This window comes from Mycoplasma sp. CSL10137, from assembly GCF_017116845.1.
GTDB lineage: Bacteria > Bacillota_I > Bacilli_A > Mycoplasmatales > Metamycoplasmataceae > Mycoplasmopsis.
On record NZ_JAFIRE010000002.1, the window covers coordinates 1 to 115,343 of the forward strand.

Sequence of the window (115,343 nt, forward strand, 5' to 3'; positions counted from 1 at the left end):
TGTAGTAATACATTTAGCTGACCATTACTAATAAATTGATAGGTTTAGAAGTTAAGATGTATTTAAGACATTTTAATGAATTATTAATTACTATTCAGTTTTCAAAGAATAAGCCCAGAAGGGCATTTTTTTATGCGTTTTATCTCTTTTTAATAAAAAAGGTTTTTTTAAAGTTCTTTTTTAGTTTTATTAATAAATATTATTCGGAGGAATAATGAATAATGATAACGAATTAAAAAATATTATAAATATAATAGAAAAAAAATATGGAAAAGAGACTATAATGTTTCTAGGAGAAGTTCCAGAAATTGATTTAGAAACATTTCATAGTGGAAGTTATATTTTAGATGATTTATTAGGGGGTTTCGGGTATCCTAAAGGAAGAATTATAGAAATATATGGGCCTGAAAGTTCAGGAAAAACAACACTAACTTTGCATGCTATTGCAGAAGTTCAAAAAAATGGTGGGCTCGCAGCGTTCATTGATGCAGAGCATTCGATAGATCCATCTTTTGCACAAAAAATTGGCGTAGATATAGAAAATCTTATTTTATCTCAACCTGATTCAGGAGAACAAGCCTTAGATATCGTTGACATATTAGTCAAATCAGGAAAAATTGATCTTATAGTAGTAGATAGTGTTGCCGCCTTAGTGCCTGAAGCAGAACTAAATGGTGAAATGGGCGACCAACAAATTGGTGCACAAGCTAGACTTATGTCAAAAGCACTAAGAAAAATTACTGCGAATTCAAATAAAAATAAAACAACAATAATTTTTATAAATCAAATTAGAGAAAAAGTAGGTGTTATTTTTGGTAGTCCAGAAACAACTCCTGGAGGTAGAGCTTTAAAATTTTATTCATCAATAAGGGTTGAAGTGAGAAAAGGAAGTCCTATTATCGAAAATAAAGATATTATTGGTGCCGAAATAAAACTTAAAGTTGTAAAAAATAAAATAGCTCCTCCTTATAAAAATGCTCAAACAGAATTTTATTTTAATGCAGGAATTGATAAAATAAGTGAATTAGTAGATATTGGAGAAAAAATAGGTAAATTTACTAAAAAAGGTTCATGATATTATATTGACGGCAATAGTGTTGCTCAAGGTAAAAAAAATATGAGAGAGTATTTAAGTGAAAATGTAAATTTACAAAAAGAAATAATAAATTTTATTAAAGAAAATTAAAGTTTATTATAAAGTGTAATTATTGTTTTTAAATATTGTATAATATAGGAATGAAAAATATAATTGATGTAAAAATTGAAATTCAAAAAAATTCAAGAATAAAATATGAATATAACAGAAAGACAAATTTAATAGAAGTTGACCGTATTTTACGTGGAGATTTTGTTTATCCATGTAATTATGGTTTTGTACCTAACGCTTTAGATTGAGACGGGGATGAATTGGATGTGTTACTATATTCTGATGAAACATTCCAACCAGGTGTTTTATTAAAAGCTAGAATTATAGGTGCAATGAAAATGATTGACGATGGAGAAACAGATACAAAATTAATTGCAGTTCATGCCGATGATTATCGTTTGGATAATATTCAAGCTTTAGAAGACTTACCTGAACCTTTTTTAAAAAATGTTGAAACTTTCTTTAGCACATATAAAAATTGAAAAAGACCAGGAATTACAAAAGTCTCTGGTTTTGAAAATGTAAATTGAGCATTACATGAGTACGAAGAGTGTGTACATTTAATGAATCAATATGGTTCAATGGACAAAAAAGAATTTATTAAAAAAATGCAAAAAGAACATCCTGAAAAGTATGAGTAAAATAAAAATGCTAGAAAACTAGCATTTTTGATTAAAAAAAGTATAAAAAAATGGTACATCATACAGGGTTCGAACCTGCGACCCACTGGTTAAGAGCCAGTTGCTCTACCTGCTGAGCTAATGATGCACTCTAATTATATTCTTTTTATAAAAATAAAAATTATTTTTTTAAAAAAAGGAGATTTTTAAAATGAAGAAAATAAGAACAAGATATGCTCCAAGCCCAACAGGGTATTTACATATAGGTGGTGCAAGAACCGCTTTATTTAATTACCTATTTGCGAAGCATTATAAAGGTGATTTTATTTTTAGACTTGAAGATACCGATATTAAAAGAAATGTGGTTGGAGGTGAAGAGTCACAATTAGATAATTTAGCCTGATTAGGAATAATACCAGATGAATCGCCACTTAATCCTATAGAAAAATATGGTAAGTATAGACAAAGTGAAAAAATAGATAGATATAGAGAAGTTTTGGAATATTTATTTAAATTAGGTGTGGCCTATAAGGCTTATGATACAACAGAAGAATTAGAACAACAAAAACTTGAAAGTGATCAAAAAGGTATTCCAAACTTTAGATATAATAAAAACTGATTAAAATTAAGTGATGAAGAGAAACAAAAAAGGGATAAATCAGGGGAATATTCTATAAGATTAAGTATTCCTAAAAACGAAGAATTATCTTGAAACGACATTGTTAGAGGAAAAATTTCTTTTAATTCTAACGATATAACAGATTGGGTAATATTTAAATCTGATGGATATCCAACATATAACTTTGCGGTTGTTGTAGATGATCATGATATGGAAATTACTCATGTTTTAAGAGGTGAAGAACACATTGGCAATACTCCAAAACAATTAGTTTTATACAATTATCTAAAATGAGAAAAACCAGAATTTGGTCATTTAACAATTATTACAAATATGGAAGGTAAAAAACTTTCTAAACGTGATACTAGTTTAAAACAATTTATTTCGGATTATAAAGAAGAAGGCTACATACCACATGGAATATTTAATTTTTTAACATTATTGGGTTGAACTTCAAAAGATGGTTCTGAATTAATGACACATGATGAAATAATAGAAAAATTTGAACCTGAAAGACTAAGTAAGAGTCCATCTAAGTTTGATATTTTAAAAATGAATTGATTTTCAAAACAATATTTAAAAAATATGAATAATCTAGATTTAATAAAATTATTTAGAAATGAAAAATTATTTTCAGAAGAATGATTATTTCTCTTTATTGATACTTTTAAACAAAGTTCAACTACTATAAAGGAATTATTTTCAAATTTAGAAATTTATAAAAATCCAACAAATAAAGAAATCGAATTCACTAGTGAAGAATTAATTGTTGTTAGAACTTTTAAAAAGATGTTAGTTGAAAAAATAAAAGACAGTAAATTTACTGTAGAAGATATTCAAGAAGTTATACAAAATGTACAAAAAGAATTAAATGTAAAGGGTAAAAAATTATTTATGCCCATTAGATTAGCTTCTACTTCTCAAGAACATGGTCCAGAGTTAGCTAAAGCTATTTATTTATTTGGATACGAATTTATTTTAAAATCATTGGATAAATATTAAAATGAAATTAAAATTTTTATCGTTAATAAATCAGAATGGTGAATCTAATAAAATTCAATTCGAAGTAGAGTGTAAGTTGAATGTAAATGGTAAGTTTACTTCATTTGAATTTATAGATCCACAAAGCAAAGAAAAAAATCTCATCGAAATTAGTGAAGATGAAATTAATATTTTTTCATCTAGTGCATCTATTTTCTTAAAATATAATCAAAAAATAAAATTTGATTATGAAATTGAAAATCAGATTTTACCTCTTAGTTCAAAATGAACGAATAAAGACTTTTCGAAAAATAAATATAACTTTACATATTCTCTAAGTAGTTCTGATTTTGAAATTGGGACCTATCAAATTTCTATTGAAATAATTCGAGATTAAAATACTAATTAAAAACAAACTGAATATTATGGTTTGTTTTTTTACAAAAACTATTTTATTTTAATTGTAAGTTTTAAAAAAGGGTAAAAGAAAGATATAAGGTTTGGTATTGTGAATTTATTCTTTTAGTTAAAATAATGTATAATTTAAATATTAGGATAATGGTTATTGATTACACTATAAAGAAGGGATTTTTATGGACAAAATTTACAATCATAAAGAAGTAGAAAAGGGTATTGAAAAAAAATGAAGAGATAAGAAATTTTTTATGACACATGATGTTAAAAAGAAACCTTTTTCAATTTTGCTACCTCCACCGAATGTAACAGGAAAATTACATATTGGGCATGCTCTTGATTCTTATATTCCGGATACAATTATTAGATTCAAAAAGTTAAAAGGTTTTGATGTTTTATGATTACCTGGTATGGATCATGCGGGTATCGCTACTCAATCTAAAATAGAAGATATTTTATTTAAGACAACCGGACAAACTAGACATGATTTAGGTTATGAAGCATTTATAAATAAAATTTGAGAATGAAAAGAAGAGTATGCGAATTATTTTAGAAATCAATGACAAACACTAGGTTTAGCTTTAGATTATTCTAGAGAGCGTTTTACCCTTGATGAAAATAGTAATGAAGCAGTATTGAAAGTTTTTGTAGATTTGTACAATAAAGGTTTAATTTATAAAGGTGTAAGAGCGGTGAGTTGAGATATAAAATTACAAACCGCAGTTTCTAATATCGAAATAAATAATGTACCAACCGAACAAAAAATGTTTTACATTAAATATTATTTAGAAAATTCTAATAAATATTTAACAGTTGCAACTGTGAGAACCGAAACTTTATATGGCGATGTAGCATTGGTTGTTAATCCTAAAGATAAAAGGTTTACTAATTTAGTAGGGAAACGCGTTATGCACCCTCTTAGAAATGTTTTAATACCTATTATAGAAGATAGTTATGTTGACCCAAAATTTGGAACAGGTATAATGAAATTATCAACCCATGCAGAAAGTGACATTGAAATAATTCAAAAACATGGTTTTGAATTAATTGAAACAATTGATAAATATGGTTATTTAAAAGTTCCTAATTCTCAATTTGATAAGATGGAACGCTTTAAAGCTAGAGATGCAATTGGTGAATATTTAAGTAAAAATAATATGCTAGAAAAAGTTGAAATAACAACTTCTAATATTTCAATTTCTGATCGTTCTAAAACAGTTATTGAAACTTTAATATTACCTCAATGATTTTTAAAAATGGATTCATTTAAGGAGTTGATATTAAAAGATTTAAAATCAAAAGACGGGGTCGAGTTTTTACCTAAAAAATATAAAAAAACAATGAAGCAATGAATGGATAAAGTTTATGATTGAACTATTTCAAGACAGCTTTGATGAGGACATCAAATTCCTGCTTGATATAAAGATGGTGAAGTAAAAGTTCAAATCGAGTCACCTGGAGAAGGATGAATAAGAGAAACTGATGTTTTAGATACTTGATTCTCATCTGGATTAGCACCATTTGTATTTATGGGTTGACCTAAGAAGAATAGTATTTTAAAAAGATATTATCCAACTAATTTAATGGTTGCGGGGACTGACTTAATTTTCTTTTGAATAGCTCGTATGTACTTTTTTGGGCTTGAATTTATGGATAAAATTCCGTTCAAAAAAGTTATGTTACATGGGCTTGTTCGTGATTCTCAAGGTAGAAAATTTTCTAAATCATTAAACAATGGAATAGACCCTATTGAAGTCATCGAAAAATATGGTTCAGACGCTTTACGTTGATCTTTAATTACTAACTCAACCCCTGGATTTGATCTCAAATTTTCGAATGAGAAAATCGAGAGTGCTTGAAAGATAAATAATAAATTATGAAATATAGCAAATTACATTAATGAATTGCCTGAAAATCATTCAAATGAAATGGTTGATGCAGATAAATGAATATTGGATAAATTATCAGTATTGTCAAAAAACATTAATCGTTTAATGAAAAAATATGATTTTACAGTAATTGGTTCTGAAATTTATAAATTTATTTTTAATGATTTAAGTAGTTGATATTTAGAATTTATTAAAGTTAACAATAACAAAAAAACAACATTAGAAATATTTAAAAAAGTTTTAATAATTCTCCATCCTTTTATGCCTTTTATAACTGATAAAATTTATTCAGAATTATATAAAAGTGAAATTTTAGAATATAAATGACCTAGATTTTATAAAAAAGACAAATCTAAGTATATTGATAGTGTTATTTTAGTTGTAAACGAAATTCGTAAATATCGTGAAGAATACAATATTTCAAAAAAAGAAGTTATCGAATATTTTACAGACATAGAATTAGATATTCATTCTCGTAATATCATTAATAAAATGACAAATTCAACATTTAAACAGAATAATGATTATTTAATTTCAATAAAAGGAAAATCTTTATTTATTGTTGTTTCTGATGATCAAAAAAATCAAAATAAAATTTCTTTATTAAAGAAAATTGAGACAACAAAATTCGAAATAAATAGAGCCGAAAAAATCCTTTCAAATAAGAGATTTGTAGAGAGTGCACCTAAGGAAAAAGTTGATGCTGAAAGACAAAAATTAGAAATGCATCGTAGTAATTTAGAAAAATACGAAGAGGAATTAAAATGAAAATATTAAGTGGTAAAGAATTAGCAAAACAAGAAACAGAAAAACTAAAAGAATTAGTAAAAAAAATAGATCCGGATGATAAACCTGTTCTTTCTATTGTTCAAGTAGGGGATAATCCAGCTTCTACAAAATATGTAAATGCTAAATTAAGAAAGTGCGAAGAAATAGGTATTAAAGGGATTTTACATAAATTTCCTGAAACTATAAGCCAAAATTCGTTGCTTAAAAAATTAGATGTAATTAACGAAAGTTCTACTGGTGTAATAATTCAATTACCTTTACCAGATCATATTCCACAACAAGTTATATTGGATGCTGTTCCTACAATTAAGGATGTTGATGGTTTAAGTAGTCGAAATGAATTTATTTTATACAATGATATCGAAGAAAATCATTTTGTTCCTGCTACTGCTAGAGCAGTTTTGGAATTAATGGAATATTATAACATCGATGTAAAAGATAAAAAAGTTTGTGTAGTAGGCAGAAGCCATGTTGTTGGTAAACCTCTTGCGCATATAATAAAAAGAATGGGCGCTGACGTAGCGACGTATAACGAAAATACAGGTGTTAAGGGAGTCGAAACCGGCGATATAGTCATTGTCGCAATTGGTGTTGCCGAATATATAAAAGAACAAAATATAAAAGAAGGTGCAATAGTTATAGATGTAGGTACAAATTTAGATGCTAAATTAACTGAAAAATTAGTTGGTGATGTGGATGCTGAGTCCGTTTCTAAAAAAGCTTCCGCATTATCTCCTGTTCCTGGTGGAGTAGGGCCTATGACTGTTGTTTGCTTATTAAAAAATTTATTAGATATTTATAGATAATTAAAAAGAGGATAAAATGAGAAAAATAGCTATTTTAACATCTGGTGGTGATGCTCCAGGTATGAATAACGCCGTTAGAGCGGTGGTTAAAGGTGCTAAATCAAATGGTTTAGAAGCGTTTTTAGTTTATGAAGGTTATAAAGGTTTATATAACGATAATATAGTTAGTGCGGATAATGTTGATTTAGATTTATTTTTAAATCAAGGTGGTACTGCAATTTATTCAGCAAGATTTCCTGAGTTTAAAAAACCAGAAGTAAGAGAAGTTGCAATTAATAATCTTAAAAATAGAGGAATAGATGCTTTAGTTGTTATTGGTGGTGATGGAAGTTATCAAGGAGCTCAACTTTTACATCAATCAGGAATTAAAACAATTGGGTTACCAGGTACCATTGATAATGATATAGCTTCAAGTGATTTTACTATTGGTTATGATACAGCATTAAATACAATAGTTGATGCGATTGATAAAATAAGAGATACTGCTCGTAGTCATAAAAGAATTATGATAGTTGAAGTTATGGGTAATGGTTGTGGTGATTTAGCACTTTACTCAGGTCTTGCAACAGGTGCAGAAATTATTGCTACTAAAGATTTTCAACCTTCAATGGAGGAAATTGCAAATACATCATTACAATTGACTAAACAACCTAACCGTAGAAGCGTAGTTATTGTTGTTTCTGAAAAGTGTTATGATATTAAACAACTTGAAAAAATAGTGCAAGATAAAACAGGTTGAGATACACGTATAAACCCATTAAATCATATTCAAAGAGGTGGAAGACCTTCGGCTCAAGAAAGAGTTTTAGCAACGTTATTAGGTTCTAAAGCAGTTGAGTATTTAATTGAAGGAAAATCAGGTTTGGCAGTTGGAATTTTGAATAATGACGTTGTTGGAATACCAATTTTAGAAGCTTTATCAATGAAAAATGCTTCCAAAGAAAAAGCGGTTCAAAGAGCTATTAAATTTAATAAATTGAACCAATCATAATAAAAAATAGTTAACAGTATATTAATTTATTGTTAATTATTTTTTATTTTATTATTTTATGTTATAATATTATTGATTCTTACGTAAGGTAAGTGTGAGATCCTTTTAAAGATCACTTCTTGAGACATTAGCCCTCCTTTCAAATTAATAATTAAATTAGAACAAAAAAGATTAAAAAACACTTGTTAAAGGTGTTTTTTAATCTTTTATTTTCAATTCGAAACCAATTATGATAATCACTTTTAATTATTATTTTCAATATCTTAATTTGTTAAAATGTTAAAAATAGTTGTTTTTTAATATATAATAATTTTATGAAGAAAAAAATTTCGTACAAAGATATTGCTGAACAAGCAAATGTTTCGGTTTCTACAGTTTCAAGATTTTATAATGATGGTTATGTTTCAAAAAAAGCTAGAGCTAAAATCACTGAGGCAATAGAAAATAATAATTTTTATCCTAATACTGGAGCAAGAATAGTAAGAGGTAGAGATAATTCAGTTTTTATTATTATGCCCATATGAGCTCAAAATCTTTATTCTTCAATTGTGAGTGGGATAACAATAGCTTGTGCTCGTAAAGGAAGAAGGGTTAATACAACTTATGCTGGTAATTCTACTAAAGAATATATTGATGCAATTAGATACGCTTTTTCGTGGAAACCATCTGCAATTGTCGTTTTTGTTCCTCAATACTACAAAGAATTATTTGATTTTTTAAAGGGTTTAGAGGACATTACAGTAATATTATACGAACATCAAGTTAACGGAATTAACTCAATAAAAGTCGATATTACGAAAGGTTTTTACACATTAACTGAAAAATTACTGAATTCATCAGCCAATAGAAACGAAGATGGATCGTTAATAAGTAAAAAAGTTGCATTCATAAGTGATGGTAGACTTTCGAATACTCAAAAAACCGAAAGATACCAAGGTTTCGAGCGTGCATGCGTTGATAATAATTATGATTATTATGAATATAGTTTTAGTTCTAAAAAAACTCTAGAAGATATTGCTCAAATTTCTAAGTTTTTAAGACAATACAATATTCATAATGTTGTTTGTTCGACTCACGAAACTTATGTAGCTTTAGCTCAAGCACTAGGTACTAAAGAATATAATTACACTGATATTGGTTATCAATCCATATATGATAATATTAAAAAATATGTAGCTAAAATTTTTATTGATTATCCAAATTTAGGCTTTAGGATTGAAGATATGATTACTAAACATAAAATAAATAATGAAATAATAACAAAAACTATACCAATTGAAATTATCGAAACCGCAAAAAGATAAATCTTTTTGGTTTATCTTTTTTAATTAAAAGGAGAAAAATGAAGAAAATAAATTATAAAATGATTTTTGAATTTTTAACACCAATAGTTTGAAACTTTAATGATGATATGAAAAATAAAAATAACATTTATAAAACTCAGTCTAAATTATTCAAATTTGTTTATATATTATTGGTTATTTTAGCTTCTTTAGTATCTGTTTTGTCGATTGCTACAACTGCTAAAATATTTGGGCAAGGCTGGAAAAATTTTATTACAATACTACAAATTTTTACTTTTTTCTTTTTTATTGTTGATTATATACTACATTTATTGACGTATAGAACATATAAAAAAATAGATAATCATACTATGTTGTATGAGAGCTCATATAAGTTTATTTTTTCAATTAAAGGTATTGTAATATTGCTATCCATTTTGTCTTCGTTACATATTATTGAATATTTTATAGAGGTAGATTCTACTTCGCAAAAAGCTTTCGAATTCTTTAAGTTACTTAATTTTTTTAGATTTGCAAGACTTTTTTGAATTTTAACAATTTTTACTCCTTTTGCAATAATTGCTGCCGCATTCAAAAAGCAAAAAAAAGTTTTAACATATGTTTTACTTTTAGCTATATTGTTAATATTTATTTTTGCCATTATCATTTGAAGTAACGAAACATCTTATTTAGAGGAACAAAGAAATAACTTTTTATTGTCCAATAAAATAAAACCAAGCGAAGATTCATGAAAAATTTATCTTGAGGCACAAGAATCTAATAATAAAGAACTTTATTTAAAAGAACATTTATATTATGATCAAGATAAAATAGCTATTTATGATGCCATTTTCCCAGATTACGACCAATTAAAATCGGGTTATGTAATTACATTTTTAGATGCAATATATTTTGCAACTATTACGTTAACAACAATTGGTTATGGAGATTTACTACCACATTCTCCAATAACAAAAATAATAGTTTCAGTAAATGCGTTAGTTGCTTTAGCGATAATTGCAATTCCATCTGGTATTATCGCCGGTTCGTTTTTAAATGAAATGCAAGAGCATTTAAAAAAACAAAAGAAAGAGAAGTCGAAGTTAAATAATGAAAAGGAAGTAAAAAATGATTAAATTAGGTTCACATATATCTTTTAAGAGTCCTGGTTATTTGGTTGATTCCGTTAAGGAATCTATGAATAATAATGCAAATACAATGATGATTTATTTAGGTGCCCCACAAAATACTAAAAGAGTTAGTGTTGAAAAGTTTAATCTTGAGGAGTATGAAGCTAGATTTCAAAATTTTATACCTAAAGAAGACATCATAGTTCATGCTCCTTACATTATAAATCCCGCATCTTTAGAAAAATCTAGTTTTGCAAAAGAATTTTTAATTGAAGAAATCAAGAGAATGAATTACTTAGGTTTAAAATATTTAGTTTTACATCCTGGGGCATATACTATTTATAGCGAACAAGAAGCATTGGATGAATTAGTTCAGACCTTAACATATGTAATCGAAAATACTTCAGATGTTGTCATATGTATTGAGACTATGAGTGGTAAAGGAACTGAAATTGGAACAAATTTTGAACAATTAAAATTCTTAATAGATTTTGTTAATTCTGAACGTCTTAAAATTTGTTTAGATACATGCCATATGTGAGATTCTGGATATGATTTGCAAAGTTATGATGAGTTTAAAGAGGAATTAATAAGATGAGATATATTAAAACATGTTAAAGTTATACATTTAAATGATTCTAAGAACGAAGTTTTTTCACATAAGGATAGGCATGCAAATATTGGCCGCGGTACAATCGGATTAGAAACATTAAGAAAATTTGTTCATGATCCAGATTTTGATAACATTCCTATTATTTTAGAAACACCCGTACCAGAAGATGGACCAATTTATGATCAAGAAATTGAAATGTTAATTCGAAAATAAATTATTTATTTTTTAAAAAACCAAAATTAAAAAAAAATTTTTAAAAAAATAAAATTAAATTATAATATAAATACTATTTATACAATATTTAAATAAAACATGTAAAGGAGCATATTATGGCAAGAGAAGGTTATACATTAGTTTGTACAGTATGTAAAATGGAAAACTACATTTCTAAGAAAAACAAAAAAACTCACCCTGAAAAAATTGAACTAAATAAATTTTGTGCAAAATGTGGTGCACATACAGCTCACAGAGAAAAGAAATAATAATATTTTTGATGCTTTTAGCATCTTTTTTATTATTTTTTTATTTAACATATATAATTTATATAATAAAGGAAGGTAAAAATGAATAGAACAAAACTTGATATTTTTTTTAACAACAACCCTGAAGTTGATGCTCTTATATCTGAAGCTCCTCAAACAAGATTGTGATATGCTGGAGTTCAAACAACTGATGGTTTTATTATAATAGAAAGAAATAAAGCAACACTTTTTGTTGATGGTAGATATATCGAATACGTTAGAGCAAATGCTAAAAATGTTGATGTTCAATTATTACAAAGAACAAAAGAAGGAAGCTCAATAAAGAAATTCTTTGAAGAAAAGAAATTTAAAAAAATAGCCTTAGAGAAAGATTACTTAATTAAAGATGTTGAAAATTACATTTTGTCATTAACAAATTTAACCTCTAAAGATGTAGTATGAGTAAGTGCTCAAGAATTAAGAATTTTAAAATCAAAAGAAGAATTAAAATATTTACAAGAGGCTGTTAATATTTCGTTAAAATCACTCGAACAATTAAAAGAATGAATTAAACCTGGTATGAATGAAAAAGAAGTTGCGGCCAAATTAAATTATTTACTAAAAATGAACGGTGCCGAAAAGGAGGGTTTTGATGAAATAGTTGCTGCTGCACAATATGCTTCTGAACCTCATCATCATCCAAGTGAGAATAATTTATTAATTGAAAATCATTTGTTAAAAGTTGATTTTGCCGCAAGATATAAAGGTTATACAGCTGATATAACAAGAACTTTTGTAGTAGGTGACCCTAAAAAAACAAACCCTGAGTTATTAAAAATTTTAAAGATAGTTGAAGAATCGGCTGCAGAAGGGCGTAAAATAGTTCGTCCAGGTATTAAAGCTTCAGAAATTGATAGAGTTTGCCGTGAATATATTGAATCAAAAGGATATGGTAAATATTTTGTTCATTCTACTGGGCATGGTCTCGGTATTGATGTGCATGAATTTCCGAATGTTTCTTCATCTAGTGACGTTATTTTAGAACCTGGTATGGTTTTAACTGTAGAACCAGGTATTTATATCGAAGGTCTTGGTGGAGCAAGAAATGAGGATGATGTATTAGTAACAGAAGATGGTTACTATGTATTATCAAAACCGGAGGAAAAGAAAAATAATTTCTTTTAATAGAGGTTAAGTATGAAAATTAATATTATTGATTTACAAAATCTTGACAAGGAGAAAATTGACAAGGTTTCTATTGACACAATAAATAAAATTAGAAATTTTATTGAAAACAAAACAGATGATTTTTTAAAAATGAATTCTTCTGAATTGGCAGAACATTTAGATTTATCTCAATCAACAATTTCTAGATTTGCAAAAGGGTTAGGTTTTAAAAGTTATTCTGATTTTAAAATATATGTTTCTAAAAGATTGCAATTAAAACAAGATACTTATGATGATAATATAGATAATTCAAATATTAATTCTATCAATCAAGTTTCCAACAACATAAAAACCCATTATATATATTCGGTACAAAAAACTGTTGAAAGATTTATAGACAGTAATGATTTAATGGGATATATCAATACAATAAGAGAAAATAAGGTTAATGTCATTTTCGCAATCGGAGAATCTGGAATGGTGGGACGTTATTTTTCGTGAAGTATTAGAAAAATTGGTTTTAATACTATATTTGTGGATAACATACACTCATTTTTTGGTTACTCGAGTTTAATAACATCTTACAAGAAAACTCATGTAACAATAATTTCAAAAAGTGGAAAAACATTAGAAGTTAAAAATATTATTAACTTTTTAATAAAAAACAACGTTACTTATTCAATTTGAACTAAAAATACAAAAATAAAACCCGAAAATTGTAAAAATATACTTCTTTTAGAAAGTATTGAGCAAAATTATCGTATTAGTCATATTGGATCAAAAATTTCAGCATTCTTAATTAGTGATATTATTTTTTCTTACTTATCATCAGTTATTGATCAAAAGAAAATAATTTTTAAAGAAATTAACAATCAAATAAAAGAATGAAATTCATTGCTTCCTGATATGGAACAAAAAGGAGAAAACTAAAGAAAGAGGCAATTTAAAATGCCTCATTTTTTTTAGTTTTCTTTTTTATTTTGTTTATAAAATGACATGAAAAAAATTATTCCCTTATATTAAAGGGATAAAAGAATTGAAAGAAAATTATTAAAAAAAATAGATTATTATATAATATTAAAGCAATATAGGAATATTGCCAAAGTGGGAGATATTTTTAATTAAAATATCGTTGGACCACAATATCGAAAGGATACATAAATATGGCAAAAAAAGAAATTCAAAGAATTGCTAAATTGCAATTCCCTGCTGGTAAAGCTAAACCAGGTCCAGCTTTAGCTGGTGTTGGTGTTAACATGCCAGAATTTACAAGAGCATTTAATGACGCGACTAGAGATAGAGGTGACGAACCAGTTCCAGTAAAAATTATCGTTTACAAAGATAAAACATTTGAATTCCAATTATTCACATCTCCAGCATCATACAAAATTAAACAAGCTGCAAACTTACAATCTGGATCAAAAAATTCTAAAACTACAATTGTTGCAACAATTTCAAAAGACCAATTAAGAGAAATTGCTGAATATAAATTACCTGATTTAAACACAAATGATATTGACGCCGCTATGGCTACAATTGCTGGTACAGCTAAACAAATGGGTGTTTTAGTTGAAGGATACGACGACATTTTTAAAGCTAAAGCCGCTGCTAAAGCCGCTGCTAAAGCCGAAAAATTAGCACAATTAAAAGAAGCAGAATTAGAAGCAGATTTAGCTAATTTAGCTGAAACAAAAGGACAATCAATTGAAGTTAAAACAATTTCAGATGAAGAATCTGAAAATATAGAAGAAGGAGCAAAATAATTATGGCTAAAAGATTATCAAAAAACCTTAAAAACGCTCGTGAATCATTTGATAGAACTATTGCTTACGAATTAGAAGAGGCTATTGAATTAGCTAAAAAAACTTCATATGCAAAATTTGACGCTTCAATTGACTTAGCTTTTAATTTAAACTTAGACGTTCGTAAAGCCGACCAACAATTACGTGGTGCAGTATTACTTCCACATGGTACAGGTAAATCAATTACTGTATTAGTAGCAACAAATAATGTAGAAAAACAAAAACTAGCTAAAGAAGCTGGTGCCGACTTTGTATTAGATGGTCCAGCGCTTGAACAAAAAATTAAAGAAAATGACTTTAATTTTGATGTTATGGTTGCAGATCCAACAATGATGCCTTTATTAGGAAAATACGGTAAAGTTTTAGGTCCTAAAGGTTTAATGCCAAACCCTAAAACAGGAACTGTTACTCCAACTCCAGAAAAAGCTGTTGAAGAACTTAAAAAAGGTAAAGCTAACTATCGTACAGATAAAGCTGGAATCGTACATTCATTAATTGGTAAATCAAGTATGGATACTGAAAAACTAGTTGAAAATGCTAAAACTCTTATTTCTTTAATCAAAAAACTTAAGCCAGCTGCTGTTAAAGGTACATATATGTTGAATTTAACAGTTTCAGCATCAATGGGACCAAGTGTAAAGATTAAAATAGAAAAATAGGTTTAATACCTATTTTTTTATAAAATTTTATATTTAAAAATTGCAATTTTCACAATTGCAATTTTTAAAATTAAATGTGGTTAAATATTAAAGCTAATATAATAGTAATACCTATACCTGTTATTAGACCAATGATTGCTGGTCAAAATAGCTTAATTTTTTCTACAGAAAATTTTTTCATAATATGTCCTTATTATTTTTTATAAATATATCGTAATTATAACATTATTTTTAAAAAATATGAAATTTATTCCTCATCATCTCATTCAAATTCAAATCCAAAAATAGATACTGTATCTCCTTTTTGGATGTTTTGCTTAATTAATTCGTCTCAGACACCAATTTTTTTCAATATATTATTAAATCTAACTAAGTTATCGTAAGTATTAATCGGGGTTCTATAATATAATTCTTCAACTTTTTTTCCGCTAACGTTAAAGTAACCTCTATATTCCTGTTTTACTATAAAATCTGGCTCAAATTCGATTACTTTGTACTCTTCCTCATCTTCTTCATCTATTGTTGAGTAATCAAAGTTTTTAATTAGATCTCATAATTTACCTTTTAATTCGTTTAAATTTTCTCTAAAAATAGCAGAAATTTTAACGATTGGAATTAATGGATATTTTTCCTTAAATTTAGATATATTTTTTTCAAAATTTGGTAAATCACTTTTATTAGCAACAACTAATTGAGATTTATTTTCTAATTTTAAATTATATGATTTTAATTCATTGTTTATTATTTCGAAATCTTCGATTGGATTTTTTTCTTCAGAACCAAAGTCAATAATATGTGCAATAACTTTGCAACGCTCAATATGTTTTAAGAATTGTGTCCCTAAACCTTTGCCTAAGGAAGCTCCTTTTATTAATCCTGGTAAATCTGCAACAGTATATGAATTATCGAAAAATTCAACCATACCTAGTTGTGGTACTAATGTTGTGAATTCGTATTCTGCTGCTTTTGCTTTAGCATTGGAAATAGCACTTAATAAAGTAGATTTACCAGCAGATGGTTTACCAACAATACCTACATCAGAAAGTATTTTTAAAACTATTTTTGCTTCAAAACTTTCTCCAGGCATACCGTTTTCGCTTATTCTTGGTGCGGTGTTTTTTGGTGTTTTAAATTTATTATTACCACGACCACCTTTACCTCCGGAGGCAATAAGGTATGGTGTATTAGGTTCTATTATGTCTGCAATTTGTTTATCATTTTTATAAACTAATGTTCCAACAGGGACTTTAATATATGTATCTTTTGCGTTTGCTCCGTATAAATTTTTTGGACCACCTTTTACTCCGTCTTCGGCTTGAATTATTTTATTACTATAAAAACTTAGTAATGTATTTTTTCCAGAATCTCCAATAAAATAAATGTGTCCACCTCGACCACCATCTCCGCCGTCTGGACCACCTTTATCAACGTGAGCTTCTCTACGGAATGAGATCATACCATCTCCACCCTTTCCGGCTTTTAGTTTAACCGTAACTTCATCAATAAATTTTGCCATTTATAACCTCCTGTTTTTAACTTTAAATTAATTATTTTAATAAAATTATTATTTAAAAATATTGAATTTATATATATGTTTTTGTTTTAAAACTATTGTATTAATTATATCATAATAAAAAATGAGTTTTTAAGCTAGAGATATAAAATATTACTTTTTATCTCTTTTTAATTCATAAATCATATCTCTAAGTTCGATTGCTTTTTCATAATCTCTTTGTTTTGAAGCTTCTTCCATTTTTTTAGTTAATTCTTCTATTATGTTAACTATCTCTTTTTTCTTAAATTTGGATTTTCTATTTAAAATTAAATCTAATGAATTGTTTGTGCCGTCACCATAAATAGATTCGGGTATTTCTTTTAAAATAGTTTTTGGAATTATATTATGTTTTCGGTTATATTCCTCTTGTATTTTTCTTTTTTCTATATTATCTTCTATACATTCTTTCATTGCTTGAGAAATTTTATCTGCATAAAATATTGCCTCACCTTTGGCGTTTCTAGATGCTCTACCAACTATTTGCTTTAAGCTAGTAGCACTACGCATGAAACCTTGTGCGTCAGCTTCTAAAATTAATACTTTTGTAAGTTCAGGTATATCTATCCCTTCTCTTAATAAATTTATACCAACAATTGTTTCGTAGTCTCCAAGCCTAAATTTTCTTATAATTTCATTTCTTTCAAATGTATTGTGTTCAGAATGCACATATCAACTTTTTATTCCTAAATTAATCAAGTATTCATTTAACTTTTCCGCACTTTCTTTCGATGTTGTAAGCACAATAGTTCTACCATCACTCTCTCTTTCTTTTATTATTGTGTCATAAATATCATCAACTTGATTTAAAGTTGGCTTAATACTAATTTTAGGATCAAGCAATCCTGTTGGTCTAACATACATTTTAGCAATATTATTTTTTGAAATATTCACTTCATATTCGCTAGGTGTAGCTGAAATAAATATTTTGGTAAAGTCAAAATTTTCAACAACTTCATCATAACTAAGGGGTCTATTTTCTTTAGCGGAAGGTAATCTAAAACCGTAGTTAACCAAATTGTCTTTTCTTGCTTGATCACCTTTGTACATACCACCCATTTGTGGCACAGTAAGGTGCGATTCATCTATTATCATTAAAGAGTCTTTTGGTAAATAGTCTAATAAAGTGTATGGTCTTTGCCCTATTTCACGGCCATCAAGGTACATTGAATAATTTTCGATGCCTTTACACATTCCGAATTCTTCCATTTCATCAATATCTGAAGTTATTCTTTGACTTAATCTTTGCGCTTCTAAAATTTTATTTTTACTATTAAAATAATTTAATTGTTCTTTCAATTCTTTCTTTATTTTTGGGATTATTATATCGTAAACATTATTGTCAACGGCATATTCATCTCCTGGAGAAAGAATATAAGCTATATGTTTCTTAATTAAGTTTTTGTTAAGAGGATCAACATTTGCAATTTCTTCAATTTCATCACCAAAAAAAGAAACACGTATCGCTTCATTTTCTTTGTCAGAAGGATAAATAAATACATTGTCACCTTTTACTGCAAAATTACCATTTTTCGGTGCTAAATCATTTCTTTGGTATTTTACTTTTGTTAAGTCTCTTATGAATGTTTTTAATTCTATATTTTGACCTTTAAAAAATCTATAAAAACTTTTTTTGTAGATTTCAGGGTTTAATGCACCATAAATTGCACTAACACTCGCAACCACAATTACATCTTTTCTATTTAAAAGAGAATTTATGGTGCTTAGACGCATTATTTCTATTTGTTCGTTTGTTTGCGATTCTTTTTCTATGTAGGTATCAGTGTCTGGTTTATAAGCTTCAGGCCTAAAATAATCAAAATACGAAATATAATATTCTACAGCATTATTAGGAAAAAAAGATTTTAACTCTGAATATAATTGACTAGCCAAAGTTTTATTGTGTGATATTAAAATTACGGGTTTATTAATTCTGCTTATGACATTAGCAATGGTAAAAGTTTTTCCCGACCCAGTAACACCATTTAATACAATATTCTTTTCATTGTTTTTGATTTTATCAACTATAAAATTTATTGCTTCAGGTTGACTTCCAGACGGTATCATTTTTGTTTCTAATTTAAAATTGCTCATATGTAAATTATATATAAAAAAACGAACTAAAAGTTCGCTTTTGGTTTTATTTTAAAAGTTTTGCTGCGTTTTTATCAATTATTACTGTTACATCATTGTGTGATTGTAAAAAGCTAGCTGGTACATCTTCTGTTATAGGTCCTTGAATCATTTTAAATATAGCATCTGCTTTATGTTCGCCATCAGCAAGTAAAATTATTTTTTTAGATTCTAAAATTGTACCTATTCCCATTGAAATTGCAGTTTGAGGAACGTCTTCTTTTTTATCAAAGTACTTTTGATTTGATTCGATTGTACTTTGAGTTAAGTTAACTTCACGAGTCCTATCTGTAATTTTTGAACCAGGTTCATTAAATGCTATATGACCGTTTGTACCTATTCCTAATATTGTAAAATCAATTCCACCTTTTTCTTTAATTAACTCTTCGTATTGTTTTGCATTTAATTCTATATCTCCGTTACCTAGAGGTAGATTAATATTTTCTTTTGAAATATTAATGTGATTGAATAAAACATCATGCATAAAGTAGTAATATGAACATTTGCTTTCTCTCGGTATACCTACATATTCGTCTAAATTAAAACTTGTTAATTTAGAAAAGTCTAATTCACCATTTTTGTAGTATTCAATTAAATTTTTATATGTTGCTATTGGAGAGTTTCCTGTCGCAAAACATAAATTTGTGTTTGGTTTATTATTTATTTGTTCTTTAATAATTTTAGCAGCTTCAAAAGCTACTTCTGTTGCGTTATTTTTTATAATTACTTTCATATTTATCCTTTTATTTTTTTACCATCAATATAAACTTCTTTTATCTTCAAAGTTTCGTTGTCTAAGATTACTAAATCAGCTAGAAATCCGGTTTCAATTTTACCTAAATTTTGTATATTTAAATATTTAGCCGAATTATATGATGTCATTTTAACAGCATCGTTAAGTGAATAACCAATTTTGACAATATTTTTAAATGCATCATGAATAGTGATTCCAGAACCTGCTATAGTGTTTGTACCTTTTAATGTGATTAAATTTCCTTTTTTAATAACAGGTATATCACCTGAAATATTTTCCCCATTAGGTGCATAAGCAGGTTTTATAGAATCAGATATTGCTATTATTTTATCTACACCTTTTAATTTAATAGAAAAATCAATAGATTCCTTTGAAACGTGTAATAAATCTATTATTAATTCTGTATATACATCATTATTATATAGAGCCGCTTCCAATAATCCTGGATTACGAGAATCTACACCTGACATGGCATTTCACATATGACAAACTGAGTAACATCCATTTTTAAAGAAATTGTCAGCAATTTGGAATGAAGCACTGCTATGTCCAATTGAACCAATAATCCCTAATTTAGATTGCATATATTTAAAAACATCTAGATTTACCATTAATGGGTCAAAAGAAATTTTCTTTAACATATTGTTTGAGGTTGCATACATTTTATCGATTCTACTTTTTGTACCTTTAATTAAATATTCAGGTTTATGTGCCCCTTTTTTTGACATTCCAATGAAAGGACCTTCGATATGTATTCCCAAATTACGAGAAACTCATTTTTTATTTTCTGAAACATCTTTCAAAGCTTTTAAAATAGTTTTTCAAGAGTTTGTCATTGCAGTTGGCATAAATGAAGTAACACCATGTTTTGCAAGTTTTCTAGAGATTATCTCAACAGCTTTAGTACCATCCATAACATCTTGGTTATATATACCGTGAATATGTGTGTCAATAAAACCTGGAACTAATATATTTTTACCTTCGCCTTCCTTTTCGACAACTTCAAATATTTTGTTATCCATTATGTATACATCAGCGTTTTGTATTGTACTTTCAGGATTAATGATTTTTACATTTTCAATTTTAATAATATTTTTATTCATGTTCAATAACCTTTCTTAAGTTAGAGTTATTTTTATTTAGTAAATCCACTGCCTGTTTATAATCAATGTTTTTTAATATCATAACTATGGCTGTTTTAGCGTTTTGTCTAGCTTCATTATATTTTTCTTTTGCATAATCAAAATCAACATTTGCAATATCTACTATCATATTTATTGATCTTTTTACTAATTTTTCGTTTATAGGTTTGACATCGATCATGTATTCATCATATACTTTTCCGGTCTTTATTGCTGTCATTGTTGAAATTGAATTCAATATTAATTTTTGCATTGTAGCCGCTTTTAGTTTTGTTGATCCTGAAATAACTTCATTACCTAACTCTAATACTAATGTAAAATCAGCAAATTCTTCGATAGCACCATTTTTGTTATTTGATATTAAAACTGTTTTTGAACCTTTTTCTTTGGATTTTGCAAGAAAACCTTTTACATATTTGGTATTTCCTGAAGCGCTTAAACCTATTACTAAGTCGTTTTTATTAATTTTATTTTCAATTGCATTTGATTCTCCGAGCTTAAAATCGTCTTCATTCATTTCAAGGGAATCTAAAACTGCATCGTCACCGCCGGCTATTACATATTTAAATCAATTTTTTTCTCCATAAGTTGGATAAAAATCTAATGCATCTAGCATTCCTATTCTTCCACTAGTACCTGCACCAATATAAAAAACTCTTCCATTTTTATTAATAGATTCAATACACATTGATGCTATTTTTTCTATGTCTTTTGAATGTTCTTTATAAGTATCAGCAACTTTATAGTTCGCTTCAACAAATAAATTGTTTAATTCGTTTAATTCGTATTTATCTAATTTTTTCATATTGTTCCTCAACTTTTAATATATTAGGTTCAAACATATTTTAGTTTTAAAACTTATTACTAAAATATAAATGAATAATATATGTTTTTATATTTTTATATATAACAAAAAGTAGTTTTTTTCAAAAATATAATGAATACTTTATGCAAAAATATTTTTATCTTTTTTAAAATGTTTAAATAATATTGAGCGACCTAATAGTTGCTCGACTAATGAAAGGTTATTTTATTTAATAAAAATGTCTAAAAAAATGTCAAATAAATTATCCTCATTACACAAATCACAATATGCATATATTGCTTTATGAATATTATTCGCAGTATTACTTGTGGCAGTTGTACTTCTAAGTACACTATACACAAAACCTGAAGATGCGGCCGCTATCGCATCAAGAGCGAATACTATTGCTGCAATTGCGCTATTATTCGTTATTGTGTTTTTAGGAGCAATCGTTGCTACAGTTTATGTACACGGTTTTGTGCTTAAAAAAGCTCAAAAAAATTCAATTTCAAAATCTGGAGGTAAAAAATAATGATGTCAATGTCAAAAAATAACCAACAAACCAGTTTTTGAACAAAAGTAATGTCAAAATTAAGCTCAATTGGTGCTACACTTATGTTCCCTATCGCAGTTTTACCAGTTGCAGCCGTTCTTTTAAGAATTGGTGCTGAAATCCCAACAGATACAGCATTCTCAAAATTAATTCAAGAAATCATTATCAAACCTGGTGCTGCAGTATTTGATAATTTACCAATTTTATTTGGTGTAGGTTTAGCTTTTGGATTTACAAAAGATAAACGTGCGGAAGCCGCATTTGCCGGATTAATAGCTACATATATTGTTATAGCTTTAGTTCCTTCATTTACAACAGGATTCTACGGAAATGTTGCATTTAGTGAAGGAAATGGTTTTGAAGCCTTATTTGGTGGAAAATATAATGCGGTTTTAGGAGGAAACGTACTTAATGGACTTGCAATTGGTGCTTTAGTTGCGTATGTATACAACAATACAAATTCAGTTAAATTACCAAAAGTTCTTGGTTTCTTCTCAGGAAAAAGATTAGCTCCAGCATTAGCTATCATTTCTGGTTTAGTATTCTCATTCGTATGAGCAATTGTTTTCCCATGAATAGCATACGTAATTTACTTAATTTCTAAAGCTATGTCAGATGCAGTTTCAATAAAAGAAGGTTCAGATTTTGAATCAGCTAGATGAACAAGAGCTGCAATTATGGGAGTTTATGGATTTATAAATAGATTATTAATTCCATTTGGATTACACCACATTCCAAATAACTTATTCTGATTCCAATTAGGAACATTCGCTAAAGAAGGTGGTGCAGCAGGCGAAACAGTTAACGGAGATATTTTCATCTTCTTACAAGGTGTTGCTAAAGGTAACCCTGGTGGAATCTTCCAAGCAGGATTCTTCCCAATGATGATGTTCGGTTTACCAGCTTTAGTTTTAGCATTTGTTAAAACAGCTGCTACAAAAGAACAAAAAACAAAAGTTATTGCTTTATTTGGTTCAGCAGCCGTAGTTTCATTCTTGACAGGTATTACAGAACCAATCGAATTTGCGTTCTTATACATTTCACCACTTCTATACTTCATTCACTCATTATTAACAGGAATATTTGCATTTATTACAGGTGCATTCGGAATTCAATTAGGATTCGGATTTAGTGCTGGATTTATGGACTTCGTTCTTTCAATTCCTAAATCATTAAGAATTATTAATGAATCTGGTTACGAAGGTGCTGCTAAAGTTATGGCAAATCCATTCTGAATTTTACCATTAGGATTATTAACAGGTGTAACATACTACTTCACAGGTTACTTCATGATTACAAAATTAAACTTAAGTACACCAGGACGTGGAGCCGGAGTTATTGCAGATAGTGAACAAGAAGAAACAACTTCTACAACAGAAGAAGGTGAATTATCAGCAAAAGCTAAAAAAATTGTTAGTGCATTTGGTGGATGAGACAATATTGTTGAATACAACAACTGTGCAACAAGATTAAGATATACAGTTAAAGATTCTTCAAAAGTTAACGAAGAAGAACTTAAAAAATCAGGAATTTTTGGACTATCAAAAGTTTCAGATACAGGATATCATGCAATTGTTGGTGTTGAAGCAGAAAGTTTAAACAACGAAATAGTTTCAAACAAAGGTGCAAAATTACAATAATATAATTTAAATAATATAATAAAAATTCAAGTATTTAAGATGCTTGAATTTTTTTAAATAAAAAAGTTCTAATTAATATTTACTTAGAACTTTCAAGTTTTAAATATGCAACTTGTGCAATCATTGCTCCATTATCGGTGGAGTATTTTAGCGATGGAATAATTGCATCTTTGTGTAATTTTAAAAATTCATTTCTAAGAAAAGTATTTGCGCTAACACCACCGCCTAATACAATACTTTTTGGATTATATTTTTTTATTGCAACACTCATCTTTTCAATTAAATATTCAACAGCAATTTTTTGAAAACTAGCGGCTATTTTATTTTTATCAATTGAATTATTTTTCATTTTTTCAGAATTAATTAAATTTAAAACCTGAGTTTTTAAACCGCTAAAAGAAAAATCTAATTCATTTTCTGTTTTAGGCTTTGTAAAGTTAAAAAAATCTCCTTTGTAATTTTGATAAATCTTATCTATTAATGGTCCTCCAGGAAAACCTATACCAGTTCTAGAGGCAACTTTATCAAACACTTCTCCAACAGCATCATCCAAGGTTTCACCTACAATTTCAAAATTATTGTAATCTTTTGCATATAAAATTTGGGTATGTCCTCCTGAAACTAATAGGCATAACGATGGAAAAAAAATCTTTTCTGTTATTGTAGCAGACAAGAAGTGACCATGTAAATGATTTACCGGAATTAGAGGTTTATTCATAGATATAGATAATGCACTCGCAAATAAATAACCAATTTGTAAAGAACCTATTAATCCAGGTTCTTTAGTATATGCTATATAATCAATCTCGGACAAATTATATTTTTTCATGATTTCATTTTGTAGTATCGCTATATTTTTAACATGTTCTCTAGATGCCAATTCAGGTATAGTTCCGCCATATTTTTCAAAAATATCAGTTTGAGAAATTGATCACATATCTAATATTTTTCCGTTTTCCATTATTGCAATTGAAGTGTCATCATGAGAGGTTTCTATGCCAATTATTTTCATTACTTAATTTCTCCTATTTGAGGCATTTTAATGTATAAAGGTTCAATTTCCAATAAATTTTTAGTTTTGAAAATATCTTTATAATTTACGAAATTTAATTTCATTTCAAAATAATTTATCTTACTTTTTTGTTTACCGTTATCATCTAAAATTTTAATTGATGTTTTAATTTCTTTATTTAAATCTAGTTTGTTATAAAAATACATTTTTTTACCTTGAGCATCAATAAAAAAATCTTTTTGATTTGGATTTTGAATTTCTAATATAAAAAAAGAATTTGTGTAAAATAAGTTTTTATTTTCCAACATTGCCATTGTCCTTAAAAAAACCAAACTAGATCTTACTCCTGTGAAGAAACCAGGACCGACATTTGTATAATATGCATCAATTTTTTTATTAGTTAAATTGTTTCTACTTAATATTTTTTTGTATTGATCGACAATTAAATCGACTTTCTTTTTATAACCTTCTAAAATTATTGAATCAACTACATTAAAATTATTATCAAATAAAAAAATAACAAAATCAGTTGATGAAGTGTCTAAAAATATATTCATTTTATTTCTCCTCTAATTCAATAAATCTTTGGTCATTAATTATACTAATCTTAATTTTTGTAAAATTATCAAACTGATATTTTAAATATTCAGACCATTCGATGGCAACAATATTATCTTCGAAATAATCTACAAATTCGTCTAAATCTCCCTTGTAGTTATATAAATCAATATGTATAAGTCCGTTATATGTTTTCATGTAATTAAAACTTGGAGATGTAATTTTGTCTTTTATTTCTAGTTGTTTTGCTAACAACTTAACGAAAGTTGTTTTGCCTGAACCTAAATCACCGTATAATAACAAAATTTTATTTTTCTTAATCAATGGTAATATTTTTCTTATAAAATCATCCAATTCTTGTAAATCATTAATTTTTATTTTCATCATTCTTTTCTCAAAATTTATTTATATCTTTTTTAGTAGCTACTACGACCGCTTCTGGTCCAACATGAATCAAAATAACAGAAGGAATAAATGCACTTTTTGCTATTATGTCATATTTGTTTTTTATATATTCTATATAATAGTTAATTGTCTCTAAATCAGAAGATATTATCAATATATCCGTATTATAATTATGTTTTTTTAATTTAGATTCAATTTCTTTCTCTACCGTTCTATTAAAAACTAGACCTTTACCTTGTTTTAAAAGCTCTCCGTTTTCGAACCTTATCAATGGTACTACTTTAAGGAGTTTTGCAAGTGTGGCTGCAGCGGGTGTTAAACGTCCTCCTTTAAGTAAATAATTATTATATTTCGGTATTAAAGTAACGTCTAAATCTTCGTCTCATGGCTCAACCTGTTTTATCGAATATTCTAAATCATTAGTTTCTTTGTATGTTTTAATAAATTTATTAACTTGCATTTGCAGTGTTCCTGAAATATTTACCGATTCAATAACTCTAAGTTTAGGATAATCTTTTTCTAAATTTTTTAACATTGAGTATTGACTTGATAAGTATTTTGAAATAGGAAAAACCACTATTTTATCATATTCTTTTGATAATTTTTCGATCATTTTGCAAGAATAACCTATTGGTGTAGCGGATGTAGAATATGTTTTAGTTTCTAAATTAAAATTTTCAAAAATATTGTAATGACTAATATCTATTCCATCATAAAAATTTTTACCATCAATTTCAATAATTAGAGGTAAAAAATAAAAACCTTTCGAGTTTGCTTCTTTTTCTGTTAAACCAATTGATGAATCCACTACTATTGCTATTTTTTTCATACGTATATTATAATATAAAATAACAATTAAATGTGTTATAATATAAAAATGATTATATGCAATGTTTTAAATGAAAATTTCGCAAATACAAGTATTGTTTTTGTTAATTCAAATATTAAAAAAATTAATAAAATTTATGGTGATAAAATAGTATTTTTTGTTGACGAAAACAAGAATGTTTCTTCAATAAATATTTTGGATAATAAGAAGTATTTTATTGAAAATAATAATAAATTTTTTAGATTAAGTAGCGAGCAAATTAATATCATTAAAGATGAGGCTAATAAACTAGGATTAGTGATAAAACCTATAAAAATGTTTCAATATGGTAAAATCCTAAAAAGAACTATTCATGAAAAAAGTAATAAATTGTTTGTTTTAGAGGTTAATTTTAATGAAGAAAAAACTACTCAAATAATAACGAATACATTGGATACTTTAGAAGGAAAAGTGTGTGTGTTTGCTAGAATTGGGGCAACCACCTTCTCAGGACTTGAAATTTTAAGTGGTAAAGTTATGAATATAGAAAGTAACGGTATGGTAACAAGCTATAAAACATTAGGAATTGAAAGAGATGGTTTAATTTTTGGCGATGAGACACAAGTGGGACAGGAGTTTGATTTATGTCAAGACATTTAGTTTTAAAAGACCTTGAAAAAAGAGGTATTCTCAAAGATACAAGTAATATTGAAAAGTTTTATAAAACTGACGATGAAAGTGCTGTTTACGCTGGTTTTGATCCTACAGCTGATAGTTTACACCTTGGTAATTATATTCAAATTGCAATACTTTTAAGGTTTAAATCATATGGTTGAAAAGTTATTGGTGTTTTGGGTGGTGCTACCGGTATGATTGGAGACCCTTCTTTTAGAGATAGCGAACGTCAATTGCTTGATAGCGAAACTTTAAATAAAAATAAAAATAAAATTAGACAACAACTAGAAGGATTTGGGATAGAAGTTATTGATAATTTTGAATTTTATAAGGATATGAATTTTTTAACATTTTTAAGAGATGTTGGAAAATTAGTAAACATATCAACAATGATTAATAAAGATTCAGTTGCTAGAAGATTAGAAAAGGGATTGAGTTTTACTGAATTTTCATATCCGTTGATACAAGGGTGAGATTTTCTTCAACTTTATAAAAAGTACAATGTACGTGTCCAATTTGGCGGTTCAGATCAATGAGGAAATATTACAACAGGTTTAGAAATAATTTCTAAAGTTGTTGGAAACGATCATGAAGCTTTTGTGTTTACTTCCGGGCTTCTTACTGATGAGAATGGTAATAAATTCGGTAAATCCACAGGTGGAGGTAGTTTGTGACTCGATAAAGAACGTACAAAGCCTTTTAATATGTATCAATTTTTAATAAAACAAACTGATACTATAGTAGAAAAATTACTTTTATGATTAACTTTTTTACCTATTGAAAAAATAAATGAAATTATGGAAATTCATGATTCTAATACATCATCTCAATATGCTCAAAAAACACTAGCATACGAGGTTATTAAAAATATTCATGGAGAAAACGAGGCTATTAAATCAAAAACAATAAGCGAAATTTTATATAATAAAAAACTTGATTTGAGTAGTTTTGATTCTAATATTTTATCTTCTCTTGAAAAAGAAATACCTTTAGTAGAAATTAAAAAAGACTCTAATTTAATAGAACAATTAATCAATAAATCAATTTTAAAATCTAAAAGAGAAGCAAGAGAATTTATCCAAAATAAGGCAATTAAATTTAATTTAAAGCCAGTAAACGAAGATTTTGTTGTTTATTCAGAATATTTTAACAACAAATACGCGTTATTGCACGTTGGTAAAAAAATTATTTATATTGTTAAAATAATTTTTTAATTTTAATAAATAAAAAAATCGCATTTTGCGATTTTTTTATTCTTCTTCTTCATCGTACTTATCGTTATTTGAAGAATTATTACCTTCTTCGTAACTAGCAGTGTATTTACAATTAGGAAAATTACTACATCCGATAAATTTTTGTCCTTTTTTATTATTTCTAATAAGTAATTTATTTCCACATTGTGGGCAATTTTCATCAAGTTCAATTAATTCAAATTGAACTACACTCATTTTACCTGTAGCTTGTTCTAATGCCACTTGAAATTTGTTTCAAAAAGCTTCCATTAAATTATTTTTTTCGAGTTCATTATCTGCAATTTTGTCTAATTGCTCTTCAACTGAAGCTGTATACAATTCATTAAAAATATCTGGAAAGGCATTTATTAAAGAATCACTTACTTTTATACCAAATTCTGTAGGTACAAGTTGTTTACCTTGCATATTAACATAAGCACGATCTTTTATTATTTTAATTGTTGAAGCAAAAGTTGAAGGTCTACCTACTTTTATTTCATCTAGTTTTTCAATTAATGTTCCATCATTATATCTTGGAGCAGGTTTTGTCTCATGTTCTTCAAAATTAAATTGTTCGACAGCAACAATTTGATTTAGCTGATAATTTGGATCATTTTGTTCTAATTCTTTATTTGTAACTATATAATAACCATCAAAAATAATTTTTGAATAAGTGTTTTTAAACATATATTCTTTAGTTTTATAAGTATATTGTTTACTTTCTCTAATAGGTTGTTTTATTAGCGCCATTAAGGTGTTTTCATAAATTAATTTATAAACTTTTAACTCACTTTCTGACATTTCGGGATACTTACTTTTTGCTAATTCTGGAGTCAGTTCTAAATCTGTTGGTCTAATAGCTTCGTGGGCATCTTGATCACCACTAAAGCCTTTTATTTCTTCAGCTATATAGTCTTTTCCTCATTTTTTAGCAATAAATTTATGAGCTTCATTCACAAAAGTTTGCGACATTCTTGAACTATCGGTTCTTGGGTAACTTATTAATCCTCCATCTCCATAACCCTCATAAAGATTTTGTGCCGCAGATTGTGTAGAAGAAGAACTTAATGGGCTTTTTTTGTATAATGTAGCTTGTTTGAAAGGTGTTAATGCTCCAACTTTTCTTTGACTTTTTGTTATATTAATTACTTCTAATTTTAGATCTATGTTTTCAAAATCTTTTTTAATTTTATCGATATCTTTTGTTTCGATTCATTCTCTTTTTTCTGAACTATTTTCAGAATTAAAATACATAGCTAAAACATCATTATTTACTAACTTTGCATTCAACTTGTAATATTGCTCAGGTATAAAAGCATTTATCTCTTTTTCTCTATCTACAACAAGCTTAAGTGCAATTGATTGAACTCTACCCGCAGTTGGCGTACCAGGAGAGTTTTTGAATTTTTTTCTAATCAATTGACTTACTCTAAAACCAATGATACGATCTAACATTCTTCTAGATTTTTGTGCATCAACTAAACCTTCATCTAGTACGCTTGCCTTTTCAAAAGATTTTAAAATTGCATCTTTTGTTATTTCGTTATATTTAATTCTTGAGTACATTTCAGGTTTTATTTTGAAATATTCAACAATATGTGATCCTATCGCTTCACCCTCACGGTCAGGGTCTGTTGCAATGTAAACATGTTTAGCTTCTTTTAATGCACTTTTTATTCCGCTAACTAATTTACTTTTGCCTCTTTCTAGAGAATAAGAAGGTTCTCAATTTTCAAAATCAATACCTAAACCGTATTCTCCGCTTGTTTTCATTTTTAAAAAATGACCTACTGAAGCAATAACTTCATAATCGTCACCTAAATATTTTTTAATTGTATTTACTTTATTTGGTGACTCGACAATAACTAAATTTTTCATAACCATAAATATATCACAATTATTAAGTTTTTTGTCAAGTTTTTCATTTTAATATTTATTAAATTTATAATTTAAATTTCTTAAAATATTATTAAGAAAATATACAAAATTTTATATAATTAACTATGAGTATGTATAGAGTACTCCTTGGCAAATATTGCCCAGAAAGACCAAAAGGAGATAAAAAATGGTTAAATACGAAATTATGATGATCGTTGATCCTAAAGCAGACTCTAAAATTGCATTTGATTTACTTAATGAAGTTTTCGGTGCAGGAGTTAAAAAAGCTGAAAAATTAGAGAAAAACGAATTAGCATACGAAATAAATAAATCTAAATTTGCACAATACATTCAAGCAGAAGTTGAAACGGAAGCTAACTTACCTGCGGAATTTACACGTCGTGCAAATATCATTAAACAAATTTGAAGAACACTTGTAATTAATTTAGATAGCGAAAAAGGTTTAAATAGTTCTAAAAAAGAAAAACCAAACAGAAAAAGAAGAACATTCAAACCATACGATAAAAACAACACAAGAAATGAAAATAACTCAACTGAAAATACTGAAAAACCAAGAAGACGTACAACAGTAAAAACTGAAAAAGTTGAAAAATAATTTTCGAGAAAGAAAGGTAGTTATTTAATATGAATAAAGTTATTTTAATAGGTAGATTAACATCTACCCCTGTGTATAACGCAACAAGCTCAGGTGTAGGATACACAAGATTCACATTAGCAATAAATAGAAGAATATCAAATTCTTCTAATAATGAAATTACTGATTTTATTAATGTTATTGCTTGAAGATCTACAGCAGAATTAATTGCGAAAAACACAACAAAAGGTTCTAAAGTTATGATAGAAGGTAGTATACAAACAAATACTTATACTTCTAGAGAAACTAATCAATTAGTTAGGTCGTTTGATGTTGTTGTTGATACATTTGAATTCTTGGAATCTAAAGATGAATTCCAAAGAAGATTGAGAAATAACGACAATAACAACCAACAAATGCCAAATAATGGATTTAATAATAATTTTAATAATAACTATCAACAACAAAATAATTTTAACAATCAAAACCAATGACAAAATAATAATTCGGTTCAAAATAATGTTATGAATAGTAAACATAACTTCGAAGATATTACAAGCGGATATTCTGAAAACGAAAATAATGAACCGGATGACCAAGAGGTTTTTGGTTAATATTTCAAGGAGATTAATATGGCTTACAACAAACGTAAAAAAGTTTTTTCAAGTAGAAGAAAAGTGTGTTCATTTTGTGAAAACAAATCTAACTATGTTGACTACAAAGACGTTGAATTATTAAACGGTTATGTATCAGCAACTGGACAAATTAAATCAAGATCAATTACAGGTACATGTGCAAAACATCAAAGAAAAGTATCTACAGCTATTAAAAGAGCTAGATTTATTGCTTTAATGCCTTACACAGTAGTTCGTGTTCGTAACTTATCAAAATAATTAAATTAATAAGTTACTACAAATTCATAATAAAAACCTCTCAATTTAAGTTTTGAGAGGTTTTTGTATTGATTAAATTTTAATCAGTAATTATTTTATTTTTGTTTACAAATTCTTTTTTAGAAGAACTTAAAATCATTATTGTGGCAACAAAAGTTGCAAACGGAACGATGAATCCAATTAATAACAAAGTTCTAATTTTGTCTTTTGTATTTATAGCTAAAATAATATGAGTAACAAGTATTACTATAGAAAATGCAAATAATAAAATTCCTATTATTATAGAACCGATTAAAACTCCCTTAGCACTATTATAAACTTCACTTTTGTTTGTGTAATAATTACCATATCCATAATTGTTATAATTGTTGGTTGCTTTTACAGCGCTTGTTACGTTTATGGCTATAATTACTATTATAAGTATTAAGATAAGAATTTTACTTAATAAATTTGTTAAAGCTAATTTTTTATTTTTATCCATTTTTACCTTTCTTTTTTAATTAATCAATATAATTCTAAAAAAAAAAAAAAAAACGGAAGTATTTTTTCAAAATTTTATTATTCATTTTTTAAATTAAAAATTTTTCAAAGTAGACATAGGTAAAAAATGTATTTTTAAAGTGATATAATTTTATATAGATAGGAGTTATTATGGATTTTCATGAAAAAAATTTAGCAAGACAAAGTATTAGAGAATATGATTTAAATCATCCACTTTCTGAAAAAGAAAAAGAATATATTATAGATGCAATTAAAAATACACCAACTTCTTCGAACTGACATTCATCAAGTGCTATTGTTATTACTGATAAAACTATATTAAATAAAATAGCGGAACTTTATCCTAAAGGAACTCACATTAGAACAGCTTCTATTTTTGTTATATTTTTAGCAGATTTTAATAGGATGAATATGGTTTTAAAAAGTAATCCTGATGTTAAATTTAATAAGAATTCAACAGAAACATATACTATAGCTGTTGGCGATGCCTTTATTCAAGCTACTAGCGCACAAGATCAAGCAATTGATTTAGGGCTTGGAACATGTTTTGTTGGTTTTGTTAGACATGTAGCAAAAGAAATAATTGAACTATTAAATATAAAAGGACAAGCATTTCCGGTCATTGGTCTTACAATTGGTAATAAACTTAATAACAATACTTTAGTTAAGCCTAAAATTAATCGTGTATTTATGAATAATTATGATATTGAAAGAATATCTTCGGATATAGAGGAATATAATCCAAAATTAGTGGATTATATAAAGGAATCTTTTCCAAATATAGATCCTTTAAATTATGTGGACTCTTCAATAAATTCGGCAAAAAGACATTCGGTTCAAACTGAACTTATTGAAGAAATTTGAGATTTAGAACTAACTAAATAAAAAAATGAAAGGAAGCATTTTCCTTTCATTTTAATTTTATTAAATATCTGATGTATTTTTTGTTGGTGTATATTCTATTAATTTATTATTGTCAAATTGGAATTCTGTAGGAATATTTGTTTTTTCAAAACCATTAGGGAATAGTCATGTATTTTTAACTTTATTTTCTTTAAAAAGTTTTTCCATACTTTCACGATATGAATTTTGTTGATCTTTCCCACCACCATAAATTAAATCATATTGTGGTAGGTTATAATCTCCGAATAAACCTTTATAATTATATCCTTCTGATCTAAAAGCAGATGATAATCCGGTTTTAGCTCCTTGAAAACTTGCGTGATATACAGAAACCATTTCGTTATTTTTTGTTCTCACACCACTTCCCGAAGCTCCACCACCCGGAACATAATTTCTTGGTAGATATTCAAGACCGTATAAAATGTATTTTTTGTTATCGTCAGAAACATATAAGTTATCAAATGGTTTTTGTTTTGCTCCTACGGTTGGTGAAGAAATGAAAGCGTCGACAACACCTGGTTTGTCTATAAAACCACGCCAAGCAACATTGTATGATAAAAAGTTACCACGGTCAAGTTTCTCTTTTGTTCTTTTATCGAACTCGTCTTCTGTCACAGTTTTATTATAATAATCCCCATCAGCATTTGTTCATAAGCTATAACCATGTTCACGAACTTTCATTTGATCTTCTTCAACGTATTGTTTTATAAATCAATCAAATCAGTTGTTAGATTTTGATTTAGGATAACCTAAAATAATTAATTGATCCAATTTATTTAAGTCTACATTTCTAGATAAAATAGGATTATTTATTTTTTCATAATTCTTTAAATATGATTCTGATTTAAACTTAACTTTATCTTCGTCCTTTCAATTTGCATAATCATTTGTTATTCATTTTGCAAATTCTTGAGGACTTTTACCTTTTAATTCGTTGGTTGAAATTTTTTCGAAATCAATTTCAAATATTGAAAAATCAAGAAATTCTTGTACATCCTTATATTTTTCTTGCTGTTTATTTATCAAATATTGTGATGGATTTGTTTTTAAATAATCTTTAGCATCAAAAATTCTTTTTAACGATTCTTTTTGAATAACTCCTGTATTATATTTATCAGAATCTAGTGGTATTACTTTTAATTTTGAATAATCACCTCTAACAGATTCCTTATTTACATTTGTTATTGACATTCCCGCAAATCTACTTGGATTTATTGCATCCGCAACATGTAAGTTTGTACCAAAGTAAAATTTAGTTGGATAATGTCCGCTTTCAGGTAACTCGTAATCCATAATTCAAATGGTTCCTGCAATAACATCCTGAGAGTCTATAAATTTATTTTGAATATCTCACATACTTTGTGCTTTTCTTATAAAGTTTTCTGCGTTTTGTTTGGTTTGTTCGTTTATTTCATTATCTGATTTTATTTTATTTAAAACAACATCTTTATATTTATTTAAGTAATCTGTGTAAATTCTAGCTGCACCATTTTCATCGCCATTCATTTGTTGAACTAATGCTCTAAAAATATCGATTGTTATTTGCTCTAAATAATCTTGAAGAGGATTTTCCATAGTATCGCCGTGTGCTTCGTTAATTCTTCTAATAAATTCATCTTTTGCGTTTTTGTCGTTTATTTTTTCTGCAAATTCTTTTAATTTTTCAGGGTTCTTAACGTGCTTTCTTAATAGGTTTCTTTGATTTTCATCTTCACTAGCTAAATAATTATTAATTTCTACGTGATATGTAATGTAAGATGCATCTAAATAATTTTTGTTTGTTATTGTTCTAGCTAAACCTTGATCGTTTCCAGGTTTTTTTCCTAAAGAATCTACTCACGAATCTTTTTTACCTATTTCCATTACATCATTTAAAGCTAAACCTTCTACACTATTGTTTGATCCATATTTTGGTAATGTAAATCCTTTATATACAGCACTTTCGTAAGGGCTAAAACCAACTTCCTCGGCCTTTTTATTGAAGAATTTTATGTTTTCGTCAGTGTTTGATGTTAATTCTGGTCTAATTGCTTGTAAATCGCCTGCACTTTTTATATAGTTCTTTAAAGCAGTTAAATAAATGTTATCGTCATATTTAAATTTTTCGATTGGAGTTTTTTTAACGTATTCTGTTATTTCGTTGTTTGATGTAGGTTTTTGTAATCCACCTAATTCAGTTCCACCGTATTGTTCTCCGTTTTCGTCAGTACCTTGTTGGTTGCTTTTAAAACCAGAAATTTGAATTTGTTTAACTTCTGATGTCTCTCTAGTTAATCTATTTTTAAATGTAACATAAAAAACAACATTTCCTGTTTTGTTTGGATTTTTTTCTCCTTCTACACCTTTTGCGTTATTTACTTCTATATCTAAGAATCATGCATATTCATCGGTAGGTACAAATTTATCTAATAACATATTTCTAATTACTTGTGAAGGTAAAACTTCAGATTTACTTTGATTTCTAATAGATTCAAATGCGAAATTAAAATGTGTTCCTTCAGCTGGGTCAGTAACTACTTCAGTGAATTTTTGTTTAGATAATTTTTTTTGTTCTTCGGTTGCAGGTTTTTCTGCTTCCTGAGTTGCTGATAAAAATAAATTAAGTAGTTGTTTATTTTTGTTAGATACATTAGTTTCGTTATTAGCATCATCTATTTTTGAATTAATTTCACTTCTTTTTGATTGGTCAACTATCCTTCTCGAAATTTCTTTTGTTGTTTTTACTAATTGTTCAGAATTACCATTTTCTAATATTGATTTTTTTATTTCGTTATTAATTGCATCGAGTGCTTTATCATCGCTCGCTTCTCTAATTTTGTTGATAAATTCGTCCTTATTAACATCGTTTGGTAAGAAATTTATTAAATCAGTAACTTTATTCTTTTTGATATCAATTGCACTTGTAGGTTGATCTTCATTTTCTGAGCTATTAGTAGAATTGCTATTAGCTTTTTCAGAAGATTGTTTATTGTTTGCTCCACACGAAATTGCAGTGACAATCGAAGTCATTCCGAATGTTAAGGATAACAATTTAGTTCATTTATTTTTTTTCATTTTTTATCTCCTATGAAAATTCTCATGTTTCATCACTATCAACAACTTCATATCCATTTGCTTTTAGTTGTTCGATTAAAGCGATATTTTCTTTATCCACTTTTATTGTATTTTTAAGTTTACCCAATGATATTAAAGTTCTTAATTCGTTAATACCACTTGTACTTAAAGTTGTATTTCCTTTAATGTAAACATATTGAGTTTCATTATTATTTGAAAAGGTAATTTTGGTTTCGGGTGGTCCCGGTTCTCCTATAACCATATTTTTAGAAAATCCGGCATCATTTAGTTCGTTTGCGTAAATGTCGAAGTAAGAACCAGTATTAAATAAATTAACTTTTCTAAGTCTTCTTTGTGGTTTTTCTGGGTGAACTATGTCGGTGAATACTAAATTTTTGAGTGATCTAATTTGTGGGACTCTGCTAAAATCTAAATTCATTGGGTACGAGTAATCTCCACTACTAAAAAAAGGTTCGTGGTGCCTTGCTCAATATACCAATCTTAGACCGTCGTTGATACGTTTAAATTTAGCAACATCATTTGGAGCATTTTCTATTAAGTCTCCTTTATCAAATGAAATTGTATTAAATACTAATCTTGTAGCTAATTTTGAACCGGGTTTATAATCAAAACCTACGTTATAATCAATGCTGTTTACTCAAGCAACATTACGGAAAGAAAGTGGGTTAAGATTTCATTCTTCTTTTAACGAATTACCTTCTGTGTATAACGAAAGTTCGTCAATTTCTTTATCTTCAAGTTCAATTAATGATGAAGTATTAGAAGCTGCCGCATCAAAAAATAATTCTAATTGCGGTAACTTTTTGGGTAAAGCTTTTAAAATGTCTTTGAATTTTTGACCTGCTGATTTTTGACCCATGTTTAATATTCTATATGAAGTTATTTCAACTTTATCTTCTGTAAGTTCTTCAATTAATGATTTGGTTTTTTCGTAAGCTCTATCATCACTTGCGTCAATACTTACAACAGTACCTTTTTCTCTCTTGATTGCAGGGTCATTATTGGTTCTTGTAAGTTCATAAATTTCTATACCATCAATGTTTTGGATATTATATTTTTTAAATTTAGGATCACTTTTTATATTTCTTTTTTCTCATCCAGGGTATAAGCCGTCTTTAATTTGTCCGCCAGTTCTCCACATTCAATCATTATATCCAAACGCTCTTTTTTCAATATTATCTCTATAATATCTATTTAATGTTTGGTTATGACCATCGGGAACGGCACCTATATGACTGCTTATTTCACCTTTTTCATTTATATATGAACCTTCCGCTCCTAAAGTATGACCTTCCTTGAAAAGATTCTCTACATCGTTAGAAATCTTTGTTAATTTAGTTTGATCTAAATTACTCATTAATCATAAAAGTCTCTCATATTTTATCTTTTCATATGGTTTGCCTTCATATAATTTTTTATGTTCAGGCCACTCTCTTTGTCCTTGCTCTGTTAAAAAATTAACAAAGTTTTTTTCGTTTTTAGGATCAAATAACAATCCAAATCTATCCTCAAATTTGCTAAAAGTATTTTGATTAGATGGTCTACTAAAATAAAGTTCTCAATCTCAAGTTTTACCAGTTTGTTCAGTTTGTTTTACTATTTGTTTGTAATCTTCTATGTGTGCTTTAAATAAGCTTTTATTAGTAAATAAGAAATCTGTAGCTTTTGTAACTTGAGCTTTTCTAAGTTCTTCTGTTGCTTCAATGCTTGTGATTTTAGTCCCTATTAAATCAATATATTTAATCCTATTATTTAATTTATTATTAATATCATATTCTTCTACAACCGGTTCTTTCGGAAATTCTCTTTTTACTCTAACTCTAACTCCATCAATAACTGCCCTATTATCTGACGGACTAGGTTCTGGATCTTTAACTTCTTCAGGTACAGGTTCCGGCACTACTTTAACAATTGGTGAAGGTTGTTCAACTGGTTTTGACTCGGGTTTTTCTATTGGTTTAGGTATTGGTTTAGGAGTAATTATTTTGGGTTTTTCTATTGGTTTAGGTATTGGTTTAGGAGCAATTTTTTCTCTTTTAGGATTTATTTTGTTTTTGATTATTTCTTTTTCTTTAATTGGTTCTGGTTTAGGTTCTTCAATAGGTTTTGGTTGTGGAATTTCTTTTAAATTATCATCAATTATTGAAGTTTCACCTCTGACAATATCTAAATTATTTTTATTAATTAATTTTGGTCTTGTGTTTTCTATTTTAAATTCGTATTCACTTGAATTTTTTCCTGATGAAAAATTATAAACACCAGCGGCCAAAGAAGTGGAAATAGCTAACGAGGAAATAATGATAGCCACATTTATCTTATTTTTCTTTAATTTTAAAAAATGCATTACTTTCCTCCTATTAAATTTAAATCATAAATTTGAACTATGATCATTGGATATCGCCTTCTTGTTCGTCGTATGTACTTACGTTGTATCCACTATTTCTCAATTGATTAATTAAATTTGTTTCATCTTGTGGAACTTCGATTATAGTGTTTCTACTAAAAGTATTATCACTAAAATCAATTAATGTATTTAAGTTATTAAATCCGCTCGGGTTGAGAGTATGACCTTTTGAAGTTCCTTTAATACGTATTTTATTGGTTGTTTTTCCGTTACTAAAAATAATTTTTGATTTAGGAACATTGAATGAATTTCTATCAATAATATCATAGAATTGAGCATTATTTATTTCGTTAGTATCTATTTCGAAATAATCTCTATCATTAAATAAAACTAATCTTCTTAATTTTCTTGTTCCTGGATTTTTATGTTCTATATCATTAAAAACTAAGTATCTTAAAGATTTCATTGCAGGTACCCTACTTAAATCTAAACCAACAGGATAACTGTTGCCCGCTTCGTTTCTGTCAGGTTTTAAACCTGGACCAAAACCACCTTGGAATATTTTTTCATTATTTCTAACTCAATATGCCATACGCAATCCGTTATTGACTGAAGTTGCATCTACTCCGTTATCTGTCTTAATAAAATCTTCCTTGTCAAAAGATAAACTATCAAATGTAATTCTTGAAACTATTTTTGCATCGGAGGCATATCCGAAACTTACGTTATAGTCGGCTGTATTAACTCAAGCTGCCCCTTTAACTGCTCATGGATTTAAGTTTCATTCTTCAACTAAAGAATTTGTTGTTGTATAAAATGCCATTTCATCAATTTCTTTATCTTTAAGAGCTCTTAATGATGAAGTGTTTGTACTTTCTAAGAATAATTCTAATAATGGTATTTTATTAGGTAATGCCGCAAAAATATCTTTAAATTTTTGTGAACTATCGTTTTTACCTATATTTTTAAATCTAAATCCTACAACTGGAATATTTTTTTCTTTTATATCATTAATTAATTTGAGAGCTTTTTTATATCCAATATTATTACTTGCGTCAATTGTAATAACATCTGCTTCATTTAATTTTCCTTCTTCTCTTGTATCTCTTGTTAAGTGATCGACTTTAATTCCGTCGCCAGGTTGAATATCTAAATTATGTTCGCTTGCGTAATTTGAAGTTACATCTCTATTACTTCAACCATAATATCCACCGTTTGCAATTTGTTCAGGATTACGAGTATAAATGGTTTTAAATCCAAAAACTCTTTTTTCGGTGTTATTACGTTCATATTCTGCTATAACTTTATTTACAATTGGTGAGTATGTATGAGAGTCTAATTCCCCATTTTCAGTTATGTAAATATTAGGATCATCTGGGTCTATAAAATAACCTTGTTCTAGTTGTTTTCTAGCATTTAGTGTAGGGTTTTTAAATTTTTCGAAATCAATATATGTTATAAGAGCAATGTCGCTAATTTTAATTTCATGGCGGTTACCGGCTCTATCGTAATACTCATAGGTTCCTGGTATTTGTTTTATTTGGTCATATTTTTGAACCCCTTCATCTGTAAGGAATTCTTTTATTTTATCTCCATTTTGTAGCAGTCTACCAAATTTATAAACTATGTCAATATAATAATCTTCGTTTTGTCTAATTAGTGATTTTTTTGCTGTCTCAGTTTGTCTTGAGTCCAAATTAAATTCATTTAGAATAAACTTAAATGTATTTATTTTAGTTGAAATCGATTTTCTCGCGTTTTCAGCGGTTCTTGCAATTAATTGATCAGTCACAGTAATACCATTTAAATCTGGTGTGATTTCTGCTCTATAAGGAACTCTGTTAACAATCCCTTTTTCAACATCATTTCTAAAATCCTGTCTTTCCGGAAATTCTGTAACACTAACTTCTACTTCTCCAAAGTTTTGATAAACTTTTTTAATTGTTTTGGTTTTATATTCTTCTTTGGGTTTAGGTTTAGGTTGTTCTTGTGGAGTTAATTTAGGTTCTTCTTTTGGTTTGATTGGTTCTTTTATAACTTCAGGAATAACTTCTTTTGGTTTTTCAATTTTTGGTTTTTCCTCAATAGGTTTCGGCCTGTCAATAATTACATTTTTAATTGGTTTAGGTTGAGGTTTTTCAATAGGTTTCGGTTCAGGTTTTTCTTTGATGTTTCTATCAACAACGCTTGGAGTATAAACGTCTAAATCTAAATTATTTTTGCTAATAATCTTAGCATCACTACTTGTTATTACAAAACCTGGTTGATTATAGTTAGAGTTTAAATTGTTAGCAGCATAAACTACCACACCAGATAAAGCACTAACTGATGCACTTGTAAGTCCTATAATCAAGTTAACTTTTACTTTTCTACTAAACATATTCATTTCTCCTTAATACAATTAAATTATATTCTTTTAATAATTTAAAAAATATTTTACCAAATTTTTTAAATAGCAAAACATTATTACTTTTATGCCTTGTATATAGGTATATATAATTATTTTATAATTATAAAAATTCATTTTTTTAGTTTTTTTATTATAAATTTTTATTATTTTATTCTTTTTTTTATTTTTTATACCTTATTTTTGTAAAATAAATTTGTTATTAAAAATGAAAAGGAGTTTTAAAATGGTTATTCATAAAAAAATATTTCAAGGAATTAATTTAAGAATGTTTTTGGCTTTATTGTTTTTTGGGTTTTTGCCAACTATTTACAATACAATAAGAATTTATTGACTAGGTCAAGTTCCTAATGTTTGAACCTTCTCTATTGCTGCTCAAATGCAATGAGTTCAATTGTTATATGAAATTCTTCAAGAGTCCTTTATATTACCTTTATTTTTCTTTGTTGGAGCCGTTATTAGTCAAAAAGAAAAATTAATTAATAGGTTGAAAACAGGTATGTTATTTACTTTTTCAATTTATTTACTTTTAACATTTATTGTTATTGGAGCTGCTAGGCCTTTAACAATAGCGATGGCTCAAAATGAGTCTATTATTGATCAAACCGTTGCTTATGTTAGGTTAGAGTCTATTGCAAGTATTATTAACATAATGTTTAGATTTATTTTGGTTTCCTTAATAACAATGAAAAAAGACAAAAATATCTATATACCATTATTTTTACAATTATTTTTAATTATAATTTTAGATATTTTTTTCATTTCTAATTTAAGTATTTCTTTACAATTAGGAGTAAATGGTGTTGCTATAACTAATATAATAGTTTCGTCTGTTTTGCTTATAGTAAGTTTTATCTTGTTACATTATGAAAAAATTAATATTTGAAAACTTTCTAAACTAGATTTTAAGTGATTTAGAGAATTTTTGCCAATAAGCGGATTGTCTGGTTTAGAAACTTTAGTTAGAAATTTATTTTTTATGTTCATGGTTGTTAAAATGGTAAATATGGTTGGTTCAGCTGGTGATTTTTGAACTGCAAATAGCTTTATTTGAGGCTGATTATTACTTCCTATATTACAACTTGGAGAGTTAATCAAAGCTGAAGTTGGTACGAATAAAGAAAAAGCTATTAAAAATAACACATTTGGATATTTTGTTATTGTGAGTTTAGTTATATTGATTTGATTTTTAACAATCCCGGGGTGAGATCCTTTTTTAAAAAATGTAATGGGATTAAAAAATCATAAAATAATTTATCATTTAGCTTTAATTAGTTTAGGTTTTTATATTACTTTTGCGTACAACAATATTATTGATAGTATATTTTATGGTTTTGGTAAAACAAATTACATGTTATTTCAATCGTTATTTGTCAATATAACTTTCTTCGGAATAATGTTTATACTTTATAAGACTAATGTTTGAATTCCGAGTTTAGAATCAATAACACTAATGTTTGGTGGAGGTATAGCGGTCGACTCTCTTTTAACATTTGGAATGTTTTATTGATTTCTTAAAAAAAGAAAAATGAGTATATCGAATTTAATTAAAAAATAGATGCCTAAAACATCTATTTTTTGTTAAGCTATTTTTCTTAATAACTCAAGAACTTCTGCTTCTGTTGATAATTCTACTGCTTGACTTGCCAAATCTTTCATTTCTTGAAAACTTAATTTATTTACTAATTCTCTTGTTGGTAAAACATTTGATGCACTCATTGAAAATTCATCTAATCCGAGTCCAACTAATAAGGGAACCGCTCTTTTATCACCAGCCATTTCTCCACACATACCTGCTCATTTTCCGTGTTTGTGTGCTCCATCGATAACATGTTTAACTAATCTTAAAATTGATGGATTAAGTGGTTGATATAAATAAGAGATATTTTCGTTCATTCTGTCTGCTGCCATTGAATATTGAATTAAGTCGTTTGTACCTATTGAAACAAAATCCGCATACTCTGCAAACTTATCTGAAAGTATTGCTGCCGCAGGTGTTTCCATCATTAATCCTACTTCAATTTCATTTTTGTTTTTAATGTTTGGATATTTAGGTTTTACTTCTTCATATGCTTCGTCAAAAACGGCTTTAGCATCTAAAAATTCCTTAACATTTGTTATCATCGGAAACATAATAGCTACTTTACCGAATTCACTCGATCTTATTAAAGCACGTAGTTGTGTTTTAAATATATCTGGATTTTGTAAACAAAATCTAATTGCGCGATATCCTAAAAAAGGATTCATTTCTTCTGGGAATTTAAAATATTTAAGAGTTTTATCTCCACCAATATCAAGAGTTCTTATAACAACTCTTTTTCCATTCATACGTTCAACAACTTCTTTGTAAGCTGCAAATTGTTCTTCCTCTGTTGGTCAATGATCGTTATCCATATATAAAAATTCTGAACGGAATAAACCAACCGCTTCCGAGTCGTTTTCTAAAACAGCATCTAAATCTTTTGGTGTACCAATATTTGCTGCTAATTCAACATGATGATCATCTTTGGTTTTTGATTCTTTACCTTTTAATTCTTTGATTCTTCTTAAATAGTCATCATATTCATTTTTGAGTTTATTGTATTCGTTCATTTCATCTTGATTTGGATTAACAATAACCTCACCTTTTGCACCGTTAAGAGCTATAATGTCGCCATTTTTGGCATTCTTCATTATTGTGTTAGTACCAACAACTGATGGTATTCCTAAACTTCTAGCCATAATAGCTGTATGTGAAGTTGGCCCTCCAATGTTAGTTACAAAACCTTTAACGTATTTTTTGTTTAATTGTACCGTTTGAGATGGACTTAAGTCCTCTGCTACAATAATAACTTCTTTATTAATGTTTAATAAATCAGGTTCTTCAATACCGTTAATTACATACAATAATTTTTTTAATACATCTTTTATGTCTGCAGCTCTTTCTCTCATATATTCATCTTCCATATTTTCGAAAATAGATGCAAATTCATTATAAAATGTTTTTATTGCGTGTTCAGCACTAATTTTTTCGCTTGTTATTTTATTATTAATTGTTTCTATTGCAACAGGATCTAAAACAAATCCCATGTGAGCATCAAAAATTGCTTTGTGTTCTTCGTTGCTAGCCAATTCTTTTGTTTTGTTTAACTTCTCTAAAACAACATTTCTAGCATTTTCATATAGTTGGACTTCTTTTTCTACATCTTCGGTATTAGTAGTTATATCTACCGGAAGTTCTTCGATTTTAAAAACTTCAGCAATAGCAATTCCGTTTGATGCGCCTATACCTTTTATTTTCATAATTTTACCTCACTTTGTTTGTGTTATTGACTTTAATTATTTTTTAATTATTTAAACATGTAAAAAATTTATATCATTTAAATGAATAAAAAAAACATGAAAACAATGCCATAAAATATCCTTAAAAACTAATAAAATTTATGTTAAATTATTTTTAAGATAAAATGGACTTTTTTATGCGGCTTTTCGTAATAATAATACATTATTTATGCATTAAATATATAAAATAAAAAAATAATTTCATTTTTTAAAAATATAATACAATTATAACTATGAATAATAAAAAATCAACTAACACAGATTCAAATTTAGTACCAGATTTAAAGAAAAAAAATATGGATTTTAAAAAAATACAAAAATATAAATCAGCTTTTTTTAAACAAGAATCTACATCAAATAATCAGGATATACTTCTAGTTAATAACGATGCAGCTATTGAATTAGAAAAAGAAAAACTTAAGTATAAAATGGGTATATACTTAAAAAACAACAAAAAAGTTAAAATAGACTTAAAAATATTATTTCAAAGATATTGATGAAGAGTTTTAACTATTTTAGTTGCTGCAATAGTATTTAATTTAGGTACTTACATTTTCCTAAGGCGTGCCCAAACCATACCTTCTGGTGTCACAGGTATACCTACTTTAATCAATTATGCTTTTGAATCTACTAAAAAATATTTTTCACTAATATATTTGGCGATAAATGTTCCATTATTTTTAATATTTGGATGAAAAATTAAGAGGTCTTTTTTAGTTTTAACTGTATTATTTATGCTTTTTCAAATTTTAGTTCAAACAACAATTTTTGATCAAGAATCAGTTTTAAATTTTTTTAACGAAAAATTTGTTTTAACTAGCAAAGTGAATTTAAAAGAAGTTCATGATAACGACCCTTCTAATCTACTTTATACAATGATTGGAGCAGCTTTAATAGGTATTGGTATTTCTCTTTCTTGAAAAGCTGGTGGATCAACCGGAGGAACAGACGTAATTGGTTATTATTTTTCGATGAAAGCTAAAAAAAATATAGGTTTTACATTAAGTATTATTGGTTATGTAACCGCAATTATGTTTCTAATTATTTTTGCTTTTTTAAGACCTAATGAAGTCGAAGATGCAAACGGTAATAAACATAAAGTTATTTTTGGAGTTCGAGAAATTTCGACTTTTATATATGTTTTTGTGATTAATTATGTAGTTGATTTAATATATCCAAAGTATAAAAAAGTAACTCTTTCTATTGTAAGCAATACACCTGATAAGATACTTGCTTATTTTAAATTAATTGAATACTGACATTCGTATAGAATTGAAAGATTTAAATCTGGTTACACCGGTAAACAGGGCGTAAAGATAACTACATCAATATTAATTTTAGAGTCCCCAAACTTAATTCATGATTTAAAATTCATAGATCCAAATATATGAATTTCGATTACAGATGAGAGAAAAATAGTCGGTAAATTTAATACAAATTATGTTGAATAGCGGAAAAAACGCTATTTTTTATTTATTTAGTTTGTAAAACGAAAAAAATATAAATATATAGCGAAAGGAGGTGAAATGGTTTTGAATCAACTAAAAAAAATTGAAAAAGATAAAATGACAAGTATTAAACCTGGATTTGCTTTTACTTCTTTAATTGCCGGAATTCCGCTTTTTATAAATTCGTTGGCTACAGTGTTAGGTTTTTTTAGAACGGCTTTTAGTAAAAAAGGTGAAATTAAAGATAAATTAACAACATTTAAGTGAGATGATGATGTAAAAAACACGAATAATGATCAATATACTATTTTATAATTTGAGTTAACAACTTTTATTTATTAATTAAATAAAAAAAAGTATAATTAAAATAATATGAAGAATTTATCGCAATTATTAGATTTTAAGACGACTGAAATGAGAATCGCAGAGTCTGCGCTCAAGAAAATTAATAAACTTGAAAAAATAGTTTCCAAATTTACAGATGAAGAATTAAAGTCAAAAACACAATTTTTTAAAGATTTATTAAAACAAGGTTATACACTTGATGATATTAGAAATGATGTATTTGCTGTAGCGAGAGAAGCGACAAAAAGAGTTTTAGGAAAAAGACCTTATGATGTCCAAATTTTAGGTGGTATTTTACTTGATTTAGGTTCAGTTGCAGAAATGAAAACTGGTGAGGGTAAGACTATTACTTCTATTGCTCCTGTTTATTTAAATGCGCTTTTAGGAAAGGGTGCTATTGTATCAACTGTTAATGAATATTTAACAGAGCGTGACGCAAAAGAAATGGGTGTTGTTTTTGAGTTTTTAGGCTTAACAGTTGGAATTAATAAAGCTCAAATGGATCCATATAATAAACGTAAAGCATATGCTTGTGATATAACTTATTCTGTTCATTCTGAATTAGGATTTGATTACCTTAGAGACAATATGGTTCAAACAATTGGAGAAAAAGTCCAAAGAGGTTTACAGTTTTGTTTAATTGACGAAGTTGATTCAATTTTAATAGATGAAGCTCAAACGCCGTTGATAATTTCTGGTGGAGAAACTGATGAAAAAAGTTACTTTGCTGCCGACCAATTTGTAAGAACTTTAGGTTCTGAGGATTATATTATTGATGAGGAAAGCAAGGCTATTGCTTTAACTCATTCCGGTATTGCGAAAGCGAATAAATTTTACCAAACTGAAAATATTTATAATATCGAGAATTCTGAAGATATACATTTAATTCAAAATGCTTTAAGAGCACATAAAGTTATGAGAATTGATGTTGAGTATATAATAAGAGAAGGTAAAATTGAACTTGTTGACGCATTTACAGGCCGTATTATGGATGGTCGTAGTTATTCTGAAGGTTTACAACAAGCTATACAAGCAAAAGAACAAGTAGAAGTAGAACCAGAAACAAAAACGCAAGCAACTATTACATATCAAAATTTCTTTAGAATGTTTAAAAAACTTTGTGGTATGACCGGTACAGGAAAAACAGAAGAACAAGAATTTATAGATATTTACAATATGAGAGTTAATGTTGTTCCGACAAATAAACCTATTGCTCGTGTTGATGAGCCTGATTCAATATTTGCAAATTATACAGATAAGTGAGAAGCTGTTGTTAATAAAATTAAAGAATTATATGAAAAAGGACAACCCGTTTTGGTTGGTACAGCACAGATTGAAGAATCAGAGTTATTACATAAATTATTATTAGAAAAAGGAATTCCACATACTGTTCTTAATGCTAAACAAAATGCGAGTGAAGCGGATATAATTTCTAAAGCAGGACAAGTTAAATCAGTTACTATAGCGACAAATATGGCTGGAAGAGGAACAGATATAAAACCTTCACAAGAAGCAATCGCATTAGGTGGTTTATATGTTCTAGGTACTGATAAAGCAACTTCAAGAAGAATAGATAACCAACTTAGAGGTCGATCTGGGCGTCAAGGAGACGTTGGAACAAGTAAGTTTTTTGTTTCTTTAGACGATCAATTAATGAAAAGGTTTGCAAGTTATGATTCGCTGATAGAAGCGTATGCTGATTCTCAAGGCAAGGAAATAACTTCGAAAAATTTAAAATTTGCATTTAATCATGCGCAAAAGAAAATCGAAGGATTTAATTATGATTCAAGAAAATCGGTTTTAAATTATGATGATGTTATTCGTCAACAAAGAGATTTAATTTATTCTCAAAGAGATTTAATACTAGTAACTACAAACATTCAAAAAGTTATGAGAGGTATGATAACTTCTTCTGCTAGGTCAATAGTCAAAAATAGAGAATATACACTACATAATCATTCTTATAATTACGCCGCTCTTGTAAATTTCTTAAATGAAAATATAGGTAAATTAGTTGAGTTTAATTTTAATTTAGATGAAATTAGTTCGATTCACGAGACAGATCTTACCAATTATGTGTCAAATATTATTTTAAATGTATTTGAAGAGTGGATAAAAAACGCTTTAGAGTATTCAGATACAGAAACCATTAATTCAGTTGTTAGAGATACTATAATCAGTGTTTTAGATGATAAATGACAAACTCATATTAACAGAATGGACAAATTGAGATCGAATGTTAATTTGGTTCAATATTCACAAAAAAACCCGTATCAAATTTATACTGAAGAAGGAACTAAACTATTTGATGCAATGATTGATGATATTGCTTATGAAGTTATGTTATCTGTTTTTTCAAATAGAATTGGTAGAAAATCTTTATTAACAAAAGAAATAAAAAATGATCCTGTTTTCCAACAAATAGCTCAAAATTTTTCGTTTGATGTCAATAAATCACTAGAAGAACAAGAACAAGATTTAATTAGTTTTTATAGTGCAATTAAAAATAGATTGAATGAAATACAAGAAAACGAAGAAAACACTAACTAAATAAAAAATCAAAGCAACTATTGCTTTGATTTTTTATTACCATCTTTACTGTTAAATGTTTGTATCAATCTTACACATCAATTCGGAAGAGTTTGAGCGTCTTCAGATGGTTCTTTTAATAGTAGAATGCCTACTATGGAAATTAATGAAACAAGTACAATGATAATAAACCCGATTATTGCATAAACTAAAGTGTTATTATAACCTAGTGAATTACCAATTATTGGTATTAAGGATACTATTATTGTAAATACTGTGAATATAATATATCCTAATCCTCAAATTAAAGAGAACATCCAACACATTTTTCTTATATTATTATTTTTATACTCATGAGGTAAATTCAAAATAACACCTTGAATTCCTCATAAAAATAATCCTGATAGAAATCCAAATATATATAAGAAAACATAACCAACAATATTTTCTTTAATTACAGAAGTTTTAAAAATAACCAAAGATAATATATAAAATAAAATTCCTAGTCCTAATAGTAATGCTATATATCATTTTCTTTTTATATTGTATTTAGAATAAGCACCAACAGTTAATGGTCCAATAAAGACTGCTGATAAATATATTATTACTCATATTTTAAGAGTTTTATTAAATTCATTTGATATTCCAGAAATATCTTGAAACATCTTCATTGTAAAAATAACTGGAAAAACTGAAGCACTTAATCATCCTCCAAATAATAAAATTCATGAGTAAGTTTCTTTAGTTTTTAAGTATTTTCATAAAATTCTAAATCCGTTCTGTTCTTTTTTTGCGTATGTAATTTCAGCTTTTGTTGGAACATCAAACTTTAAACCGAATATTATCATAACAATTAATGGTATTAAATTGAGTGAACTTAATATTGTTAATATTAATTGTCAATTTTTAACTATGGTTTTAGAACCTTCGATATTTGTTGTCACAAAGGGCAATATAGCAATTATAGTACCAAGAGGATAAGTTAAAATACCAAAAGAAGAAAGCATAGATTTCTGTTTTTTATTAAAAAAACTTGCAACAACAGGTTGTGTTAAAATTATTGTCATTGTTCCACCTATTGCCATTAAAGTACGCATGATCAAGAATAATGCATAATAGCCGTTAGAGTGAGGTAAATATTGTGCGGGTATCCCGAATAATGTTAGGGAAATAGCTATTATTGTTGTTTTTTTGTGAAATAATTTTACTAACAATAGTGCTACAACTACTGAACCAATACCTCTTCCGAGAGTTATACCTCAATTAGTTGCTTGTGTCATAAAATCAAATGATTTATCTTTGATAATTCTAAAATGAGCTAATATTCCGAAATTATCACCACCTTCTATGTATCCCTGGCCATTTAAGGCTCCTGCAAAACCTCAATTAGTTATAAAAATTAAATATGAGAATATTATAAAAAATCATAAAAATATACCATATCCAACTTTATGTTTTTCGCTATAAAATTTCAAAAAATTAATTGCCTTATCAATCATTATTTTAACCTTCTTTTTAAATCTTAATTTTACTTAATAAATAATACAACAATATTATTAAAATTAATAAAAAAAATGCAAAAAATGCACTTTTTTTATTAAAAAACAATGTTTTTACTTTACTTAGTCTGTTTTAATTGAATTTTGATATCAAAAATTCCTTTTGTTCTCATAAAATATTTTTATAATTTGGATCCTCAGGAGTGTTAATATTAAACAAATTTTCTTTAGTTGCTAAATTAATTTTAGCTTTAAATGATGTTTTTAAAACTATTATGTTTTTATCTTTAAACTCAAGGTTAGTATTTTCAAAATCTATTTTAGAAGCTTTATTTGGTTCTAGATTATTAAATAATTTTTTTATGAAATCTTCTTTTTTTGTTATATCATCTTTAATTTTATTATATTCATTTTTTAATGATTCAAAATCGTTGTATTTTGTTAGTTCATTTTCTTTAACTTCTATTGAGTTTTCATCTTGAAATCCAACATAATTTTTTATAGTTTCAAAATTCATATTTTTAAAACCATCTACTTCTAATGTTACTTGGTCATATAATTTCGCTGGTGATACATTTTTTAAATACAAACTAACAACTAAAAATAGTTTACCTTCAAAATCGTTAGCGTATGAATTAAAATAAACATTATATTTTTTGTCAAAAATATTTATTAATTCACCCCTCGCACCTAATAAATAAAAATCTTTTTCCTCTAATTCGTTACTTGTAGGTATTTTTTTCAAGTTAAAAAGTTGTCTTCAATATTCGTTGTTAGCATCCACATTATTTGTCGTTTTTATAACAGGATTTGAGATATAAGCACTTGCATAACTATTTTTTACTCTTTTGTTATAGCTTCCGAAGTTGAAGCTTTTTAATTGTTCTTTTTCTGAAATTTGATTATTTTTGCTTGCTACTATAGCTCCTGAAATACTTGCGATAGAAATTCCTATTATAAGAGACCCGAAAATTATTTTCATTTTTTTATTCTTCATTATTACCTTCCTCGAATGCTTGATTAATATCCAACACTAGTTCATTTATTCCTGCTTTTGTTTCCGATGAAACTATAAAATATTTATTAAATTTAAATTTATCTCTATTTGTTTTAATGCTTTTTATTAGAGTGTTTTTATCTTTCTGTCTTAACTTATCTGCCTTTGTAAAAACTAAAGTATATTCAAGATTTATTTTATTAAGAAATTCAATAACGTTTTCATCATTTTTCGTAATACTATGTCTTGAATCGATCAAAAGATAAAGTTTTACTAAATTTTCTCTTTTGATCAAAAATTCTTCAATCATTTTCATCATTTGATCTATTTTTTCTTTAGAAAGTTTTGCGTATCCATACCCTGGTAAATCTACAAAAACAGCACCGAATTCATTTTCAAAAAAATTTAGCATTTGGGTTCTGCCAGGTGTTTTTGAAACCCTTGCTAATTTTTTGTTATCAACAATGCTATTAATTAAACTGCTTTTACCAACGTTTGAGCGACCTCAAAACGCAATTTCGTTATTGTTGTGTTTGTATCAATTATCTATTTTGTTTGATGATTTTATAAATCTAAACATCTTTTTCCTTTTCTTTCAATGATTTTATTAATGAAGAAGAGTATTTTTTGTATTTTTCGTCAGGTAGAATAAAAATAGTTTCTAAATTTTTATTTAAAATTTTGTTACCCGCTGCTAAGTCAAATTCATATTCCAAATCTTCAGAATTTCTAATTGACCTTATTAAATATTTTACACTCAATTCTTTTGCTAAATTTGCAATTAATTGATCTTTGCCACTTAAAACTACAACTTTTTCTAAGTTTTTTATTTCTTCTTTTATTATATTTATGTTTTTTATTATATCATTTTTTTCTTTATCCGGGTTTTGGGCCACAACTAAATAAACTTTGTCGAATAATTTCGTTGCTTTTATTAAAATAGATTTATGACCTTTATGAAAAGGATTAAAAGATCCTGCATATATCGCTTTATGACTCATAAATCTTTAATGCATTTTGAGCAATAAGCAATTCTTCATTGGTTCTAATTACAAAAACTTTAATTTCTGACTCACTACTTGAAATTAATTTAAAATCGTCTATTTTAGATTCGTTCAACAAGTCATCTAAAACTATATTTTTAATATTAATTTTGTTTAAAATTAACTTTCTTATAATCGGATTATTTTCTCCTATTCCTGCTGTAAATACTATCGCATCTACTTTGGGCCCTATTTTGTTAATATAATTAACTAAGTAATCTGCAACTTTTTGAGAGTACATTTCAAAGGCGAAAAGTGCATCCGGATTATTATTTTCCATTTCTTTTTGAACATCACGCATATCACTTGAAATTCCGGAAACGCCAAGTACACCACTTTTTTTATTTAAAATTTCTGTTATTTCTGTAATATTTAAACCTGTTTCTTTGATTAAAAATTCATGAATTGACGGATCTATATTTCCTGAACGTGTACCCATCATAATACCCGCCAACGGTGTTAAACCCATAGAAGTGTCAAATGATTTACTTTCTTTTATCGCACATAAACTAGCGCCATTTCCTAAGTGAACATTAACAAAATTTACTTTTTCTTTATCTAATATTTTTTCTAATTTCAAAGTTATAAATTGATGGGAAATTCCATGTGCTCCATATTTTTTTATGTTATATTTTTCTGTTAATTCTTTAGGAATTGCATATGTGTAATTTATTCTATCTATTGTTGTGTGAAACGCAGTATCAAAGTCGGCTGAGAGTTTAGAATTTGGGAATATTTTTTGGAAACCGCGAATTGTTTTTATAGCTGCTGGATTGTGCAAAGGTGCGTATATTGAGACGCTATCAATTATTTTAATTTCCTTTTCTGTTAATTTGGTTGTCGAGTTGAAAAATTTACCGCCTTGAACGACTCTAAAACCTATATATTCAATTTCTTCTTTATTTTTTATCAAGTTCATTTTTTGCATAAGTTGATAAATACCTTCAACTGCATCGTCATGATTTTTTAATTCTAATTCTAATGTTTGTTTTTGTTGTTTGCTTTTTATGGTTACTAAACCATTTTTTAAACCTATTCTTTCAGCTAAACCATTAGCTAATAATTTTAATGAATCTTTTTCAAAGATACTTATTTTTATGGAACTACTTCCAGGATTAACTGCTATTATTTTACTCATTTTTACCTCCTATTTGTAATGCTGTAATGTAAATTGTGTAAATAATATCTTTTTTACTTGCTCCTCTTGATAAGTCGTTTGCTGGTTGGTTTAAACCTAATAATATCGGACCAAATGCATCATAATTAGCGAGATATTGTGCTAATTTATATCCAATATTTGCAGAATTTAGGTCAGGAAAAATAAAAGATGTAAATTCACATTTATTAAAGTTTGTATCTTTTATTTTTCTAGCTCTAATTTTTTTATCAAAAGCAGCATCAAATTGAACTTCTCCGATTATTTTACGCCTTTTAGTGTTTTTTTGTAGTGTATTACTTATATTTCTAATTTCTTGAGTTTGTGTATTTTCCACGCTTCCGTATGTGGAATAACTCAAAAAAGCAACATTACTTTCTACATTCAATTTTTCTAAAAAGTTAATATGGTTTTTACCGATATTGTACAACGTTTTTTCATCTATGTTAATATTAACTGAAGGATCACTAAAAAAAAGAGTGCTATTCTCTTTTACTAAAAACATGATTGATGAAATTCTCTCTACATTATCATCTAACCCAATTACTTTTAGTGCAGCTCTGATAAAATCGGCACTAGTATATGAAAGTCCACCTATGACTCCATTAAAAAAACCTTTTTTAAGCAAAATTAAGCTAGAATATAAATCATCATATTTTTCAAAAGTTGATTCAATGCTCTCAATATTTTCTTTTCCGTTTCTTATTTTTTTATAAAATTCTTTTTTATCATAAAGATCTTTTTCGTAATCTTTTTTTATACTTTCATATTTAAATAATTTTATTTTATGATTATCCTTGAAGATATCAATCACTTCATCTATCAATGGATCATTATCGATCATTAATATTTTTACTTCGTAATTTATTTTATTTATTCTTTTATCTATTTCTTTGTAAAAATTCATTTTTTTCCTTTTTTCTTATATTAATTTTAAATAAATTTTTGAAATAATTAAAAAACAATTTTATTTTCATAAATATGAAAAAAGTAAAGTATTAATATAATAATTAAATATTTTTTATTTATGTATTTAATCTTATTATATAATTTTGGTGTCTAGGAAGTAAAATAAATAACAAACAAAAAACAAAAAATGCATAAAAGCATTAAAAAATACTTAGTTAGTTATAAGGTTCATCAAAATGATTTAATTTATAATAAACAAAGTTCTAATGTACACTTTGTTAATTTTATTTATTATTTTTTGATGATTATTTTACAAATATTCTAGAAATATTTGATAGACAATGAAGAAAGGAATTAATGAAAGCAATTTTCAGAAAACGATTAAATTCTGAGAAAAAACAGAAATTGAACAATAGTGATTCTGGTAAATTAAGAAAAATATTATCCAAAATTTCAGGTGCATTTATGTTGCCTATATCTATTATGTCAATTGCCGGTTTATTTCTTGGAGTTGGGGCCGCAATTAGTGGTCAAGGTGCAGAAGGTTCTGCACTACAAACTTTTGGTAATGCTATAACTGCATTAGGTGATCCAGTTTTTGCGGCATTACCATTGTTATTCGCATCTGCGTTCGTTATAGCTTTTACAGACGAAGCTGGTGTTGGTGTTTTTGCAACAATAATTGGTTATATGGTTTTTATCGCGATTCAACAAGTGTTTATTTCGCCGGTTGAAACAGATGTATTCTTGCAAAACAAAGAAACTAAAGAGTTTATTTTAAACTCTCAAAACGAAAAAATAAAAATCGGAAGAGAACTTATTGGTTATAAAGTTCTATTTACACAGGGTGGACGTAATCCTGAGACATTAAAAAATTTAGTTGGTACAACTTTAGGGTTTAGAGCCTTACAAACATCTGTATTTGGTGGTATTGCAGTTGGTTTAACTGTCCAATATTTATACAACAGATTTCATGTAATTCAACTACCAAAATTCTTATCATTCTTTGGTGGTAAGAGATTTGTGTCAATAATAACAATCCCCGCTTCTTTTGGGTTAGCGTTGTTGTTCTTATTATTTTGACCATGAGTAGGAGTTGGTTTAAACCACTTTGGAAGCGCACTACAAAAAGTTCCATATGGTATTGAGTCATTGATCTTTGGTTATTTCGAAAGATCTTTAATACCATTTGGTTTACATCACGTATTTTATGCGCCGTTATGATATTCTAGTGCTGGAGGAAGTGTTAATGAAGCACTTAATGCATGACAAGATTCTATTAAAGCTAGCGGTGATACACTTAACGCAGGTGCATCACTATCTGCATTAATTAATGAAGTTTCAAGTAATCCGGATAAGTTTAAAGGTGATTCGACGGCTGCTGTTAACTTATTGAAATTTTCATCTAATGTAATTGATTGATCTATTACAAAAGCAAATGGAGAAACAATTAACTTTAGCAAACCATTATTTGAATTTATTGCTAAAGATTTAGGTATAAAAATTGGTAGGTTTGCTGACGGTAAGTTTGCGGTTATGATGTTTGGTTTACCAGCAGCTGCAGTTGCAATGATTTTTGCAGCACCAAAAGAAAATAGAAAAGTAGCAGCGGGTACAGTGTTACCAGCCGCGTTTACTTCATTAGTAACTGGTGTTACAGAACCAATTGAATTTACATTCTTATTCTTATCACCGCTATTATTCTGAGGTTTCCATGCGTTTACAATAGCAACATCATTTATGTTCGCTAATTTATTAGGTGTTCACATACCTATGGTATTTTCAGGTGGAATTTTAGATTTAACATTATATGGTATTATTCCTTTTGCTAAAGGAACTCAATTCTACTATGTAATTGTTTTAGGTTTAGCTTATGCACCAATTTATTTCTTGGTATTCTATTTCTGAATTAAAAAAGCAGATTTAGCAACCCCAGGTCGTGGTGGAAATACTAAATTATTTACAAAAAAAGACTTTTTAAGCAAGAAACAAACTGAATCAAATTCAGAAAATTCTGAATTTAGTAGTATTGATCAACAAGCTTTAGCTTTAGTTCAAGCTTTTGGCGGGTTAGATAATATTAAGGCATTTAATAATTGTGCTTCAAGACTTAGATATGATGTTAAAGACATAAAAAAAGTTAATGCTGATTCTATTAAACAAGCAGGAGCTTTCGGTGTTAAGTTCGAAGGCGAAACACATGTTCAAGCTATTTTAGGGCCTACAGCTGAACAAGTTAATTCAAAGATTAAATCACAAAGAGATTTAATTGCTAAGTGAGAGCAGGCACAAAAAGATAACAATGCAACAATTCAACCGGAAGTTAAATCAGTTGAATCGCCTACAACAACTGAAACTAAAGAAGTTGAAGAAAAGATTGTATCTAATGAACAAATTATTACTAAAAAAAGTGTAAAAATACAAACTGTTGCAAAAGGTGAACTATTACCTTTAGAATCACTTAATGATGGAGTTTTCTCCGAAAAATTAATGGGTGATGGTTTTGTAGTTAGATTTGATGCTAATAAAGTAGGTAATGTTTATTCCCCTGTAAAAGGAAGAATAGTTTCTTTATTCGATTCTAAACATGCCTACGGTATCGAAACAAAAGAAGGTGTTAAAGTTTTAGTGCACATTGGTATTGATACAGTTAAATTAAATGGTGAAGGCTTTAAATCACACGTAAAATTAGGTAAAAAAGTTAATGCTGGAGATAAGTTGGCTACAGTTGATTTATCTTTAGTTAAAGAAAATGGTTACTTATCAGATGTGGTTGTTATTGTTTTACAAGAAGGTTCATTAAATAAATACGAACCTATCGAAGGAAAAACAAGATCATTAACAACGAGTGAAATGGTTGGTTTAATTAAATAAAAATAATAAAAAATAAAAATTCTCGCATCAAGCGAGAATTTTTCATTAAACTAACAATAATCTTATCCTTTTAATATAATAATTAATATTATTATCGCAATACTCAAAAATACAACTGACATAAATAATGGAAAATTATATTTTGCTCTTTGTCACGCAGGTAAAAATAATCCTGTTGATTCGTATTTAATATTTTTATGTTTTGGATTATCTTTTATATATTGTTCTAATTGTTTTTCTTTAAAATTAGTAATTTTTTCCTTTGAATTTTTATGAAAAGATATCATAATTAAAGATAACAAAATGAGAGCTACGATTAAAATTATTTTTGCTCATAAGGGTAAGGATGCTAAACCTCTATTTGAGCCGAAGTTCATTTGGGCTGAATTTAAAATTACGTTAAAACTATTATTTGTGGTCACATTTCCTCTTTCTTTAGAATAATTATAAATAACTATTGCATTTATTTTAAATGAATTTATTAAAATTTTATAATAATAATATATTTTCGAAATGGTATTTATAAAAGTTAAAATGTTCAATTTAAAAAATGATACAATTATTTTATAAATTCAATAAGTTGTGTTAAATTTATTTTAGTCGATACCTAATCATATTATTTCTTAATTGAACCTTTTTAGATTGATATAAGATTAACTATTTACTTTTTATTTTTATGATTCTATTTTTTACGGTTACTTATTTTAATTATGGTTAAGATTAATGTTAAGTTTAAAAATAAAATTTAAGGTAATAAAAATTACATCATAATTAAATTGAATTTTGAAAAAAACGAAATATAACATTTTGAAAGGAGATTAAAATGCTAGGAATGATTATAGGGATCATTTTTTTGGTAGTTATTTTATTATTCTTAATTATTGCTTTAATTTCTTCAATTAAGGTAATACCGCAATCTAAATTTGCTATTGTAGAACGTTTAGGTAAATATAATAAAACTTTAGAAAATGGAATTAATTTTATAATACCTTTTTTAGATAGAGTAGTAGCAAGAGAAAATTATAAAGAAAAAGTTCTTGATTTTCCAGAACAAGATATTATAACTAAAGACAACGCGACAATTAAAGTAGATACCGTAGTTTATCTAAAAATAACAGACCCTAAATTGTTTATTTATGGAGCTGAAAACTCTATGAAAGCTATCGAAAATCTATCTGCTACAACATTAAGAAATTTACTTGGTGAATTAGAATTAGACGAAACCTTAACATCTAGAGATACAATTAATTCAAAATTAACTTTAATTTTAGATGAAGCTTCAGATTCTTGAGGAATAAAAGTTCATCGAGTTGAAATTAAAAATATAATACCTCCAAGAGACATTCAAAACGCGATGGAAAAACAAATGCGTGCAGAAAGAGAAAAAAGAGCAAATATTTTAGAAGCAGAAGGTTCAAAAGCTTCTTCTATTTTAATTGCTGAAGGTCAAAAAGAAGCTAAAATATTACAAGCCGAGGCGGATAAACAAGCTCAAATATTAAAGGCGGAAGCTAAAAAAGAAAGTGAAATACTAGAAGCGGAAGGTAAAAGAAAAGCAATTAATATAATCAACGAAGCTAATCTTAATAATGAAATTTTAACATTAAAAGCAATTGAACAACTAAAAGAAATAGCAAATGGTAAGGCTACAAAAATATTCTTGCCGTCTAATTTATCATCTATTGCTGGAACTATGTCGTTAGCATCCGAATTATTTACTAAAGAAAAAACTGAGAAAAAATAAAGTTTATTAATATTAAATAAAAATAAAAACGATAACCTAATATCAAGATATATCGTTTTTATTTTTTAAATTAATTTGCATAAATATGAAATTTTTTTATATTATATATCAAGTTTAAATACAATTTTTAATTGTAATTTAATATTTTTATTATCTAGAATATAATAAAAGTAGATATATATGTATAGTTTTAATATACGGAGGTAAAAATGTACAAATATAAAGCAAAATTAGTTTCAAGTGGTGAAGTTGTAGCAAAAGCAAATACACTTGAAGAATTAGAAGGTTTAATCAAAGGATTTCGAAGAGGTCAAAAACATGGTATGCACACACAAGGTAATGAAAAAATAGAGGTAATCCATGTTGAAAGAGATCACTTAAAAGGTGAAAACTACTCTAAGGAACATTTAATTAAAATAGTTTAGTTTTTATAATTATTTAAAAAAGCAACAAAATATTTTAAATGTTGCTTTTTATTTTCCTAAAAGTAGCGGTATTCCGAAAATTATAAAAGATATAGACACGTTTACAATTATTATTCAAAATAGTGAAAAATTTTTCTTTGCAAGCCAATATGAATATAAAATACCGACTGTTATAAAAATTTTTAATAAGGCATTTTTATAACCCACAAATAAATTATCATTACTTAATATTGCATATTTATCTATACTTTTATTAAATATAATTTCAGGAGCGTATATTCCTATAAATAGTTGTATTGCTAAACTAATAATTATTCCTGAAACGATAGGTTTCATAATTGTCATTAAATTTTGAATAAATGTACTACTTCTAAATCTATTTATATATTTCATTGCTAGTAACATCATTAGAATAGCAGGTATACAAAATATAAGATATGTTAAAAATATCGCTAAATAACCTCACCATTCACCGTTTGCGATTAAATAACCTGTAAAAAAAGCAAATTTTGTTGAAACAACCCCGGGGGTAGTGTTTGAGACAGTAAAAACTTTATTTATTGTATCAGAATCTATTTGTGAACCAAAAGTTGAACTCATTAAGTTTCACATTCAACTAAAAACAGGCATAAATACTTGACCACCACCAAAAACAATTAGTGATACTAAAATGAGTAATGGTATTGAAACTAGAAGTGCTATCATTATTTACCACCTTTATTTTTATAATATTTAAATATAAAATACATTAACGAAACACTTATTATTGCGACAAAAGGAATGTTATATGGAGATGGAACGAATAAACAGTATCCTGCTGTGAATAAAATAACTGGTATTCATATATATATTGGTAAGGATTGTTTCGATTGTTTTATGTATCTTTGAGCAAATCTCAATAAAAAAGCAATTATTGAAATTAAAACACCAACAGAAATTATTTTTATATAGTCTGATGGTATGAATTTAAATAATAATAAAAATCCGAAAGCCATCAATACATGTGGTAGTATGGCAATTAGAGTTATTAGTGAACCTCAAATTTTACCTAGACGCTTCACTGAAATGTAAGATATAGTTTCTATTACGGAAGCACCAGGTATCATATTGGTTACAATTACAATGTCATCGAACTCAGCTTTTGTTAATCAACTTTTTTTATCAACAACTTCTTTTTTTATTATCGGAAGTAAAGCGTTTCCGCCCCCGAAACCAACAAAAGTTACTTTAATTATTAAAATAAAAACAGATCAAAATCTTTTTAAAAAACTTTCTTTATTTTTCATTATTAACCTCGATAAATTATTATAATATTTTCTTTTGTATTTCAAAAAATATATTATAATATTTTTACATATAGCAAATATGGCGATCGTGGTGAAGCGGCTAACACAGCGGGTTGTGGTCCCGTCATTCGCGGGTTCGAATCCCGTCGATCGCCCCAATAATGCTATATTTTTTATTTCTTTTTTAAATGGCTATTTTTTTCTCAAAAACAAGAAAAATACTATAATATTACCATAAAGTAATATATAATAGGGAGATACATATGAACTTCAAAAAAATAAAGAAAGTGTTTTTTTTAAATATAGGATTGGTGCTTCCGATTGCATCTTTATCATGCTCAAATCAATCTATAAAAAACGAAGATCAAGAACCGAAAAATTTTAATGATTCTAAAAAACATGATGATGTTATTAAGGTTTCGAAACTTTTAAATATTGATTTAAATTCTGAAGAAAACCAATTAGATTGGGTTGAATTCAAAGAACAATACTCAAAAATTCAATTTGATGAAAGTAAATCATCTGAATTTTTATCTAAAAACTGAATTACATTTCTGGCTAATTTAAATCAGTTTTATTCTAGACCATACCCTGATAATTCTGAAAATAAAGGTTGATATTTATTTCCTAACACTAATGCAGGAAAACATAGTCAGTTATATATTCATGTTATAGGTGTAGACCCAAAAGAAACACTTTTACAATCTCATAAACACATTAGTCTTCCGGATTTTGATACAAAATTAAATTCAAAGCTTACACAATTTTCTAAAGAATCTATGTTTGATTCAAATGAACGAGATAGTCAAGCTATTTTTCTAACAAAAAGAAGAACAGTTATTAAAATATCTAAGTCAAAAGGAAAAATAAAAGTATTTTATCCGAGTTATACTTTTTTAGCTAAAGATATTAATTCTAACTTTGTTAGATCAATTTCTATAAGTAATGAATATATTAATTTCTTGTTTAACGGAAATATTAATTCTAGAACTCAAAGTGATTTTGATAAATTTGAAAACATGACATTTGAAATTGGCGTTCCGTATAAATCATTTTTAATTTTAAAATAAGATAGTTTTTGAAAAACTGTCTTTTTTGTATTTAAAATAAATTTTATTTTTTTAATAAAAATGTTAAAATATAAAAAGATTATATTTATATTGAAATAATTTAATCGAATATTAAAAAAATAACGGTGAATTCACTTGGGTGTGCCTAAATAATTAGAGGTGCTAGGTGTTCGAAATCGTTACGATAAAAAACAAACTAAAAGGAAATTTAAAATGACAGAAAACAAAAAAGTTGAAAACAACACAAAAGAAACAAAAGAAACAAAAGAAACAAAATTACCAATCGTTTCAAGAACAAAATTATTAGAAGCAGGTGCATACTTTGGGCACAAAACATATGCTTGAAACCCAAAAATGAAAGAATTTCTTGTTCCTAATAGAAAAAATAGAGGTGCTCACATAATTGATATTTTTAAAACACAAAAATATTTAGAATTTGCTTATTCTTTAGTAAGTTCGTTAGCTGCTAAAAATGCTCAATTTATTTTTGTTGGTACAAAAAAACAAGCTAAAGATGCTATTAAAGCTGCAGCTGAAAGAACTAACTCATTATATGTAACAGAAAGATGATTAGGTGGAACTCTTACAAATAACGAAACAATTATGAAACGTGTACAAAAAATGGAGGAATTAGAAGCTAAAGCAGCTGATAATTTTAAAGGTTACACAAAGAAAGAAGCGTTAAACTTCACAAAAGAACTTGAAAAATTACACAAAAACTTAAATGGAATTCGTTCAATGAAACGTTTACCAAATGTTATGATTGTTGCAGATCCTATTCAAGACGAAATTGCTGTTAAAGAAGCAAAAAGAAAAGGATTAAAAGTTATCTCACTTCTTGATTCTAACGCTAATCCAGATTTAGTTGACTTCGGAATTCCTGCAAATGATGATTCAGCAAAATCAATAACACTTATAATTACAGTATTAGCCGATGCTATTGCTAAAGTGAAAGGCGGACAACAATTATTTGCGTACCAAGACGATGAAAAAGTTGTTTTACCTGAATTTCAACCAAAAAATACTTCAAACAATGAAGTAAAAGAATCTAAAAAACAAGAAGAAAATAATTAATTAAAGGGGTCATTATATGTCAGTAAACAAAATGGAATTAATCAAAGAATTAAGAGCTAGAACAAATTCTCCTTTTGGAGATGTTAAGAAAGCTTTAGAAGCTACAAACTATGATATTGAAGCTGCTATCGATTGATTAAAAGAAAACGGAATCGTTAAAGCTGCTAAAAAAGCTGGTAGAGTTGCTGCTGAAGGAGCTGTTACAGTTGCTGGTAACGAAAAAAGAGCTATATTAGTTGAAGTAAACTCTGAGACAGATTTTGTTGCTCAAAACGAAAAATTCTTAAGTTTATTAAACAAGGTTGCTGCAGCTTTATATGAAGCTAAAGCCACAACACTTGAAGAATCTTTAACTGTTACATTAGATAATGAATTAACAGTTGAACAAGAATTATTAAACGCAACAGCGGTTATTGGTGAAAAAATTTCATTACGTAGAGTTTTAGCAGTTGAAGCTAAAGAAGATGAAGTTTTAGGTATTTATGTTCATGCAAATAGTCAAATTGCTTCAGTTACAGTTTTAAAAGGTAAAAATTCTGAAGTAGCTAGAAATATATCAATGCATGTATCTGCATTAAACCCTGAATTTGATAAAGTAGAAAGTATTCCTCAAGAACGTTTAGAATCAGTTAAGGCAGGATTTACAAAACCAACAGGATTTGAAAGTAAACCAGAAAAAATTCAAGAAAAAATTGTTGAAGGTTGATTGGATAAACAACTTTCAGAATTTGTTTTAGAAAAACAACCTTATGTTATTGACGATTCATTAACAGTTGAAAAATATTTAAAAACAACTGATTCTAAATTGGTTAAAACCTATAGATTTGAAGTTGGTGAAGGTATTGAAAAAGTACAATCAGACTTTGCTTCTGAAGTTGCAAGCATGGTTAAATAATAAAAAAAGTAAAGTTTGTTCTTTACTTTTTTTATTAAACTGACATTTTGTTAATTATAGATATTATTAATTTCTCATAAGAATCTATAACATTTTCAATATCTTCTAAGTTATTTTTTATTAAAACTCTACTTTCTTTAGCGTCAGCAATTTCAAATGACATAGATATTCCGTAACCTGGATAATTAATTGTTGTGTCTAATCATTTTAATTCTTTTATGTTTTTAATCATATCTGTAAGTATTTTTAAAGAGTTTTGGAGCCCAATTTTAGATTGATTAATTATTTCGTTTAATTTTTCAATCCTATCTTTTTGTTCGGTTATAACTATTTCATTTTGCTTTATTTTTTGATTTAATTCTTCTATTTCTCTTTTTAAATTTTTCAACTCTTCTTTTTTAGAATTTAATTCTTCACTAATTTTTCTTTTTTGTTCTTCTAAATTTTGTATATTTAGATTATTTCTTAAATTATCTTCTGTTAATTGTTTTATTATATTCTCTTTACTTTCTAAATCGGAATTATAATTCTTAATTAAAATTTTATATCTTTCAATTTCTTTATCTTTTTGAGCAATAATTTCTACTAATTCATCATATTTTTTATTTTTTTCTTGTAATTCTAATTCTTTTTCGTTAATTAATTTCAATAAATTATTTATATCTTCTTTTGATTTTTCTAACTCTAATTTTAATTTATTATTCTCATTAATTACTAATGACAATTCATTATTTAAATTATTATTATCATCTATTAAAGAAACAATTTTTTCTTGTTTTTCTTGATTATTTTTAGTTAAATTTTTGATTTTAATATTTAATTCATTAATATTAGAGTTCAATTGTGCTATTTTTTCTTGTTTATTATTATTTTCTTCTTTTGTTTGCTCTAGTTCTAAATTCATTTCTTGAATTCTTTGGTTTAAAGAGTTAATTTCATTATTATTATCACTAATTATGTTTTTAAGATTTAATATTTCGCTTTTATTGTTTGCTATTTTTATATTAAAATCTTCTATTTTTATTTCTTTTGATTTAATAATTTCATTTTTAGAATTTAATTCACTATTTAAATTATTTATTACTCTTTTTTGATCTTTAAGTTTATTTTCAGTATTCTGACTTGACTTTTTTAATTCTTCAATTAATTTATTATATTCGTGATTTTGATTTTCAATTATTAAAATTTGATCATTTAATTTCTTTATTATTTTACTTTTATCTTTGCTGTCGGACGATAATAGTTTTATTGTTTCTAGAATTCTATTATATAAAACTATATTTTCTTTGTGTGCGTTCATTAGTAAGTTTGTATTTAATTCTAATTTACTTATTTTATTAGAAATTGTCTTTATAAATTTAATATTTTTATTAATCTCTAAAACAAGTTGTTCTATTTTATGTTCAATATTATTTATATTTTTATTTATTTTATTAATTTCCAATAAATTCTCTTCGTTTTGACTTTTTAAAAGTTTATTATTTTCTGCGAGAATAATGTTTTTGTTATTTCTATTCAAAATAATTTCTTTTGCATTTCTAGAAATAATTAACTCATTTTCTTCTATTTTAGAATTTAATAATTTTGCTTTATTTTTCTTTTCAATTAATTCTAAATTTAAATCAATAATTTGATTTTCTAAAACAGTATTATTATTTATTATTTCGTTTACATTATCTTTTGCTAAATTATAGTTTTTATCAATTGTGCTTGTGATATCTAAAATAATTTGAATTACATCAATTAAGTTATTAACTATTTCATTATTTATAAAGATATATTTTTCTAAATTATTTTTATCTTTTCTATTATAAAAATCATTGGTAATTCTCTTTTTATCTTTGATTTTTTTAAGATTTTCTTGATATGTATGGATATTTGCTTCATTTACTATCTTTGGAATTACATATTCAAACAAATTAAGTTTAAGTTCTAAATTTTGATTAAAAATTTTTATTGATGTATCGTTATATATATTCAGAATTGCTAGGTCGATTTCATTCATGTTTTTTATCTTTATTTTGATAGTATTAATTTCTTTTTCTAAACTAGAATAAAAACGTTTTATCATTTCTGTTTCTTGATTTAAAATGTTTATTAAAGATTCATTTGCTTTTGTTTTATCTTCGATTAAATATTTCTTATGACGTAAAATATCTAAATTTATATTATGTATTTTTTTATCTAACTCAAACTTGGACTCAATAGTATTTTTGAGAATAAACGAGTTGTAGTAATAATCATCTATATGCAATTTATAGTTATTTATTTCATTGTCAAAATAGTTATTTTCTATTTTATCTAAAAAAGAATTATTAAGTTCTTGGATTTGTCTATAAGTTTCTATGTATAGTTCTTTATTTGTAATTTCTATATCATTTAATTGGTTTATACTATGCATTAAGTCTAAATTAAAAATTTTGAGTAGTCCTTTTAATTCTTGATTAACTTCGTTAATTATGTTTTTATTTTCAATTTCATTTATATCTATGTAATTTATACTTATTTTATAAATATCATTGTTTAAATAAATTTTATTTTTTATTAGATTTTCTATATTTTTAAATGAATTTAATAATTTATTATTACTCAATTCTACTTTTAAAGTATTTTTTATTTTTTGGTTATTTTCTATCTCTTTTTCTTTGTTTTTCTTTAATTCTTCGTAGTTTATATTGTTCTCATTTTTTAGTGACTCAATTTTTAAATTTATCTTTTTAAAATCTATTGTTTTGTTTTCTAATTTTTTTATTTCAATATTGAATTTATCTTTTTGCAGCGTTGTTTTAAAGTCGCTATTCGAATTAAATTTTATTTGTTTCTTATTAGTTCAACTAATAGGTATTGTTGCTGTTATTAAACTTCCAACTACAATGCTACTTAAAATTAAATATTTATGTTTTTTCTTCATTTTCCTCCTAAATAATAATTTATTTTTTTGAAAAAATGAACAAAAAAAGTAAAAACAGTATTGATGTTTTTACTTTTAACAAAATATTAATTTCTTCTTGATTTACTAAAATCAAAATTTTCGATTATATTAATAGATTTATCAAAAACTTCATCTTCGCTCAATTCATTAGTATCTATTATTACATATGGTATTTTATATTTTGTGGTTAAATTAATAAATTCCTTTTTATAAATAGAATGTAATTCAAAAAAATATTCAAAATTTTTATTAAAATTATCTATTTCAACTTTTCTTCCTCTTTTTAAAATTCTATTTTCAACATTTTTAAAATTAATATCAAGAAAAATTGCAAGATCAGGATTATTATCTAAATTTATTAAATGCTCAGACATTTCTAAAAAAGCTTTTAGGTATCTAGATTCTTTTTTTGAAAGTGTGACGATTGCAAAAATTATATGCTCAATATTAAACCTATCTAAAAATATATGTGTATCCTTATGTGAATTTTTGTTTAAAAATTTTTTATTAGCAATATTAAATGAATTTTCTAAGGATTCAGTGATATATGCTTGAAAAGATAAATCAATATTTGGCTTTTGTGAATAAATTCATTCTAAATATTTGTTAAAAATTTCATCATTTTCACTAAATTCTTCCAATAAAACAGAGTTTTTATATTTTTTATTTAAAAGTTTTGATAAAGTGCTTTTTCCGCTACCTATCATTCCGCTTACAGATATAACCATTATTTCTTTCTTTCTAAAATTAATTTATTTTTATGTTTTTCGATTATTTCAATTGTTTTGTTAAAAACCTCTTCTTCATTTAAGTTTTTAGTATCTATTATCACGTAATTCAAATTATATTTTTTAGCTTGTTTTTCGAAAGTTTTTCTGTAAAGTGCAAAAAGACTTTTGAAGTATTCTATATTTTCAGAATAGTGATTTATCTCTACTTCTCTACCTCTTTTAAATAGTCTTTTTTCAAATGTCGAATAATCTAAATCTAAATAAATTGCTAAATCAGGGGTCTCCCTATTTTTTATTAAGTTATTAAACATAGCATCATACCCCTTTAAATAGTTATCGCCTTTTTTAGAGAGTATAACTGATGCAAATATGTAATGCTCTATGCTAAATCTATCTAAAAATATATGGTTTTTATCCATTGAATAATTTAATTCATAAAATTTATCTATTATCTCATTTAATTTTGTTGTATGATTTTCAATTACGTACGCTTGAAACCCCATTGTCAAATTTTCTCTTTTTGAATATAATCACTCTAAAAATTGATTAAAAACCTCATCGTTCTCTTCAAATTCTTCAAGTAATAGAGAATTTTTGTAAAATTTTGTTAATTTTTTTGTCAAAGTACTTTTACCACTACTTATCATTCCGCTAATTCCAATAACCATCAATACCTCCGGATATTTTTATTGAAATATTAGTATAACAAAAAAATAATATGAATTTTTGAAAAATTTTTTTTATTTCTTTTTATTTATTTAAATAGTTTTAAAATAATAGAACATTATAATTATTATTTAGGAGTAAATATGTTTTTAAAAAAACCTGAGGGAACGTTGGAAATTATCACCGGCCCAATGTTTTCTGGAAAAAGTGCAGAATTATTAAAAAGATTAAAAATTTTAGAAATTGCAGGAATAAAAACTTTAGTTTTTAAACCTCGTTTTGATAATAGATTCAGCGAAACTATGGTTGTTAGTAGAACCGGAGCAAAAACGGATGCTATTGTAATTGAAAAAGCAAAGGAGATACTAGATAATTGAGACTCTAGTGTTAAGTCTGTTGCTATTGATGAAATAAATTTTGTTGATGATGGAATTTATGAAGTAATAGATTTTTTAGTTTTAAATGGAGTTAGGGTAATAATAAGCGGTTTAGATATGGATTTTATGCGAAGACCGTTTGGTGTTACTCCACATCTATTGGCTATTGCCGATTATGTGACTAAATTAAAAGCTGTTTGTTTAGTATGTAAGTCTGATGCGGCATTTTCTTTCCGTAAAGAAATTAATAGCGAATTAAATTTGTTAGGAGACTCCGAATACGAACCTAGATGTAGAAAATGCCATATTATTGGTGAGAAACAAAAAAATGATACTTATTTTAAAAAGTAAAAAGTGCTATTTATCGATAAATATATAGCGCTTATATTTATTTTTATTTTTTCACTTATTTTAAGTTACAAAAAATGTATAATAATTACAAGATTATTTATTAAGAATAATCTCTTAAAAAATATCCCAATCAAGATTAAAAATATAATTAAAATTTATTAAAAGAGGAAAAAATATGAAACGTTTATTATGTTTATATAAGCCAAGCAATGATAAAAATTATCCGTGAGCTTTAAAACACCCAAAAGTTAAATCTGCTTTAGCGTTATTTAAAACACGTAAAGATGCTATGAATTGATTCTTAGAATTAGGATACGATTGTGCTACTTATTTTCAAACTGAAAAAAAAGTTTTTGGTGGTCTTTTTATTTCTGAAAAAAACGAAGATGGAATTTTTGAATTTGAAGTTAATACTGAAAGATACGATGGTAACGTTGATGAATCTGATATTCTTAGAGAATTTAATGTTGATCAAAAAACTGGTTTAAGAAATTATGAAGAAGCTGGAAAATACTTAAGAGAAATTGTTGATTTTAAAGTTTTACGTGATCATGAAACTTATTTCCCTGCTGATGACGATTTTGTTATTGAAAGAAAGAAAAACCCTAAAGATATTCAAATTGAAAAATTACAAAAACAAATTGAGGAATTACAACTTTTATTACAAAGCAAAAACGTAGATTCACATGAAGTTTCTGTATTACTTGCAAAATTAAATGATACAAATTCAGACAAAGCTGCTTTACAAAGAGAAATTGAAATATTAAAAGCAAGAGCTGAATCTTATGATAATGTTGAAGTTAAAAAAGAAGTAGAAGTTAGAGAAGTAATTAAAGAAGTACCGGTTGAAGTCCGTAAGTCGTAAAAGAAGTTGAAGTAATTAAAGAAGTACCGGTTGAAGTCGTAAAAGAAGTTGAAGTAATTAAAGAAGTACCGGTTGAAGTCGTAAAAGAAGTTGAAGTAATTAAAGAAGTACCAGTTGAAGTCGTAAAAGAAATTTATACAAATGATAATGATTTAATTAAATATCACTATATTAGAGACCTTTCAAAAGAAGAACAATTAGAGTCATTAGCTGTTTTTGCTAACAAATTAGAAAAAATTTCAGATAAAGTAGTTGAAGAGAAAATAACTTCAATTCAAGATAGACAAGATATTAAAAACGAACTATCTTATTCGTTATCAGTTGCTAAAGAGTTGAAAGAATATTATAATGAAGATGTTAAAAAGACAAAATTATTAAAATTAATTATAGAGTCTTTAACAAAATCAACTAGTAGATTATCGACAAAAATATTTGCAAGAGAAGATGTTGCGCATGCACCTGAAAATTTTGTATATGTACAATTAGAAAATGGCGAAAATATTAGATTATCACAAGAAATTTCTTTTGTTATCTACAATAGAAAATATGTGGCTTTTGTCGAAGAAAAAGATTACTCATATGCTTTTGTTGCTCAAAGAGTTTCTAATAAAGATCATTTATTAGTATTTACTGATTATTCAAATAGTGTAAAACAAGAAACTATTGTAAAAACAAAAGAAATTTATGTAAATGAGAGTGATTCGTTCTTATTCTGATCGGTATTATTAATTTCATTAGCATTTGGAGTTTTAATAACATTAGTTTTCATGCTTTGATTAGGATATGTACCTACATTAGCATAATTAAATATAATATAAAAAATAATAGGGAGCCTTTACCCTGTTATTTTTTATATTTTTTGTTTAGCTATTATGGGTTTTTAAAAGTGGAGAATTATACCAAATTTCCCAAAAAGCATTTTAAAAATTTGGTATAATAAATATTATGGCTATAAAAAGAGAAAAAATGTTAGAAATAGTAAATCATCTCAAAAATTTTGGTTTTGTTTTCCAAGGTAGTGAAATATACGGAGGATTGTCAAATACATGGGATTATGGACCGTTAGGTTCTTTATTAAAAGATAATATTGCGCGTGCTTGAAAGTTAGAATTTATTACTAAAGAGTCTAATAATCATTTGATTGATTCTAAAATTTTAATGAATCCAAATGTTTGAGTTACCAGCGGTCATGTTGGTAATTTTAGTGACCCACTTATTGAAAATAAAGTCAATCAAAAAAGATATCGTGCAGATAAATTGATTCAAGAAATTGATGAAAATATAATACCAGAAAAAATGTCTAACGACGAAATGAGAGATTTTTTAGTAAAAAATTTACCTGAATATGAGGGTTCAAAAACAGATTGGTCAGAAATAAGAAAATTTAATTTGATGTTTCAAACTCATCAGGGTGTAGTTGAAGGCGAAAAATCTGTTGTTTATTTAAGACCGGAGACAGCTCAAGGTATTTTTGTTAACTTTAAAAATGTTTTGAGAACTTCAAGATCTAAATTACCTTTTGGTATTGGACAGATTGGTAAGAGTTTTAGAAATGAAGTTACACCTGGTAATTTTATTTTTAGGACTAGAGAGTTCGAACAAATGGAACTTGAATTTTTTACACATCCTGACGAAGCTAATAAATGATTTGATTATTATATAAATAAAGCATGAAATTTTGTTAAAAAAATAGGAATTAAAGAAGAAAGTATTAGATTAAGAAAGCATGATGAATCAGAACTTTCACATTATTCAACAGCAACAAGTGATATTGAATTTAAATTTCCTTTTGGATGAGGCGAATTATTAGGTGTTGCAAATAGAACTGATTTTGATTTAAAGTCTCATTCTGAAGCGACTGGTGAATCGTTAGATTATTTAGATCCGCAAACAAATAAAAAAATAACACCATATGTAATTGAACCAAGTATAGGATTAGATCGCTTAATGTTGGCTGTAATTTCAGATGCTTATAGTATCGAAACATTAGAAAATGATGAAAGAGTTGTATTAAAATTTCCTATAGAAATTTCGCCATTTAAATTGGCTATTTTGCCTTTGATGAAAAAAATTTCTCAACCTGCTATTGAGCTTTATAACAAATTGCTAGAAAAAGGAATTAGCGTAAGCTACGATGATGCTGGTTCTATTGGTAAAAGATATAGACGTCAAGATGCAATAGGTACATATTGATGTGCGACTATAGATTATCAAACATTAGAAGATAACACAATCACATTAAGAAATAGAGATACAATGGAACAAATTAGAATTTCTATCGATGATATTACTAAATATTTATAAAACTTTAAAAGGAGTTTAATTAAATGGCGACAATTCCAAACGAAATTGTTAATGAAATAATTTCGAACTCAAATATTGTAAATGTTGTGTCTAATTTCCTTGCTCTTAAACGAAAAGGGAATAATTATTCCGCACTTTGTCCTTTTCATTCTGATAGTAACCCGAGTTTTAGTGTTTCGCCGCAAAAAAATATTTATAAATGTTTTTCTTGTGGAGAAAGCGGAAATTCACTAACTTTTGTTATGAAAAAAACGGGTAAAAATTTCGTAGAAGCATTGGAATTTTTAGCAGAAATGATCGGATATACTTACGATTTTTCTAGTTATAAATTTAATCCTTTATCCACCTTTTCAAATGAAGAATTAAATTTATTTGAACTTTTGGATGCCGCAAACACTTTTTTAAAGACACAATTATTAAAATTTGAAAGTGCTCAAAAATTTTTAAATGAGAGACAAGTAAATAATTTTGATTTATTAAATACTTTTGATTTAGGTTATTCAAGAGAATCTGATTTATCTGATTATCTAACCAATAAATTACATTATTCCGAAAAAGAAATGATAGATGCTGGTCTTCTAAATAGCGATTTGTATAATTTTTTTAAAAACAGGATAACATTTGCTATACGTGATAATAATGGTAAAGTTGTTGGTTTTAGTGGTAGAACTTTAGATCCTAAAATCAAAAGTAAATACATCAATTCACCTGAAACTAAATTATTCAAAAAGTCTAAAATTTTATATAATTTTTATAATGCAAAAGAATTTATAAAAGCAAAAAAAGAAATTATTATTGTAGAAGGTTTTTTTGATGTAATTGCACTTTATAAATCTGGTGTTAAAAATGTTGTGGCATTAATGGGTACGTCACTTAGTGAAAATCATATATTTAATATTAAAAGTTATAAAATAAAGTTATTTTTGGACAATGATCAGGCAGGGATAAGTGCATCATTGAAATCAATACTATCATTGTATAAACACGGAGTCCATGATGTAGATGTTATTATAAATACTTATAATAAAGATCCGGATGAAATTTTTAAACAATATGGTAAAAATAAAATTTTAGAACTTTTAGAAAATACTAAAAATTCTTTAGATTTTATTTATGAGCATTTTATAAATAAAAATAGACTAATGGATAATAGAGATTTCAGTAGTTTACAAAATTTTGAAAATAATATTATAGAGTTTTTACAGTATTTACCAGAAAAATTTTCTGACTACATAATTAATAATTTTTATAAATCATATGATTATAAAATTGAAGTTAAGAAAAATGATGTTGAATACGAACTAAAAGATGATACTTATCTTGAAAATACAATTCCTTTAGACGAAAATTACTTGATACCTAATTATGTGCCTGCTGAATTTAACGAACAAAATCTAAGATCTTCAAATAATAATTTTATTAATAATAAATATATCGATAATAATTCAATAAATCTTTTAAGCAAAACAATTAATAATAATATACAGATTAAATTTTTGATATATATGTTAGAAAATAAGTATATCAATGATAAAATCGACCAATCAGATAATAGATTTTTCTTTTTGAAACATGAATTATATAAAAATATATATACTAAGATACAACAAATGCACAAACAAAGTGATAACTCAGAAAATTTTTTAGATAGTCTAGAAGATGATTTTGAAGTAAGTAGTAATATAAAGAATATTATTAGGATAAAAAAAGAAGAAGTTTTAAATGATTTAAAAAATATTTTTTCACAATTAATATACTTAAAAAATAAAAACTCTAATATAGATCAAACTTCTATAAATTCCTTTTTTGAAGAATATTCAAAAAGAATTAAAAAAGAATTAAATTCAAATGACGAAGAATGAGAAATTAGTTTAGATCCATTAATAAGAGCATTTACTAATGAATTCATATCAAAAAATAAAAATAATATGGCTAATATTGATATGTCTCAAATTGATTTAATAAGAGCTTACAAATCAAGAAACGTAAAAACAACCATAAATAAGAAAAAGCCAAAAGGAGAATAAAATGAATAATTATGATTTAGTAATTGACATTTTAAAACAAGAGTTAAAGAGAAAAAAGAAAACTTTTTTTACTCAAGAAGAAGTTTTTGATATCTTAGATAAAAGAAAACTAAGTATATCACAAGATGACGAGTATGACGGTATTACCGAATTTTTTGAAGTTCTTATGGAGCATAAAATCATTAGTAATAAAGTTGATCAAGGTGATGATGAACTAATTGATAATACATGATCAAAAGAATTAGAAAATAATACTAAAAAATTATCAAAAAATAAAGATAAAAAAACTTTAGAATTTAATGAAGATTCTGAAGAAAATGAGCTTGATTTTGATTCAGAAAACGATGAACTAGATCCTGATTTGTTTGAAGATGATGAAGAAATAGATTCTTCAGATGATGAAAAGACAGAGTACGATTATTCTAATGATGACAATGATGAAATAGATTCTGAAGAAGACGAAGATTCCGAAGAAGAACAAGAAGATGATGATTTATACTCATCATCGGATGATGAAGATTTTGATTTAGATTTGAATTTTGATCCTAACCAATCTATATTATTAGAAACAGAAAATAAAAAAACAAGTAACTTAGCAAATAAATTAACAGAAACAAATGATATTGTTAAATGATATATGCGTTGAATCGGTAAATATGGTAATCTTTTAACCGATGAAGAGGAAGCTGAAATTTGTCGTCAAATAGAAAAAGGCGGATTTAGAGGAAAAAGAGCTAGAGATAAATTAGTATTACGTAATTTACGTCTAGTTATCAATAATGCTAAAAAATACAAAAATAGAGGGCTTTCTTTTATAGATTTAATTTCAGAAGGAAATCAAGGTATAATGAAAGCTGTTCAAAAATTTGATGTTTCAAAAGGTTTTAAATTTTCAACCTACGCAACATGATGAATTAGACAAGCGATTACGCGCGCGGTAGCTGATCAAGCTAGAACTATTAGAGTTCCTGTTCATATGGTTGAGACAATTAACAAAGTTTCTAAAATAGAACGCGAACTTCAACATAATTTAGGCTACGAACCATCGGATAAAGAAATAGCTGATGAAATTAATAAAATCGCTGGAAATAATGATTTTACAGCGGATAAAGTAGCGTACATTAAAAAAATTAATATTGATCCAATTTCCCTTGATAAGCAAGTTGGTAAAGAAAACGATTCTTCATTTAGTGATTTTATTAAAGACGAAAACACAATTGGACCAGTTGATTTTTCAGCTCATGAAGAGTTATCTGATTTAATTTTAAAAATGATAGATGAAACATTAGAAGAGGATGAAAAAGAATTAATTTGTAAACGTTATGGTGTTGGCTATGATAAAGATGGTAATCGTTATAGAGTACATTCTTTAGAAGAATTGGCAGTTTCTAGAAACAATGTTTCTAAAGAAAGAATTAGACAAATTGAAAATAAAATATTAAGAAAACTAAGAAATAATCCTAAATTTGGTAAAAATTTAAAAGATTATCACGCATAATATGAAATTAAAAGAATTAATCAATGAACTTGAAAAAATGTACCCTTTATCAAATAAAGAGATATGGGATCCTTCTGGATATTCAGTTAAAACCCAACAACATAAAAAAATAACAGGTATTTTATTTGCAATAGATTTAACAAATGATGTTCTAAAATTTGCAATCGAAAAAAAATGTAACTTAATTTTAACCCATCATCCTTTTTTATTTGAAAAAGATAAAAAAACAGAATTTTTAAAAGCGCCTTATAAAAAGGAAATTGTTTCTAAGTTAAAAGAACATCAAATAACTTCTTATTCTATGCATACCAATTATGATTGTTCGTTATTAGGCACTTCATATCAAATAGTGAAATATATTGGTTTAGAAGAATATTTTGATTATACTTCTCCAAAGTATAGTGCTATAATAAATAAAAAAACTTCATTAAAAGAAATTGTTTTTTTATTACAACAAAAATTAGGTTTACATTCTTTTAGAACAAATCTAGATAAAGAAGATTATGATAAAGCATTTAATAATATTGCTTTTTTGAGCGGTAGCGGTTATATAGGTCAAATAATAGAAATGAAAGATAAAATTGATTTATTTGTAACAAGCGATCTCAAATGAAGTGATTGAATAACATACAAAAATACTAATGTTAATATATTAGAAATACCTCATTTAGATGAAGAAGTTTTTGCTTATCATTTACACGAAATTGTAAGAACTAAATTTAACAAGATAAATAATTTGCATATATACAAAATGAAATTACCTTATAATAATGTTCTAGAGGAGAAATAAATGAGCAAAATAACATCATATAATAATAATGTTCCGATATATTCTGAAGAAAAAACTTTAGAATATATCGAAGTTTTAAAAAAGTTTTTAAAAAATAAATTAAAAAGAGCCAATGCAACTGGTTTCATAGTTGGTATTAGCGGTGGAATTGATTCTGCATTAACTTATTCTTTAGCTAAATTAGTTGCTCCAAATACTACAATTGGTGTTGTTATGCCCATATCATCAATGAGCGATTATGACTTAAAACATATTAGTGAATTGGAAAAAACATTTGGTCAAGAATTTATCAAAGTTGATTTAAGTAGTGTTTTTGAAGCGCAATTAAAACAATTGAATATTTCTAATAAATTAGCTATAGCAAACATTAAACCTAGGTTAAGAATGACAACTTTATACGCTTTAGCTCAAGAAAATAATTCGTTAGTTTTAGGTACCGATAATGCTGATGAAGTTTATATTGGTTACTTCACAAAATATGGAGATGGTGGAGCAGACTTATTACCCATTTCTAGGTTAACTAAGGGCGAAGTTAATTTTATGGCTAAAATTCTAGGAGTTCCAGAAAGTATTTTAAGAAAGAAACCATCTGCAGGGCTTTGAGAAGGACAAAACGATGAAGATGAGTTAGGTTTTAGTTATTTAGAACTTGATTACTATATAAATCATTTAAATGATAAGGATAAAATTAATTCATATATTAAAGATGAATCAATAGAAAGAATAAAACATAAGCATAAAATTTCTAAACATAAAAGAGATGGCGCTTATAAGCCAAATAAAATAAAATAAAAGGAGAAATAATATGGCAGGACATTCACATTCAGCAAATATAGCACATAGAAAAGGTGCGCAAGATGCGGCTAGAGGAAAAATTTTTCAAAAATTATCTAAGGAGATCTATGTAGCAGCAATGCTAGGACCAGATCCGGATACTAATCCTACACTTAAATTAGCTATTTCAAAAGCTAAATCAAAAAATATGCCAAAAGACAATATTGAAAGAGCTATTGCTAAAGCTAAAGGTTCAAAAGATTCGGAATCATTCATTGAATTGTTATTTAATGCAACAATTAGTGGCGGAGCTACATTTATGGTTTTAGCTTTAACAGATAACGTTAATAGAGCGAAATCTAATGTGCAATCATATTTTAACAAACAAAATGCAACACTTGGAAAAACAGGTCAAGTCCCTTACGCTTTTGATAAAAAGGGAATAATTGAAATATCTAAAACATTAGTTTCGGAAGATGATTTAATGATGGTGGCACTAGAAGCTGGAGCTGAAAATATTGAAACAAATGATGATACTTTTGTTATCTTAACAGAGCCAGATGGTTTTACTGAAGTTAAATCTAAATTAGAAGAAGATTTAAAGATTAGTGAATTTATCCAATGTGAAGTTACATACATTCCAAATATGTATGTTGAATACGATGACGAAAAGAAAGAAAAATTATTTGAATTCATTGATAAATTAAAAGATGACGATGATGTTCAAGAAGTTTATCATAATATTCAGGAGTAAATTTAATGAATTGAATTTACGAAATTTATAAAGGAATTAATAGCGGGATTCAAAATGATAGCGCTTCCAAAATAATATTAGTTTTAATTTTTTTACTAATATTACTTTCTATACCGACAATTTTATCGATAACTTTACCTTTTGCAAAGAAACTTTTAAATAGCAATATAAAAGTTTATTTATATGCTTTTTCAACAGGTTTTTTTATTATACTTGCGACTTTTGGTTTTTTACGAGAATCAATAGAGCAGTCTTCTTTATATGCTTTTAATAATAATTTTTCAACGAATAAAACGTATTTATATAATATATTTTTAGTTGGTGGTGGTTCGCTTTTGGGCCTTATAATTGCAATAGTAATTAAATTTGTTATCTCATACAAACTTAACCAAAAATTGATGAAATCCAAAAAATTAAGTGTTTTTATTCACGAACATAATCATTCCGACGGAGAGATACATCATCATTCCCACGAAGAATTTATGTCAAACAAAGACGATAGAATAAATTTGGTTGAAGATACAATTTTTGTTGAAAAAGTAGAAAAAAAGTTAAAAATAATTGCTTTACTACTCCTATTAACACATAGAATACCTGAAGGTTTACTAATCGGGTATAGCTTGTCTCAAAATATACTTTCGGGATATTATGCAGAAATGCAATTGTCGGATGGTGGAGTTACAACTTTAACTGCTGCGTATCTTTTTTCTTTAATATTACATTTAATACCCGAAGAGTTAATTTTTTATGTTAGATTACGTGAATCAGGGTTTTCTCCTCTTAAATCACTAATGATTTCGTTTTTAGGATTATCACTTTTCTTACCTTTTATGATCATTGGTGTTTTTGTTAATATAGGCAATGAAAAATACATAAATTCTTTAATTTATTCAACAATTGGTACTATATTTATTTTCACTTCTTTAGTTGAGTTTTTACCTGAATTCTATCATTGAATTCTTAATAAAAGAAAATATTTTTTTGTTATATTAATGATGTTTATTGGAATATTATTTGCAATTTTTGTTTTATCATTCCATTCACACAGTCATTAATTAAATAGGGCGACAAATAACGATTCGCCCTTTTTGTTATTTAAGTATAAATAAGAATGTAAATAATGTATAATTTAATTAAAGATTATTGTTTTTGAAAGGAATTGATGAATACTAAAAAAAAATACTTTGCATTTGCGTTTTTATCTATTCTTTTAGTTTTAATATTGATAATTTCCATCTCTATAATCTATGTTAAAAATGTAAATATACATACACATTGATTAATAATTGAATTGTCGGTTGTTGTTTGATTGATTTTAACATCATATTCTATAAATCAAACTATTTTGTATTTTGCTAAAAGTAGAGAAATAATTAAAAAATCATTTAATGGATTTGTAGAAGATATAATGGATTCTAATTCTATAGGTTTAATTATTTATGATGTTGATAAAAAAATTTTATATACGACAAAATACATAAGAACAAAATTTAAAAAAGATTTTATTGGCAGAAATATTTTTGATTTTTTTAAAGAAATAAACCCAAAATATAAGGATTTAAATTTTGATGCTAATAATTTTAATATTAGTAATGAGAACAATGATTTTGAAGTTCAATTTTGACCTTTAAATAATGTTGTTGTGATAAGAGATATAACTACAGAATCAATTTATAAGAATGAAATTTGAGAGCAAAAGCCCGTTATTGCAGAATTGGAAATTGATAATTATAGTTTATATCAATCAATTCTTTCTGAAGAACAATTATTTAAAATTAATTCTATAGTAATTAATATAATAAACGAATGTGTTAAAAAATATAATATTATTTATAGACAATATACTAATGGTAAATTTCTTATTTTTACAAATGAATTAACTCTAAAGGAATTGATTGAAAATAATTTTGATCCGTTTATGAATATACAAGAAGATATTTCGAGAGAAGAAATTAATATTAATAAGCTATCATTAAGTATTGGTGTTGCTCATGGTTGAAATTCTTTAAATGAAAAATTAGAACAAGCGAAAAAAGCTTTAGTTCAAGCTCAATCGCGTGGAGGGGATCAAGTTGCAATATTTTCAAATTTTATGCCACATAAATATTATGGTTCTAATAATGAAATACTTCCGGATAATAATAGAACAAAAATTAGAGAAGTTTCTAGTTATTTTTCAAAAAAACTAGAAGATACAAAAATAAAGAATGTTATCATTTATGGTCATAGGTTAGCAGATTTAGATGCTCTTGGCTCTGCTTATGCAATACATTTGATTGCTAAAAAATTTGGTAAAAAATCATATATATGTAGTGAAACGTACGACAGTACCGTAGAAAATTGGCTAGAATCAAACCCTTGATTTAATAAAAATCAAATATTAATAAATAGAAAACAAGCTTTAGAATATAGTTCTGTTGATGCATTAATTGTTTTAGTTGATAATTCTGACCCATTAAGAACAGACAATCCTAATTTACTTGTAAATACTAAACGTGAAAATATTTTTATTTTTGATCATCATAGAGTTGCAAAACAAGTTGATTATGCCTTAAAAACTAACATTTTTATTGATACAAGTTCTTCGAGTGCTTCTGAAATAGTAACCGAAATATTAATGTTTTTATCATATAAAAATATTTTAGACACAAATGGGGCTCAAATGTTATTAAATGGTATATATTTAGATACAAATAATTTCTCAAAATCAGCTACTCCAAGAGCATTTGAGGCCGCGGCTTGGTTAGGTTTAAAAGGAGCTAATCCAGTTATTAGTAGAGATTTATTAAAAATAGATGAAAAAACTGAAAAAGTAATTGAATCAATGCTATCAAATATAACTGAAATAAAAGAAGGTTTTTACTTAGCTTATTCTGATATTGAAGTAACTAATGATGTTATTTCTATAGCAGCAAACGAAGTTTTAAAAATTAAAGGTCGTGTCGCTTCTTTTGTTGTAGCAAAATTAAAAGGCACTAAAAAATACAAACTTAGTGCACGTGGGATAAATACAAATGTTCAAATAATTTGTGAAGCTGTTGGTGGTGGCGGTCATTTTAGTGTTGCAGCCGCAGAAAGTGATGAGCAATTAGAAGTATTTATTGATAATATTAAACAAGCAATTTCCCAAAATGGAAATAAGGAAGGATAAAAATGAAAATAATTTTAATTAAAGATTCAAAAGACGGAAAAGCTAACACAATTATTGATGTATCTCCAGGTTATGGTACTAATTATTTAGTTAGAAATAAAATTGGTGTTCCGTATAACGAGAAAAATTATGCTGAATTACAAAGAAAATTAAATAAATTAGTATCAGATGAACACCAAACAAGACAAGAAGCTCATGAGTTAAAAAATAAACTAGAAGATTTAGTTTTAAAATTTGAATTAAGCGCAAATATTGACGGAAATAAGAACTTAAATGTTCATGGTTCTATTTCTACTAAAGATGTCGAAAAAGAAATTTCAAAACTCGGTTTTAATGTTCCTAAACATGCTTTTCAAAAAATTCATTTAATTTCTGAAGGAAAACATGATGTCGAAGCTATCTTATATAAAGATATAGTTGCCAAAATTAGAATTGAAATAAAAATAAATGTACACAAATAATAAATTTAACAAAACTTTAAAATATTCTAATTTCGAAAAATTATCTTCAAAGTTTTTAACAAATACGCTTTTTCATGATTATAATATTGAGAGAAGTGTGTTGGCAGTCATGATATCAGTTGAAGATAAACAAACAATGGGTGTAGAGTATTTAAATTCTGATGTTTTCTTTTATGCGGATAATAGACAAGTTTTTGAATTTATAAAATTGAAAAGAGATTCTAACGAGGGTTCTATAGTATCTTATTCTTTTACTGATTTAAGTAATTTCTTAGCATCTAATGATGAATTAGCAAAAAGATTTCCCTTAGTAGATCAAGGACTACTTAACGATTTATCAACATTAATAGTTAATGAAAATAATTTTTTAAATTATATTCAAAAATTAATCGATTTACACAAGTTAAGACTATTGGAAGTTTTTTATAGTGACACTATAAATTCTATGAAAAATAAAACTGATGTTAAGTTCCAAGATTGTGTAGAAGACTTCGAAAAATTTGTCATTAATAATAAGGTCGACACCGTAGATAATAGTAGTTTTATTTCTCTTTCAGAAGCTACGAAAAATTATGAAGAGCAAATGCAAAAAATTATGGAAAGTGATGGTTCCTATAATGATGATAGAATTTTTACAGGATATCATGGAATCGATAAATTTACAAATGGTTTTAAAGGTGGTCAATTAATTGTTTTAGCTGCTCGTCCTGGTGTTGGGAAGACTGCTTTAGCATTAAACATTGTAAGTAATATTTTAAAAAATCCAAAGCGTAATTGTGCTTTCATATCTCTAGAAATGCCAGTAAATGAATTGGTGATAAGATATTATTCAGCAAATTCTAGAACACCAATGCGCAAAATATCAGACCCAAAGCAATTATCACCTCAAGAAATTGATGTATTAAAAGAATCTTTCAACAATAATGCTTTAGATAGACTATATTTTGATGATTCGCCTTCTAGCAAAATATCAGATATTATTTGAAAAATTAAATATTTATCAAAAGAATTACCAACTAAATTAGATTTTGTTGTTGTTGATTACTTACAACTTTTAAGCGGCGGAAATTTGTCTAACGGAAATAGACAAAATGAAGTTTCTATAATATCAAGAACACTAAAAACGCTTGCTTTAGAACTAGAAATACCAATTTTAGCACTTTCACAACTTTCAAGAACTGTCGAACAACGTGAAGATAAAAGACCACAACTACACGATTTAAGAGAATCTGGTTCAATTGAACAAGATGCAGATATCGTTATATTTTTAAATAGATCGAATAAATTTTTACAAGAAAAAACAAATACTGAAGATAGAAATAACCCTATAAAAATAGATTTAACCATCGCTAAAAATAGAAATGGACAACCCGGTATTTCTAATGTATATTTTGAAGGAAATATTGTGTTATTTCAAGAAATTCAAGAAGATAATTATTAAAAGGAGAAGCGGAATAATGGATTCTTATTATTGATGATTTAAAAGTAATATTAAAGTAGGTATTGCTCATGGATAGTTATTATTATTACATTTTTATACCAATACTGCTAGCTTTATTTTTTTTAAGTGGCGTATATAGTGGTTGCGAAACTGCTTATTCAACTTTAACAAAAGCTAAAATATATGAAATGGTTGAAAATAAAGAAAAATTTTCTAAAATAATAGAAAAACATAGTAATAGATACAATAGAATTTTAACAACAATATTGATTGCGAACAATATAGTCAATGTCTTATCTGCGACTATGACTGCATTATTATTAGGTAAGGTGTTTGAAAACTATACAAATGCTTCGTTTTTAACAACTATAATTTCAACGGCGTTAGTAACCCCTCTTTTAGTTATTTTTGGAGAAATTACTCCTAAATTATTAGCAAAGACAAATCCTAAAAAGTTTTTAAAAATGTGAAGTTGATGAATTGATGTTAATTATTGATTTTTTTGAGTTTTAACATGACCAATTAGCAAATTGTCTAAAAAAGTTTATGTTACGCATTCAGAAGAAGATTTAAAGAATATAATTAATATAGCTCAAAATGAGGGTGTATTACAAACAGGAGAAAGTTTATTAGCTCAAAATGCACTTGATTTAGATTCTACAAAAGTATCTTCGCACTACATTAGAATGAAAGATGTAACATATTTAAATTATAAAACTAGTATAGCGGATGCTCTCAAGGTTTTTGCAGAAACAAATTATTCAAGAATACCTATTGAAAAAGATAAAAAAATGATAGGAATAGTACTATTAAAAGATATTTTTTTACTTAAAAAAGGTCAATTATTAAAATACGTTAAACAAGTTCCGCAAATTTCATCAAATTCGATATTATCAAGTGCTTTAGAAAAAATGAGAAGCGCGCAAGCACAGATGGCTTTTGTGGTTGAAAATAATAGTAGCACAGATGTTTTAGGAATTATAACCATCGAAGATATTGTTGAAGAAATTGTCGGAGAAATATATGACGAATATGATGATGATGAACAAATTTATGAAATTTCATTAGAAAAATCTAGAGTACAAAGTGATGTGATAATGTGAGATTTATTCAAACAACTTGAAATAGATTCTTCATTACTAGAAGATAGTGAACACGATTTAACTTTAAGAGATTTTATACTATTAAAAACTTCTAAAACGAGACTTTACAAAAATGCTAGATATGTTTTAAATGATAAAGTAGCATTTAAAATCATTGAAATTAGCAAAGAAAAGAAAAAAATATCGACTGTTGAAGTAACAAAATTATAAAAAATAGACATTTTAACATAAGTTAAAAGTCTATTTTTTTTATTTATTTTTTACCTAGCATGCTAAACATATTCTTTTTATAAACTTCGACACCAGGTTGATTAAATGGATTTACTCCAAGCAAGTATGCACTCATTGTTAATGATCTTTCAAAGAAGATGAAAAGAGCACCTAAAGTAGATTCATCAAATTTATTAAATAACATATGAATAACTGGTATTTTACCAACTTCATAATGAGCTTGTGAAGTAGCTTCAAAAGCTGTATTGTTAATAGAATGCAAGTTGTTTTTATCTAAATATCCTAGCTTATCATAATCTACTTCGTCTGTAGTGAATTCTATATTATCTTGTGGATTTTTAAGTGTTAAAACTGTTTCAAATAATATTTTATTACCATCTTGAATCATTTGACCTAAAGAGTGTAGGTCTGTGGAGAAAATAGAACTTGTAGGTCATATTCCTTTTCCGTCTTTACCTTCTGACTCTCCGTATAATTGTTTTCATCATTCCATAAAATATTGCATTTTTGGTTCGTATGAAACCATCATTTCAATAGTAAAGTTATTTTTTGTATGTAATAAAAATCTAGCGACGGCATATTGATAAGCTTCATTTTCACTAATTTTATGCGAACTTAACTCTTTGTTTGTTTCGTTTGCTCCATCTAATATTTTTTTAGCATCAATTCCAGCACATAAAAATGGGAATAAACCGACAGCAGTTAAAACTGAAAATCTACCACCGATATCATCGGGTACTATAAATTTTGTGTATCCTTTTTCACTTGCTAATTCGAATAAAACACCTTTTGATTTATCCGTTGTTGCAACAATTAAATCTTTAGAATTTTCTCCTTCTTTTTCTTCTAAAATTTTTCTAAATTCCCTAAAAGCTATTGAAGGTTCAAGTGTTGTTCCTGATTTGGAAATAACATTAATTGCAAATTTTTTATTTTTTACATAATTCAATTTTGCTACTAATGTTTCAGCTGAAATGTCATTTCCAGCAAATAATAATTCCATTTTTGGTTTTTTCATTGAGTAAGGACCATAAATAAAATCATAACCAGATTTTGCACCTAAATAAGAACCACCAATACCGATTACAACAACAACTTCAACTCCATTTTTGTGTCATTCGTTAGCTTTTTGTTCCATTTTTGAAAATTCTTCTTTATTATAATTTTCGGGTAGATCATATCATCCAAGTCAATCTTTTTCAGCAACGTTTTTATTTAAAACATCATTATGAATTTTAGTGACATTATCTTGTAGTGAATCAATCATTTTTTTATCTAAATGTTGAGATGTTTTTTCTAAATTGATTTTTAAATATTTCATTAATTCTCCTTTAATAATTTAAATTATTAAAATTATATTATAATTTCACAAAAAATAATATTGTTTTTTAATCGTTCTTGATATTGTAAGTTATCTTACCAGAAGAATATGTGTAATTTTTTTGTTCGTTTTCAACGTCTTCTAATTTATACTCATATTCTTCTATTTCTGGAAATTTTTTTCTAAATAAAAACATTATAAAATCATATACCATAATCATTGCTCGAACATCGTTTTCACAATATCTTTTCAATTCCGGAACTACATTTTGTTCCCATACATTATCACTTATTCCGTTAACATGTCTTAAAATAGCGACTTCCATTGCCATAGTTCCTTTTTGGATTACTAGTTCAGAATAAGGTGTTATTTTAGATCTAAGGTCAAAATTCATTTTATTAATATATTTTTCAATTCCTTTTATTGAATAAAAGTAATTTAAAAATTTTATATGTATTCTTGTTTTTTCTAAAATCTTATTATTTTTCTCAAGATTAACGTTTTTATCATCACTAATTTCAATGTCATTTCCGTTTTCTAAGAATGTAAAATAATCCTTAATTTCATAACTATTTAATTTTGAATGTCCAAAGCAATCTAGTAAGTCAATTGTATTGTTATTTATTTTATTTATCTTGTTATCAAATTCGCTTTTTTCTTTGTAGATTTTATTAAATTCATTGATAAAATCAACATCATTATCCTTGAAAGCTTTTTCAACAAGTTTTTTAATCTCTCTATTTCTAGTGTTTTCATAACTTTTATTATAAACTACGTAATAATCATAATCATCGCTATGTATTTGATCTATCATTTTTACTAAATCGATAAGTTTTAAATTTTTGGTATCGCAAACAATATTCTTTTTATCTATCTCATTACCGTTTTTTGTTATTATTATGGATACTTGATTAACAATTTGATTGTAAGGTCCTATGTTATTTAAAGGTGGATAAAGTTCTGCAAAACCTTCATAATCATATCAACAAATTTTGGCATCTTTTTTATGTAATTTTTTAATTTTATTTAATGCAGCTATTGTAAAAAAGTTATCAGTTTCATTGAATTTTTTATTCTCATCTATTATGCTTTTGATATTATTTTTCGAAATATTTTTATAGTATTTGAAAGAAATTCTTTCAAATTTATCTTTTGTTAAGAATTTGAATATTGCATATTTTTCTTCTTTATCTATTCCTAACATATCATCAAAATAAATATTATTAATCTCATGGTTAAATGTATTTAAATTACCGTTAAGTCAATTTTCTACTAAGTTTTTCTTATCATTTTTATTATTAAATTGTAAAAAATGTACTATTGCATCTAGATTAATATTTTTAAAATCAAAATAGGATTTAGTAATTATTTTTTCATAAAAATCATAGTTAAAAATTGTGAACGCATAATCAGAATCATTATTTGATTTTTTTTCATTTTTAAACGGTATAACAATTTGTCCTTCTCTGTAACTAGTTATATCTTTCTTTGAATAATTAAAAAGAAGTAAATCATTAAAATTCAAAGAAATATTATTTTCTGGAAATATCATATTTTTAGATGCTTTTAAAAAACTATACACTGAATTATTTTTATCATATTTGTTATTTATGAACAGTAAGTTATCACCAGATTTTGTTATAGCCTCCGAAAATTCTTTCAACATATCTGTAAGGTTTTTTCCTGTTGGCTTAGATATTGATTTATTAGGTGACGCAGCAAAAGATTCGTAAAATTCAATTTTATTTTTTGTAATTTTTCCATTTAATTTTGTGTATGGGTTTATTAAAATGGTGGACATATCTCTTATGATAAGATTATTTTTGATAAATAAATTATTTGCAAAAAAGAACTTATAATATAGTTCATATTTAGCTTTAGTATAACTTAAAAGAACTAATTTATCGTTTTTCTTATCAAAAATTAAAAAAGGTAAATTGAATAAGAAATTATTTTCTCCTTCTATTAATGAATATCCAATAGTTCCGTTAATTATAACGTCAATTTCGGGATCTGCAATAGCATTTAATGTTTCATTTATTTTCACTTCAATACTATTTTTTGTACTTATGTACTTAGGTTTTTTTAAATTATATTTTTTTAAATAATAATTAATTGCATCGTTATTATATCTATCATAATTATCTTTAAATACTTTTATATAATCATTTTGATTTACAAAATTACCTTTTGACACAGCTCCAAAATCATGAAATACACTGTCTTCGTATTCAAACTTTGAGTAGTCAAATAAATTTCCGTTCTCATCAGTTTCTTCCCCAAATTCAATAAAATTATCTATTGAATTTGATTCGTCAAAAATATTATTTATATAATTGACCAAATCCTTTCTTTCTCAAATTAGGGCCGGATTTAACCCGAATGTTTTTTTAAAAATGTTTCAAGATATATTTATAATTTTCATTATTTATTCTCCTTATTAAAAACTAATATAAATTATTATAAGTTTTATTTATATTTTAAAAAAATAAAAAATTATTTTTTGGTTTGTTATAATATTTTTGTAAAGAATTGTAATAAAAGAAAAAGAGGTTTAAATGAAAAATACAAAAATATTTTTAAAAGTTTTTAGTTCTATTGTTGGATTTTCAACTTTTGCTACTGTCATTTCTTGTTCAAATAAACAAGATATGTCTAATGGAGAACCAACCAAAAATAAAGTATCTAAAGACCAAACTAACGATAATCCAAATGCAAACATTAATGAAATAGACTTTGAAGTTAAAAAAATATTTAATCAAAATTTTGAAAAAGAATATTCAAGTTCACAAGTACAAAATTTAATTAATGCTATTAATTCTAATTCTGTTTTGTTTTATGACTATAAAGCTAAAGCGCTATTATCTGCTCCTGAAGGTACAGAAAGACCTAATTGAAAGGAAAATAGTTACGCGAATGTTTTCGATGCTAGCGAATTAACAATTGGTGGTAAATATAATCTATCTAATGCTATAAATCCTACTTTTGAAAGTAGAGGAGTAAAGAAAAGTGCACCAAAAATAGAATATGTCAAAAGTGATAATAAGATTACAATAGCATTCAAATACACTAAGCATAACGGTGGTTCTAAAGATGTAACTGTATCGGATAATCAATATAAATTAATTATAAATTTATAAATTTAAACACCTAGTTAAATAGGTGTTTTTTATTTCTCAAAATGTACAGTATATATTGTTGTTTAGCTTTTAATTTATGTCAAAATAATGTATAATTTAATAAAATATATTTTATTAAAAGGAGTACTATGGCCGACGATAAAAAAATAAATGAATTTTTAAATGAAGAATCAAACGAAAAAATAAAAAATACCGATTTAGAGTTTGATTATGAAGAAGAAAATAGGCTTGTTTTTAAAAAGAAGGAAACTATAGTTGTCGATGAAGAGGAAGAAGAAATACCTCAAAATAAAGAAGAATATACTGTTAGTTCACAAATAATTGAAAAAGAAACAGACGGTGTATTTCCTGTTGTTATTGACAATGAAATGAAACAATCGTTTTTAGAATATTCTATGAGTGTTATAGTTTTTAGAGCATTACCGGATGTTCGAGATGGATTAAAACCCGTTCACCGTAGAATACTTTATGATATGGCAGAGTTAGGTATTACACCTGGTTCACAACATAGAAAAAGCGCCCGTATTGTTGGTGACGTTCTAGGTAAGTATCACCCTCACGGAGATAGTTCGGTTTATGAAGCAATGGTTCGTATGGCTCAAGATTTCTCGATGAGATATCCTTTGGTTGACGGTCACGGTAACTTTGGTTCTATTGATGGCGATGAAGCGGCTGCTATGCGTTATACAGAAGCAAGAATGTCTAAATTATCCGCCGAAATGTTGGATGGAATTAAGAAACAAACTATTGATTTTGTAGATAACTATGACGGTAGCGAAAAAGAGCCGAGTGTTCTTCCGTCTCGTTTTCCTAATATTCTTGTTTCGGGAGCCTCGGGAATTGCTGTTGGTATGGCTACAGAAATACCGCCTCATAATTTAGGAGAAGCAATTGACGCAACTATTGCATTAGCTAAAAATCCAGAATTAAATGTTCGTGATTTGATGCAATATGTAAAAGGTCCAGATTTTCCGACCGGAGCTATAATTCTTGGTACTAAAGGTATTATTGATGCATACGAAACAGGTAAAGGAAGTATTACAGTTAGATCTAAAACAAAAATTATCGAAAAATCTAATGGTAGAAATCAAATTATTGTTACAGAAATACCTTATGCAATTAAAAAAACAACTTTAATTCAAAAAATAGTAGATTATCATAAGACAAGAGAAATTGAAGGGATTTCAGATCTTAGAGATGAATCTAATAGAGAAGGTATAAGAATTGTTATAGATGTTAAAAAAGGTTACAACCCACATGTTTTATTAAATAAACTTTATCAAAAAACATATTTACAAACTACATATAGTGCAAACATGGTAGCTTTAGTTAACGGAGAACCTAAAGTTTTAAATTTAAAACAAATTTTATCTGAATATATTGCACATCAAAAAAATATAGTTTCTCGTAGATTGAAATTTGACCTTAATAAAGCCGAAGAGAGAGCACATATATTAGAAGGTTTAAAAATTGCAATTTCAAACATTGATGAAGTAATTAAAATTATTAAAACTTCTAAAACTGAGTCTATTGCTCAACAAAGACTTTCTGAAAGGTATGAGTTAACAGATAGACAAACTAAAGCAATATTGAGTATGAGTCTTGGTCGTTTAACAGGGTTGAGCATTGAAAATATGGAAGCAGAATTAGCTTCATTATTAAAAGAAATTCAATATTATTTAGAAATTTTAAGTGATGAACAAAAATTAATTGAATTAATAATTTCCGAATTAGAAGCAATTAAAAATAAATTCAACGATGAAAGACGTACTTTTATAGATGTTGCCGGAATTGGTAAGATAAGTGATGAGGATTTAATACCTGTTAAAGATATAGTTATAACAGCTTCAATAAACGGTTATGTAAAAAGAATTAATCTTGAAGAATATAATACTCAAAGACGTGGTGGTGTAGGTTCTATTAGTATGAAAACCTACGAAGATGACGATATTTCATTAATATTAAATAGTACAACACATAGTGATTTATTATTATTTTCAAATTTTGGTAAGGCTTATAGTTTAAGAGGTTATCAAATTCCAGAAGGTTCTAAACAAAGTAAGGGGATACCTTTTATTAATCTTATTGAAAGTTTAAATGTTAAAGATGGTGAAAAAATTATTTCTATAATTAGTGTTGATGAATTTCAAAGTGATAATTATTTAGCGACAATAACAAAAAATGGTATTTTTAAAAAATCGGATTTATCATTATTCAAAAACGTTCGTAAGAATGGTTTGAGAGCATTTAGTTTAGCTGAAGGAGATGAGTTAGTACGTGCATTTATAATTTCAGATAATGACAACATTCTTGTGGCAAATAATTATAAAAATATTGCTATTTTTAAAGCTAACGATATTCGTCCAATGGGTCGTACAGCTCGTGGTGTAAGAGGTATAAAACTAGAACAAGGTCAAAGTGTTATAGGAGCTTCGACAAATAGAGATGGTTCGTTAATACTTTCATTAGGAAGTAAAGGTTTTGGAAAACTTACAAACGAGCAAGAATATCGTTTATCAAAACGTGGTGCTAAAGGTGTGACAGGAATAAATCCTGAAAAAGCAGGAAAATTAGTTTTTGCGCGTTTTGTCGAAACTTCCGATGAGTTGCTGGTTATAACAACAAGTGGAATAACAATACGTACAAAGATTAGTGAAATTAGTCAAACATCTAGAGCTACAAAAGGGGTTAAAATAATTAGCTTAAGAGATAAAGACGAAATCACCGCAGTAGAAATAATTAAAGGCGAAAAAGAAAATTAATATAAGGCTATGTATGAAAAAAACAAATTTGAAAGACGCTTTTAAAAATATTGTTAAAGATAAAAAAGTAGGTAGATTACGCAAAAGTTATATAGAAGCAACAAATTATTTTAAGAAAGGTAATTTCTTAATATTAGCAGTAGGTTTTATTTCTGGTTTAATTTTTAAAGATCTTGTTTCATCCTTAGCTAATGATATAATCTTAGGAGCAATAAGTAGCATTTATAATTTTAAAAATGCGGATATCAATAGTTTAGCTTGACATGGAATTAAATATGGAAAATTCATTGGTATTTTAATTAATTTTATTTTAATTACTTTTGTTTTATTTATTATATTAATAGTCGTTTTCTTTATTAAGTCTTTTATAACAGATTTTAGAAAAAAAAGCAATCCGCCTATTGAAGAGACTGTCGAAAAACAAATGAGTATAGAGGAGCAAATTTTAGAACAACTTAAACTTATAAATGATAAATTAAATAATTCTACCCAAAATATTGAATAAAAAACAAAATCAAAATGTTGATTTTGTTTTTTATTCAATACCATTTTTATTTTTAAAATTCATTTTAATTGGCGATCCAGTAAAATCAAAACTTGCTCTAAGCTGATTTTCTAAGAATCTTTGATAAGAAAAATGTAAGAATTTTTTATTATTTACAAAAAAAGTGAAGGTAGGAATTTTAGCTTTTTCTTGTCTTACATAATAAATATTTAATCTACCTCCATTAAAAGATTGAGGAGGTTGTATAAGTTGAGTTTCTAATAATAAATTTGAAAGTAATGATGGTTTAATATCTCTTTCTAAATTGGTGCGCACTAAATTAAGAGTATCTACTAATTTATTTATTCTTTGGTTAAATTTTGCGGATATAAATACAAACGGAACTCAAGGAACAAAGTGGAATTTATTTCTCATTTTTTTCTCGAATTCAGCCATAGTATTCGTTTCTTTAGATACTAAATCTCACTTATTTATCACTATTATTATAGGTTTTTCATTTTCTAGTGCGTAGCCAATAATTCTTGAGTCAAAATGTGAAATTTCTTCATTTGTAGCATCGATTACTATCAAAGATAAATCAGATTCTGATAACGAATTCATAGCACGCATTAACGCATAATGATCTACACTTTCAACTAATTTAGATTTTTTTGTGATTCCCGCTGTATCAATAACTTTATATAATTTGTCGTCGATAAAAATTTCTGATTTCACACTATCTCTAGTTGTTCCGGCTATTTCAGAAACTATAGATCTATTTTCTTTTGTTAAATTATTTAATAACGAACTTTTTCCCGCGTTTGGTCTACCAATTATAGAGAGGCTAAATGCATTTTCTTCTTGAGAATCTGAAAAGTCTAAATATTCTATTGCTTTATCTAAAACGTCACCAACACCTTCTCCATGAAGCGCAGATATCGGGAATATATGATCACAACCCAGTCTATATCAGCCATAATCAAAATCCTGCATACTTTCTAATTTATTAGCAACAGCAATTATTGGCTTATTACTTTTTCTTAATATATTCATTATAAACATATCATCATTAGTTATTTCGCTTTTTCCATCAAATAAAAAGAGAATAACATCTGCTTCTTGAATGGCAATTTTTGCTTGTATTTGAATTTGTTCTTGAAATGGTCTATTTTCTATTTCAATACCACCAGTATCAATTAATTTTAATTCATGTCCCGATCAATTTATTTTTTCGTATAATCTATCTCTTGTGACTCCTGGTTTATCGTATACTATTGAAACTTTTTTACCGATAAAACGATTGAAGAGAGTACTTTTACCAACGTTTGGTTTTCCTATTATTGCAATAGTGTTTTTCATATTACTCCTTAATTATTTTGATTTTTCCAAAGCAAGATTAATTATTTTTTCTACAACTTCATCTATAGTTAAAGCGGTGCAATCTATATATTCGCTATCTTCTGTTTTGTGTAAAGGATCAACGGCTCTATTCATATCTTGTTCATCTCTTTTTTGAACTTCGTACAATATTTCTGCAAAACCGGTGTTATAACCTAAAACCTCATTTTGTATCATTCTTCTTCTTGCACGTTCTTCCGCTTGAGCTCATAAAAAGATTTTAACTTCAGCGTGTGGCATTATTTTAAATGTAGTATCTCTTCCGTCGATAACAAAACCTTTTCTTTTTTTGGTCATATGTCTAATATAATCAACAACAAATTCTCTCACTTCGGGTATTTTAGCCACATTTGGTGTAATTTGAGAAATATAATCAGCTCTTATTTGGTGAGTTACATCAACACCTTTCAAAAGAATACGATCATCATCTAAAAGTTGAATCATACCTTGTTCAAGAGTTTTTATTACATTTTCTTTATCTCTAGTATCAACGCCCATGTCAATTACATTTTTAGCAATTGCTCTATAAAGACTACCGCTATTAATAAAAGTATAATTTAATTTATTGGCAATCATTTTAGAGACAGTAGATTTGCCCACTCCACTTGGTCCATCAATTGCAATATTAACCTTTCGCATAAAGTTCTCTCTTTCTATTTTTTAGATATTTTATTTATTATTTCTATAATTTCAGGGTTTATTTTTAAATTTTCATCAAAATCATAACCATTCATTAAATTACTATAATTTTTAGACAATTCTAATTTTAATTTAAAGGATTCGTCAATTAAGAATGTTAGTTCTTTTGAATAATTGAATTCTGAAAAATTTAAATTTTTCATTGATTTAGAAAATTCAATATCATAATCTAAAATAGGTTTAAAATTTCCATCAATATTTTTCTTAAATCATTTCATTTCTTTATTAAGCTCTTTATTTTCTTTATTTGATAAAATCATTAGAATAATTTCATCTCTACTCTTACTATAGTTTTGATTCATGTAAACTCCAAAACATTAATTAAAAAACACCAACTAATTTTAAAATAGGTAGTTAAGTGTTTTCTTTTTTTACTTGTTTTACCCTCTAAAGTGCCTTATATTTTTATAGTATATTTATGTTTTATATTTTATATTATCCCTAAATATTAATTTATTATATCATATTTAATAACTGTATTTATAAAAGTTAGTTTCATTTTAATATATTTTTCCTTTTTTGGTTTTTTATAATTAAAAACATATTTATTATTTGTGTGAAATAAAAAGATATTTTTTGTAACTTCCTTAATTTTAGGAGTATTAATGTTTTTTGTAGGAATTCATTTTTATATTAATAAAGTTGAAAATAAAGAAAATTATGTTAAAAATTATGACAATAAGATTTATACCTATATTTTATCTGGTGCTCTAAAACATACAGGTATTCATAGGTCAAATCGACTACTAACTTATAAAGAATTATTTGTTATAAATAAGGTACTGCCAAATTCATCGTTGAAAGATTTTGAATTAAGTGAAATCGCTCCTAGAAACGAAGAAATTTATGTCCCTTTCGAGAATTACAAATTAAAATGGTCGGAATTAGAAAATATTGAACAATTATTAAAGATTAATATTCAAAAAAGATATGCTAAATTGATAATAAACCATAAAAAGAAGTATAAGAAGACTTCATGAGCACAAATTTCAAATATTTTCGGAATTGGCCCAAGAATAATTTTGAAGTTAAAGAATTTTTTAATTCTAGATTAAAATATTTAAATGGTTTTTTATTATTATCTAGCATATTTATATTTATTTTTACATTAAATTATTCTTATTTAATTTTAATTATTCTAACATCTTTTTCTTTAATATTCATTGATAAGAAATCTAAAAAAATAATAATATTATTATCGATTATACTTAGCTGTATTTGTTTAGTTAAAAGACTTTTAATTTATGACTCAATTCAATTTTCTAATTATGTTTATGTAAGTAAAATAAGAGATAATTTTATTTACGTAAAAACTTATTTCAATGTTGAATATATGTTTAAGAATAAAAGTAAAATAGAATATAAAATTTTTGAAAACTTACATATAGTAGGTTTAATAACTAATTTTTGTGATACAAAAATTCTTGAACCTAAAGTTTTATCAAAAGTAACACAACTAGATTTAAGATATTACTTTTTCTCTTTTTATAATAATTTTTCTAATTATAAAGAGTTAGTTACACCTATTGTTTTCGGACATTATTTCAGTTTTAAAAATGAATTAATTAAATTGACTAGTGAAATTGGTCTAATTCATTTAATAATTATTAGTGGTTTTCATTTTATTATCTTAAAAAAGATATTGAATAGATTTATAAAAAATAAGATATTAATTTTAATTTTTATGACAATATATTGAAGTCTTTGCTCGAATTCTGTTTCTATAAATAGAGCTTTCTTGATGGCTTTATTTTCGGAAATTAAGAATTATAAAAACAACAAAAATAACTATATAATGTGTGTTGTAGTCATTTGTTTATCTTTTAAAAGTAATAATAAATTAGAATTAGGTTTTTGATTGTCTTTTATAATAAGTTTTTTATTGATCAACACAAGTATTAAAAAAACATTTTTAAACAAAATTTTAATATATTTTTTGATATGACTAATTTCAACGTTAATTTTACTAACTAATGGTAAGAAAATTAATATTTTAGGAATATTTTTAATTTTGTTTCTTACACCATTTTTTGAATTATTTTTTGTATTATTATTAATTGCTTTTTGTGTTCCTATAATATCTATTAATTTATCAAATTTCATGTTTTTTTCGATTAGATCCGTTTCAAATATTAAAATTATTTTAGATTTAGATCTGAATACTTATAAAAATTTGATTTTTATTTTAATTTATATGATTATATGATTTACAACAAGAGAAAAATATATATAATTAAAATATGATATTTATATATGGTAACGAAGAATATTTTATAAATAATAAAATAAATGAATTAAAAGACAATTTTTTAGACGAGAATATAATTTATTTTAAAGATAATTATACAATTAGTGAGTTAATAGAATCCGTTTCTAGTTTTGGTTTATTTTCAACACAAAAACTTATATTGGTTGAAAATTTTGAAATAATTGATTCTAAAAAAATAACAAAAGTACAAAATGAGTTATCCGAAGTTTTAATAAGTGCTCTAAAAAATAATAGATTACATAAAGTTGTATTTATACATAGAAAAAATTCATTTGAGAGAAATAATTTTGTCAAATTTTTGATTGAAACCGCAAAGGTTTTTAATTTTGAAAAGCTAGATTCTAAATCTATCGTCAATTTTATTGTTTCTTATATAACTTCAAAAGGAGGAAAAATAAGTTTTTTTGATGCTACTTCCTTATCTAATAAACTACCTAATAATTTATCAATAATAATAAACGAAATTGATAAAATGCTAAAGTTTAATAGTCAAATTAATTATTCCTTAATAAATAACAACATTCAAAATTATGTTTTAGAAGATTCTTTTGCTTTTATGAATGCCATCGAAACTAATAATTTAAATAATATTTACCAAAAATATAAAGAAAGATTTAACGAAGGTGATGATATACATCTTTTAATCGCGCAGTTAAGAAATATTTTTTCATTATCATATAAACTTTATATACTTAATAATAAGCTAAAGATGAATTATTTTGATATATCTTCTAAGTTAAAAATTCCAGAATGAAGAGTAAAAAAAGTTTTAAAATTGGTTAATATTTTTGGAATTAAAAAAATTAAAAATATTTTAATTAATTTAGGTATTGTTGATTTGCAATCTAAAAGTTTAGGGGTAGAAAACTATGAAATATTTGAAACATTCTTGATTACAAACTTCACAAAATAAATATACAATTAATTACTTGTTTTTACAAAAAGAAATACTTGTTGATAGTAATAAAAAAAATTCTATAGAGTATTATAAAAAAATAATAAAAAAAGTTGCCTTATTAAGTGAAAAAGGGATAAAAACAATTATTGTATTACCTGATATTTATCTTAGTTTTTTTAGAAATTTATATAGGGTTTCTGAGCAAACTATAGATGAATACTCATCAAAAAATCTAAAATATAAACTAGATAATTTAAAAATTTTTTGTAAAAATATTATATCTCTAGATAATGTTTCAATTTATTATAAATTAACTTTTGACAATATAATTTCTATATCTAAAATAATTAATAAGCGAAAAAAAGAGGAAGTTGATAATAATGTAAATACAGAATATATTTCTTTTAGTAAAACAAGTATTATGGATTATAATGATCTTATATATACTCAAGAGATAGATTTATCAGAAAAAAATGAAAATAAAGAACGTCTAAGTTTATTTGATAATTTAAACGATATTTACAACGAATTTATTTATCTTTTTTATGTAAGCGGTTTAGTTTTTGAAAATGTTTTTTATTCTTTTAATAAAAAAATAAAACAAGATATTTTGGATCTAAAGAAAATTTTATATGACAATTTATTACTTTTTAAAAAGAAAAATAATACAAAAATTTTACTATACAATAATAAAGAAACTCTCAAAACTAATCTAATCGATAATAACGTTTTTGATGATATTTTTTTAGAACAAACAATTAATGATGATTTTTTAAAAAGTTTTTACGATATGGACAGATCAATCAAATTAAAATATATACCTGTATATAACTTTAATTTATTTTTAGAATCAAAATCATTTGAAAAAATATTTAAGTTAGAACAAATGTTATTGATTATACAAAAAATATTTTTAGTTCCTAAGAATATAGCTTTTTTCCCTTTGCAAAAATATAAGAAAGACAATTTTACGAACGTAATTTCAGTTTTAAATTATGATGATATTGTAAATAAATTTATTTTTGATTTTATAATAAAAAGGTCTTTTGATTTTAATTTTTTAATTTCAAAAAAAGTAAGATTATTGTTTTTTAAAAACTTCTTTTTAAAAAAAGAAGTTTTTAGGATTAAATTATTTGTAGATGATCAAAAAATTGAAATAGCATTTAATTTATCCAATAAATCAATTAAACTAAATAAAAATAAGGTTTTAGCACCATATGAAGTTAAAGTCTTAGGCTAACTCTTTTTTATTTTTAGAAGTACAAAAAGATATGCTCTTTTTATTCTGCTTCTGGTATATCTTTTGCTAACGCAAGAATCTATAAAGTCAAAATAATTATCATGATATATATTTTTTTTAAATAAATTCTCCATACCTTCGGAGATCATTTTAAATTTTTCTATTTCTTCTTTTGGTAAGTTTGTAACTATTTTTTTAAATTTTCCATATGTATTTTCTACTAAAAATTTACTTTTAATACTTTTTAATTTCATTGGAGTAAAAACTGAAATGTCTTCATTATTCTTTAACATTTCTCTTATTTTGCTTGCGCTCGCAAATTTATTATTAGTATTATTTGAATGAAATTCTATAGTTCTTGTGTGACAATATGGCTCAATTTTATAATTATTATTAATTATTGTTTTTACGTATTCTAAGCCTAAAATATCATTTGGCATACTTATGTTTGCGCCACTCAATTCATTAAGTGCCAAATTCGATGCTCTCGGGAAACTGTTACCCCCTTGTTTTAGATATTTTTTAACTAAATAGTTATATTTATCTTTATTATTATTTATAGTTTCCGCTATTTTTTTAAAAACATTTATATCACTAGTTTCGCTACCAAAAACAAGAGTATCTATACCTTTTTTGTATAATTTTTCAATACTTTTTTGTGCAAAAATATGTGCAGCTTGCGATGAAATATTAACATCTAATTTTATAAATTTCGAAACACCATATTTTTTTGCTATTTTTCTTCTTTTTCAATATGATGTACATATAAATTCTCCTCTTTGAGAGAATTTATGAGATATTGCCACGTATATTCTAGAGTTAGGAAATTTGTTTTTGATTCATTCTAATTGATAAATATGACCGTTGTGAAAGGGGTTATATTCTACTACAATTCCTACTTTTCTATATTTTTTTAGGTGCTTCATGATTATTATTATAACAAAATAACTTTGTCAACTTCTAATTATTTAATATATAAACTTGTTCAAAAATGTCGTTTGCATTATGAATATACACTCAATTAGACTATTTTTTATATTTAAAAGTAATTTATTTTTTTCTTTTTTAAAAGCTGTTTTGTATTATAATATATAAGCAATATTTAAATATTTAATAAAACCACAAGGAGGATACCATGGCAATTGTACCAAAACGTAAAACATCAAAACAACGTAAACATAAAAGACAAACTCATAGTGCACTAGATGTTCCAAACTTAGTAGAATGCAAAAATTGTTCAAAGATGATCGAACAACACGTAGTTTGCAAATTTTGTGGTTTTTACGCCGGAAAGAAAGTCGCAAACTTTCAAGCATTAAATGACAGAATCCAAAAATAATTTTAAATAGTGATCATTCACTATTTTTTATTTTCCTTTTTTAGTCTTAATTTAAATAAAAAATTAAATATTAAACGGAGGAAAAAATGATACTTTATAAAATTGGAGAAATTGTATATAAAAACAAAAATAATTTAATATTCGAAAGTAAGGGCGATGGTTACATGCTAAGTGTTCCTGATTTAAATAGATTTGAAGTAGGACAAAAAATAAAATTGTATATATATGAACATGCAACTGACTATGTAAAAAAATATTTTGGATTTAAAGATTTTAAAGAAAGAATATTATTCTTAGACTTAATATCAATTGATAAAATTGGCCCAAAAATTGGTTTAAACATTTTAGAAAAAGGATGAGAGAACATTGCTATAGCAATAGCAAACAATAACTGAACAATACTGTCAGAGTGTTCTTTTGTGAGTGAAAAGACAGCAAAATTAATATGCGTTGAGTTAAAAGATAAATGATCTAAAATGGTTAAGAAAGAAGATTTAAAAATTAGTGATGAAAGCAGGAAAAAACATGAATTAAAAGAGACTTTATTTATGTTAGGATTTAAAAAGCAAGAAATTGATTTTGCTTTAAATAACATTAAAGAAAAAAATAATATTGACAAAATGGTTGAAGAAGGAATTAATTTAATAACTATAAATTATAAAAATGAAAATCAGAGAACTCAGGCCTAATAATTTTAATGATTTTATTGGTCAAAACAATCTCAAAAAAACTTTGGATGCCATGGTAGAAAGCTCAACGAAACAAAATATTCCTTTACCTCATGCTTTATTATATGGACCACCAGGTATGGGAAAAACTACTTTAGCAAGTATCATCGCAACTAAAATGAATAAAAAAATTCACTTTATTCAAGGTGCAAATTTAGAAAAGAAATCAGACATTATAAATGTTCTTTCTGTTATAAATAGTGGAGATATAGTTTTTATAGATGAAATTCATAGTATAAACAAATCTATTGTAGAATTTTTATATAATGCAATGGAGGATTTTGTTTTTGACTTAATCATAGGAGTTGACGGAAATTCAAAAGCCATAAGGATGAAAGTCAAACCTTTCACTTTAATAGGTGCAACTACTAAATTAAATTATATACCACAACCTTTTAAAGATAGGTTTGGATATATCGGAAGACTAGTTAATTATAATAATGATGATATATTCAAAATACTAAGAAAAACATCTAAAAAACTTAATATTGTAGTTGATGATATTTTGTTAAAGGAAATTGCGGAGTATTCTAGAGGGACACCAAGGATAGCGAATCATTTAATACAAAGAATCAATGATTTTGCTATAACAATAAATAATGGTCAGATAAATATAAAAATAGTAAAAAAAGCATTAAAACATCTTGAGTTATATAAGTACGGTTTAACAAAAGAACATATTCATTATTTAAATATTTTGAGAGATGGCTTTGACGAAAAACCTGTATCTTTAAATACTATTTCTAGCTTATTATCGCATGAAAAACAAGATATTTTAAATGAAATTGAACCCATTTTACTTTATTTAAAATTAATAAAGAAAAATTCTAGAGGAAGACAAATTACTTCAGAAGGAATTGATTATTTAATTAAGTTGAATTTAAGTTATTAGTAAAATACAAAACGCTAAAAAAAGACAAAAAATATGGTAATATTTAATAAGTATGAAATATATTAAAAAATTATTATCAATTAATAATTGAAAAAGATTTATTTTGAATATAACTACAATACTTATAGCATTGTTGACTATTGTTTTTGGTAGCGTTTTTTATATAGGAAAAAATGTTAATAAATCAATAGAATATGGTGGCGGTATTGAAGTATTAATTCAAGTTAAACAAGATGGAGCAAATGCGAATAATGAATTAACAGAAGAGGTTAATAAATCATTATTTAATAGATTAACTGGTGGTACCGGATTAAACGGAGTATCCGTCTACAGTGAAGGTGACGGAAAAATACGTATAACAAAAAGTGGCCGCATTTCTGAATCAGATAGAATTGCTTTTGAAAAAGCTATTGTGGAAAAACCCATTTTAACTATAACAGATTCAGATATTAAACCTTTATTTTACGATGGTGTTTTTAACCGGAATGGTTCTTTAGAAGATGGTACTCCTCAAAATTGAATACCACCTTTTAAAGTGGATGGTGCATCATATGTTCCGAATCCAACAACAGGTGGAAGTGATGTAAGCATAACATTAGATGGTATTGATGCTCAAAAACAATGAGCTGATGCAACAGAATATGCAACTAAAAGAGCAGATCAATTATTATTGATTTGATTAGATATAGATAAATTGTTAACAATTGCTAAAAATAATTATCCGGATGAGTGGAAAAAATCTGGAGAAAATTTATGAAATTTTGTCCATGTTAATGAAGAATTAAAAGATAAAGAAGGCAAGGCTAACCAAATAAAAGAATTTATTTTAAATATTCGCCAAAAATATTTAATTAGTGTTGCTCAAGTTAACTATCAAATTAACGGAGACAAAGTAAGTATTACTGGTAATTTTACTCGTGATAGCGCAATAGATCTTGCTAATAAAATTAACTTCGGTTTAAGCAAGTACGATTTAAGTGTTTTATCAAGCATATATGTTGATGCTAATTTAAATTCCAATTCATTCTTTTATGCAATGATTGCTGGAATAATTATATTTTCTATGATTTCAATTTTTATGATTGTAAATTATGGTCTTTTAGGTTCTTTAAGCACAATTGCTATGGCGCTATATATTTTTCTAACTTTATTAATTTTTACAGCATTGAGAGGAGAATATTCTCCTGCCACTTTAGCTGCATTAATAATTGGTATAGGTATAAGCGTAGATGCAAACGTAATCACTTATGAAAGGTTAAAACAACAAGTTTATTCAGGTGATACCCTAAAAAAATCCTTCAAAAACTCTTCTAGAAGTTCGTTAACTTCAATTATAGATGCCAATATGACTACAATAATTGTTGGGTTTATTTTGTTTTATTTTGGTACTAAGGATGTAAAAGGGTTTTCAATTACTTTAGTTTTATCTACGTTATTTACATTATTTTCAATGCTAGTGTTTTCGAAATTTATCGCAACATTAATGGTTAATACGGGTATTTTTGATAATAGATTGTGATTATTAGGTATTTCTAAGAAAAAAATCGGAAAAACTACCAATTTCAATTCTAAAGTCGCTAAATTTAATTATATAAAACAATCAAAATGATTTGCCTTATCTTCGTTTATCTTCTTAATAATTGCTGCTATTGTTTTTGGAGCTTTCGCAGGATTTAATAATTCTTTTTGAGACGGAGTTAATAGATCTATAGAATTTAGTGGTGGAATTAATATAACCATACAAGGAGATTTTGAAAAAAATACAAATCTAAATTATAAACAAGCTCAAGAAATATCTAATAGTTTAATAAATTCCGCAACAAACTTAGGTATCAACGACGCTGGGGATATTATTAAAATTAATGGATTAAATTCTAACGACAATTATGTTGTTTTAATTAGGACAAAACAAGATTTAACAAATCAATTTCAATCTATCAAGGATTTTGTTTTAAATATAAATGATGATGTTTTAGTTACTAATTATTCTGTTTCTTATTCTGAAGCTACAAAACTTGTTCAAAACGCTTTAATAGCTACAGGAATTAGCTTTATAGGAATAATTATTTATATGTTAATTAGAATGAACTGAACCTTTGCAATAGCTGCTATAATTGGTTTGATTCATGATTTTTTAGTTGTCCTAGCATTTATATTCATAACAAGAATTCAAGTTAATACAATAATAGTTGCAGCGATGTTGTCTATATTAGGATTAAGTATTAATGATACAATAGTTACATTCGATAAAATAAGAGAAACAGTTAAGGTTAAATATCATAAACAATTTTTATCAAAAGAAGATATAATAAATATTGCCAATTCTTCTATCGGTGAAATATTAAAACGTAGTTTATATACCTCTTTTACAACGATGTTTGCTGTTGCGGTTTTACTCGCATTTATTAATGCTACTGATTTTTCATTTAATATAATAATGTTATTCGGAATTGGTATAGGAGTTTATTCATCTATATTTATAGCCACATGAATTTGAACAATTCTAGAAACAAAAAGACAACAAATATTAAAAAGAAGAAAAGAAACTGGTTATTGAAAAATTAATAAACCTGAAGAACAAACATTTAACGGAATCAATGATTATATTTAAAGTGTAGTTAACTACACTTTTTCTTTAACATTTTTTTCGTAAAATATTGATATAATAAATACATTATGTCAAACACAAAAAAAGAAGAAATACAAAAATTATGTTTAGAAAACAATTGAGACTTTGAGTTATTTAAAAAATACGTTGATTTAATTGAAGAAAAAAATAAAATAATCAATTTAACCGGGTTTAGCAATGAAAGATTATGATCTGAAGGGATATGAGAATCTCTTTTATATATGTTAGAAATTACAAAAAATAAAAAAGATTTAAGCATTTTAGATGTTGGTTCAGGGGCAGGTTTCCCATCTATACCCTTTGCGTTGACTAAACCAAACCATAAAATTACAATTTATGAACCATTATTGAAGAGATTTAATTTTTTAAATGAAGTTGTAAATGTTCTAAAACTAGAAGATATTGTGAAAATATACCGATATAGAGTTGAAGAAGTTAAAGACAAAAATATTTATGATATAGTTACTGCTAGAGCGGTTGCTAGCGTAAAAGGAATGTTGATGTCATCATTTCATTTAGTAAAAGTAAATGGCGAATTAAATTTATTAAAAGGTAAGAATGTCTTGGAAGAAATAGAAGACGCAAAAGAAATATTTAAAAAGATCAAATTTGATTTAGAAGTTACTGATTTAATCGACACTAAAGAAAATAGAGATAATAAAATTGTTAAAATAATTAAATTAAGAAGCACACCAAGCGTTTTTCCTTTTTCTTGAAAAGTTATTAAAAATAGTTAGGAGTTTTAAAATGATTGAATTTAAAAAAGCCATCGAAAAAGATAAAGAAGTTATATTAAAATTGCTATATAATGATGATCCTATACAATATTTATTTTTAATATCAGATATTGAGGAATTTGGATTGCATTCAGAGGTTACCGAAACTTATTTTGTTGATGAATATAAGGTAATAATTATGCGTTTTTATAATAATTTATTGATATACTCAAAAGAAGATTTTAAATTTAATATATATTCACTAATTAAATTTATTAAGGATAAAAAAATAAAAAATATCATTTATTCTTCTACTATTAGAAATGATTTAGAAATAGCTATGACAAATAACTTTAATAATTTTAGAGTAAGAGAAGAATATATTTTGAAGCTAAATAAAGAAAAGTTTTATGATTTAAACAATTTAGAAGATCTTAGCTCAAAAATTATTGAGGAAAAAGATTTGCAAAATGTAATAAATTCTAGAAAAAGAATTAAAGAATTTGAAGGACTTAGTTCTCAAGCTTTAGATATTGATTACTTAAAAACATCTCTTAATAAAGGGTATTATAAAGGTTTTATAAAATACGAAAATGATATTGTTATTTCACATGCTTCGGTTAGTGCACAAATAAAGAATGTTGCTATGCTTGGTGGTGTTTTTACACTTGAAGAATATAGAAAAAAAGGTCATGCAAAAGATTGTGTTTTAAAACTATCTGATTATTTATTAAAAAATAACTATACACCAGTTTTATTCTTTGATAATCCGCATGCGGGAAATTTATATTACAAATTAGGTTTTGAAGACTATTCAAGATTATTTGTTATTTCGATAGATGATTACTAATATTGCTATATGCAATATTTTTTTATTTTTTTATACAAATATTCAAAGTTATGATAAAATATTATTACGCAAACGAAATAAGTGCGTGTTTAAATAAAAAAAATAAAAATATTTTGATATTTTTAAAAATGTGTATAATATTATAGAAGCAATTGCGAGTATAGTTTAATGGCAGAACTTCAGCCTTCCAAGCTGACTATGAGGGTTCGATTCCCTTTACTCGCTCCATTTCAAGAAATTGACCTAAAATCCCGTTTGGGATTTTTATTTTTAAAATCATCTCCTTTTAATATGGAGATGATTTTAATTTATTTTGAAATATTTTTAACTTTATCGATTAAACTGTTTATTATTTCATCGTATATATTATTCATTGTTGTGAAATTTATTGCGTTAACGATTGGAATTTGACTACTAATTCTGTCGTCATTTCATTTTTCACTTGATTCTTCTGCTATTTTATTAAAATAATTATTTAATTTTTCGGTTGATAATCAACTAATATCATCATTATTATAAAAGAATTGATTATATACATTCACGACTTTAACTATTTTTTGATTTGTTCATTTATCGACAAAATCAAATGAAGGAATTAAATAAAAAATATCTTCATTATTTGATTTTAATTTATAAAAAGTGGTTTTTATATCAAATCTGTCAACTAACATTTTATTTAAGTCATTGATTTCTGTTTCTAAAAATTTTGAATTATCAATCATTTTGAATGGATTAATTTTTTCCCCTCATTTTATTTGTGTCTTTACTTTGTCCAATGAATATTTTTTATTATATTTTTGAGATATAAAATTGTTTTTTCATTGATCGGGATTGTTTTCAAATAAGTTTTTTTCTGTTTCGTCTCCATTGATAAATTTACTATTAATAAAATTATATATATTATTAATTAATTGTTCTTTATTGAAAATGATTAAGTTTGAGTTTTCATCGAAAAAACTTTTTTCTACTTGAAAACTAATTCCTGAAATAAAATTTTCAAATTCATTAATTTTAAATTCAGGCATTTCTTTTTCTTCATTATTACCTTCTGCTAAACCAGAATGAGGTCTAGTATAATTTATTTTTAAATCTCAAGGTCTATAAAAAAAGATATTTTGAGTTCCTTTTTCATTAGAAATTGTATTTGTTCATGTGTAATTTATTCGTATTTTATCGCTATATTTAGAATTTCCTTTTATTTTATCTATTGAAATTACTTCTGCTTTATATCCGTTAGGAATATTAATAATTCTAAAATTATTTTTATTTATATTATCCATTCTATTTTTAGAATTTCATATTTGGGAAATATTCTCTGTAGCGACTATTTTTAAATTATCTAAATCTAAACTAGATTTATTGTTAATATTTGTTGTTTTATTTTCTTTTGAATTAGATGTTTCGGTAGTTTTGCTAGTTTCGTTATCTTTGTGATTTGAACTTTGATTTTGTTTTTCGTTAATTATTGTTTTTTTAGAGTTAGTACTTTTTACATGTTGGTTATTATTTTCTTTGTTTTGTGTTTGAGAACATGAAATTGTAACTGTTGGTAATGCGATAAGATTTAGGAAAACAAACAATAGAATTTTATTTTTTACTTTTTTCATAAAAAAATTATATTTTATAAATTTTATGGTGATTGAAATTATTTTAAAATGAATTATTTATTCTTTACTTTTAAATAGTTTTTTCTAAAAAAATATTAAATATTTTTATTTATTAATTAAAAATATAAAATTAATATATGAGAGAAAAAATATATCTACACACAAATACAGAATATTCATTTTTGAGTTCTACCATAAGAGTTCAAGAACTTTTAGAACTTGCAAAAGAAAAGAATATTAAGTATATTCCTTTAACAGATAAAGAAAATTTATTTGGACTTCAATATTATTGAAATTTTCAAGAAAAATATGATTTTAAACCTATAATTGGTTCTGAATTTTATCTAAATGAGAACTTTACGATAATTGTTTTAGCAAGAAATAATGAAGGTTTAAGGCTTATTCAAAAATTAATTTATAAAAAATCAAAAGGTGATAATTTGTCACTTTTTGATTTTGAAAGCAATGATTTATTTGTAATAGATCATTTTGAACTTGGGATGGTTGCGAAAAAAATAATTTTAAGCGAATTACCCAAAAATTTTTACTTTAATTCTAAGAAAAATATCAATAATAGAAAAGTTGTTTATGCACCTACAAAAAGAATTTTGCATAAAGAAGATAATGAATTGTTGCCTCTTCTTAATTTTATCAATCCAAATAATGATGTTGTAAATAAGATATACAACGATTATTTTTTAGATAATGAATTTGAAGAATTAGACCAAGAGGTTTATGATCAAATGGTCAATATTGTTGAAAGTATAAATATAACTAAACCAAATAGTGAAATTAAATTAGCTAATTTTTCTAATGATAATATTGATTTTTTTAAAAAATTAATTCTTGGAAAAAGATATAAAAAAATAGTAAAAGAATATGATGTAAAAATAGTTAATGATAGGATAAATTATGAGTTTAACGTAATTAAACAATTGGGATTCATAAACTATTTTTTAATAATTCAAGACGCTCTTAGTTTTGCACGTAAACAAGGTATTGAAATAGGTCCTGGACGTGGTAGTGCTTCAGGCTCATTAATTTCTTATTTATTAGAAATTACTTCGGTTAATCCTTTAGAGTTTAATTTATTATTTGAGCGTTTTTTAAATGTTGAACGTGTTACGTTACCGGATATAGATATCGATATACAAGACACAAGACGTGATGAAGTTTTCGAATACGTGAAAAATAAATATGGCGAAGAAAATGTTTCTTTTATTTCTACATTTCAAACTTTAGCTTCTAAAAATTCTATTCGTGACACTGCTAGATTTATTAATCATAATGAAGTTATAATCCCAAAAGATGAAATTGATAAAATTTCAGCTTCTATAAGTTCTAAATTTTCAAATTTAATTGAAAATTATGAAAGTAACAAAAAATATAAAATTTGAGCAGATAAATATCCGCGGTTACATAATTTAGCTTCTAGAATTGAAGGATTACCAAGGCAAACCGGAGTTCATCCCGCAGGTTTAATAATTTGTAATCAACCCTTATATAATGTTGTTCCTGTACGTAAAAACCAACAAACCTTACAACAAGTTGAAATGACACTTGATAATTTAGAAAAATATGGATTAATAAAAATAGATTTTTTAGGTCTAAAAAACTTAACTTTTATTAATAATATAGAAAAAAGTCTAGAACCCGAAAATCACTTTGATTCAATTTTAGAGGACAATGTTTCATTATTTAACGATAAAATCACTTTTAATTTACTAAATTCCTTAAATACAAACGGTATTTTTCAATTGGAATCTCCAGGTATGAAAAAAACAATTAAGGATGTTAGAATTGATAGTTTTGACGATATTTATGCTATTATTTCATTATTTAGACCCGGACCTCTTGAGTATATACCGATTTATGCTAAAAATAAAAACAATCCATATTTAATTGAAAAAATACATCCGATTTATGATCAAATAGTTAAATCAACTTTCGGAATAATTGTTTACCAAGAACAGATCATGGAAATAGTCCAAAAGATATCAGGGCTTTCTTTCGCACAAGCCGATTTATTAAGAAGAGCAATTTCTAAAAAAGATGAGTCAAAATTACATTCTTACAGAAAGATGTTTTTTGAAGGCGGGCTAAAAAATAACATTAATTTCGAAATTTTAAAAAAAATATACTTTAATATAGAAAAATTTGCTAACTATGGATTTAATAAATCACATGCCGTTGCGTATGCTTTAATTGCATATAAATTAGCATATTATAAAGCGAGATTTCCAATGTTATTTTTTAAAGTTCTACTTAGTGAAAGTAGTGGTGATTTAGACGCTATTAAAAAATACTCGGACGAAGCTTTTTTGTGCAATATAAACATCGAAACACCATCAATAAATTATTCTAGTGACGATGCTAATATTCATAATAATTCCATTTTTTTACCGCTTTTAATGATTAAAGGTCTTGGTAAGGTTGCAATTGATAAAATTGTTTATGAACGTAGTATTAATGGTTTTTATAATAATTTTATTGAAGCATACTTAAGAATGAGACTGTATGGTTTAAGTGAGTCTAATATAGATCTTTTAATTAAGTCTGGCTCAATGAGAGAATTTAATAATATAAATACTCTACTTTCTTGAACTAATATAGCAAAAACTTTTTATTCTGACTTAGTGCTTAGAATAAAAAGAAATAATATTCACCAAGAAGAATATAATTCGTATCTATTAGACTTTATAAAAGAGTTAAATTTGGAGATGTATACTAAAAATTTACCTATTGAGTCAAACGATTTAAAAGAACAAAAAGAATTAGAGATCAAATTATTAGGCAATAGTTACAACACTTCCTATCATAAAGTTCATAATAAACAAATAGATCATAATGTGCCTTGTCTAGCTAATGTTGGTGAAGAAAAAATATGATTAGAGGTTGAACTCATTAGTGTTAAGGTTGGATTTAAAAACGAAAGACAAACTAGTTTGAAAATAAGTGACTTTTCAACAACTGTAACAGCAAATGGGTTTAATAGCAAAATAAGAAATTTAATAAATTTAGATACAAGAAGAAAAATAAGAGTGTTAATTTCTAAAAAAGATAATAGATTTTACAATATATTAAATTACGAGGAGATTTATGGAGAATAACAAAAAGAGTTTAGTAATTGACGGTAATTATTTAATGTTCCAATCTTTTTATGCAACATATAGAGGTGAAGGTAGTTTAATTTTAAGCAATTCTTTTGGTGTGCCTACCAATGCAATTCAAGCTTTTATGATGCAATTTTTAAAACTAATTAAATTTGTGAGACCTGATAGTATTTTTGTTGCTTTTGATGCTAAGGGCCCCACAAAAAGACATGAAATTTTTTCAGAATATAAATCAGGAAGAACTAAAGCTCCGGATATACTTTACCCTCAATTTGACTGAATTAAAAGAATATTAAGCGGACTAAATGTTGTTTGACAAGAAAAGTTAGGAGACGAAGCAGATGATTTAATTGCGACATATTGTTCTAAAGTTAATGGAAAAAAATATGTTTTTTCAGCAGATAATGATTTATTACAACTCGTAGATGAAAATGTAACAATTCTTCGCAAAGATAAAACTAACTACAAAGAAATTAATAAAGATAATTTTTTTCAAATTTTTAAATTTCTACCAAATCAATTAACTTCATACAAAGGGTTAAAAGGAGATTCTTCAGATAATCTTCCGGGGGTGTTCGGAATTGGCGAAAAAACCGCTATAAGTTTGCTTGAAAAGTATAATAATTTTGAAAATATATATAAAAATTTAGAAAATAATAGAGATCTAACTAAAAGTGTCAAAAATAAATTAATTAATGGATATCAAACCGGTTTAATGTCATATAATTTATCTATATTAAATTGTGATGTTGAAAATTTTGAAACAAATTTAGAATTTTATAAATTACAACTAAATTATAATAATGCCATGGATATACTAATGGAACTGGAATTAAGCGTAGTTATAAATGAACTTAGAAAAAACTTCTAATAAACCTATAGCTATTTGTGGTCAAATTGGTTCTGGAAAAACCACCATAATACAAGAGTTAAAAAAAATGGGATATAGTACATTAATTTTAGATGATTATGTTTCTGATTTATATAAAACTAATAATGAGTTAATTTATGAAATGAAGGAAAAAATTGGTGATTTTATAGTAAAAGATCAAATTATTAGTAAACAATTATTAAAAGAATGAATATTAAACAATTTTAATAATATATATAAAATTGAAAATATTATTTATCCTTACATTTATAAACATTTAGTAAATAATAATTACGATTTTATTGAATTGCCCGTTTTAGACTCTGAAATAATTGATTTTTCAAAATTATTAAAATATGTTGTTGTTATTCATAGAAAAAATAAATTTGTTGTGGAAAACCCTCTTGTAGACTGACTAAATAAAAAAAATGACTATATAATAGATTTAAAAAGAAAAAATAAAAACTTAATATTTGTGGATATCTATAATGATAATCGAGAGATAACTAAAAAAATAAAAAAAATATTATTAAAAACTCAATAATAATTATAAAATAATAAAGCTACTAAATTTTAGGAGGACATAATGGAAAAAGTAAATTTAGACTATGATAATTTCGAAATAAGTAAAACAACTATTATTAGCAATGAGGATCTTGAAAATCTTAGACTTTTTTACGGGCCTTTTTTGGGTGCTGAGGCAGTTTACTTATATGAGTATTTATTAGATCTTGTGAAGGAATCTAATTGACGTAAGGTTGAGTTTCCATTTAGTCTCTTAAGTTTATATTTAAATATTAATATAGATAGTTTAAATGTTGCTCGTAAAAAATTAGAGGCAGTAGGTTTAATTAATTTATATAACGACAACTCAAAAGCTATTTCTATCTTTGATTTACAAAAGCCACTCGATTATAACGGTATTATAAATAATGAATATATTTCTAATTTAATAAAAGATAATATTGGTTTATCTAACTTGAATTACTTAATAAGTACCAAAAAACATAAAATTAGCGTTATTGATGATTCTAATTATGAAGACATTACAACAAATTTCTTTGATATGTTTAATCCTAATGAAACAAGTTCTAAAAATAATATTAAACAACATTACACAAATGTTGGTAAAAAAGAATATACAGAAAATGAATTAAGAGTAATGACTAAAAATCAACATATTAAAATACCTCTTCAAGCGGGGAGTGTTATTTACACAAATACTTATGATGCGATAATAAATCTTAAACCAGATGAATTTTATTCACAAATTAATAAAATTTCATTATCAATGGTGGATAATGACTTAATTTCATTTTGAGCTAGTAAAGTTACAGATTATAAAGTCTTAAATCTAGCAATGTTTATTGGTCGTAAAGCGCGCAAAACAGATTCTTGAACAAAGTATGTTAATACTTTAATTAAAGAGTTAGAAACACAAAATATTAATGATTATTACGAGGCTGAAGAATATTTAATTGGTAAAATGTTTAATAATGGTAAATTAAGACCAATATACGACGAGTTTATAGTTTTAAAAAATAATATTCAAGGTAGAAATGAATAGCAAATTAAAAATTATTGATCCCAAACTTAATTTTGCCAATTCTAATTTAGTTGTTGATGATAAAACTTTCATCGATTCTATAAAAAGTGATTCTGAATTAATTAAGTACTTAGATAAGTATAATATTTCAGATCAGGAAATAATTGAAAATAGAAATGATTTTTCTATAATGCGAAAAAATAATTCATCGAAGGATGTATTTTTTCTTATTCAAGTAAGAAGAAATCAAAACGAAAAATTGGAATTTTATTCTACTTTTTCGAAAAATTCGATCACAAAAAATTATATGATGAAAGAGAATATTGCATTTACCGAAATTTCTAAACCAACTACAGATGTTATTTCTTCAAATATAAGTCAAATAAAAAGAGGAAATGCCGTTTGAGAGTTTTTAAAAAATCTTAAAAAAGATAAAAATAAGTTTTTTGAGAATTTTTATGTTTATGGTGATGTAGATAGTGTTAGACAAGAATTTTTAAGTTCTTATGTTAATTTAATTGCTCAAAAAAATTTTAATGTTGCTTATATTGATATAAATTTATTAGATGATTATGTCAAAAATAGTTTAAAAAAAGAGAATTCAAATGAAATTATTAATAATTTAATTTACGAACTTAGTCAAATTGAATATTTGGCTATCGACGAAATCGGGTTGAAAACATTATCTTCATGATTTTTAGAAAGAGTTTTTTTAAATATAATTTCAAATCGACTATCAAATAATAAAAAAGTATATTTTGGAGCTTATTTTAGCTTGTCTTTTTTACATAAATATATTTTTAAAGATGACGCTTATATTGTTTCAGATTCTAATTCAAAAAAAGTTAAAAAATTAAAACCTTTGGCAACAAAAATTATAAAGACAATGAAATTATTATCAGAACCGAAATTTTTGTGAATTGATGATAAGTATTTGGAGGATAAATAATGAAAATAGTTTTAGCAGGTACACCTGATTTCTCGGTACCTATTTTCGAGAAAATTATCAATAATTTTGATGTTGTTGCTATAGTTTCACAACCAGATAAACCTAACAAAAGGGGTAATAAAGTAACCCCTACTCCAACAAAAATGCTTGCAAATAAATACAATATAAAGTTATTTCAACCAACTAAAATTAAAGATATCGAGCAAGATTTAAAAGATTTAGAGTATGATATTTTTTTAACATGTGCCTTTGGACAATACATTCCAGAAAGTGTGCTAAAAATTGCTAAATTAGGCTCTATTAATATTCATGGTTCTATTTTGCCAAAATATAGAGGTGCGGCCCCAATACAATATTCCCTTTTAAACGGGGATAAAGAAACAGGAATTAGTTTAATATTCATGGATAAAATAATGGATGCTGGAGACATTATCTTCAAAGCAAAAATTGATATTTCTGAATTTGATACATCAGATACCTTGTTTAAAAAAATAAGTATATTGGCACAAGAAAAAATTGTAGATTGATTGAATAAATTTGAAAAAAATGATTTTATAATTGAAAGACAAAATAATGATTTAGCCACATTATCTCCTAAATTATCGAAAGAAGATGCTTTTTTAGATTCGTCACTGACTGTTGAAGATGCTTTTAATAAAATAAGAGCATTTAGTTCTAATCCAGGGGCTTATATTTTACTTAATGAAAAAAGAGTAAAAATTTTTTATGCTCATAATAAGAAAAAACATAATAATTCTTTAATCTTAAAATTTAAAAATGGATTTTTATATGCAACTGATTATCAATTCGAATCTAAAAAAAGGATTAATTTACTTCAAAAAACGTCATAAAAAGATGTTTTTTATTTTTTATAACTTTTTTAAAAATCTTTTTATATAAGAAATATTTTTAAAAAAAATAAAATAAAAAGTTAAAAAAGTTTATAATTATTAAAACATAACAAAGAAGTTATGTTCTTATATAAAAAATAAAACACTTTGAAAGGATAAAATGAAAAAAGTAGCAATTAATGGTTTCGGTAGAATTGGTAGATTATTCTTCCGTAGATTATTAGAATCACAATCAGATGTACAAGTTGTTGCAGTTAACGACTTAACAGATGCTAAAACATTAGCACACTTATTAAAATACGATACTGCATTTAGAGCATTAAATGCAGATGTTAAAGCAAAAGAAGGTGCTATTGTAGTTGATGGTAGAGAAATTAAAGTATTCGCTGAAAGAGATCCAGAAAACTTACCATGAGGTGAATTAGGAATCGATGTTGTTGTTGAATCAACTGGTTTCTTTACAAAACGTGAAGGTGCTGAAAAACACTTAAAAGCTGGAGCTAAAAAAGTTGTTGTTTCTGCACCATCTGATTCAGATGTTAAAACAGTTGTTTACAATGTTAACCATGACATTTTAAATGCAGATGACAAATTAATTTCTGCAGCTTCATGTACAACAAACTGTTTAGCACCTTTAACAAAAGTATTATCAGATAAATTTGGAATTGTTTCAGGATTAATGACAACAGTTCACGCTTACACAGGAGACCAAAGATTACAAGATGCTCCAC

101 protein-coding genes and 3 tRNA genes (1 of these 104 running past the window's edge) are annotated in these 115,343 nt (G+C 26.0%); 68 read left to right on the plus strand and 36 right to left on the minus strand.

All coding sequences use genetic code 4. From position 1 onward, the window contains the following. The first annotated feature begins 214 nt into the window (after positions 1–214). The gene (recA, locus tag JXZ92_RS01245) at positions 215–1,186 is read left to right on the plus strand and encodes a recombinase RecA (RefSeq protein ID WP_205851978.1); all 972 of its coding nucleotides are present in this window, start codon (positions 215–217) and stop codon (positions 1,184–1,186) included. A 50-nt stretch (positions 1,187–1,236) separates the two neighbouring features. After that, positions 1,237–1,788 carry an inorganic diphosphatase gene (locus JXZ92_RS01250; RefSeq protein ID WP_205851979.1) on the plus strand — a complete coding sequence of 184 codons (552 nt, stop codon included), beginning with the start codon at positions 1,237–1,239 and terminating at the stop codon, positions 1,786–1,788. 51 nt (positions 1,789–1,839) lie between these two features. Here JXZ92_RS01250 and JXZ92_RS01255 read toward each other — a convergent pair. Then, positions 1,840–1,915 (minus strand) — tRNA-Lys (locus JXZ92_RS01255). Positions 1,916–1,978: 63 nt separating this feature from the next. Here JXZ92_RS01255 and gltX point away from each other — a divergent pair. From gltX to rplA, 13 genes are all read left to right on the plus strand, one after another. Continuing rightward, positions 1,979–3,388 carry a glutamate--tRNA ligase gene (gene gltX, locus JXZ92_RS01260; protein ID WP_205851980.1) on the plus strand — a complete coding sequence of 470 codons (1,410 nt, stop codon included), beginning with the start codon at positions 1,979–1,981 and terminating at the stop codon, positions 3,386–3,388. A 1-nt stretch (position 3,389) separates the two neighbouring features. Beyond that, complete coding sequence (locus JXZ92_RS01265) at positions 3,390–3,764, plus strand: hypothetical protein (protein ID WP_205851981.1); 375 nt, start codon at positions 3,390–3,392, stop codon at positions 3,762–3,764. Positions 3,765–3,960: 196 nt separating this feature from the next. Next, positions 3,961–6,447 carry a valine--tRNA ligase gene (locus JXZ92_RS01270; RefSeq protein ID WP_205851982.1) on the plus strand — a complete coding sequence of 829 codons (2,487 nt, stop codon included), beginning with the start codon at positions 3,961–3,963 and terminating at the stop codon, positions 6,445–6,447. Continuing rightward, on the plus strand, positions 6,435–7,265 hold the full coding sequence (locus JXZ92_RS01275) for a bifunctional 5,10-methylenetetrahydrofolate dehydrogenase/5,10-methenyltetrahydrofolate cyclohydrolase (RefSeq protein ID WP_205851983.1): 831 nt from the start codon (positions 6,435–6,437) through the stop codon (positions 7,263–7,265). Before JXZ92_RS01270 ends, JXZ92_RS01275 begins: the two co-directional genes overlap by 13 nt. A 16-nt stretch (positions 7,266–7,281) precedes the next feature. After that, complete coding sequence (gene pfkA, locus JXZ92_RS01280) at positions 7,282–8,256, plus strand: 6-phosphofructokinase (RefSeq protein ID WP_205851984.1); 975 nt, start codon at positions 7,282–7,284, stop codon at positions 8,254–8,256. Positions 8,257–8,570: 314 nt separating this feature from the next. Next, complete coding sequence (locus JXZ92_RS04135; protein ID WP_308699353.1) at positions 8,571–9,560, plus strand: LacI family DNA-binding transcriptional regulator; 990 nt, start codon at positions 8,571–8,573, stop codon at positions 9,558–9,560. A 38-nt stretch (positions 9,561–9,598) separates the two neighbouring features. Then, on the plus strand, positions 9,599–10,675 hold the full coding sequence (locus JXZ92_RS01290; RefSeq protein ID WP_205851985.1) for a potassium channel family protein: 1,077 nt from the start codon (positions 9,599–9,601) through the stop codon (positions 10,673–10,675). Next, entirely contained in the window at positions 10,668–11,495 is an 828-nt protein-coding gene (locus JXZ92_RS01295) for a deoxyribonuclease IV (protein ID WP_205851986.1), read from the plus strand. The genes JXZ92_RS01290 and JXZ92_RS01295 overlap by 8 nt, the downstream gene beginning before the upstream one ends. A 116-nt stretch (positions 11,496–11,611) precedes the next feature. Then, on the plus strand, positions 11,612–11,764 hold the full coding sequence (gene rpmG / locus JXZ92_RS01300; RefSeq protein WP_174892645.1) for a 50S ribosomal protein L33: 153 nt from the start codon (positions 11,612–11,614) through the stop codon (positions 11,762–11,764). A gap of 81 nt (positions 11,765–11,845) precedes the next feature. After that, positions 11,846–12,928 carry a M24 family metallopeptidase gene (locus JXZ92_RS01305; RefSeq protein ID WP_205851987.1) on the plus strand — a complete coding sequence of 361 codons (1,083 nt, stop codon included), beginning with the start codon at positions 11,846–11,848 and terminating at the stop codon, positions 12,926–12,928. A 12-nt stretch (positions 12,929–12,940) separates the two neighbouring features. Further along, positions 12,941–13,840, plus strand: a complete 900-nt coding sequence (locus tag JXZ92_RS01310; protein WP_205851988.1) for a MurR/RpiR family transcriptional regulator — start codon at positions 12,941–12,943, stop codon at positions 13,838–13,840. Positions 13,841–14,073: 233 nt separating this feature from the next. Beyond that, positions 14,074–14,673: a 50S ribosomal protein L11 gene (gene rplK, locus JXZ92_RS01315; RefSeq protein ID WP_205851989.1), complete on the plus strand. Its 600-nt coding sequence runs from the start codon at positions 14,074–14,076 to the stop codon at positions 14,671–14,673. Positions 14,674–14,687: 14 nt separating this feature from the next. Beyond that, the gene (gene rplA, locus JXZ92_RS01320; protein WP_374962877.1) at positions 14,688–15,371 is read left to right on the plus strand and encodes a 50S ribosomal protein L1; all 684 of its coding nucleotides are present in this window, start codon (positions 14,688–14,690) and stop codon (positions 15,369–15,371) included. A gap of 247 nt (positions 15,372–15,618) precedes the next feature. On the opposite strand, the gene obgE is transcribed toward rplA, so the two are convergent. From obgE to JXZ92_RS01345, 5 genes are all read right to left on the minus strand, one after another. Continuing rightward, on the minus strand, positions 15,619–16,887 hold the full coding sequence (obgE, locus tag JXZ92_RS01325) for a GTPase ObgE (protein WP_205851991.1): 1,269 nt from the start codon (positions 16,885–16,887) through the stop codon (positions 15,619–15,621). A 150-nt stretch (positions 16,888–17,037) separates the two neighbouring features. Beyond that, entirely contained in the window at positions 17,038–19,017 is a 1,980-nt protein-coding gene (gene uvrB / locus JXZ92_RS01330; RefSeq protein WP_205851992.1) for an excinuclease ABC subunit UvrB, read from the minus strand. Between the two features lie 46 nt (positions 19,018–19,063). Continuing rightward, the gene (nagB, locus tag JXZ92_RS01335) at positions 19,064–19,789 is read right to left on the minus strand and encodes a glucosamine-6-phosphate deaminase (protein WP_205851993.1); all 726 of its coding nucleotides are present in this window, start codon (positions 19,787–19,789) and stop codon (positions 19,064–19,066) included. A 2-nt stretch (positions 19,790–19,791) separates the two neighbouring features. After that, positions 19,792–20,913, minus strand: coding sequence for an N-acetylglucosamine-6-phosphate deacetylase (gene nagA / locus JXZ92_RS01340; RefSeq protein WP_205851994.1), 1,122 nt, complete (start codon positions 20,911–20,913; stop codon positions 19,792–19,794). After that, positions 20,906–21,757, minus strand: coding sequence for an N-acetylmuramic acid 6-phosphate etherase (locus JXZ92_RS01345; protein WP_205851995.1), 852 nt, complete (start codon positions 21,755–21,757; stop codon positions 20,906–20,908). Before JXZ92_RS01345 ends, nagA begins: the two co-directional genes overlap by 8 nt. 250 nt (positions 21,758–22,007) lie before the next feature. Here JXZ92_RS01345 and JXZ92_RS01350 point away from each other — a divergent pair, with 250 nt between their 5' ends. Both JXZ92_RS01350 and JXZ92_RS01355 read left to right on the plus strand, forming a co-directional pair. Further along, positions 22,008–22,289, plus strand: coding sequence for a hypothetical protein (locus JXZ92_RS01350; RefSeq protein ID WP_205851996.1), 282 nt, complete (start codon positions 22,008–22,010; stop codon positions 22,287–22,289). Beyond that, the gene (locus tag JXZ92_RS01355; protein ID WP_205851997.1) at positions 22,289–23,950 is read left to right on the plus strand and encodes a PTS transporter subunit EIIC; all 1,662 of its coding nucleotides are present in this window, start codon (positions 22,289–22,291) and stop codon (positions 23,948–23,950) included. The genes JXZ92_RS01350 and JXZ92_RS01355 overlap by 1 nt, the downstream gene beginning before the upstream one ends. A 79-nt stretch (positions 23,951–24,029) precedes the next feature. Here JXZ92_RS01355 and tsaD read toward each other — a convergent pair whose 3' ends face one another. The 4 genes from tsaD to JXZ92_RS01375 are packed head-to-tail and all read right to left on the minus strand — an operon-like array spanning position 24,030 to position 26,754. Continuing rightward, complete coding sequence (tsaD, locus tag JXZ92_RS01360) at positions 24,030–24,962, minus strand: tRNA (adenosine(37)-N6)-threonylcarbamoyltransferase complex transferase subunit TsaD (protein WP_205851998.1); 933 nt, start codon at positions 24,960–24,962, stop codon at positions 24,030–24,032. Continuing rightward, complete coding sequence (locus tag JXZ92_RS01365) at positions 24,962–25,519, minus strand: hypothetical protein (RefSeq protein ID WP_205851999.1); 558 nt, start codon at positions 25,517–25,519, stop codon at positions 24,962–24,964. Before JXZ92_RS01365 ends, tsaD begins: the two co-directional genes overlap by 1 nt. Before the next feature lies 1 nt (position 25,520). Continuing rightward, positions 25,521–25,904, minus strand: coding sequence for a tRNA (adenosine(37)-N6)-threonylcarbamoyltransferase complex ATPase subunit type 1 TsaE (tsaE, locus tag JXZ92_RS01370; RefSeq protein ID WP_374967673.1), 384 nt, complete (start codon positions 25,902–25,904; stop codon positions 25,521–25,523). Further along, complete coding sequence (locus JXZ92_RS01375) at positions 25,888–26,754, minus strand: DegV family protein (protein ID WP_205852001.1); 867 nt, start codon at positions 26,752–26,754, stop codon at positions 25,888–25,890. Before JXZ92_RS01375 ends, tsaE begins: the two co-directional genes overlap by 17 nt. A 48-nt stretch (positions 26,755–26,802) precedes the next feature. Here JXZ92_RS01375 and tapR point away from each other — a divergent pair, with 48 nt between their 5' ends. Both tapR and tyrS read left to right on the plus strand, forming a co-directional pair. Next, positions 26,803–27,393: a TyrS-associated PheT N-terminal domain-related protein TapR gene (tapR, locus tag JXZ92_RS01380; protein WP_205852002.1), complete on the plus strand. Its 591-nt coding sequence runs from the start codon at positions 26,803–26,805 to the stop codon at positions 27,391–27,393. Beyond that, positions 27,378–28,622, plus strand: coding sequence for a tyrosine--tRNA ligase (gene tyrS, locus JXZ92_RS01385; protein WP_205852003.1), 1,245 nt, complete (start codon positions 27,378–27,380; stop codon positions 28,620–28,622). Before tapR ends, tyrS begins: the two co-directional genes overlap by 16 nt. A gap of 36 nt (positions 28,623–28,658) precedes the next feature. Here the strand turns inward: tyrS and topA are convergent, their stop codons facing one another. Further along, on the minus strand, positions 28,659–30,518 hold the full coding sequence (gene topA / locus JXZ92_RS01390; RefSeq protein ID WP_205852004.1) for a type I DNA topoisomerase: 1,860 nt from the start codon (positions 30,516–30,518) through the stop codon (positions 28,659–28,661). 187 nt (positions 30,519–30,705) lie between these two features. Between topA and rpsF the strand changes: the two genes are divergently transcribed. The 3 genes from rpsF to rpsR are packed head-to-tail and all read left to right on the plus strand — an operon-like array spanning position 30,706 to position 32,006. Further along, positions 30,706–31,134, plus strand: coding sequence for a 30S ribosomal protein S6 (gene rpsF / locus JXZ92_RS04140; RefSeq protein WP_205852005.1), 429 nt, complete (start codon positions 30,706–30,708; stop codon positions 31,132–31,134). 29 nt (positions 31,135–31,163) lie between these two features. Next, positions 31,164–31,727 (plus strand): single-stranded DNA-binding protein, encoded by a 564-nt coding sequence (locus JXZ92_RS01400; RefSeq protein WP_205852006.1) that lies wholly within the window; start codon positions 31,164–31,166, stop codon positions 31,725–31,727. An 18-nt stretch (positions 31,728–31,745) separates the two neighbouring features. Further along, a complete protein-coding gene (gene rpsR, locus JXZ92_RS01405) occupies positions 31,746–32,006 on the plus strand; it encodes a 30S ribosomal protein S18 (protein WP_205852007.1) in 261 nt (86 codons plus the stop codon). Positions 32,007–32,085: 79 nt separating this feature from the next. Here the strand turns inward: rpsR and JXZ92_RS01410 are convergent, their stop codons facing one another. After that, entirely contained in the window at positions 32,086–32,487 is a 402-nt protein-coding gene (locus JXZ92_RS01410; protein WP_205852008.1) for a hypothetical protein, read from the minus strand. 170 nt (positions 32,488–32,657) lie between these two features. Between JXZ92_RS01410 and JXZ92_RS01415 the strand changes: the two genes are divergently transcribed. Next, positions 32,658–33,392: a nitroreductase family protein gene (locus tag JXZ92_RS01415; protein ID WP_205852009.1), complete on the plus strand. Its 735-nt coding sequence runs from the start codon at positions 32,658–32,660 to the stop codon at positions 33,390–33,392. Between the two features lie 39 nt (positions 33,393–33,431). Here the strand turns inward: JXZ92_RS01415 and mip are convergent, their stop codons facing one another. The 3 genes from mip to JXZ92_RS01430 are packed head-to-tail and all read right to left on the minus strand — an operon-like array spanning position 33,432 to position 41,209. Continuing rightward, positions 33,432–36,464: an Ig-specific serine endopeptidase MIP gene (gene mip, locus JXZ92_RS04145; protein ID WP_205852010.1), complete on the minus strand. Its 3,033-nt coding sequence runs from the start codon at positions 36,462–36,464 to the stop codon at positions 33,432–33,434. A 10-nt stretch (positions 36,465–36,474) separates the two neighbouring features. Next, positions 36,475–38,829 (minus strand): putative immunoglobulin-blocking virulence protein, encoded by a 2,355-nt coding sequence (locus JXZ92_RS04150; protein ID WP_205852011.1) that lies wholly within the window; start codon positions 38,827–38,829, stop codon positions 36,475–36,477. Between the two features lie 37 nt (positions 38,830–38,866). Then, positions 38,867–41,209, minus strand: coding sequence for a putative immunoglobulin-blocking virulence protein (locus JXZ92_RS01430; RefSeq protein WP_205852012.1), 2,343 nt, complete (start codon positions 41,207–41,209; stop codon positions 38,867–38,869). A 253-nt stretch (positions 41,210–41,462) separates the two neighbouring features. Here JXZ92_RS01430 and JXZ92_RS01435 point away from each other — a divergent pair, with 253 nt between their 5' ends. Beyond that, positions 41,463–42,794 carry an MATE family Na+-driven efflux transporter gene (locus JXZ92_RS01435; RefSeq protein ID WP_205852013.1) on the plus strand — a complete coding sequence of 444 codons (1,332 nt, stop codon included), beginning with the start codon at positions 41,463–41,465 and terminating at the stop codon, positions 42,792–42,794. A 23-nt stretch (positions 42,795–42,817) separates the two neighbouring features. On the opposite strand, the gene ptsP is transcribed toward JXZ92_RS01435, so the two are convergent. Next, a complete protein-coding gene (ptsP, locus tag JXZ92_RS01440) occupies positions 42,818–44,518 on the minus strand; it encodes a phosphoenolpyruvate--protein phosphotransferase (protein ID WP_205852014.1) in 1,701 nt (566 codons plus the stop codon). 272 nt (positions 44,519–44,790) lie between these two features. Between ptsP and JXZ92_RS01445 the strand changes: the two genes are divergently transcribed. The 3 genes from JXZ92_RS01445 (at position 44,791) to secA (ending at position 48,900) form a co-directional block, all read left to right on the plus strand. Next, complete coding sequence (locus JXZ92_RS01445) at positions 44,791–46,008, plus strand: YitT family protein (RefSeq protein ID WP_205852015.1); 1,218 nt, start codon at positions 44,791–44,793, stop codon at positions 46,006–46,008. 81 nt (positions 46,009–46,089) lie between these two features. Continuing rightward, the gene (locus JXZ92_RS01450; protein ID WP_241006920.1) at positions 46,090–46,320 is read left to right on the plus strand and encodes a hypothetical protein; all 231 of its coding nucleotides are present in this window, start codon (positions 46,090–46,092) and stop codon (positions 46,318–46,320) included. Between the two features lie 57 nt (positions 46,321–46,377). Continuing rightward, the gene (gene secA, locus JXZ92_RS01455) at positions 46,378–48,900 is read left to right on the plus strand and encodes a preprotein translocase subunit SecA (RefSeq protein ID WP_205852017.1); all 2,523 of its coding nucleotides are present in this window, start codon (positions 46,378–46,380) and stop codon (positions 48,898–48,900) included. A gap of 17 nt (positions 48,901–48,917) precedes the next feature. Here the strand turns inward: secA and JXZ92_RS03710 are convergent, their stop codons facing one another. From JXZ92_RS03710 to JXZ92_RS01485, 6 genes are all read right to left on the minus strand, one after another. Beyond that, on the minus strand, positions 48,918–50,378 hold the full coding sequence (locus JXZ92_RS03710) for a hexose phosphate transporter (RefSeq protein ID WP_205852018.1): 1,461 nt from the start codon (positions 50,376–50,378) through the stop codon (positions 48,918–48,920). Between the two features lie 133 nt (positions 50,379–50,511). Continuing rightward, complete coding sequence (locus JXZ92_RS01465) at positions 50,512–51,375, minus strand: MAG1430 family protein (protein ID WP_205852019.1); 864 nt, start codon at positions 51,373–51,375, stop codon at positions 50,512–50,514. After that, positions 51,365–51,955, minus strand: a complete 591-nt coding sequence (yihA, locus tag JXZ92_RS01470) for a ribosome biogenesis GTP-binding protein YihA/YsxC (protein WP_205852020.1) — start codon at positions 51,953–51,955, stop codon at positions 51,365–51,367. The genes JXZ92_RS01465 and yihA overlap by 11 nt, the downstream gene beginning before the upstream one ends. After that, entirely contained in the window at positions 51,948–52,376 is a 429-nt protein-coding gene (gene coaD, locus JXZ92_RS01475) for a pantetheine-phosphate adenylyltransferase (protein WP_205852021.1), read from the minus strand. The genes yihA and coaD overlap by 8 nt, the downstream gene beginning before the upstream one ends. Further along, positions 52,366–53,556, minus strand: a complete 1,191-nt coding sequence (locus JXZ92_RS01480) for an acetate/propionate family kinase (protein WP_205852022.1) — start codon at positions 53,554–53,556, stop codon at positions 52,366–52,368. The genes coaD and JXZ92_RS01480 overlap by 11 nt, the downstream gene beginning before the upstream one ends. Further along, the gene (locus JXZ92_RS01485; protein ID WP_205852023.1) at positions 53,549–54,481 is read right to left on the minus strand and encodes a phosphate acyltransferase; all 933 of its coding nucleotides are present in this window, start codon (positions 54,479–54,481) and stop codon (positions 53,549–53,551) included. Before JXZ92_RS01485 ends, JXZ92_RS01480 begins: the two co-directional genes overlap by 8 nt. 359 nt (positions 54,482–54,840) lie before the next feature. On the opposite strand from JXZ92_RS01485, the gene JXZ92_RS04155 reads away from it, so the two are divergent. Beyond that, positions 54,841–57,357, plus strand: a complete 2,517-nt coding sequence (locus tag JXZ92_RS04155) for a PTS transporter subunit IIABC (protein WP_205852024.1) — start codon at positions 54,841–54,843, stop codon at positions 57,355–57,357. Positions 57,358–57,419: 62 nt separating this feature from the next. Here JXZ92_RS04155 and JXZ92_RS01495 read toward each other — a convergent pair whose 3' ends face one another. Then, positions 57,420–57,779: a hypothetical protein gene (locus JXZ92_RS01495; protein ID WP_205852025.1), complete on the minus strand. Its 360-nt coding sequence runs from the start codon at positions 57,777–57,779 to the stop codon at positions 57,420–57,422. A gap of 401 nt (positions 57,780–58,180) precedes the next feature. Here JXZ92_RS01495 and JXZ92_RS01500 point away from each other — a divergent pair, with 401 nt between their 5' ends. Further along, a complete protein-coding gene (locus tag JXZ92_RS01500; RefSeq protein ID WP_241006921.1) occupies positions 58,181–59,101 on the plus strand; it encodes an SPFH domain-containing protein in 921 nt (306 codons plus the stop codon). Positions 59,102–59,310: 209 nt separating this feature from the next. Beyond that, on the plus strand, positions 59,311–59,526 hold the full coding sequence (locus tag JXZ92_RS01505) for an MAG6790 family protein (RefSeq protein WP_205852026.1): 216 nt from the start codon (positions 59,311–59,313) through the stop codon (positions 59,524–59,526). 48 nt (positions 59,527–59,574) lie between these two features. Here JXZ92_RS01505 and JXZ92_RS03735 read toward each other — a convergent pair whose 3' ends face one another. Together JXZ92_RS03735 and JXZ92_RS01515 are read right to left on the minus strand one after the other, a co-directional pair. Further along, positions 59,575–60,231: a chromate transporter gene (locus JXZ92_RS03735; RefSeq protein ID WP_308699354.1), complete on the minus strand. Its 657-nt coding sequence runs from the start codon at positions 60,229–60,231 to the stop codon at positions 59,575–59,577. Beyond that, positions 60,231–60,812 carry a chromate transporter gene (locus JXZ92_RS01515; RefSeq protein ID WP_205852027.1) on the minus strand — a complete coding sequence of 194 codons (582 nt, stop codon included), beginning with the start codon at positions 60,810–60,812 and terminating at the stop codon, positions 60,231–60,233. Before JXZ92_RS01515 ends, JXZ92_RS03735 begins: the two co-directional genes overlap by 1 nt. Positions 60,813–60,894: 82 nt before the next feature. On the opposite strand from JXZ92_RS01515, the gene JXZ92_RS01520 reads away from it, so the two are divergent. The 4 genes from JXZ92_RS01520 (at position 60,895) to tsf (ending at position 63,851) form a co-directional block, all read left to right on the plus strand. Then, positions 60,895–60,970 (plus strand) — tRNA-His (locus tag JXZ92_RS01520). A 105-nt stretch (positions 60,971–61,075) separates the two neighbouring features. Then, on the plus strand, positions 61,076–61,882 hold the full coding sequence (locus JXZ92_RS01525; RefSeq protein ID WP_205852028.1) for a hypothetical protein: 807 nt from the start codon (positions 61,076–61,078) through the stop codon (positions 61,880–61,882). Positions 61,883–62,095: 213 nt separating this feature from the next. Beyond that, entirely contained in the window at positions 62,096–62,956 is an 861-nt protein-coding gene (rpsB, locus tag JXZ92_RS01530) for a 30S ribosomal protein S2 (RefSeq protein ID WP_205852029.1), read from the plus strand. A 16-nt stretch (positions 62,957–62,972) separates the two neighbouring features. Then, complete coding sequence (gene tsf / locus JXZ92_RS01535) at positions 62,973–63,851, plus strand: translation elongation factor Ts (RefSeq protein ID WP_205852030.1); 879 nt, start codon at positions 62,973–62,975, stop codon at positions 63,849–63,851. Between the two features lie 34 nt (positions 63,852–63,885). On the opposite strand, the gene JXZ92_RS01540 is transcribed toward tsf, so the two are convergent. The 3 genes from JXZ92_RS01540 to JXZ92_RS01550 all read right to left on the minus strand — a co-directional run bounded on the left by JXZ92_RS01540 (position 63,886) and on the right by JXZ92_RS01550 (position 68,182). Next, positions 63,886–66,762, minus strand: coding sequence for a hypothetical protein (locus tag JXZ92_RS01540; protein WP_205852031.1), 2,877 nt, complete (start codon positions 66,760–66,762; stop codon positions 63,886–63,888). An 86-nt stretch (positions 66,763–66,848) separates the two neighbouring features. Next, positions 66,849–67,511 (minus strand): deoxynucleoside kinase, encoded by a 663-nt coding sequence (locus JXZ92_RS01545; RefSeq protein ID WP_205852032.1) that lies wholly within the window; start codon positions 67,509–67,511, stop codon positions 66,849–66,851. Then, complete coding sequence (locus tag JXZ92_RS01550) at positions 67,511–68,182, minus strand: deoxynucleoside kinase (protein WP_205852033.1); 672 nt, start codon at positions 68,180–68,182, stop codon at positions 67,511–67,513. Before JXZ92_RS01550 ends, JXZ92_RS01545 begins: the two co-directional genes overlap by 1 nt. A 141-nt stretch (positions 68,183–68,323) precedes the next feature. Here JXZ92_RS01550 and JXZ92_RS01555 point away from each other — a divergent pair, with 141 nt between their 5' ends. The 14 genes from JXZ92_RS01555 to JXZ92_RS01620 all read left to right on the plus strand — a co-directional run bounded on the left by JXZ92_RS01555 (position 68,324) and on the right by JXZ92_RS01620 (position 84,286). Continuing rightward, complete coding sequence (locus JXZ92_RS01555) at positions 68,324–68,908, plus strand: thymidine kinase (RefSeq protein WP_205852034.1); 585 nt, start codon at positions 68,324–68,326, stop codon at positions 68,906–68,908. 175 nt (positions 68,909–69,083) lie between these two features. Further along, on the plus strand, positions 69,084–69,773 hold the full coding sequence (locus JXZ92_RS01560; protein WP_205852035.1) for an MAG3090 family protein: 690 nt from the start codon (positions 69,084–69,086) through the stop codon (positions 69,771–69,773). A 332-nt stretch (positions 69,774–70,105) separates the two neighbouring features. Next, positions 70,106–70,576, plus strand: a complete 471-nt coding sequence (locus JXZ92_RS01565; RefSeq protein ID WP_205852036.1) for a hypothetical protein — start codon at positions 70,106–70,108, stop codon at positions 70,574–70,576. Positions 70,577–70,718: 142 nt separating this feature from the next. Next, positions 70,719–72,077: a glycine--tRNA ligase gene (locus tag JXZ92_RS01570; protein WP_253282239.1), complete on the plus strand. Its 1,359-nt coding sequence runs from the start codon at positions 70,719–70,721 to the stop codon at positions 72,075–72,077. A 23-nt stretch (positions 72,078–72,100) separates the two neighbouring features. Beyond that, the gene (gene dnaG / locus JXZ92_RS01575; protein WP_205852038.1) at positions 72,101–74,104 is read left to right on the plus strand and encodes a DNA primase; all 2,004 of its coding nucleotides are present in this window, start codon (positions 72,101–72,103) and stop codon (positions 74,102–74,104) included. A 1-nt stretch (position 74,105) separates the two neighbouring features. After that, a complete protein-coding gene (locus tag JXZ92_RS01580) occupies positions 74,106–75,602 on the plus strand; it encodes an RNA polymerase sigma factor (protein ID WP_205852039.1) in 1,497 nt (498 codons plus the stop codon). 1 nt (position 75,603) lies between these two features. Next, the gene (locus JXZ92_RS01585) at positions 75,604–76,392 is read left to right on the plus strand and encodes a Nif3-like dinuclear metal center hexameric protein (protein WP_205852040.1); all 789 of its coding nucleotides are present in this window, start codon (positions 75,604–75,606) and stop codon (positions 76,390–76,392) included. Continuing rightward, positions 76,393–77,184, plus strand: a complete 792-nt coding sequence (gene nadE, locus JXZ92_RS01590; protein ID WP_205852041.1) for an NAD(+) synthase — start codon at positions 76,393–76,395, stop codon at positions 77,182–77,184. Between the two features lie 13 nt (positions 77,185–77,197). Further along, positions 77,198–77,920 (plus strand): YebC/PmpR family DNA-binding transcriptional regulator, encoded by a 723-nt coding sequence (locus JXZ92_RS01595; protein WP_205852042.1) that lies wholly within the window; start codon positions 77,198–77,200, stop codon positions 77,918–77,920. 5 nt (positions 77,921–77,925) lie between these two features. Beyond that, positions 77,926–78,975, plus strand: a complete 1,050-nt coding sequence (locus JXZ92_RS01600) for a ZIP family metal transporter (RefSeq protein ID WP_205852043.1) — start codon at positions 77,926–77,928, stop codon at positions 78,973–78,975. A gap of 107 nt (positions 78,976–79,082) precedes the next feature. Then, a complete protein-coding gene (locus JXZ92_RS04160) occupies positions 79,083–81,071 on the plus strand; it encodes a DHH family phosphoesterase (RefSeq protein ID WP_205852044.1) in 1,989 nt (662 codons plus the stop codon). Between the two features lie 2 nt (positions 81,072–81,073). Continuing rightward, positions 81,074–81,532, plus strand: coding sequence for a 50S ribosomal protein L9 (gene rplI / locus JXZ92_RS01610; RefSeq protein ID WP_205852045.1), 459 nt, complete (start codon positions 81,074–81,076; stop codon positions 81,530–81,532). Beyond that, positions 81,519–82,973, plus strand: a complete 1,455-nt coding sequence (locus JXZ92_RS04165; protein WP_205852046.1) for a DnaB-like helicase C-terminal domain-containing protein — start codon at positions 81,519–81,521, stop codon at positions 82,971–82,973. The genes rplI and JXZ92_RS04165 overlap by 14 nt, the downstream gene beginning before the upstream one ends. Before the next feature lie 68 nt (positions 82,974–83,041). Then, positions 83,042–84,286 carry a hemolysin family protein gene (locus tag JXZ92_RS01620; protein ID WP_205852047.1) on the plus strand — a complete coding sequence of 415 codons (1,245 nt, stop codon included), beginning with the start codon at positions 83,042–83,044 and terminating at the stop codon, positions 84,284–84,286. A gap of 43 nt (positions 84,287–84,329) precedes the next feature. On the opposite strand, the gene JXZ92_RS01625 is transcribed toward JXZ92_RS01620, so the two are convergent. Further along, complete coding sequence (locus JXZ92_RS01625) at positions 84,330–85,628, minus strand: glucose-6-phosphate isomerase (RefSeq protein ID WP_205852048.1); 1,299 nt, start codon at positions 85,626–85,628, stop codon at positions 84,330–84,332. Between the two features lie 67 nt (positions 85,629–85,695). Further along, positions 85,696–88,053 (minus strand): UU173 family protein, encoded by a 2,358-nt coding sequence (locus JXZ92_RS04170; protein WP_205852049.1) that lies wholly within the window; start codon positions 88,051–88,053, stop codon positions 85,696–85,698. 133 nt (positions 88,054–88,186) lie between these two features. Here JXZ92_RS04170 and JXZ92_RS01635 point away from each other — a divergent pair, with 133 nt between their 5' ends. From JXZ92_RS01635 to JXZ92_RS01645, 3 genes are all read left to right on the plus strand, one after another. Beyond that, positions 88,187–88,768, plus strand: coding sequence for a hypothetical protein (locus JXZ92_RS01635; protein ID WP_205852050.1), 582 nt, complete (start codon positions 88,187–88,189; stop codon positions 88,766–88,768). A gap of 128 nt (positions 88,769–88,896) precedes the next feature. After that, entirely contained in the window at positions 88,897–91,530 is a 2,634-nt protein-coding gene (gyrA, locus tag JXZ92_RS01640) for a DNA gyrase subunit A (RefSeq protein ID WP_205852051.1), read from the plus strand. 13 nt (positions 91,531–91,543) lie between these two features. Next, entirely contained in the window at positions 91,544–92,035 is a 492-nt protein-coding gene (locus tag JXZ92_RS01645; RefSeq protein ID WP_205852052.1) for an MscL family protein, read from the plus strand. Between the two features lie 30 nt (positions 92,036–92,065). On the opposite strand, the gene der is transcribed toward JXZ92_RS01645, so the two are convergent. The 3 genes from der to JXZ92_RS01660 are packed head-to-tail and all read right to left on the minus strand — an operon-like array spanning position 92,066 to position 94,413. Next, a complete protein-coding gene (der, locus tag JXZ92_RS01650) occupies positions 92,066–93,373 on the minus strand; it encodes a ribosome biogenesis GTPase Der (RefSeq protein ID WP_205852053.1) in 1,308 nt (435 codons plus the stop codon). Positions 93,374–93,385: 12 nt separating this feature from the next. Continuing rightward, positions 93,386–94,051 (minus strand): (d)CMP kinase, encoded by a 666-nt coding sequence (gene cmk / locus JXZ92_RS01655; protein WP_205852054.1) that lies wholly within the window; start codon positions 94,049–94,051, stop codon positions 93,386–93,388. Positions 94,052–94,065: 14 nt separating this feature from the next. Next, positions 94,066–94,413 carry a hypothetical protein gene (locus JXZ92_RS01660; protein ID WP_205852055.1) on the minus strand — a complete coding sequence of 116 codons (348 nt, stop codon included), beginning with the start codon at positions 94,411–94,413 and terminating at the stop codon, positions 94,066–94,068. Between the two features lie 252 nt (positions 94,414–94,665). On the opposite strand from JXZ92_RS01660, the gene JXZ92_RS01665 reads away from it, so the two are divergent. Beyond that, on the plus strand, positions 94,666–95,166 hold the full coding sequence (locus JXZ92_RS01665) for an MAG0490 family ComEA-like DNA-binding protein (protein ID WP_374967674.1): 501 nt from the start codon (positions 94,666–94,668) through the stop codon (positions 95,164–95,166). A 733-nt stretch (positions 95,167–95,899) separates the two neighbouring features. Here the strand turns inward: JXZ92_RS01665 and JXZ92_RS01670 are convergent. Then, complete coding sequence (locus tag JXZ92_RS01670; protein WP_205852057.1) at positions 95,900–96,214, minus strand: hypothetical protein; 315 nt, start codon at positions 96,212–96,214, stop codon at positions 95,900–95,902. 137 nt (positions 96,215–96,351) lie between these two features. On the opposite strand from JXZ92_RS01670, the gene holA reads away from it, so the two are divergent. Both holA and JXZ92_RS01680 read left to right on the plus strand, forming a co-directional pair. Further along, positions 96,352–97,293, plus strand: coding sequence for a DNA polymerase III subunit delta (holA, locus tag JXZ92_RS01675; RefSeq protein WP_205852058.1), 942 nt, complete (start codon positions 96,352–96,354; stop codon positions 97,291–97,293). After that, positions 97,250–98,521, plus strand: coding sequence for a hypothetical protein (locus JXZ92_RS01680; protein ID WP_205852059.1), 1,272 nt, complete (start codon positions 97,250–97,252; stop codon positions 98,519–98,521). Before holA ends, JXZ92_RS01680 begins: the two co-directional genes overlap by 44 nt. On the opposite strand, the gene JXZ92_RS01685 is transcribed toward JXZ92_RS01680, so the two are convergent. After that, a complete protein-coding gene (locus tag JXZ92_RS01685) occupies positions 98,518–99,447 on the minus strand; it encodes a nucleotidyltransferase (RefSeq protein WP_241006922.1) in 930 nt (309 codons plus the stop codon). The genes JXZ92_RS01680 and JXZ92_RS01685 overlap by 4 nt on opposite strands. Positions 99,448–99,656: 209 nt before the next feature. Between JXZ92_RS01685 and rpmF the strand changes: the two genes are divergently transcribed. The 7 genes from rpmF (at position 99,657) to JXZ92_RS01720 (ending at position 105,903) form a co-directional block, all read left to right on the plus strand. Beyond that, on the plus strand, positions 99,657–99,860 hold the full coding sequence (gene rpmF / locus JXZ92_RS01690) for a 50S ribosomal protein L32 (RefSeq protein ID WP_174892728.1): 204 nt from the start codon (positions 99,657–99,659) through the stop codon (positions 99,858–99,860). Positions 99,861–99,946: 86 nt separating this feature from the next. Further along, positions 99,947–100,549, plus strand: a complete 603-nt coding sequence (gene ruvA, locus JXZ92_RS01695; RefSeq protein ID WP_205852060.1) for a Holliday junction branch migration protein RuvA — start codon at positions 99,947–99,949, stop codon at positions 100,547–100,549. Then, positions 100,524–101,480, plus strand: coding sequence for a Holliday junction branch migration DNA helicase RuvB (ruvB, locus tag JXZ92_RS01700; RefSeq protein WP_205852061.1), 957 nt, complete (start codon positions 100,524–100,526; stop codon positions 101,478–101,480). Before ruvA ends, ruvB begins: the two co-directional genes overlap by 26 nt. 52 nt (positions 101,481–101,532) lie before the next feature. After that, a complete protein-coding gene (gene secDF / locus JXZ92_RS01705; protein ID WP_205852062.1) occupies positions 101,533–104,091 on the plus strand; it encodes a protein translocase subunit SecDF in 2,559 nt (852 codons plus the stop codon). A gap of 65 nt (positions 104,092–104,156) precedes the next feature. Next, the gene (gene rsmG / locus JXZ92_RS01710) at positions 104,157–104,846 is read left to right on the plus strand and encodes a 16S rRNA (guanine(527)-N(7))-methyltransferase RsmG (RefSeq protein WP_205852063.1); all 690 of its coding nucleotides are present in this window, start codon (positions 104,157–104,159) and stop codon (positions 104,844–104,846) included. A gap of 10 nt (positions 104,847–104,856) precedes the next feature. Beyond that, positions 104,857–105,675, plus strand: coding sequence for a GNAT family N-acetyltransferase (locus tag JXZ92_RS01715; protein ID WP_205852064.1), 819 nt, complete (start codon positions 104,857–104,859; stop codon positions 105,673–105,675). 154 nt (positions 105,676–105,829) lie between these two features. Continuing rightward, a tRNA-Gly gene (locus tag JXZ92_RS01720) sits at positions 105,830–105,903 on the plus strand. Between the two features lie 80 nt (positions 105,904–105,983). Here the strand turns inward: JXZ92_RS01720 and JXZ92_RS01725 are convergent. Continuing rightward, entirely contained in the window at positions 105,984–107,282 is a 1,299-nt protein-coding gene (locus JXZ92_RS01725; protein ID WP_205852065.1) for a hypothetical protein, read from the minus strand. Between the two features lie 137 nt (positions 107,283–107,419). Here JXZ92_RS01725 and dnaE point away from each other — a divergent pair, with 137 nt between their 5' ends. The 7 genes from dnaE to gap all read left to right on the plus strand — a co-directional run. Continuing rightward, on the plus strand, positions 107,420–110,392 hold the full coding sequence (dnaE, locus tag JXZ92_RS01730) for a DNA polymerase III subunit alpha (RefSeq protein ID WP_205852066.1): 2,973 nt from the start codon (positions 107,420–107,422) through the stop codon (positions 110,390–110,392). Next, positions 110,382–111,266: a 5'-3' exonuclease gene (locus JXZ92_RS01735; RefSeq protein ID WP_205852067.1), complete on the plus strand. Its 885-nt coding sequence runs from the start codon at positions 110,382–110,384 to the stop codon at positions 111,264–111,266. Before dnaE ends, JXZ92_RS01735 begins: the two co-directional genes overlap by 11 nt. Continuing rightward, on the plus strand, positions 111,244–111,810 hold the full coding sequence (locus tag JXZ92_RS01740) for a dephospho-CoA kinase (RefSeq protein ID WP_205852068.1): 567 nt from the start codon (positions 111,244–111,246) through the stop codon (positions 111,808–111,810). The genes JXZ92_RS01735 and JXZ92_RS01740 overlap by 23 nt, the downstream gene beginning before the upstream one ends. Positions 111,811–111,852: 42 nt before the next feature. Next, positions 111,853–112,833, plus strand: a complete 981-nt coding sequence (locus tag JXZ92_RS01745) for a hypothetical protein (protein WP_205852069.1) — start codon at positions 111,853–111,855, stop codon at positions 112,831–112,833. Further along, positions 112,826–113,761, plus strand: coding sequence for a hypothetical protein (locus JXZ92_RS01750; RefSeq protein WP_205852070.1), 936 nt, complete (start codon positions 112,826–112,828; stop codon positions 113,759–113,761). The genes JXZ92_RS01745 and JXZ92_RS01750 overlap by 8 nt, the downstream gene beginning before the upstream one ends. Next, positions 113,761–114,612, plus strand: coding sequence for a methionyl-tRNA formyltransferase (fmt, locus tag JXZ92_RS01755; protein WP_205852071.1), 852 nt, complete (start codon positions 113,761–113,763; stop codon positions 114,610–114,612). Before JXZ92_RS01750 ends, fmt begins: the two co-directional genes overlap by 1 nt. A 160-nt stretch (positions 114,613–114,772) precedes the next feature. Next, on the plus strand, positions 114,773–115,343 hold the 5' portion of the coding sequence (gene gap, locus JXZ92_RS01760) for a type I glyceraldehyde-3-phosphate dehydrogenase (RefSeq protein ID WP_205852072.1). The gene runs 425 nt beyond the window's last position; 571 of the gene's 996 nt are visible here — the first part of the coding sequence; its start codon is at positions 114,773–114,775; its stop codon lies beyond the right edge, outside the window.